The organism is Streptomyces cyanogenus, assembly GCF_017526105.1.
Lineage (GTDB): Bacteria > Actinomycetota > Actinomycetes > Streptomycetales > Streptomycetaceae > Streptomyces > Streptomyces cyanogenus.
The window spans coordinates 3,252,562-3,367,110 of sequence record NZ_CP071839.1 but is presented as its reverse complement, the minus strand read 5'-3'; the positions used below and the strand labels follow the sequence as shown (position 1 = coordinate 3,367,110).

General features: G+C 73.0%; 97 protein-coding genes, 1 tRNA gene and 1 pseudogene (2 of these 99 cut by a window edge). 45 read left to right on the top strand and 54 right to left on the bottom strand.

The genetic code is table 11. From position 1 onward, the window contains the following. The 3 genes from S1361_RS39210 to S1361_RS15040 form a co-directional block, all read left to right on the top strand. Window positions 1–292 carry the final stretch of an RICIN domain-containing protein gene (locus S1361_RS39210; RefSeq protein WP_243769179.1) on the top strand. Its footprint begins 659 nt before the window's first position, so the window shows 292 of its 951 coding nt (coding positions 660–951); its start codon lies beyond the left edge, outside the window; it ends in the stop codon at window positions 290–292. Window positions 293–348: 56 nt separating this feature from the next. Then, complete coding sequence (gene recD2 / locus S1361_RS15045; RefSeq protein WP_208032357.1) at window positions 349–2,625, top strand: SF1B family DNA helicase RecD2; 2,277 nt, start codon at window positions 349–351, stop codon at window positions 2,623–2,625. Window positions 2,626–2,803: 178 nt separating this feature from the next. Continuing rightward, window positions 2,804–4,093: a citrate synthase gene (locus tag S1361_RS15040; protein ID WP_208032356.1), complete on the top strand. Its 1,290-nt coding sequence runs from the start codon at window positions 2,804–2,806 to the stop codon at window positions 4,091–4,093. A gap of 729 nt (window positions 4,094–4,822) precedes the next feature. Here the strand turns inward: S1361_RS15040 and S1361_RS15035 are convergent. Both S1361_RS15035 and S1361_RS15030 read right to left on the bottom strand, forming a co-directional pair. Next, window positions 4,823–7,132, bottom strand: a complete 2,310-nt coding sequence (locus S1361_RS15035) for a heavy metal translocating P-type ATPase (RefSeq protein WP_208032355.1) — start codon at window positions 7,130–7,132, stop codon at window positions 4,823–4,825. A gap of 86 nt (window positions 7,133–7,218) precedes the next feature. Beyond that, window positions 7,219–7,458 (bottom strand): heavy-metal-associated domain-containing protein, encoded by a 240-nt coding sequence (locus S1361_RS15030; RefSeq protein WP_208032354.1) that lies wholly within the window; start codon window positions 7,456–7,458, stop codon window positions 7,219–7,221. Window positions 7,459–7,623: 165 nt separating this feature from the next. Here S1361_RS15030 and S1361_RS15025 point away from each other — a divergent pair, with 165 nt between their 5' ends. Next, a complete protein-coding gene (locus S1361_RS15025; RefSeq protein ID WP_208032353.1) occupies window positions 7,624–8,667 on the top strand; it encodes a zinc-dependent alcohol dehydrogenase family protein in 1,044 nt (347 codons plus the stop codon). Between the two features lie 37 nt (window positions 8,668–8,704). On the opposite strand, the gene S1361_RS15020 is transcribed toward S1361_RS15025, so the two are convergent. After that, window positions 8,705–8,905 carry a helix-turn-helix transcriptional regulator gene (locus S1361_RS15020; protein ID WP_208032352.1) on the bottom strand — a complete coding sequence of 67 codons (201 nt, stop codon included), beginning with the start codon at window positions 8,903–8,905 and terminating at the stop codon, window positions 8,705–8,707. Window positions 8,906–9,228: 323 nt separating this feature from the next. On the opposite strand from S1361_RS15020, the gene iolC reads away from it, so the two are divergent. The 5 genes from iolC to mmsA all read left to right on the top strand — a co-directional run bounded on the left by iolC (window position 9,229) and on the right by mmsA (window position 15,363). Continuing rightward, complete coding sequence (gene iolC / locus S1361_RS15015; protein WP_208032351.1) at window positions 9,229–10,179, top strand: 5-dehydro-2-deoxygluconokinase; 951 nt, start codon at window positions 9,229–9,231, stop codon at window positions 10,177–10,179. A 65-nt stretch (window positions 10,180–10,244) separates the two neighbouring features. After that, window positions 10,245–11,123 carry a Cgl0159 family (beta/alpha)8-fold protein gene (locus S1361_RS15010; protein ID WP_425088015.1) on the top strand — a complete coding sequence of 293 codons (879 nt, stop codon included), beginning with the start codon at window positions 10,245–10,247 and terminating at the stop codon, window positions 11,121–11,123. A 7-nt stretch (window positions 11,124–11,130) separates the two neighbouring features. Further along, window positions 11,131–11,970 (top strand): 5-deoxy-glucuronate isomerase, encoded by an 840-nt coding sequence (gene iolB, locus S1361_RS15005; protein ID WP_208032350.1) that lies wholly within the window; start codon window positions 11,131–11,133, stop codon window positions 11,968–11,970. Next, window positions 11,967–13,844: a 3D-(3,5/4)-trihydroxycyclohexane-1,2-dione acylhydrolase (decyclizing) gene (gene iolD, locus S1361_RS15000; RefSeq protein ID WP_208032349.1), complete on the top strand. Its 1,878-nt coding sequence runs from the start codon at window positions 11,967–11,969 to the stop codon at window positions 13,842–13,844. Before iolB ends, iolD begins: the two co-directional genes overlap by 4 nt. Before the next feature lie 16 nt (window positions 13,845–13,860). After that, window positions 13,861–15,363: a CoA-acylating methylmalonate-semialdehyde dehydrogenase gene (gene mmsA / locus S1361_RS14995; RefSeq protein ID WP_208032348.1), complete on the top strand. Its 1,503-nt coding sequence runs from the start codon at window positions 13,861–13,863 to the stop codon at window positions 15,361–15,363. A 57-nt stretch (window positions 15,364–15,420) separates the two neighbouring features. Here mmsA and S1361_RS14990 read toward each other — a convergent pair whose 3' ends face one another. After that, entirely contained in the window at window positions 15,421–16,251 is an 831-nt protein-coding gene (locus S1361_RS14990) for an SCO4651 family lipoprotein (RefSeq protein ID WP_208032347.1), read from the bottom strand. 430 nt (window positions 16,252–16,681) lie between these two features. Between S1361_RS14990 and S1361_RS14985 the strand changes: the two genes are divergently transcribed. The 9 genes from S1361_RS14985 to S1361_RS14945 all read left to right on the top strand — a co-directional run bounded on the left by S1361_RS14985 (window position 16,682) and on the right by S1361_RS14945 (window position 25,833). After that, window positions 16,682–18,073: an APC family permease gene (locus S1361_RS14985; RefSeq protein ID WP_208032346.1), complete on the top strand. Its 1,392-nt coding sequence runs from the start codon at window positions 16,682–16,684 to the stop codon at window positions 18,071–18,073. 180 nt (window positions 18,074–18,253) lie between these two features. Then, a complete protein-coding gene (locus S1361_RS14980; protein ID WP_208032345.1) occupies window positions 18,254–20,902 on the top strand; it encodes a CocE/NonD family hydrolase in 2,649 nt (882 codons plus the stop codon). Further along, window positions 20,899–21,753, top strand: a complete 855-nt coding sequence (locus S1361_RS14975; protein ID WP_208032344.1) for an ABC transporter permease — start codon at window positions 20,899–20,901, stop codon at window positions 21,751–21,753. Before S1361_RS14980 ends, S1361_RS14975 begins: the two co-directional genes overlap by 4 nt. Before the next feature lie 180 nt (window positions 21,754–21,933). After that, on the top strand, window positions 21,934–22,278 hold the full coding sequence (locus tag S1361_RS14970; protein ID WP_208032343.1) for a hypothetical protein: 345 nt from the start codon (window positions 21,934–21,936) through the stop codon (window positions 22,276–22,278). A gap of 119 nt (window positions 22,279–22,397) precedes the next feature. Next, on the top strand, window positions 22,398–22,676 hold the full coding sequence (locus tag S1361_RS14965) for a hypothetical protein (RefSeq protein ID WP_243769178.1): 279 nt from the start codon (window positions 22,398–22,400) through the stop codon (window positions 22,674–22,676). 300 nt (window positions 22,677–22,976) lie between these two features. Then, window positions 22,977–23,243, top strand: coding sequence for a hypothetical protein (locus tag S1361_RS14960; RefSeq protein WP_243769177.1), 267 nt, complete (start codon window positions 22,977–22,979; stop codon window positions 23,241–23,243). 303 nt (window positions 23,244–23,546) lie between these two features. After that, window positions 23,547–23,822: a hypothetical protein gene (locus S1361_RS14955; protein ID WP_243769176.1), complete on the top strand. Its 276-nt coding sequence runs from the start codon at window positions 23,547–23,549 to the stop codon at window positions 23,820–23,822. Between the two features lie 178 nt (window positions 23,823–24,000). Beyond that, a complete protein-coding gene (locus S1361_RS14950) occupies window positions 24,001–24,228 on the top strand; it encodes a hypothetical protein (RefSeq protein WP_208032342.1) in 228 nt (75 codons plus the stop codon). Window positions 24,229–24,966: 738 nt separating this feature from the next. Then, window positions 24,967–25,833: an LPXTG cell wall anchor domain-containing protein gene (locus tag S1361_RS14945; RefSeq protein WP_208032341.1), complete on the top strand. Its 867-nt coding sequence runs from the start codon at window positions 24,967–24,969 to the stop codon at window positions 25,831–25,833. Between the two features lie 46 nt (window positions 25,834–25,879). Here the strand turns inward: S1361_RS14945 and S1361_RS14940 are convergent, their stop codons facing one another. Then, the gene (locus tag S1361_RS14940; RefSeq protein WP_208032340.1) at window positions 25,880–27,145 is read right to left on the bottom strand and encodes an NAD(P)-binding domain-containing protein; all 1,266 of its coding nucleotides are present in this window, start codon (window positions 27,143–27,145) and stop codon (window positions 25,880–25,882) included. After that, on the bottom strand, window positions 27,145–28,401 hold the full coding sequence (locus S1361_RS14935) for a carboxylate--amine ligase (RefSeq protein WP_208032339.1): 1,257 nt from the start codon (window positions 28,399–28,401) through the stop codon (window positions 27,145–27,147). The genes S1361_RS14940 and S1361_RS14935 overlap by 1 nt, the downstream gene beginning before the upstream one ends. Window positions 28,402–28,568: 167 nt before the next feature. Between S1361_RS14935 and S1361_RS14930 the strand changes: the two genes are divergently transcribed. Next, on the top strand, window positions 28,569–29,879 hold the full coding sequence (locus S1361_RS14930; protein WP_208032338.1) for a glycoside hydrolase family 26 protein: 1,311 nt from the start codon (window positions 28,569–28,571) through the stop codon (window positions 29,877–29,879). Here the strand turns inward: S1361_RS14930 and S1361_RS14925 are convergent. The 9 genes from S1361_RS14925 to S1361_RS14885 form a co-directional block, all read right to left on the bottom strand. Further along, window positions 29,876–31,000 carry a GNAT family N-acetyltransferase gene (locus tag S1361_RS14925; RefSeq protein ID WP_208032337.1) on the bottom strand — a complete coding sequence of 375 codons (1,125 nt, stop codon included), beginning with the start codon at window positions 30,998–31,000 and terminating at the stop codon, window positions 29,876–29,878. The genes S1361_RS14930 and S1361_RS14925 overlap by 4 nt on opposite strands. Continuing rightward, window positions 30,997–31,653: a YveK family protein gene (locus S1361_RS14920; protein ID WP_208032336.1), complete on the bottom strand. Its 657-nt coding sequence runs from the start codon at window positions 31,651–31,653 to the stop codon at window positions 30,997–30,999. The genes S1361_RS14925 and S1361_RS14920 overlap by 4 nt, the downstream gene beginning before the upstream one ends. After that, entirely contained in the window at window positions 31,650–32,798 is a 1,149-nt protein-coding gene (locus S1361_RS14915) for a glycosyltransferase (protein ID WP_208032335.1), read from the bottom strand. The genes S1361_RS14920 and S1361_RS14915 overlap by 4 nt, the downstream gene beginning before the upstream one ends. After that, on the bottom strand, window positions 32,795–33,565 hold the full coding sequence (locus S1361_RS14910) for a polysaccharide deacetylase family protein (RefSeq protein WP_208032334.1): 771 nt from the start codon (window positions 33,563–33,565) through the stop codon (window positions 32,795–32,797). Before S1361_RS14910 ends, S1361_RS14915 begins: the two co-directional genes overlap by 4 nt. Beyond that, a complete protein-coding gene (murJ, locus tag S1361_RS14905; RefSeq protein ID WP_425086606.1) occupies window positions 33,549–35,138 on the bottom strand; it encodes a murein biosynthesis integral membrane protein MurJ in 1,590 nt (529 codons plus the stop codon). The genes S1361_RS14910 and murJ overlap by 17 nt, the downstream gene beginning before the upstream one ends. Window positions 35,139–35,859: 721 nt before the next feature. After that, window positions 35,860–37,221 carry an O-antigen ligase family protein gene (locus tag S1361_RS14900; RefSeq protein ID WP_208032333.1) on the bottom strand — a complete coding sequence of 454 codons (1,362 nt, stop codon included), beginning with the start codon at window positions 37,219–37,221 and terminating at the stop codon, window positions 35,860–35,862. A 3-nt stretch (window positions 37,222–37,224) separates the two neighbouring features. Continuing rightward, the gene (locus S1361_RS14895) at window positions 37,225–38,643 is read right to left on the bottom strand and encodes a sugar transferase (protein ID WP_208032332.1); all 1,419 of its coding nucleotides are present in this window, start codon (window positions 38,641–38,643) and stop codon (window positions 37,225–37,227) included. Further along, the gene (locus S1361_RS14890; protein WP_208032331.1) at window positions 38,640–39,911 is read right to left on the bottom strand and encodes a glycosyltransferase; all 1,272 of its coding nucleotides are present in this window, start codon (window positions 39,909–39,911) and stop codon (window positions 38,640–38,642) included. The genes S1361_RS14895 and S1361_RS14890 overlap by 4 nt, the downstream gene beginning before the upstream one ends. Window positions 39,912–39,965: 54 nt before the next feature. Next, on the bottom strand, window positions 39,966–41,045 hold the full coding sequence (locus S1361_RS14885) for a DUF3344 domain-containing protein (RefSeq protein ID WP_208032330.1): 1,080 nt from the start codon (window positions 41,043–41,045) through the stop codon (window positions 39,966–39,968). A 232-nt stretch (window positions 41,046–41,277) separates the two neighbouring features. Here S1361_RS14885 and S1361_RS14880 point away from each other — a divergent pair, with 232 nt between their 5' ends. From S1361_RS14880 to S1361_RS14865, 4 genes are all read left to right on the top strand, one after another. Continuing rightward, window positions 41,278–42,003 carry a hypothetical protein gene (locus S1361_RS14880; RefSeq protein WP_208032329.1) on the top strand — a complete coding sequence of 242 codons (726 nt, stop codon included), beginning with the start codon at window positions 41,278–41,280 and terminating at the stop codon, window positions 42,001–42,003. A gap of 114 nt (window positions 42,004–42,117) precedes the next feature. Further along, complete coding sequence (locus tag S1361_RS14875; protein WP_208032328.1) at window positions 42,118–42,408, top strand: hypothetical protein; 291 nt, start codon at window positions 42,118–42,120, stop codon at window positions 42,406–42,408. A gap of 308 nt (window positions 42,409–42,716) precedes the next feature. Continuing rightward, window positions 42,717–43,211, top strand: a complete 495-nt coding sequence (locus S1361_RS14870; RefSeq protein WP_208036602.1) for a tyrosinase family oxidase copper chaperone — start codon at window positions 42,717–42,719, stop codon at window positions 43,209–43,211. Next, entirely contained in the window at window positions 43,195–44,061 is an 867-nt protein-coding gene (locus S1361_RS14865) for a tyrosinase family protein (protein ID WP_208032327.1), read from the top strand. The genes S1361_RS14870 and S1361_RS14865 overlap by 17 nt, the downstream gene beginning before the upstream one ends. A gap of 522 nt (window positions 44,062–44,583) precedes the next feature. Here S1361_RS14865 and S1361_RS14860 read toward each other — a convergent pair. Further along, entirely contained in the window at window positions 44,584–44,805 is a 222-nt protein-coding gene (locus S1361_RS14860; RefSeq protein WP_208032326.1) for a hypothetical protein, read from the bottom strand. A gap of 163 nt (window positions 44,806–44,968) precedes the next feature. Here S1361_RS14860 and S1361_RS14855 point away from each other — a divergent pair, with 163 nt between their 5' ends. Next, window positions 44,969–45,184 carry a hypothetical protein gene (locus tag S1361_RS14855; protein ID WP_243769175.1) on the top strand — a complete coding sequence of 72 codons (216 nt, stop codon included), beginning with the start codon at window positions 44,969–44,971 and terminating at the stop codon, window positions 45,182–45,184. Between the two features lie 529 nt (window positions 45,185–45,713). Here S1361_RS14855 and S1361_RS14850 read toward each other — a convergent pair. The 3 genes from S1361_RS14850 to S1361_RS14840 form a co-directional block, all read right to left on the bottom strand. Further along, entirely contained in the window at window positions 45,714–45,881 is a 168-nt protein-coding gene (locus S1361_RS14850) for a hypothetical protein (protein WP_208032325.1), read from the bottom strand. Between the two features lie 161 nt (window positions 45,882–46,042). After that, the gene (locus S1361_RS14845) at window positions 46,043–46,327 is read right to left on the bottom strand and encodes a DUF7336 domain-containing protein (protein WP_208032324.1); all 285 of its coding nucleotides are present in this window, start codon (window positions 46,325–46,327) and stop codon (window positions 46,043–46,045) included. Window positions 46,328–46,744: 417 nt separating this feature from the next. Beyond that, window positions 46,745–46,820, bottom strand: a tRNA-Arg gene (locus S1361_RS14840). A 273-nt stretch (window positions 46,821–47,093) separates the two neighbouring features. Here S1361_RS14840 and S1361_RS14835 point away from each other — a divergent pair. From S1361_RS14835 to S1361_RS14820, 4 genes are all read left to right on the top strand, one after another. Continuing rightward, window positions 47,094–48,701, top strand: a complete 1,608-nt coding sequence (locus S1361_RS14835; RefSeq protein ID WP_208032323.1) for a dynamin family protein — start codon at window positions 47,094–47,096, stop codon at window positions 48,699–48,701. 3 nt (window positions 48,702–48,704) lie between these two features. Next, window positions 48,705–51,110, top strand: coding sequence for a YfjP family GTPase (locus S1361_RS14830; RefSeq protein WP_208032322.1), 2,406 nt, complete (start codon window positions 48,705–48,707; stop codon window positions 51,108–51,110). A 326-nt stretch (window positions 51,111–51,436) separates the two neighbouring features. Continuing rightward, window positions 51,437–51,913: a single-stranded DNA-binding protein gene (locus S1361_RS14825; RefSeq protein WP_208032321.1), complete on the top strand. Its 477-nt coding sequence runs from the start codon at window positions 51,437–51,439 to the stop codon at window positions 51,911–51,913. 288 nt (window positions 51,914–52,201) lie between these two features. Beyond that, window positions 52,202–53,560 (top strand): TQXA domain-containing protein, encoded by a 1,359-nt coding sequence (locus S1361_RS14820; protein WP_243769523.1) that lies wholly within the window; start codon window positions 52,202–52,204, stop codon window positions 53,558–53,560. Window positions 53,561–53,656: 96 nt separating this feature from the next. On the opposite strand, the pseudogene S1361_RS39205 reads toward S1361_RS14820, so the two are convergent. The 3 genes and pseudogenes from S1361_RS39205 to S1361_RS14805 all read right to left on the bottom strand — a co-directional run. Then, window positions 53,657–54,154: pseudogene (locus S1361_RS39205) on the bottom strand (HAD domain-containing protein); the annotation flags it as partial. Window positions 54,155–54,200: 46 nt separating this feature from the next. After that, the gene (locus S1361_RS14810; RefSeq protein WP_208032318.1) at window positions 54,201–54,686 is read right to left on the bottom strand and encodes an MSMEG_6728 family protein; all 486 of its coding nucleotides are present in this window, start codon (window positions 54,684–54,686) and stop codon (window positions 54,201–54,203) included. A 53-nt stretch (window positions 54,687–54,739) separates the two neighbouring features. After that, window positions 54,740–55,105 carry a hypothetical protein gene (locus S1361_RS14805; protein ID WP_208032317.1) on the bottom strand — a complete coding sequence of 122 codons (366 nt, stop codon included), beginning with the start codon at window positions 55,103–55,105 and terminating at the stop codon, window positions 54,740–54,742. Window positions 55,106–55,373: 268 nt separating this feature from the next. Between S1361_RS14805 and ettA the strand changes: the two genes are divergently transcribed. From ettA to S1361_RS14790, 3 genes are read left to right on the top strand one after another with little or no spacing between them, the layout of a single operon-like run. Beyond that, window positions 55,374–57,038 carry an energy-dependent translational throttle protein EttA gene (gene ettA, locus S1361_RS14800; RefSeq protein WP_208032316.1) on the top strand — a complete coding sequence of 555 codons (1,665 nt, stop codon included), beginning with the start codon at window positions 55,374–55,376 and terminating at the stop codon, window positions 57,036–57,038. 6 nt (window positions 57,039–57,044) lie between these two features. After that, complete coding sequence (locus S1361_RS14795; protein WP_208032315.1) at window positions 57,045–57,458, top strand: acyl-CoA thioesterase; 414 nt, start codon at window positions 57,045–57,047, stop codon at window positions 57,456–57,458. After that, window positions 57,455–58,132 (top strand): DUF8185 domain-containing protein, encoded by a 678-nt coding sequence (locus S1361_RS14790; protein WP_208032314.1) that lies wholly within the window; start codon window positions 57,455–57,457, stop codon window positions 58,130–58,132. Before S1361_RS14795 ends, S1361_RS14790 begins: the two co-directional genes overlap by 4 nt. Before the next feature lie 19 nt (window positions 58,133–58,151). Here the strand turns inward: S1361_RS14790 and S1361_RS14785 are convergent, their stop codons facing one another. The 4 genes from S1361_RS14785 to S1361_RS14770 form a co-directional block, all read right to left on the bottom strand. Continuing rightward, window positions 58,152–59,105, bottom strand: a complete 954-nt coding sequence (locus S1361_RS14785; protein WP_208032313.1) for an ABC transporter ATP-binding protein — start codon at window positions 59,103–59,105, stop codon at window positions 58,152–58,154. A gap of 199 nt (window positions 59,106–59,304) precedes the next feature. Beyond that, on the bottom strand, window positions 59,305–62,037 hold the full coding sequence (locus S1361_RS14780) for an ABC transporter permease (protein ID WP_208032312.1): 2,733 nt from the start codon (window positions 62,035–62,037) through the stop codon (window positions 59,305–59,307). 1 nt (window position 62,038) lies between these two features. Continuing rightward, window positions 62,039–65,341, bottom strand: coding sequence for an ABC transporter permease (locus S1361_RS14775; RefSeq protein WP_208032311.1), 3,303 nt, complete (start codon window positions 65,339–65,341; stop codon window positions 62,039–62,041). A 150-nt stretch (window positions 65,342–65,491) separates the two neighbouring features. Further along, window positions 65,492–65,896 carry a globin gene (locus tag S1361_RS14770; protein WP_208032310.1) on the bottom strand — a complete coding sequence of 135 codons (405 nt, stop codon included), beginning with the start codon at window positions 65,894–65,896 and terminating at the stop codon, window positions 65,492–65,494. A 97-nt stretch (window positions 65,897–65,993) separates the two neighbouring features. On the opposite strand from S1361_RS14770, the gene S1361_RS14765 reads away from it, so the two are divergent. After that, the gene (locus S1361_RS14765) at window positions 65,994–66,971 is read left to right on the top strand and encodes a methyltransferase domain-containing protein (RefSeq protein ID WP_208032309.1); all 978 of its coding nucleotides are present in this window, start codon (window positions 65,994–65,996) and stop codon (window positions 66,969–66,971) included. Between the two features lie 6 nt (window positions 66,972–66,977). On the opposite strand, the gene S1361_RS14760 is transcribed toward S1361_RS14765, so the two are convergent. The 15 genes from S1361_RS14760 to S1361_RS14690 all read right to left on the bottom strand — a co-directional run bounded on the left by S1361_RS14760 (window position 66,978) and on the right by S1361_RS14690 (window position 87,212). Continuing rightward, on the bottom strand, window positions 66,978–68,711 hold the full coding sequence (locus S1361_RS14760) for an FHA domain-containing protein (protein ID WP_208032308.1): 1,734 nt from the start codon (window positions 68,709–68,711) through the stop codon (window positions 66,978–66,980). A gap of 34 nt (window positions 68,712–68,745) precedes the next feature. Further along, the gene (locus S1361_RS14755) at window positions 68,746–70,089 is read right to left on the bottom strand and encodes a vWA domain-containing protein (protein WP_208032307.1); all 1,344 of its coding nucleotides are present in this window, start codon (window positions 70,087–70,089) and stop codon (window positions 68,746–68,748) included. Between the two features lie 115 nt (window positions 70,090–70,204). Then, on the bottom strand, window positions 70,205–71,455 hold the full coding sequence (locus S1361_RS14750) for a PP2C family protein-serine/threonine phosphatase (protein ID WP_208032306.1): 1,251 nt from the start codon (window positions 71,453–71,455) through the stop codon (window positions 70,205–70,207). Window positions 71,456–71,458: 3 nt separating this feature from the next. Next, window positions 71,459–73,936: a serine/threonine-protein kinase gene (locus S1361_RS14745; protein ID WP_208032305.1), complete on the bottom strand. Its 2,478-nt coding sequence runs from the start codon at window positions 73,934–73,936 to the stop codon at window positions 71,459–71,461. Further along, window positions 73,933–75,225: a coiled-coil domain-containing protein gene (locus S1361_RS14740; protein WP_208032304.1), complete on the bottom strand. Its 1,293-nt coding sequence runs from the start codon at window positions 75,223–75,225 to the stop codon at window positions 73,933–73,935. The genes S1361_RS14745 and S1361_RS14740 overlap by 4 nt, the downstream gene beginning before the upstream one ends. Window positions 75,226–75,266: 41 nt before the next feature. Further along, window positions 75,267–76,298, bottom strand: coding sequence for a glutamate ABC transporter substrate-binding protein (locus S1361_RS14735; RefSeq protein ID WP_208032303.1), 1,032 nt, complete (start codon window positions 76,296–76,298; stop codon window positions 75,267–75,269). 14 nt (window positions 76,299–76,312) lie between these two features. Continuing rightward, window positions 76,313–77,761 (bottom strand): hypothetical protein, encoded by a 1,449-nt coding sequence (locus S1361_RS14730; RefSeq protein ID WP_425086605.1) that lies wholly within the window; start codon window positions 77,759–77,761, stop codon window positions 76,313–76,315. 195 nt (window positions 77,762–77,956) lie between these two features. Beyond that, window positions 77,957–79,411 (bottom strand): purine-cytosine permease family protein, encoded by a 1,455-nt coding sequence (locus S1361_RS14725; protein WP_208032302.1) that lies wholly within the window; start codon window positions 79,409–79,411, stop codon window positions 77,957–77,959. Window positions 79,412–79,483: 72 nt separating this feature from the next. Continuing rightward, window positions 79,484–80,470 (bottom strand): N-acetylglucosamine kinase, encoded by a 987-nt coding sequence (locus tag S1361_RS14720; RefSeq protein ID WP_208032301.1) that lies wholly within the window; start codon window positions 80,468–80,470, stop codon window positions 79,484–79,486. Further along, window positions 80,461–81,726: a 6-phospho-beta-glucosidase gene (locus S1361_RS14715; protein ID WP_208032300.1), complete on the bottom strand. Its 1,266-nt coding sequence runs from the start codon at window positions 81,724–81,726 to the stop codon at window positions 80,461–80,463. Before S1361_RS14715 ends, S1361_RS14720 begins: the two co-directional genes overlap by 10 nt. Window positions 81,727–81,733: 7 nt before the next feature. Then, complete coding sequence (locus S1361_RS14710) at window positions 81,734–82,627, bottom strand: carbohydrate ABC transporter permease (RefSeq protein ID WP_208032299.1); 894 nt, start codon at window positions 82,625–82,627, stop codon at window positions 81,734–81,736. Between the two features lie 2 nt (window positions 82,628–82,629). Next, window positions 82,630–83,571: a carbohydrate ABC transporter permease gene (locus S1361_RS14705; protein ID WP_208032298.1), complete on the bottom strand. Its 942-nt coding sequence runs from the start codon at window positions 83,569–83,571 to the stop codon at window positions 82,630–82,632. Then, a complete protein-coding gene (locus S1361_RS14700) occupies window positions 83,571–84,914 on the bottom strand; it encodes an ABC transporter substrate-binding protein (RefSeq protein ID WP_208032297.1) in 1,344 nt (447 codons plus the stop codon). The genes S1361_RS14705 and S1361_RS14700 overlap by 1 nt, the downstream gene beginning before the upstream one ends. A gap of 42 nt (window positions 84,915–84,956) precedes the next feature. Further along, entirely contained in the window at window positions 84,957–86,168 is a 1,212-nt protein-coding gene (locus S1361_RS14695) for an ROK family transcriptional regulator (RefSeq protein WP_208032296.1), read from the bottom strand. 216 nt (window positions 86,169–86,384) lie between these two features. Further along, complete coding sequence (locus S1361_RS14690; RefSeq protein WP_208032295.1) at window positions 86,385–87,212, bottom strand: hypothetical protein; 828 nt, start codon at window positions 87,210–87,212, stop codon at window positions 86,385–86,387. A 335-nt stretch (window positions 87,213–87,547) separates the two neighbouring features. On the opposite strand from S1361_RS14690, the gene S1361_RS14685 reads away from it, so the two are divergent. Next, window positions 87,548–88,171 (top strand): hypothetical protein, encoded by a 624-nt coding sequence (locus S1361_RS14685; protein ID WP_208032294.1) that lies wholly within the window; start codon window positions 87,548–87,550, stop codon window positions 88,169–88,171. On the opposite strand, the gene S1361_RS14680 is transcribed toward S1361_RS14685, so the two are convergent. Together S1361_RS14680 and S1361_RS14675 are read right to left on the bottom strand one after the other, a co-directional pair. Continuing rightward, on the bottom strand, window positions 88,161–88,781 hold the full coding sequence (locus S1361_RS14680; RefSeq protein WP_208032293.1) for a Uma2 family endonuclease: 621 nt from the start codon (window positions 88,779–88,781) through the stop codon (window positions 88,161–88,163). The genes S1361_RS14685 and S1361_RS14680 overlap by 11 nt on opposite strands. A 132-nt stretch (window positions 88,782–88,913) precedes the next feature. Beyond that, complete coding sequence (locus S1361_RS14675; RefSeq protein WP_208032292.1) at window positions 88,914–90,026, bottom strand: mechanosensitive ion channel family protein; 1,113 nt, start codon at window positions 90,024–90,026, stop codon at window positions 88,914–88,916. A gap of 317 nt (window positions 90,027–90,343) precedes the next feature. Here S1361_RS14675 and S1361_RS14670 point away from each other — a divergent pair, with 317 nt between their 5' ends. Beyond that, window positions 90,344–90,880, top strand: coding sequence for an HNH endonuclease (locus S1361_RS14670; protein ID WP_014672759.1), 537 nt, complete (start codon window positions 90,344–90,346; stop codon window positions 90,878–90,880). A 75-nt stretch (window positions 90,881–90,955) separates the two neighbouring features. On the opposite strand, the gene S1361_RS14665 is transcribed toward S1361_RS14670, so the two are convergent. The 5 genes from S1361_RS14665 to S1361_RS14645 form a co-directional block, all read right to left on the bottom strand. Next, complete coding sequence (locus S1361_RS14665; protein ID WP_208032291.1) at window positions 90,956–91,558, bottom strand: hypothetical protein; 603 nt, start codon at window positions 91,556–91,558, stop codon at window positions 90,956–90,958. Continuing rightward, entirely contained in the window at window positions 91,555–92,937 is a 1,383-nt protein-coding gene (locus tag S1361_RS14660) for a hypothetical protein (RefSeq protein ID WP_243769174.1), read from the bottom strand. Before S1361_RS14660 ends, S1361_RS14665 begins: the two co-directional genes overlap by 4 nt. Further along, complete coding sequence (locus tag S1361_RS14655; protein ID WP_208032290.1) at window positions 92,934–93,707, bottom strand: ABC transporter ATP-binding protein; 774 nt, start codon at window positions 93,705–93,707, stop codon at window positions 92,934–92,936. Before S1361_RS14655 ends, S1361_RS14660 begins: the two co-directional genes overlap by 4 nt. A 186-nt stretch (window positions 93,708–93,893) precedes the next feature. Further along, window positions 93,894–94,790 (bottom strand): zf-HC2 domain-containing protein, encoded by an 897-nt coding sequence (locus tag S1361_RS14650; protein ID WP_208032289.1) that lies wholly within the window; start codon window positions 94,788–94,790, stop codon window positions 93,894–93,896. Beyond that, the gene (locus S1361_RS14645) at window positions 94,787–95,395 is read right to left on the bottom strand and encodes an RNA polymerase sigma factor (RefSeq protein WP_208032288.1); all 609 of its coding nucleotides are present in this window, start codon (window positions 95,393–95,395) and stop codon (window positions 94,787–94,789) included. The genes S1361_RS14650 and S1361_RS14645 overlap by 4 nt, the downstream gene beginning before the upstream one ends. 154 nt (window positions 95,396–95,549) lie before the next feature. Here S1361_RS14645 and S1361_RS14640 point away from each other — a divergent pair, with 154 nt between their 5' ends. The 3 genes from S1361_RS14640 to S1361_RS14630 all read left to right on the top strand — a co-directional run bounded on the left by S1361_RS14640 (window position 95,550) and on the right by S1361_RS14630 (window position 98,306). Further along, window positions 95,550–95,795: a hypothetical protein gene (locus S1361_RS14640; protein ID WP_208032287.1), complete on the top strand. Its 246-nt coding sequence runs from the start codon at window positions 95,550–95,552 to the stop codon at window positions 95,793–95,795. Further along, entirely contained in the window at window positions 95,796–97,940 is a 2,145-nt protein-coding gene (malQ, locus tag S1361_RS14635) for a 4-alpha-glucanotransferase (protein WP_208032286.1), read from the top strand. Window positions 97,941–98,024: 84 nt separating this feature from the next. Continuing rightward, the gene (locus S1361_RS14630; protein WP_208032285.1) at window positions 98,025–98,306 is read left to right on the top strand and encodes a hypothetical protein; all 282 of its coding nucleotides are present in this window, start codon (window positions 98,025–98,027) and stop codon (window positions 98,304–98,306) included. Window positions 98,307–98,412: 106 nt separating this feature from the next. On the opposite strand, the gene S1361_RS14625 is transcribed toward S1361_RS14630, so the two are convergent. Beyond that, window positions 98,413–98,970: a TetR/AcrR family transcriptional regulator gene (locus S1361_RS14625; protein WP_208032284.1), complete on the bottom strand. Its 558-nt coding sequence runs from the start codon at window positions 98,968–98,970 to the stop codon at window positions 98,413–98,415. 278 nt (window positions 98,971–99,248) lie between these two features. On the opposite strand from S1361_RS14625, the gene S1361_RS14620 reads away from it, so the two are divergent. Next, window positions 99,249–100,826, top strand: coding sequence for an FAD-dependent monooxygenase (locus tag S1361_RS14620; protein ID WP_208032283.1), 1,578 nt, complete (start codon window positions 99,249–99,251; stop codon window positions 100,824–100,826). A gap of 22 nt (window positions 100,827–100,848) precedes the next feature. Here S1361_RS14620 and S1361_RS14615 read toward each other — a convergent pair whose 3' ends face one another. Then, window positions 100,849–101,349 carry a MarR family winged helix-turn-helix transcriptional regulator gene (locus S1361_RS14615; RefSeq protein ID WP_208032282.1) on the bottom strand — a complete coding sequence of 167 codons (501 nt, stop codon included), beginning with the start codon at window positions 101,347–101,349 and terminating at the stop codon, window positions 100,849–100,851. A gap of 136 nt (window positions 101,350–101,485) precedes the next feature. Here S1361_RS14615 and S1361_RS14610 point away from each other — a divergent pair, with 136 nt between their 5' ends. Continuing rightward, window positions 101,486–102,544 carry an EamA family transporter gene (locus S1361_RS14610; protein WP_243769173.1) on the top strand — a complete coding sequence of 353 codons (1,059 nt, stop codon included), beginning with the start codon at window positions 101,486–101,488 and terminating at the stop codon, window positions 102,542–102,544. Between the two features lie 225 nt (window positions 102,545–102,769). Beyond that, the gene (locus tag S1361_RS14605) at window positions 102,770–103,018 is read left to right on the top strand and encodes a hypothetical protein (protein WP_243769172.1); all 249 of its coding nucleotides are present in this window, start codon (window positions 102,770–102,772) and stop codon (window positions 103,016–103,018) included. A 78-nt stretch (window positions 103,019–103,096) separates the two neighbouring features. On the opposite strand, the gene S1361_RS14600 is transcribed toward S1361_RS14605, so the two are convergent. After that, window positions 103,097–103,573 (bottom strand): DUF1203 domain-containing protein, encoded by a 477-nt coding sequence (locus tag S1361_RS14600; protein ID WP_208032281.1) that lies wholly within the window; start codon window positions 103,571–103,573, stop codon window positions 103,097–103,099. Between the two features lie 112 nt (window positions 103,574–103,685). Here S1361_RS14600 and pepN point away from each other — a divergent pair, with 112 nt between their 5' ends. Then, window positions 103,686–106,259 (top strand): aminopeptidase N, encoded by a 2,574-nt coding sequence (gene pepN, locus S1361_RS14595; protein ID WP_208032280.1) that lies wholly within the window; start codon window positions 103,686–103,688, stop codon window positions 106,257–106,259. 140 nt (window positions 106,260–106,399) lie between these two features. Here the strand turns inward: pepN and S1361_RS14590 are convergent, their stop codons facing one another. Continuing rightward, window positions 106,400–107,419 (bottom strand): aspartate-semialdehyde dehydrogenase, encoded by a 1,020-nt coding sequence (locus S1361_RS14590; RefSeq protein WP_208032279.1) that lies wholly within the window; start codon window positions 107,417–107,419, stop codon window positions 106,400–106,402. 329 nt (window positions 107,420–107,748) lie between these two features. Here S1361_RS14590 and S1361_RS14585 point away from each other — a divergent pair, with 329 nt between their 5' ends. Then, window positions 107,749–108,297: an RNA polymerase sigma factor gene (locus S1361_RS14585; RefSeq protein ID WP_208036597.1), complete on the top strand. Its 549-nt coding sequence runs from the start codon at window positions 107,749–107,751 to the stop codon at window positions 108,295–108,297. A gap of 1 nt (window position 108,298) precedes the next feature. Beyond that, a complete protein-coding gene (locus S1361_RS14580) occupies window positions 108,299–109,234 on the top strand; it encodes a hypothetical protein (protein ID WP_208032278.1) in 936 nt (311 codons plus the stop codon). Window positions 109,235–109,417: 183 nt separating this feature from the next. On the opposite strand, the gene S1361_RS14575 is transcribed toward S1361_RS14580, so the two are convergent. Both S1361_RS14575 and S1361_RS14570 read right to left on the bottom strand, forming a co-directional pair. Then, window positions 109,418–112,714 carry a S8 family serine peptidase gene (locus tag S1361_RS14575; protein WP_208032277.1) on the bottom strand — a complete coding sequence of 1,099 codons (3,297 nt, stop codon included), beginning with the start codon at window positions 112,712–112,714 and terminating at the stop codon, window positions 109,418–109,420. A gap of 155 nt (window positions 112,715–112,869) precedes the next feature. Continuing rightward, window positions 112,870–113,412: a CGNR zinc finger domain-containing protein gene (locus S1361_RS14570; RefSeq protein ID WP_208032276.1), complete on the bottom strand. Its 543-nt coding sequence runs from the start codon at window positions 113,410–113,412 to the stop codon at window positions 112,870–112,872. A gap of 124 nt (window positions 113,413–113,536) precedes the next feature. On the opposite strand from S1361_RS14570, the gene S1361_RS14565 reads away from it, so the two are divergent. Together S1361_RS14565 and S1361_RS14560 are read left to right on the top strand one after the other, a co-directional pair. Next, window positions 113,537–113,983 carry a VOC family protein gene (locus tag S1361_RS14565; RefSeq protein WP_208032275.1) on the top strand — a complete coding sequence of 149 codons (447 nt, stop codon included), beginning with the start codon at window positions 113,537–113,539 and terminating at the stop codon, window positions 113,981–113,983. A 2-nt stretch (window positions 113,984–113,985) separates the two neighbouring features. After that, window positions 113,986–114,549: the 5' portion of a pyridoxamine 5'-phosphate oxidase family protein gene (locus tag S1361_RS14560; RefSeq protein ID WP_208032274.1), read on the top strand. It continues 378 nt past the right edge of the window; 564 of the gene's 942 nt are visible here — the first part of the coding sequence; its start codon is at window positions 113,986–113,988; its stop codon lies beyond the right edge, outside the window.

Sequence of the window (114,549 nt, the reverse complement as noted above, 5' to 3'; positions counted from 1 at the left end):
CTACCAGAACGTCTTCGAGATCGTGGCCGCGCACAGCGGCAAGTGCCTGGACGTCTTCGAGTGGAGCAAGAGCAACGGCGCCAGGATCGTCCAGTGGTCCTGCCACGGCGGCCTGAACCAGAAGTGGTACCTGGAGCGGCGCGCCGACAACCGCTGGCAGATCCGCTCCCTGTACAGCGACAAGTGCCTCGACGCCGACCAGCCGTCCCTGCAGGCTCCGGAGCACGGGGTGATCGTCCAGCAGTGGGACTGCATCGGCGGCAAGAACCAGGCCTGGAGCGTCGTCAACTGAGGCCCGTGGCCCGACCGCCCCACCCCGGTGTCAGACCTGACGGGTACCGTCGGATCATGGCTCAACAGGCGGGGACCCAGACCGGCGAGCGGCGGCTCGCCGTGGTCGAAGGCGTGCTGGAACGGGTCACGTACGTCAACGAGGAGAACGGCTACACGGTGGCCCGGGTGGACACCGGAAGAGGTGCCGGTGACCTCCTCACCGTGGTCGGCGCGCTGCTCGGTGCCCAGGTGGGGGAGTCCCTGCGGATGGAGGGCCGCTGGGGCTCGCATCCGCAGTACGGCAAGCAGTTCCACGTCGAGAACTACACGACCGTGCTGCCCGCCACCGTCCAGGGCATCCGGCGCTATCTGGGCTCCGGGCTGGTCAAGGGGATCGGGCCGGTCTTCGCGGACCGCATCACGCAGCACTTCGGGCTGGACACGCTGCGGATCATCGAGGAGGAGCCGAAGCGGCTGATCGAGGTGCCGGGGCTCGGCCCGAAGCGGACCAAGAAGATCGCCGACGCCTGGGAGGAGCAGAAGGCGATCAAGGAGGTCATGCTCTTCCTGCAGACCGTCGAGGTGTCCACGTCCATCGCCGTACGGATCTACAAGAAGTACGGCGACGCGTCGATCACCGTCGTGAAGGAGCGCCCCTACCAGCTCGCGGCCGACGTCTGGGGCATCGGCTTCCTCACCGCCGACAAGATCGCCCAGTCCGTCGGCATCCCCCATGACAGCCCGGAGCGCGTGAAGGCCGGCCTGCAGTACGCGCTGTCCCAGTCCGCCGACCAAGGGCACTGCTTCCTGCCCGAGGAGCGGCTGATCGCCGATGCGGTCAAGCTGCTCCAGGTCGACACCGGGCTGGTCATCGAGTGTCTCGCCGAGCTGGGCCGGGCCCCGGAGGAGGGGGAGGATCCGGGGGTCGTACGGGAGAAGGTGCCCGGGCCCGACGGCGCCGAGGAGCCCGTCAGCGCCGTCTACCTCGTGCCCTTCCACCGGGCCGAGCTGTCCCTGTCCGCTCAGCTGCTGCGGCTGCTGCGCACGGACCAGGACCGGATGCCGGGCTTCCGGGACGTGGACTGGGGCAAGGCGCTCGGGTGGCTGCGGTCGCGCACCGGCGTCGACCTCGCACCCGAGCAGGAGGCGGCCGTGAAGCTCGCGCTGACCGAGAAGGTCGCCGTGCTCACCGGTGGGCCCGGCTGCGGCAAGTCGTTCACCGTGCGCTCGATCGTGGAGCTGGCCCGGGCCCGGCGGGCCAAGGTGCTGCTGGCGGCTCCCACCGGCCGGGCGGCCAAGCGGCTGGCGGAGCTGACCGGCGCGGAGGCCTCCACCGTGCACCGGCTGCTGGAGCTGAGGCCGGGCGGCGACGCGGCCTATGACCGGGACCGGCCGCTCGACGCCGACCTGGTGGTCGTGGACGAGGCGTCCATGCTGGACCTGCTGCTCGCCAACAAACTGGTGAAGGCCGTACCACCGGGTGCCCATCTGCTGTTCGTCGGGGACGTGGACCAGTTGCCGAGCGTCGGTGCCGGTGAGGTGCTGCGGGACCTGCTCGCCGACGGCAGCCCCATCCCGGCCGTCCGGCTCACCCGGGTCTTCCGGCAGGCCCAGCAGTCCGGTGTCGTCACCAACGCGCACCGGATCAACGCGGGGCAGCATCCGCTCACCGACGGACTGAAGGACTTCTTCCTCTTCGTCGAGGACGACACGGAGGCGGCCGGCCGGCTCACCGTCGACGTGGCCGCGCGGCGGATTCCGGCCAGGTTCGGGCTGGACCCGCGCCGGGACGTGCAGGTGCTCGCACCGATGCACCGGGGGCCGGCCGGGGCGGGCGCGCTCAACGGGCTGCTCCAGCAGGCCATCACGCCCGGGCGGCCCGACGTGCCGGAGAAGCGGTTCGGCGGCCGGGTCTTCCGCGTCGGCGACAAGGTCACCCAGATTCGTAACAATTATGAGAAAGGGAAGAACGGTGTCTTCAACGGCACCGTCGGCGTCGTCACCTCGCTCGATCCGGTCGACCAGCGTCTGACCGTGCTGACGGACGAAGATGAGGAGGTGCCGTACGAGTTCGACGAACTGGACGAACTGGCGCACGCGTACGCGGTGACCATTCACCGCTCGCAGGGCAGTGAATATCCCGCGGTGGTGATCCCCGTCACCACGGGAGCATGGATGATGCTCCAGCGGAACCTGCTCTACACGGCGGTCACCCGGGCCCGTCGGCTGGTCGTCCTCGTCGGATCCCGCAGGGCGATCGGGCAGGCGGTGCGCACGGTCTCGGCCGGACGGCGCTGTACAGCCCTCGACTTCAGGCTCGGCGCAAAAAATGATCGATCAAATGAGTCGTGAAGGTCACAGAGCACTTCCAGATGCCCCTCGGAGGGGGCAGGATGAGCAGGTTGGCGGCACTGAGTGCCGCCGATAGGCCCAATGGTCGACCCCGAGTGCACTCTCCTGAGCCAAATGGGGGATGGTAGAGACAGTCAGGGCACCTCGAAGATGAGGCACTACGTCGGTGAGGGAAGACGTGAGCGACAACTCTGTAGTACTGCGGTACGGCGACGGCGAGTACACCTACCCGGTGGTCGACAGCACCGTCGGCGACAAGGGCTTCGACATCGGGAAGCTGCGCGCCCAGACCGGTCTGGTGACCCTGGACAGCGGGTACGGCAACACGGCCGCCTACAAATCCGCGATCACCTACCTCGACGGCGAGGCGGGCATCCTCCGCTACCGCGGCTACCCCATCGAGCAGCTGGCCGAGCGCTCCACCTTCCTCGAGGTGGCCTACCTGCTGATCAACGGCGAGCTGCCGACCGTCGACGAGCTCTCCACGTTCAAGAACGACATCACGCGGCACACCCTGCTGCATGAGGACGTCAAGAACTTCTACAAGGGCTTCCCGCGTGACGCCCACCCGATGGCGATGCTGTCCTCGGTCGTCTCGGCGCTGTCCACCTTCTACCAGGACAGCCACAACCCGTTCGACGACAAGCAGCGCGATCTCTCCACGATCCGGCTGCTCGCGAAGCTTCCGACGATCGCCGCGTACGCGTACAAGAAGTCGATCGGCCACCCGTTCGTCTACCCGCGCAACGACCTCGGTTACGTCGAGAACTTCCTGCGCATGACCTTCTCGGTGCCGGCCGACGAGTACGAGCTGGACCCGGTCGTCGTCTCCGCGCTGGACAAGCTGCTGATCCTGCACGCCGACCACGAGCAGAACTGTTCGACCTCGACGGTCCGCCTGGTCGGCTCCTCGCAGGCCAACATGTTCGCCTCGATCTCCGCCGGCATCAACGCGCTGTGGGGCCCGCTGCACGGCGGCGCCAACCAGTCCGTGCTGGAGATGCTCGAAGGCATCCGTGACTCCGGTTCCGACGTCGACACCTTCATCCGCAAGGTGAAGAACAAGGAGGACGGCGTCCGGCTGATGGGCTTCGGCCACCGGGTCTACAAGAACTTCGACCCGCGCGCCAAGATCATCAAGGCCGCCGCGCACGATGTGCTCTCCGCGCTGGGCAAGGAGGACGAGCTCCTCGACATCGCCCTGAAGCTGGAGGAGCACGCGCTGTCCGACGACTACTTCGTCGAGCGCAAGCTCTACCCGAACGTCGACTTCTACACCGGCCTCATCTACCGCGCCATGGGCTTCCCGACCGAGATGTTCACGGTCCTGTTCGCCCTCGGCCGGCTCCCGGGCTGGATCGCCCAGTGGACCGAAATGATCAAGGAGCCGGGCTCCCGCATCGGCCGTCCGCGCCAGATCTACACGGGCGTGGAGCTGCGCGACTTCGTTCCGGTCGAGGAGCGCTGACACCTGGCCGGTGAGGGGGCCGCGTCTGCCGGTGCCCCACACCGGAGCAGGTGCTCCCGGCCGGGTGTGCGCCCGGGAGTGTGCCGCTGAAGGGCGTGGGCGGCTGTGGGTCGGCTGGTCGCCGGCCGCGCAGTTCCCCGCGCCTCCTGGGCGGCGTGACGGGCCGTGCCCACTGCGCGGGCGTCGGCACACGGCCGTAGGACGCAAAGACGGAAGGCGCCCTGAGACGCCGGTCCCCCCACGGGCCGACGACCAGGGCGCCTTCCCATGTCCCGGTGCGGATTCCCCCCACGGGATCCGGCCGGGCGCTGGAGAGGACAGCGCCTGAATCGCTGTCGTTGAGCACAACGAGCAAAACTCGTCGCACTCCAGTGATGCGGTGCGATCTGCCGGGACAACGCACGCTGGGAGGGCCGCTCAAAGCTTCCCGGTGTACGTGCCCCGGCAACGCATCTCTGAGGAAGTCCCCCAAGACATCCCCAGATGCCAGTCAGCGCCCCCCAAGACGCTGGTCTGACATCGCCAACTTAGACCTTCGAACCCCTTCGATGGTTACGTTCGCATCACTGTGATCTGCGTCTCTTGCATATGTCCTTTAGGCGCGCAAGAGCCCCGATACGTCGATCGGGGCTCAAGCGTAAGGATGATGCGCGAGCCTTGTGAAGAGCTTATGTGAGGCGCGCGCCGGACTCCAGGGGGACCGGGACATCGGTCACCCCGGGCGCCGGTTCACCGGAAGGCCCGCAGCCGCAGACTGTTGGTGACCACGAACACCGAGGAGAAGGCCATGGCCGCCCCGGCGATCATCGGGTTGAGCAGCCCCGCTGCGGCCAGCGGCAGCGCCGCGACGTTGTAGCCGAAGGCCCACACCAGGTTGCCCTTGATGGTGGCCAGCGTCCGCCGGGACAGCCGGATCGCGTCCGCGGCCACCCGCAGGTCCCCCCGCACCAGCGTCAGATCGCCGGCCTCGATCGCCGCGTCCGTGCCGGTTCCCATGGCCAGGCCCAGGTCCGCGGCGGCGAGCGCGGCGGCGTCGTTCACACCGTCGCCGACCATCGCCACCGTCCGCCCCTCGCGCTGCAGCCGGCGTACGATGTCCACCTTCTCCTCGGGCAGCACCTCGGCGAACACGTGCGCCGAGTCGATGCCGACGTGCCGGGCGACCGCCTCGGCGACCGTGCGGTTGTCCCCGGTGAGCAGCACCGGCGTGAGCCCCAGCGCGCGCAGCTCGCGGACCGCCTCGGCGCTGGTCTCCTTGACCGCGTCGGCGACGGCGAGGACGCCGCGGGCCCGACCGTCCCAGCCCGCCACGACGGCCGTACGGCCCTCCCGCTCGGCCTCGCGGGCCGCGCGCGCCAGCTCCTGCGGCAGCTCGTCGTACAGGCGGCCCACGGCCACCTCACGGCCGTCCACGCGTCCGCGCACACCCCGCCCTGGCACGTTCTCGAAGTGCTCGACCGCCGGCAGCGCACCGACTTGCCTTTCGGCGCCGGCGGCGATCGCCCGGGCCACCGGGTGCTCGGAGGCGTGCTCCAGGGCGCCCGCGAGCCGCAGCAGCTCCTTCTCGTCCTCGCCCTCGGCGACGTACACCGCCTGCAGGCCCATCCGGCCGGTGGTGACCGTTCCGGTCTTGTCCAGGACGACCGTGTCCACGCGGCGCGTGGACTCCAGCACCTCCGGGCCCTTGATCAGGATGCCGAGCTGGGCGCCGCGCCCGGTGCCCACCATCAGCGCGGTCGGCGTGGCGAGGCCCAGCGCGCACGGGCAGGCGATGATCAGGACGGCGACGGCGGCCGTGAACGCGGCGACCGTGTCGCCGGTGACGCCCAGCCAGACGCCGAAGGTGCCGAGCGCGATGAGGATGACCACCGGCACGAAGACGGCGGAGACCCGGTCGGCGAGCCGCTGCACCTCGGCCTTGCCGTTCTGCGCGTCCTCCACCAGCCTCGCCATCCGGGCGAGCTGGGTGTCCGAGCCGACCCGGGTCGCCTCGACGACCAGCCGGCCGCCCGCGTTGACCGTGGCGCCGGTGACCCGGTCGCCGGGGCCGACGTCCACCGGCACCGACTCGCCGGTCAGCATGGACGCGTCCACCGCGGAGCGGCCCTCCACGACCGTGCCGTCGGTGGCGATCTTCTCGCCGGGCCGTACGACGAACCGGTCGCCGACGGCCAGGGACGACACCGGGATCCGTACCTCGCGGCCGCCCGGCCGTACCCCGCCACCGGTCCCGTCCGAGAGCGCTCCGTGCCCGCCCTCCTCGTACCGCAGCACCGTCACGTCCTTGGCGCCCAGCTCCATCAGCGCCCTGAGGGCGGCACCCGCGCGGCGCTTGGAGCGTGCCTCCAGGTAGCGCCCGAGCAGGATCAGCGCGACGACTCCGGCGGCGACCTCCAGGTAGACGGTGGAGGCGCCGTCCATGCGGGAGACGGTGAGGCGGAACTCGTCGTGCATGCCGGGCATGCCCGCGTCACCGAGGAACAGCGCCCACAGCGACCAGCCGAACGCGGCGAGCGTGCCGACCGAGACCAGGGTGTCCATGGTGGCGGCGCCGTGCCGCAGGTTGGTCCAGGCGGCCCGGTGGAAGGGCCATCCGCCCCAGACGACGACCGGCGCGGCGAGGGTGAGCGAGAGCCACTGCCAGTCGTCGAACTGGAGCGCCGGGATCATCGCGAGCAGGACCACCGGAGCGGCGAGCAGCGCGGAGACGAGCAGGCGGTGCCGCAGGGCGTCGAGTTCGGTGTCCCGTTCGGGGGTTTCCGGCGCGGTCTCGGGCGCCGGCTCCGGCGGCGGGGGTTCCTCGGCGGTGTAGCCGGTCCTCTCCACGGTGGCGATCAGGTCGGCGACCTGGACGCTCGGGGCGTGGACGACCTTGGCCTTCTCGGTGGCGAAGTTGACGGTGGCGCTGACCCCGTCCATCCGGTTGAGCTTCTTCTCGACCCGGGCGGCGCAGGAGGCACAGGTCATGCCGCCGATGAGCAGCTCGACCTCGGCGGTCGTGTCCGTGCCGGCGGTTGTCTGTGCGGTGGTGCTGGTCATGTCCGGACTCCAGACATCGGACCGGGCCGTACGGAGCCAGTATCAGCTGGTCGGTACGGCCCGGTCGGGGAAACGGAGGGTCTTCCTCAGGCCTGGCCGGCCAGCTCGAAGCCGGCCTCGTCGACGGCGGCGCGCACGGCCTGCTCGTCCAGGGGGGCCGCGGAGACGACGGTCACCTCGCCGGTCGACGCGACGGCCTTGACCGAGCTGACGCCCGGGAGCTGGGAGATCTCGCCGGAGACGGAGCCCTCGCAGTGGCCACAGCTCATGCCGGTCACCTTGTAGACGGTGGTGACGGAGCCCGAAGTGTCGGTGTGGGCGGTCATGTCGTTACTCCTCGTCGAGGTGTGTGGGGCCGATGGGGCCCGTGGAGGAACCCCATGCTCATCAGACTATACCCCTAGGGGGTATGAATCCAGTGGGGTCCCGCCCCCGGCGTGGTGCCCCCGGGAGCGTCTAGCCTTCGCGCAGGTTCCCCGGAAGGAGCAGGCATGCGCGCGGTGGTGTTCGAGGAGTACGGGAAGCCGGCCGGGATACGGCACGTACCCGACCCGGAGCCCGCCGAGCACGGCGTGGTCGTCCGGGTGGAGGCCACCGGCCTGTGCCGCAGCGACTGGCACGGCTGGATGGGGCACGACCCGGACATCACGCTGCCGCACGTGCCGGGGCACGAACTCGCCGGTGTGGTGGAGGCGGTGGGCGCGCGGGTGACCGGCCGCCGGCCCGGCGACCGGGTCACCGTGCCGTTCGTGTGCGCCTGCGGCACGTGCCCCTCCTGCAGGGCGGGCGACCAGCAGGTGTGCGAGCGGCAGACCCAGCCCGGCTTCCACCACTGGGGCTCCTTCGCCGAGTACGTTGCGCTCGACCACGCCGACGTCAACCTCGTGGCGCTCCCGGACGACATGGCGTACGCCACCGCCGCCGCCCTCGGCTGCCGCTTCGCGACCGCGTTCCGTGCCGTGGTCCAGCAGGGCCGGGTGGCGGCCGGGGAGTGGGTCGCGGTGTACGGCTGCGGCGGTGTCGGCCTGTCGGCGGTGATGATCGCGGCGGCCTCGGGGGCCCGGGTGGTCGCGGTCGACGTCTCGCCCCGGGCCCTCGACCTGGCCCGCGAGTTCGGTGCCGCCGCGTGCCTGGTCGCGTCCGGCGTGTCCGATCCGGCCGCCGCCGTCCGCGAGCTGACCGGCGGCGGGGCCCATCTCTCCCTCGACGCCCTCGGCTCGCCCGCCACCTGTGCGGCCTCGGTGAACGGCCTGCGCCGTCGCGGCCGGCACGTCCAGGTCGGCCTGCTGCCCTCGGCCGACGGCACCACCCCGGTCCCGCTGGCCCGCGCGACGGCCCTGGAGCTGGAGATCCTCGGCAGTCACGGCATGGCCGCCCACACCTATCCCGCCATGCTCGGCCTGGTCCGCGCCGGCGTCCTGCGCCCGGACCTCCTGGTGACCCGGACGATCACGCTCGACGCGGCCCCGGCGGCCCTGGCCGCGATGGACGCGGCACCGGGGGCGGGCGTCACGGTCGTCGAACCCTGGAGCTGACGGCCCTCCCGCCGGCCGCCGGCTCCGGCGGCCGGGGTCAGTCGTCCCCGCGGCCGCGGTTGCGGGGACGGGAGGCGACCCAGGCCCGGACCGTGTCGGCGTACCAGTAGGGCTTGCCCCCCTCGACGTGGTCGGGCGGAGGCAGCAGCCCGTGCTTGCGGTAGGACCGGACGGTGTCCGGCTGCACCCGGATGTGCGCCGCGATCTCCTTGTAGGACCAGAGCCTTCGGTCGGTCATGCCTTGCACCTCCCCGCGCGCACCACGGCGGCGACCGGGAAAGGCCGCCGGGGGGACCGGGCGCTGCGCTGGCGATCACCAAGCCTGTGTCCTGCCGAACGACGCAGAGTGACCGGGGGAGATCGCCTGTCGACCGGGTGTGACCCAAAGCCCGCTGAGCCGCGACATGTGTGACAGCGCGAGGGTATTTGTGACGCAGTGACTACAGAGCGCACTGGTGCCGGACCCTCCGTGGGAACTGGTCCGAATGTCCGGACAAAATATTGACAGCGCTCGGCGTGCGGGACTAGAAAGCCGGGGAGAGCCACGACGAAGGGAAGCCGATGGCCTACGACCTGATCACCATGGGGCGGATCGGGGTGGACCTCTACCCGCTGCAGACCGGTGTCCCGCTCGCCCAGGTGTCGTCCTTCGGCAAGTTCCTCGGCGGGTCGGCGACGAACGTGGCGGTCGCCGCCGCCCGGCTCGGCCGGCACACCGCCGTGATCACCCGCACCGGCGACGACCCGTTCGGCACCTACCTGCACGAGGCGCTGCGCGGCTTCGGCGTCGACGACCGCTGGGTCACCCCCGTTCCCGGCCTGCCCACCCCGGTCACCTTCTGCGAGGTCTTCCCGCCGGACGACTTCCCGCTCTACTTCTACCGGCAGCCCAAGGCCCCGGACCTGGAGATCGACGCCCACGAGCTGGACCTCGACGCCATCCGCGAGACCCGGATCTTCTGGGTCACCGGCACCGGCCTGAGCGAGGAGCCCAGCCGCACGGCGACCCTGGCGGCCCTCGCCCACCGCGCCAAGTCCGGCACCACCGTCTTCGACCTCGACTGGCGCCCCGTGTTCTGGTCGGACCCGGGCACCGCCCGACCCTTCTACGCCGAGGCCCTGCGCCACACCACCGTCGCCGTCGGCAACCTGGACGAGGTCGAGGTCGCCACCGGCGTCCGTGAACCGCATGCCGCCGCCCGCGCCCTGCTGGACGCCGGGGTCGAACTGGCCGTCGTCAAGCAGGGACCCAAGGGCGTCCTCGCCGTCAACCGGGAGGGCGAGTCCGCGGAGGTACCGCCCCTGCCCGTCACCGTCCTCAACGGGCTCGGTGCCGGCGACGCCTTCGGCGGCTCCCTCTGCCACGGCCTGCTGGCCGGCTGGGACCTGGAGACGATCATGCGGCACGCCAACGCGGCCGGTGCCATCGTCGCCTCCCGCCTGGAGTGCTCCTCCGCGATGCCGACCCCGGACGAGGTCGCCGCCGCGCTCCAGGCCGGAGCGGTGCTGTGAGGGCCGGCCGGGTCGCGGGCACGCGGCACGAGGGCGGTTCGGGCATCCGCGCGCCCCGCGTCGACGTGGCCGAACTCGTCCGCATCCGCACCCACCACCCCGAGGCGATCGCCGAGGCCGCCGTTCGCCGGGCCCGCAGACCCCTGCTGAACGAGAGCGGCCGGCTGATGATCGTCGCCGCCGACCACCCGGCCCGCGGCGCGCTCGGCGTCGGCGACCGCAAGCTCGCCATGGCCAACCGCGCCGACCTGCTCGAACGCCTCTGCCTCGCGCTGTCCCGGCCCGGCGTCGACGGCGTCCTCGCCACCGCCGACATCCTGGACGACCTGCTCCTGCTCGGCGCCCTGGACCACAAGGTCGTCATGGGCTCCATGAACCGCGGCGGCCTGCAGGGAGCCAGCTTCGAACTGGACGACCGGTTCACCGGCCACCGCCCGGAGGACATCGAGCGCCTCGGCTTCGACGCGGGCAAGCTGCTGCTGCGCGTCGACTACGCCGACCCGGGCTCCCTGACCACTCTGGAGTCCACCGCCCGCGCCATCGACGCCATGGCCGCGCGCCGGCTGCCGGTGTTCGTGGAGCCGTTCATCAGCCGCCGCACCCCCGAGGGGAAGCTGGCGAACGACCTGTCCGCCGAGGCGGTCACCCGGTCCATCGCCATCGCCTCCGGCCTCGGCGGTTCCTCGGCCTACACCTGGCTGAAGGTGCCGGTCACCGAGAACCCCGACGACATGGCGCGGGTCATGGAGACCTCCACGCTGCCCGCCGTGCTGCTCGGCGGGGACATCGGCGACTCGCCCGAGGACCAGGTCGCCGCCTTCGAGAAGTGGCGCGGGGCGCTCCAACTCCCCACCGTGCGCGGCCTGGTGGTCGGCCGCTCGCTGCTGTACCCGGCGGACGGCGATGTGGCCGCCGCCGTGGACACCGCCGTAGGACTGCTGTGAGGGCCGCATGACCAGCACCGACCTGCACCTGCCCAGGGGCGCCACCGCGAACGCCCGGTACGCCGTCGACATCGGCCCGGAGGTGGCCGGCTGGACACACAGCAGCCTGCGTGTCGTGGAGTTGGCGCCCGGTGGCAGCCATACGTTCACCACCGGGGACAGCGAATGGATCGTGCTTCCGCTGGAAGGCGGATGTAGCGTACGAATCGAGACTGCGTCGACCGAGCACGTCGAGTTCCAACTCCTGGGCAGGGAAGGTGTGTTCAGCGGAGCCTCCGACTTCGCGTACGCCCCCCGGGACGCCCGGGTCCTGATCGCCTCCGGCGCGGGAGGCCGCTTCGCCCTGGCAGGAGCGAAGTGCGAGCGACGACTCCCCGCCCGCTACGGCCCCGCGCCGGAGGTCCCCGTCGAGGAGCGCGGCAGCGGCACCTGCGCCCGCCGGGTGCGCAACTTCGCGTCCGCCGACTCCTTCGACTGCGACAAGCTGATCGCCGTGGAGGTGATCACGCCGGGTGGCAACTGGTCCTCGTACCCGCCGCACAAGCACGACGAGCACCGGCCGGGCGAGGAGTCCGAGCTGGAGGAGATCTACTACTTCGAGATCGACGGCCCGAACGGACTCGGCTACCAGCGGGTGTTCCCCTCACGCGAGGGCGGCTCGGACGTCCTCGCCGAGGTCCGCTCCGGCGACACCGTCCTCGTCCCCGACGGCTGGCACGGCCCGTCCATCGCCCAGCCCGGGCACGACATGTACTACCTGAACGTCATGGCGGGCCCGGGCGAGACCCGTGAATGGCGGATCTGCTTCCACCCCGACCACGTAGAAAGCACAGGGGGATACCGATGACGATCCGGCTGACCGTCGCCCAGGCGCTCGTCCGCTTCCTCGCCGCCCAGTACACCGAACGCGACGGCGAGCGGCGGCGGCTGATCGGCGCCACCTGGGGCATCTTCGGGCACGGCAACGTCGCCGGCCTCGGCCAGGCACTGGTCGAGTACGCCGACGTCATGCCGTACCACCAGGGCCGCAACGAGCAGTCCATGGTGCACGCGGCGGTCGGCTACGCCCGCCAGTCGAACCGGCTGTCCACGCACGCGGTGACGACCTCGATCGGCCCCGGCGCGACCAACCTGGTCACCGGCGCCGCCCTCGCGACCATCAACCACCTCCCGGTGCTGCTCCTGCCCGGCGACGTCTTCGCCACCCGCCCCGCCGACCCGGTCCTGCAGCAGCTGGAACTGCCGTACGCGGGCGATGTGTCGGTCAACGACACCCTGCGCCCGGTGTCGAGGTACTTCGACCGCGTCACCCGGCCGGAGGCCCTGATCCCGAGCGCGCTCCAGGCCGTGCGGGTCCTCACCGACCCCGTGGAGACCGGCGCCGTCACGCTCGCCCTGCCGCAGGACGTCCAGGCGGAGGCGTACGACTGGCCGGAGGAGTTCTTCTCGCCGCGCGTGTGGACCGTACGGCGGCCGGGCGCGGACCCGACCGAGCTGGCCGAGGCCGTCCGGGCGGTCCGCGAGGCGCGCAGGCCCCTCGTCGTCGCCGGCGGCGGGGTCCACCACAGCCGCGCCGAGGAGGCCCTCGCGGAGTTCGCGGCGGCGACCCGCATCCCGGTCGCCTCCACCCAGGCCGGCAAGGGCTCGCTGCGCTACGACCACCCGCAGGACGTCGGCGGGATCGGCCACACCGGCACGGCGACCGCCGACGAGCTGGCCCGCACCGCGGACCTGGTGATCGGCGTCGGCACCCGCTACACCGACTTCACGACCGCCTCCGGCACCCTCTTCGAGAACCCGGACGTCCGCTTCCTGAACCTCAACATCGCGCCCTTCGACGGCCACAAGCTGGCCGGGCTCCCGCTCGTCGCCGACGCCCGCAGCGGCCTGGGCGAGCTGACCGAGGCGCTGGGGATGCACGACCACACCGTCGCCGACTCCTACGTCACCGAGTACACCGAGGACAAGGAACGCTGGGAGCAGCGCGTCGACGCCTGCTTCGAGGCCGACGAGATCGACGTACGGCCGACCCAGCCCCAGGTCATCGGCGCCCTGGACGCGCTGGTGGACGAGTCGGACATCATCATCAACGCGGCCGGCTCGCTCCCCGGCGACCTGCACAAGCTGTGGCGGGCGCGGTCGGCGGACCAGTACCACCTGGAGTACGGCTACTCCTGCATGGGCTACGAGATCCCCGCCGCCCTCGGCGTGAAGCTCGCCGCGCCCGAGCGGAACGTGTGGGCGCTGGTCGGCGACGGCACGTACCTGATGATGCCGACGGAGATCGTGACCGCCGTGCAGGAGGGCATCGCGATCAAGATCCTGCTGGTGCAGAACCACGGGTACGCCTCGATCGGCGGGCTGTCGGAGTCGGTGGGCGGCGAGCGGTTCGGCACGGCGTACCGCTTCACCTCCGCCGACGGCACCTTCACCGGAGCCCCGCTGCCCGTCGACCTCGCCGCCAACGCGGCCAGCCTCGGCATGCGGGTGCTGCGCGCCAAGACCGTCCGGGACCTGCGCGCGGCACTCGCCGAGGCGCGGGCCGCCGACACTCCCACATGTGTCTACGTGGAGACCGAAACGTCCGACACTGTGTCGGGCGCGCCTCCGGCGCAGGCCTGGTGGGATGTTCCTGTGGCCGAGACCGCGACCCGAGCGTCCGCGGTCAAGGCACGAGAGCTGTACGAACGGCACGTCTCGACCCGACGCCGCCATCTGTAAGAAGGAGTCTCTGGGCATGACGAAGATCGTCAACCACTGGATCGGCGGGAAGTCCGTCGACGGCGCGTCGGGTACGTACGGGCCGGTCACCGACCCGGCGACCGGCGCGGTCACCACCAAGGTCGCGTTCGCGTCGGTCGAGGAGGTGGACGCGGCCGTCGCGGCGGCCAAGGACGCCTATCTGACCTGGGGCCAGTCCTCGCTGGCGCAGCGCACGTCCATCCTGTTCAAGTTCCGCGCGCTGCTCGACGCGCACCGGGACGAGATCGCCGAGCTGATCACCGCCGAGCACGGCAAGGTGCACTCGGACGCGCTCGGCGAGGTCGCGCGCGGCCTGGAGATCGTCGACCTCGCCTGCGGGATCAACGTCCAGCTGAAGGGCGAGCTGTCCACGCAGGTCGCGAGCCGCGTCGACGTGGCCGCGATCCGCCAGCCGCTCGGTGTCGTCGCCGGCATCACGCCGTTCAACTTCCCGGCGATGGTCCCGATGTGGATGTTCCCGATCGCCATCGCCTGCGGCAACACCTTCGTGCTGAAGCCGAGCGAGAAGGACCCGTCGGCGTCGGTCCGCCTCGCCGAGCTGCTGGCCGAGGCCGGCCTGCCCGACGGCGTCTTCAACGTCGTGCACGGCGACAAGGTGGCCGTCGACCGCCTGCTGGAGCACCCGGACGTCAAGGCCGTCTCCTTCGTCGGCTCGACCCCGATCGCCCGCTACATCCACACCACCGCCTCCGCCCACGGCAAGCGCGTCCAGGCCCTCGGCGGCGCCAAGAACCACATGCTGGTCCTGCCGGACGCCGACCTGGACGCGGCGGCCGACGCGGCGGTGAGCGCCGCCTACGGCTCCGCGGGCGAGCGCTGCATGGCCATCTCGGCGGTCGTGGCGGTGGGCGCCATCGGCGACACGCTGGTGGAGAAGATCCGCGAGCGCGCCGAGAAGATCAAGATCGGTCCGGGCAGCGACCCGGCGTCCGAGATGGGCCCGCTGATCACCAAGGCGCACCGGGACAAGGTGGCCTCGTACGTGGAGGGCGCCGCCGCCGAGGGCGCCGAGGTCGTGCTGGACGGCACCGGCTACACCGTCGAGGGCTTCGAGGACGGCCACTGGATCGGCATCTCGCTGCTGGACAAGGTGCCGACCAGCGCGAAGGCGTACCAGGACGAGATCTTCGGCCCGGTGCTGTGTGTGCTGCGCGCCGACACCTACGAGGAGGGCGTGGCGCTCATCAACGCCTCGCCGTTCGGCAACGGCACCGCGATCTTCACCCGGGACGGCGGCGCGGCCCGCCGCTTCCAGCTGGAGATCGAGGCCGGCATGGTCGGCGTGAACGTGCCGATCCCGGTGCCGGTGGGCTACCACTCCTTCGGTGGCTGGAAGGACTCGCTCTTCGGCGACCACCACATCTACGGCAACGACGGCACGCACTTCTACACCCGCGGCAAGGTCGTCACCACGCGCTGGCCCGACCCGGCCGACACCCCGGCGGGCGTGGACCTGGGCTTCCCGCGCAACCACTGAGCCGGACGGCACGGTGCCCCGCCCTCCTCGCAAGGGGAGGACGGGGCACCGTCGCGTTCAGCCCTGCTGCTTCCGCTGCTTCTCGATGACCTCGGTGAGGTCGGCAGTCCGCGCGGCGGGCGGGGTCTTGACGGTGACCGCCTTGCCGAACTTGTCGAAGTCCATGCTGATGGTCATGACGCCGATCTTCTCCTTGAGCCGCACCGGCAGGTCGTCGGGGCCGACCCACACGTCCATGAGGATCGACTTCGCACCGGTCGCCTTGCCCATGGGGCTGCCCTCGCCGTAGACGTCCTTGAACCTGCCCATGTGCGCGCTGTCGATCACGCCGCGGTAGTGCGTGGTGCGCCGGCCGTTCACGGTCTGCGTGCCGAGGTCCTGGACGTCCTTGGCGTACTTCAGGCCCTTCATGGAGGCGGAGGGGCTGCCGCTGTCCCCGCTGAGGGCCTGCGCGCCCTTCTTCCCGAAGAAGACGGAGCCGTCGACCTTGATCCAGTCCTTGCCCTGGTACGGGCCGGAGGGGAAGCGGTCCACGTCGTAGTAGTAGACGCCGTCGACGAACAGCACGTGCGTGGTGGGGGAGTGGTTCACGGCCTGCATGTTCGCGGCCCTGGTGTCCATCTCCACGTCGAAGGCGTATCCGTGGCCCCAGGAGTACGTGCCGTTCATGGCGATCGGGCCGCTGGTGCCGGTGTCGGTCGTCATCCGCACCTCGGCCGACCCCAGCGCCTCCGTCCGGTCCGTGGCCCGGGCCAGCGCCGCCATCGCCGCGTCGGCCTTGTCGACCGCCTTGACGGCCTTCTTCACGCCCTCCGTGCCGCAGCCCGAGGCCGCTACCAGCGCCGCCGTCGTGAACGCCACCCACGCGCCGGTGTGCCGCATTTTCATGTCCCACCCCAAAGCTGTGCGTCTGCTGTGCGCGGCGCACTCTATCGGCCACCACTGACATGCACGCGACCGGATTACCGTCCGGATACCGGACGGCTGACATTTTTTTGACGCGACGGCTGCGGTTCCCGTTCTGCCCGGACGAAACGGGTAGCGAAGGGGAAACTGGTAGATGACCTTTGAAAGCAAGGTCACATTCGGTATGAGCTTGATGGATGCACTTATAAGGCTTCGCAGCCTGGGAAAGTTATGCACCGTACCGGTTCCTGGAAGTGCGGATTCCGAAGGTAAACGGCCATTGACGCAGCGGTTTTCGTCGGGGTTCGCTATGCACCGCCGGGAGCGGACGAGAAGAACGTACGACGATCCGCCGGAGGCGATAGCGCTCCCGACGCCATCCTCAGTCGCACGAGTCGATCGGAACCGCCGTATGACCGACACGCTTCAGAAGTCCGTGGTAGACACCCCTTCAGCCCCCGCGCCGGGGCTGAAGCGCTCCATCGGTGTCGTCGGCGGAACGCTGCTGACGCTGTCCTGCGTCACCCCCGCCTCCACGCTCTTCGTGGTCGTCCCCGATCTGTTCGGCTCCCTCGGCACCGCCACCGCCCTGACGATCGCCATCGGCTCCCTCCTCTGTATCGCCGTGGCGTTCTGCTACTCCGAGCTGGGCACCCTCATCCCCAGCGCGGGCGGCGAGTACGCCATGGTCTCCACGATGGCCGGACGGCTGACGGGCTGGCTCGTCTTCGTGCTCTCCCTGCTGGTCGTGATGATCGTGCCCCCGGTGATCGCGATGGGCACGGCGGACTACCTCGCCCCCCTCGTCCACCTCGACCCCTCCATGACCGGCGCCGGCGTGATGCTGCTGGCCACCCTCGCCGGCCTGCTCGACCTGCGCGCCAACGCCTGGATCACCGGCATCTTCCTGGTCCTGGAGGTCGTCGCCGCCGGCGTCGTCGCCCTGCTGGGCTTCTCGCACAGCCACCGCGGAACGGGCAGCCTGGTGTCGATGCAGGTCGCCGGCGCGCACGGCCACACGGACACCGTCACGGCCATGCTGGTGGTCTCCGGCCTCGCCATCGCCCTCTTCGTCACCCAGGGCTTCTCCACCGCCGTCTACCTCTCCGAGGAACTGGAGAACCCGCGCCGCAACGTCGCCCGCACGGTCCTCGCCACCCTCGCCATCTCCACCGTGGTCATCCTGGTGCCGGTCGCCGCCATCACCATGGGCGCCTCCGACCTCGACGAGCTGACCGGCGGCGACATCAGCTCCATGGTCACCGCCTGGTCCAACTCCGCGGTCGGCACCTTCGTCAGCCTCTGCGTGGCCCTCGCGATCATCAACGCGGGCATCGTCATGGTCATCCAGAACTCCCGCGTCCTGTTCGCCTCCGCCCGCGACAAGGCCTGGCCCGGCCCGGTCAACACCGTCTTCTCCAAGCTCGGCCGCTTCGGCTCCCCCTGGGTCGCCACCCTCGCGGTCGGCGTCCCCGGCGCGGTCCTGTGTTTCGTCAACCTGGACACCCTGTACGGCGTCACCGGCGTCTCGGTGACCGGCATGTACCTGCTGGTCGCGGTCGCCGCCCTGCTCGCCCGCCGCGGCTCCCACAAGCACACCCCCGCCTGGCGCATGCCGCTCTGGCCCGCCGTGCCGGTCCTGCTCATCGCCGTCCTGGCCTACATCCTGACCCAGCAGGAGACCACCTACCTCCTGTGGACCGGCGGCATCACCGCCGCGGCGACCCTGTACTGGGCCCTGTACCTGCGCCCGCGCAGGGAGACCCACTGGCTGGTGTCGATCCCGGAGGACGCACAGGCCTGAGGTCCGCGGGCGCGGGGAACTGCGCGACCGGCCACGGCGAACCGGCAGCCGGCGGACGACCGAGCTGTCGCCCGTACCACGACCGCGGTACGAAACGGCCGGCCCGTACTCCCGGGGAAGGGCCGGCCGTTCACCCCCAGGTCTGCCGCGGTCGTCAGCCCCGCCCCGTACCGTTGACGCATGGATCTTCGACTGCCCGCCCTGCGGAGCGTTCGGCGGCCCCGTCGGCTCCTGGCCGCCGCGGCCGCCGTCGCAGTGCTCGGCGGCGCCGGGACGTGGACGGCGGCCGTCGCCTCCGACGACACGCGGACCGTACGCGTCAGCGACCAGGTCATGGCGGTCGACGGGGTGCGCCTGGACACCTCGTACATCACCCCGGCCGACGGCGGCCGCCACCCCGCGGTCCTGCTCGCGCACGGCTTCGGCGGCAGCAAGCAGGACATGCGCCGGCAGGCCGAGGACCTCGCCCGGGACGGGTACGCGGTCCTGACCTGGTCCGCGCGCGGCTTCGGCAGGTCCACCGGGAGGATCGGCCTGAACGACCCGAACGGCGAGGTCGCCGACGTCTCCCGGCTCATCGACTGGCTGGCGAAGCGGCCCGAGGTCCGGCTCGACAAGCCCGGCGACCCGCGCGTGGGCATGGCCGGCGGCTCCTACGGCGGCGCGGTCTCCCTGCTCACCGCCGGACACGACCGGCGGGTCGACGCCATCGCCCCGGCCATCACCTACTGGAACCTCGCGGACGCCCTGTTCCCGAACGGCGTGTTCAAGAAGCTCTGGGCCGGCATCTTCGTCAACACCGGCGGCGGCTGCGCCCGCTTCGAGCCCGCGCTGTGCCGGATGTACGACCGGGTCGCCGAGTCCGGCACCCCGGACCCGGCCGCCCGGAAGCTGCTGGAGGAACGCTCGCCGTCGGCCGTCGGCGACCGCATCAAGGTGCCCACCCTGCTGCTGCAGGGCCAGACGGACTCCCTGTTCACCCTCGGCCAGGCCGACGCGGCCGCCCGTGCGATCCGCGCGAACGGCGCCCCCGTCGACGTCGACTGGATCGCCGGCGGACACGACGGCGGCGACATGGAGACCAGCCGGGTCGAGGCACGCGTGCGTGCCTGGTTCGACCGGTACCTGAAGGACGACAAGGCCACCGACACCGGCCCGGCGTTCCGGATCACCCGCACCGGAGGCATCGACTCCACCGACGGCACCGCCCAGCTGCGCGGCGCGAGCGCCGCCGCCTACCCCGGCCTGCACGACCACGCGCGCTCCATCCCCCTCACCGGCGGCACCCAGCACGTCACCAACCCGGCCGGCGCCAGCCCGCCCGGCGTCTCAGCCCTGCCCGGCCTCGGCGGCTCCGGCGGCCTCTCCCAGCTGTCCGCGCTCGGCGTCGGCGTCTCCCTGGACTTCCCCGGCCAGTACGCGAGGTTCGACTCGGCGCCGCTCACCCGCGACCTGCAGATCACCGGCGCCCCGACCGCCACCGTGCACGTCACCTCCACCGGCGACGACGCCGTCCTGTTCGGCAAGGTCTACGACGTCGGCCCCGACGGCACCCGGCAGGTGCTGCCCGCCCAGCTCGTCGCCCCCTTCCGGGTGACCGGTGCCAAGGCGGGCAAGGACGTCACCGTCACCCTCCCGGCGATCGACCACGCGGTGCAGAAGGGCCACCGGCTCCGCCTGGTCCTCGCCTCCACCGACCTCGGCTACGCCTCACCGGCCGCCCCGGCCACCTACACCGTCTCCCTGAAGGGAGACCTGGGCGTGCCGACGGCCCCCGCGGTCAGCACCGCCGCCGCGCCCCTGCCCGCCTGGGTCTGGTGGCTGCCCGCGGCCGGCGCGGTCGCCGCCCTCGCCCTGCTGCTCACCACCCGCCGCCGTACGGCCGCCCCCGCGCCCGACCCCGAGCTGGCCGAGGTCCCGCTGGTGATCACGGACCTGAGCAAGCGGTACGCCGGGTCCACCGACCGGTACGCCGTCCGGGACCTCTCCTTCCGGGTGGAGAAGAGCCAGGTCCTCGGCCTCCTCGGCCCCAACGGCGCCGGTAAGACCACCACCCTGCGCATGCTGATGGGGCTGATCCGGCCGGACGAGGGCGAGATCCGTGTCTTCGGCCACGCGATCCGGCCCGGCGCGTCGGTGCTCTCCCGGGTCGGCGCCTTCGTGGAGGGGGCGGGCTTCCTGCCGCACCTGTCCGGCCGGGAGAACCTGGAGCTGTACTGGCGGGCCACCGGCCGCCCGCCGGAGGACGCCCACCTGGACGAGGCCCTGGAGATCGCCGGCCTCGGCGACGCGCTCGCCCGCGCGGTGCGCACGTACTCCCAGGGCATGCGCCAGCGCCTGGCCATCGCCCAGGCCATGCTCGGCCTGCCCGACCTGCTCATCCTGGACGAGCCCACCAACGGCCTGGACCCGCCCCAGATCCGCGAGATGCGCGAGGTGATGATCCGCTACGCGGCCGGCGGCCGTACGGTGATCGTCTCCAGCCATCTGCTCGCCGAGGTGGAGCAGTCCTGCACCCACCTGGTGGTGATGGACCGCGGCCGGCTGGTGCAGGCCGGCCCGGTCCGGGAGATCGTCGGCTCGGGCGACACCCTGCTGGTCGGCACCGCCGTACCGGTGCAGGAGCCGGTGGTCGAGAAGGTGGGCGCGCTGGACGGCGTCGCCTCCGCCGTGCGCACCGACGACGGACTGCTGGTCCGCCTCGAACCCGGCGGCACCGCCGAGCGGCTGGTCGTGGAGCTGGTGCGGCTGGAGGTGCCGGTCGCCTCGGTCGGCCCGCACCGCCGTCTGGAAGACGCCTTCCTCACCCTGATCGGAGGTTCCGCATGAGCACGCTCACCGAGGTCGCCTCCGGCTACCAGGCGGGGCGCACCCTGCCGCTGCGGGTCGAGCTGGTCCGCCAGCTCAAGCGGCGCCGCACCCTGGTCATGGGCGCGATCCTGGCCGTGCTGCCGTTCGTGCTGCTGATCGCCTTCGCGATCGGCGGCGACCCGGGCGGCCGGAACAACCAGGTCACGCTGATGGACACGGCCACCGCCTCCGGCGCCAACTTCGCCGCCGTCAACCTGTTCGTCTCGGCGGGCTTCCTGCTGGTCATCCCGGTCGCCCTGTTCTGCGGGGACACGGTCGCCTCCGAGGCGAGCTGGTCCTCGCTGCGCTACCTGCTGGCCGCCCCGGTGCCCCGGGCCCGGCTGCTGTGGTCCAAGCTCGTGGTGGCGCTCGGGATGAGCCTCGCCGCGATGGTGCTGCTGCCGCTGGTGGCGCTCGCCGCCGGCACGGCAGCCTACGGCTGGGGTCCCCTGGAGATACCGACCGGCGGCGCACTGGACACGGGTACGGCGGCCCAGCGGCTCCTGGTGGCCGTGGCGTACGTCTTCGTGTCCCAACTGGTCACCGCCGGGCTGGCGTTCTGGCTCTCGACCAGGACGGACGCCCCGCTCGGCGCGGTCGGCGGCGCGGTCGGCCTGACCATCGTCGGCAATGTCCTGGACGCCGTCACCGCCCTGGGCCACTGGCGCGACTTCCTGCCCGCGCACTGGCAGTTCGCCTGGGCCGACGCCGTCCAGCCCCGCCCCGAGTGGTCCGGCATGATCCAGGGCGCGGCGATCTCCGTCACCTACGCGCTCGTGCTGTTCGCTCTGGCCTTCCGGGGGTTCGCGCGCAAGGACGTGGTCTCCTAGGGCCGATCGGCGCAGGACGCGTCGCCATTTCGAGTGATCGGCCGGGCGGTCCACACGCGTGGTGGGGTGCCCACTCCGGTGATCATATCCCCAGAAAAGGTGCATAGGAGACATTCCTGCGCCGTGATCCGGGGTGACCACCCATGGCGGGTGGCCACCCCAGTGACCCTGGGAGGACCCTTGTCGCATCGCACGCTTCGTTCGGCGGTCATCGCGCTGCTGGCTTCCGTGCCGCTCCTCGCCGCCGTGCCCGCGCAGGCTGCCGCACGGCAGACCTTCCCCTGTGCCGTCGGCATCCAGAAACTCGACAACACGACGACCAGCACGGTCACCGTCAACATCTACTGCGCCCAGGCGCAGAGCGTCGCCGTGACGATCACCGCGGGCGGCGCCGTGCTGCTGAGCGCGCAGGAGGCCGTCCAGGCCAACGTCGGCCAGACCGTCACCGTCACCGCGCCCCGGGTTCCGCGCGTCTGCGCGACGCTGCGGACGGGCACCGCGAACACCATGCTCTGCACCCCCTGACGGCATCCCCGGGCGCCGCCCGGCCGGTGACACTCCGTCGGGTGTGTCGGACATGAGAGACAAGTGAGACGACTGTTATCATCTGTGACGAGTCGTGCACGGACCGTAAGGAAGGTCGTGTGCGTGAGGAAATCGGAGAAACGATGCAGAAGCTCAAGAAGGTCGCGGCGGTAGCGGTCATGGTCGGCGGCATGGGCCTGGTCGGTGGCGGGGTCGCCAGCGCGCACGGCGGTCACGACTACGACGACGTCCCTTACGTGCACAACCTGCAGGCCGTGGACTGCGACCAGGACTTCGACGGAGGCGCCGCGTTCGTCAACACCCCCCTCGCGGTCACCGGCGACAACAACCAGAACATCGGCAACTTCTGCACCGTGATCGGATCCATCGGGGACTGATTACAGGGACTTCGACGGCGAGAGGTCGTGGTCCGCACCCTCTGGTGATTGCGCCCTCGCCGACATCCCTCCACAGCACGCGGTCGCCGCCATCCGTCCATGAGCCGTAAGGCATGGGTGGAGGGCGGCGACCGTCGTATGAGCGGTGTGGTGAAGGCCGGCCGGGCGATCGTCTTTTTTTCTTAAATACCGGAATAACTGGATTGCAGGCGCGTAATCGCGTGTGTCGGGAATAGGGGTTTAAGGCGGGGTCGTGTTATTCTCTGTGACGAGTCAGACACGGTCCGTAAGGAGGGTCGTGTGTGTGAGCAAATCGGAGAGACGATGCAGAAGCTCAAGAAGGTCGCGGCGGTAGCGGTCATGGTCGGCGGCATGGGTCTGATCGGTGGCGGTGTCGCCAGCGCTCACGGCTACGACGGCGAGTACCCGATCGGCAACCTTCAGCCCGTCGAGTGCGAGCAGTCCTTCGACGCCGGCGCCGCCTTCGCCAACCTTCCCGTCGCCGGCGGCGACAACAACCAGAACATCGGCAACTTCTGCACGGTCATCGGGTCCATCGACGACTGAATTCGGAACGCCGTACCAAGCAGGTCCCGCTCCCTGGGGTGGTATCGAACCCCGGGATGAGAGGGAAAAGCGCCTCCGACGGGTGCGCACGAGGAATGTGAACTCCTTGTGCCACTGCCTGTCGGAGGTGCTTTGCGTGGGCCCTATCGGGGAGTGGGGTTGCGCCCGCCTTGTCACGCGTCACTCGGAAAGACCAATAGGGGATGCTGGTGACACTCTTTCGGGTGTGTCTGGAATCGCGAATTATGTGAGGCGTGTGTTAGCGTCTGTAATCAGTCAGGCACGGTCCGTAAGGAGGGTCGTGTGCGTGAGGAAATCGGAGAGACGATGCAGAAGCTCAAGAAGGTCGCGGCGGTAGCAGTCATGGTCGGCGGCATGGGCCTGGTCGGTGGCGGCGTCGCCAGCGCGCACGGCGGCCACGACTACGACGACGTCCCCTACGTCCACAACCTGCAGGTCGTGGACTGCGACCAGTCCTTCGACGGCGGCGCCGCCTTCCTCAACGCCCCCGTTGCCGCCGGCGACAACAACCAGAACATCGGCAACTTCTGCACGGTCATCGGGTCCATCGGGGACTGACTTCAGGACGCCGGTTCGAGCGGGTCCCCCCTTTTCGGGTGCGGGACCCGCTCCTCGTCCTTCCACGGGACGTCGGCAGGAGCCCGATGTCCCTCTTTTCGCTACTAGATGCGGCAACGCGTCAGTCGTGGCCGCGAGTCAACACATGGAGGTACGGATGCGCAGGTTGAGGAAGGTCATGCTGGCGACCAGCGTCATCAGCGGCATCGGCCTGACGGCTGCCGGGGCCGCACAGGCCGCGGACTGCGATGGCCAGGCGCCCCACCCCGCCGTCGAGAACGCGCAGTCCCTGGATTGCGAACAGGAATTCTCCTCGCTCGTGACGGTCAATGCGCCGGTCGCCCTCCTCGGTGACAACGTGACGAACATCGGCAATTTCTGCACCCAGGTCGGCCACGCCGAGTGATCGGGTGACCGGCTCAGGGGGTGGGTCCTGTGTTGTGGGCTTGCCCCCTGTGCGTCGAGCCGCACACGGGGGTCGGCACGGAGGGCGATAATTCCTATCTGTTTCTGATTGTTTCTTGTATTTTTTCATCGGGGAAGCGGTGGCGGCCATCATTATTGTGATGGCCGTCCAGTTGTTTTTGTGCAATTCGCATCAGCTGCGCCCCGTGGGCCGGCCGGGTGAACTCCTTCCATTGCTAGCCCGAAAGAGTGCCAGCTGCTTGAGCGGGAATTGTCTGGTGATGCAGTATCGGTCCCGTCCTCGGGCTGAAGAGGGGCGAACATGTCATGCCTCGGAGGGAATGTGGCTGATGCGATCATCTTGCCGCGTTGTCCGGAATCGGGAAAAGCGTCGTTTCGCACAGAGTCCGAGGCGCGGGCCTGGCTGGTAAAGCAGCCACTGCTGGAGAAGATTCCCGACCGTATCTACCGGTGTTCGGACTGTCGCTACTGGCATTTCACCGGATCGCATTACTGGACCAGTCAGCAGATCAAGTGGCGACGGAACTACGGCCGACGTGAAGTCGCTTCTCGGCGCAGCAGCAGGAAGAAGGGCAGGCGCTGAGAGTTCTTCAGCAGCAGGATCTCGTGCAGTAGCCGAGAACCCGTCTCCCTTCAGCTCCCAGTCGGCGCCGGCACGTCAGGCACGACCTGAGGTCCGGGCCGACCTCCCCCTTCCTCGATCAGAAAGACGACCAGAATGCGACAGAACCTGAGCAGGGGAATGGTCGTGGCCAGCGCCGCGACGAGCATCCTGTCGCTGTACGTCATCCCGGCGTTCGCGAGCTCGCACACCGAGGCCCCGGCGGGACCACTCGGCAGTCCGTCCGGCCACGCCCTCCCCGATGTCCCGGTGGACCATGTCGAGGGCGACTGCGCCGAGTCCCTCAAGGTGAGCGCCGCGCCCGACGCGTCCACGGGGAAGTCCTGCAACACCAGCACGACCTCCCACGCCACGCACGACGCCGAAAAACACGGTGCCGGTCAGCCGCACGGCACCGGCAGCAAACGCACCGCTCAGACCGGTGCCGCCGGCTACGGTGACGACGACACGGCCGACAGCGTCCCGGTGCGCACCGACGGCAGCGGCACGGCCGGCACTGCCCCCGCGCCCGGTCATGGCGGCGGCCTGGACGGCGGCCTTCCGGGGCACGGGGACGGCACCGGTCTGGACGGCGGCCTGCTCGGTCACGGGGACGGCACCGGCCTGGGCGACGGCCTGCTCGGTCACGGGGACGACAACGGCCTGGACGGCGCTCTCCCCGGTCGCGGGGACGACAACGGTGTCCACGTGCACGGCACCGAGCTGGGCTACGGAGACACACCGTCCACGCCTCCCACCACCCCGCCCGTGTCGCCGCCCCCCACGAAGACCCCGCCCGCGAAGACCCCGCCCACGCGGCCGGCCACCCCGCCCAGCACCCCGGCGTCACCGCCCGCGCAGTCGCCCTCCCTGCCCAACACCGGTGCGGGGGACCTGACGTTCATGGCCTCGGGTGTGGCCGCGCTGCTGACCACCGGCGGCGTCCTGCTGTACCGGCGAGGCCGGACCGCAACCCGCCGGTAGTGCGCCGCTGCGGGTGCCGGACCACGCCCGGCACCCGCAGCCTCCGTCAGGAGCGTGCCACGGACGGTACTTCGGCGCGTCCCCAGACCGCCGGTGCCGGGACCACCGCGGCCGGTGCGGGGACGTCCAGTCGGCGGCGTACCCCTTGCACCAGCGTCGACGCCGTGTAGGTCGCGCCGTGGACGAAGCGCATGGCCGGGCCGAAGGCGGAGGCGGTCAGCAGGCCCGCCAGGAACAGCCCGGGCTGCGACGACTCGAAGGAGCGCCCGACCACGGGGGCGCCGTCCGCCGTGGTCGCCAGACTCCCGCGCAGATCGGCGGAGAGCAGGCCGAGGCGGTCCACGGTCGCCCGGAACCCCGTGGCGGCGATCACGTGCTGCGTCTCCAGGGAGAGGCGCCGCCCGTGCCGGCTCACCGTCTCCAGCCGCACCCCGCCCGGAATCGCCCGGGCCGAGCCGACCTCGCGGTCGAGCAGCAGCTCGACCGTGGTCTCGACCCGGTCCCGCACCCACCAGGCGCCCGCCGGGCCGAGCGCGGTGGCCGCGATGCGCGCCCGGGTCGTTTCCGGGAGGCGGTGGAACAGGCCCGGGCACTCGGCGTAGAACCAGTTGCGCCAGCCGCAGCCGAGACCGCTGTGCGGGGCACGGGCCGACTCCCGCCAGGGACGCCGCAACGGCGGCGGCACGTCGTTCCAGCGCAGCTCTTCGGCACGGGCCAGTACCCGTACCCGCGTGCCCTGTTCGGCGAGAAGGGCGGCGGTCTCCAGGGCTGCCTGGCCACCGCCGACCACCGTGACGTCCTTGCCGCGGAAGCGGCCGAGGTCGCTGTGGTGGCTGCTGTGCGTGACGAGCGCGGGGTCCAGTCCGCGCAGTGCGTACGGCACCTCCACGAACGGCATCAGACCGATCGCCAGCGCCACGGTACGGGCGCGCAGCACCTCCCCGTCCTCGGTCACCGCCTCGAACCCGCCCTGGCGGGCGGTCAGCCGGCGCACCGTCCGTTCGTCCACCGGGGGTACGGCGTTGGACGCGAACCACAGGCCGTACGCGGCGAACATCGCCACCGGGATGGGCTCGGCATGGCGTGCCGTCACCCCCTGGGTCGCGCAGTAGGCGTCCAGACGCCAGCGTCTCTCGGGGTCTGCCAGGTTGGAGGCCCACGGCTCCGACTTCAGATACATGCCGCGGGGCATGTTGTCCCGCCAGGCCGCCATGGGGCGCCCGAGGACGCGCAGGTTCAGCCCCGCGGCCGCGGCATGTGAGGCGATCGACAGGCCGTACGGGCCGGCGCCCACTACCAGAAGGTCGTACATCAGCAACTGCTCGCTTTCTCGTCGGTGAGGGATGGTTCGGCCGCCCGGTGCATCGCGGGCGGTGGGACGGGAGCCGTGGCGGCGACGCGCAGCCGCTCCCGCAGCCGGCGGGTCACATGCCGGCACCACAGGGCCCACATCGCCCGGCCGGGTGCCGGGTCGTCGGGGGCGTACCAGGCCAGTTCGCGCCCGCGCGGCGCCGGTCGCAGCGCAGCGAGCGGCGCGTAGTTCTCCACCACGAACTCCCGCCCCGCCCGTGCCGCCCCCTCGGGCAGCGGACGGCGTGTCAGGTCCAGGTGCAGGGCGCGTACGACGTCCAGCCCGGCGGTGTCGGAGAACAGCCGGAACTGGGCGCCCGGGCGGGGGTTGAAGTCGAGCAGGTGGTAACGGCCCGTGGTGCCGCAGCGCCGGAAGTCGAGGTCGAACACGCCCCGGTAGCCCAGTTCGCCGGTGAGCCGCTCGGCGAGCGCCCGTACCTGGGCGTTGGGAGTCCAGCAACCGACCGCCGTCAGTCCCGCCGTGCGGGGCCAGGCCCGTCGCTTGCGGCCCGAGCCGCTCGCCCGCACGGTGCCGCACCGATCGGTGTACCCGTGGAAGAACCAGTCGCGGTCCGGGCCGGGCAGAAGGTATTTCTGCAGCAGCAGCGTGTTGCCGGTCCGGCCGGTGCGCAGGTACAGCTCCCTGGCTTCCCGGGCGGAGCCCACCAGCACCGTGCTGCGCAGTCCGCTGCCGGGCGGCAGCAGCCAGGGCCGGCTCCACTTCGCCACCATCGGCAGGCCCAGCCGCCGGGCGGCCGCGGCCGCCTGCGCCGGGCTGTCCGGGATCAGCGTCTCCGGGTGCGGGATGCCCACGGAGGCGCACGCGGTGGCCAGGTCGGCCTTGTCGGCGACGTGCTCGGGCAGCACGCCCGGCATGGCGGGCAGCAGGTAGGAGGACGCGAGTTCCCTGCGCATGCGGCCGACGGCGATCGCACCGGCGTCGTCCAGCGGGACCAGGACGGCCGGGCGCGGGAAGCGCTCGGCCACCCTGAGCAGTGTGTCGGTGATCTCGCGGGGGCCGGCCCCGGGCGGTGGCGGGGCATGAAGGTGCCGCAGGAAACGCGAGCGGGACACGGGACTTCCCGCGGAATCCGCCACCAGATGCACCTCGACTCCCGCTCTGCCGAGCGAGCGCACGGCTCCCAGCGTTCCGTGGTGAAAAGGGTTCCGGTCGATCCGCAGCAGCACGGCGGGGACCCGGATGTCCAGCAGCGACACGGACTTTCCTCCTCTGGGTCGGATGTGGCGGGTTATTCACCCGTGCGATGGTTCCGGCCCGTCTGAAAGCCGTAACCGCGCTGGCGAAATTCATATCGATATGACTGTGTGTCCATGAGAGGAATGTGCAGCGAGAAAGCAGCAGTCCAGCGGAGAAGGGTGCAGGCATGGCTCCAGAGCAGCGGCGGAACCACTCCCGGCGGCTGACCGTGGTGGTGGTGGCGGCGGCCGTCGCGGCGATCACCCTGGCGGCCGGTCCCGGAACCGCGGCAGGGGCGGGGCGGGCCGCCGACCCTCCCGCTCCCGCACCGACCGCACCGGCACCCACCACGCTGGTACCGACCACGCTGGTACCGACCGCGCCGGCACCGACCACGTTGGTACCGACCGCCCCCGCACCGACCCCGGCGGCACCGACCGCACCGGCGGCGCCGGCACCGTCGGTCACCGCGGGGCACACCGGGGCCGACACCCCGGCCTTCGGTGCCTTCCTCGGCTCCGGCTCCCGCGGGGTGGCCCGCATCGCCGAGCTGAGCCAGTGGCTCGGTGGGACCGAGCTGAAGGTCGCCCACACCTACCTGCCCGGCAACAGCTGGCGGGACATCGAAGGCCCGCCCGGATTCCTGGACCCGTGGGCGCAGTGGCGGCGCGAGAAGGCCGACCGGATGCTCGTCCTCAACGTGCCCATGCAGGAACACAACGAGGACCACCTGGCCGACGCCGAGGTGCGCCGGCTGCTGCAGTTCGGCGCGTTGGGCGTGTTCGACCACCACTTCCGGGTCCTGGCCGAGCGGCTGGTGAGGCTGCAGGTCCCGGACACGGTGATCGTGCTCGGCTGGGAGATGAACGGCACCACCTACACCCATCGCTGCGGTCCGGACCCGAAGGCCTGGAAGGCGTACTGGAAAAGGATCGTCACCACCATGCGTTCGGTGCCCGGCCAGAAATTCCGGTTCGACTTCGCGCCGAGCCGGGGCTGGGACGCCGTTCCCTGGACCGAGTGTTATCCGGGGGACGACACGGTCGACATCGTCGGCATGGATTCCTACGACCAGCCGGCAGGTATGACCTTCGACCAGCAGGTGAAGGAACCTTACGGCTTGCAGTACCACGTGGATTTCGCGAAATCCCACGGCAAGCCCATTTCCTATCCCGAATGGGGGCTCTTCCGTAACGGTGACAACGCCGCGTACATGCGGGGTATGCTCGGCTGGATCAGCGAGCACAAACCGCTGTACAACACGCTGACCGACTACTGCCCGCACGGCGTGTGGCAGTGCCCGGACAACCCCAAGTCGTCGGCGCTCTACCGGACGGTCCTGTACGGCCTCGGCCCGGCCCCGACGAACACGGTGGTCGCCACGCCCACCCGGAGGCTCCCGGCCGGGTGCCTGCCGCTGAACCTGGGCGACTGGGTCCAGCACTGGATCGGCCGAGGGATCTGCGTCCGCCTCGACTGGCGGCAGCGCATCCGCTAGCCCTGACGGCGGTCCCTCCATCGGTCCAGCACCTCCTTGCCGCGCCGCCGGGCCGCCGCGTCGCACAGCGCGGCCGTCAACAGCGGGGCGGTGCGCCGCCTGGCCAGCAACAGCCGCTGGTTGGCGACCCGCTCGGGACGCCAGTGGTGCTTGTACGGCTCATCGCCGCGCAGCAGGCTCAGCGTGCCTCGCCCGCCGGTGCAGGCGTGCGCGGCGTTCTCGGCGCACGCCTGCAGCAGCATCACCGCCACGTCCGCCTTGCGCTCACGCAGCCGCGGATGGGCGCCGTAGAGATAGCAGCCGACCAGGTTGCGTGACAGCAGCGTCAGGTCGACGGCCACCACCTCGCCGTCGATCCGGAACTCGGTGACGACCGCGTGCCCCGAGCGCACCATCGGACGCACCGCGCGCACCAGGTGCTCCTGGAACCGCGGACGGACGTGCTCGGCCGTCACCTTCCGCCCCTGCCACTGCAGCCGGTGCAGCTCCAGCAGCCGGCCGAGTGCCGCGTCCACTTCCTCCGGCCCGACCGTCCGCCGCCGCACACCCAGCGCGTCCAGCTTGCGCAGCTTGGCCCGCACCCGCTGGGCCTTGGGCGACGGCAGCCGGGCCACCAGTCCGTCCATCGTCACGGCGGGCAGCTCCAGGCCCAGGGAGTCGGGGACCGCGTGGCGCGGCCCGCGCCAGCGGTCGTAGACCCGCTCGACCGCACCGCCCGGCCGCACCTCGCGGAAGTCGATCAGCGTGGTGCGTGCCGCGTCCGCCAGCCCGCAGGTGAGCGCGCCGGCCGCGCGCTCGTCGTCGGCGTCGTCCAGCAGTACGTCGGCGTAGTCGGAGATCGCCCCGCCGAGCGGGACCAGCGTGGGCAGCGGCCGGCGGACCAGCATCAGCGGTGCCACGGCCACCAGTTCACCGCCGGCCCGGACCAGCACCAGGCGGAGCCGCCCGGGCCGTCCGTACGACAGCCACCAGGAGTGCAGCCAGGCATGGCTCTGGAACGGGGTCGCGGCGGCGCACCGCTCGTACAGGCGCTCCCAGGCCGGGCCCAGTGCGGCGAAGGCGTCCTCGTCGCTGACGAGTTCGGCGGTGTAGGCCCGGTGCGCCGTGTACGTCGCCGTCACCGCTGGCCGTGCGCTTCGGCGGCGACGGCTGGGCCGGGCACCGAGGGCGCGGGTGCGGTGTCCTCCTCCGGCCGGCGCCTGGGCCGTACCAGCAGGGCGAGGCCGCCGAGCAACCCGCCCGCGCTCGCGCCGACCAGTCCGGTCACCTTCGCGGAGGGTGAGGACGGCGCGGTCGGCTTCACCGCCCGGGAGAACGTCAGGAGTTCGACGTGCGTGCCGGCCTTGGACTGGTTGGCCTGCCGGGTGAGCGCGCGGGCGACCGCGTTGGCCATGGCGACGGCCCGCTTCGGGCGGGCGGAAACGGCCGAGATCGCGATCATCGGGGCGTCCGGCGACGTCACGGTGCGCACGTTGTTGCGCAGCGTGCGTGCCGACACCCCCGCCGACTTCTGCGCGTCGTCGAGCACCGCGAGCTGGGTGGCGACCCGGCCGTAGGCCTGCGCGAAGCCCATCGCGGAGGCCGGGTCGGACTTCTCGGTCGGCACGGCGACGACGTAGCTGGTCGCCGTGTACGTCGGTGTCTTCAGCACCCCGTACGCGCCGCCGAGCAGCCCGCCCGCGAGGACGCCGGCCGTCGCCAGCGACCAGGGCAAGAGCGCCCGGGCCCGGGAGACGGGGGAGGTGCGATGCTGCCGGGGGTGGTTCTCGGTCATGACGGACTGACTCCCTGTCGGGTCGGGACTTGGGGGCCCAGCACCGCGGCGTAGACGTCCATGAGCCGCTCGGCGCTGTGGGTGATGCTGTAGTGGCCGGCCGCCGCGCAGGCGGTGCGGGGGCCGGGGCCGGTCCTGCGGACCTCGGCGAGCGCGCGGGCGTAGGCACCGGCGTCGCACGGGACGCGCAGCGCGTCCGGGGCGGCCTCGGGCGGCAGGTCCTGCACGGCGGGGCAGGAGGCGTACCGGACCGGCAGCCCCGCCGCGAGCGCCTCCACGACCGCCAGGCCGAACGACTCCTCGGGGGACGGCGCGGCGAGCACGTCCATCGCCGCGGCCAGCGCGGGCAGGTCGGGGCCGGGCGAACCGTCGGGCACGCACGGCCGCTCACCGGTGAACAGCACCCGGTCGGCGACCCCGGCCTGCCGCGCGATGCGGCGCAAGGCGCCCTCCTCGGAGCCCCCGCCGACCAGCAGCAGCCGGCAGTCTCCGGGGAGCCGGGCGAGGGCGTGGACCAGGACGTCGAAGCGCTTGCCGGGAGCGAGCCGGCCGACGCCGCCGATGACGAACGCGTCGCCGGGCAGCCCGAGGCGGGCCCGGGTGCGCAGCCGGGTGGCCGCGTCGAACCGGAACCGCGCCAGGTCGATGCCGTTGGGCACGACCGTGATACGCGGCGCGGGCACGCCCCAGCGGACGAGCCGGTCGGCGACCGTCCGGGAGACGGCCACCGTGGCCCGGCCCAGCCGCTCGCCCATGAGGTACAACCCGCGCACGCCCGCGGTGAGCGGCCGGCCCTCCAACTGCGTGTCGCCGAGGGAGTGCTCGGTCGCGACGACCGCGCGGACCCCGGCCATGCGGGCGGCGATCCGCCCGTACAGGCAGGCGCGGTACAGGTGGGTGTGGACCAGGTCGTAGCGGCCCCGCCGGATGATCCGGGCCAGCCGCGGCAGCGCGGACAGGTCGCGGTTGCCGGTCATGCCGAGGTGCACCACCCGCACCCCGTCCGCCCGCAGCCCGTCGGCGACCGGGCCGGGGCTGGTCAGCGTCACCACGTCGCACCGGTCCGGCAGGTGCCGCAGCAGGAGCCGCAGTTGCTGCTCGGCACCACCGACCCCGAGGCCCGTGATGACGTGCAGTGCCCTCACCGCAGCCCCTCGACGGGACGGCGGCGCAGCCGGTGCAGCCGGTGCTTCAGATACAGCCGTACGGCCACGTCGTTCTGCCCGACGTACACACGCGGCAGGGCGTGCGGCCCGTACAGTCCACCGGGGTCGATGGCGCAGGCATAGCCGTATCCGGCCTCCCGGACGGCGTCCACGGCCCGCTGGTCGGCCCTGCCGTACGGGTAGCAGAAGCCGGCCACCGGCCTGCCGGTCAGCTCTTCCAGCAGGGCGCGGCTCTCGGCGGTCTCGGTCTTCAGCACGAGGTCGTCGGCCCGGGTCAGGTCGACGTGGGTGAGGCCGTGGGAGCCGATCTCCACGCCCGCCTCGGCGGCACGCCGGATGCCGTCGGCGGTCAGCAGCGGCTTGCGCGGGCCCAGCGGATCCCAGGCGTTGACGCCGCCGAGCCGGCCGGGCAGCACGAACAGGGTGGCGGTGCACTGCCAACGCGCCAGCACCGGCAGGGCGTTGTCCAGGAAGTCGGCGTACCCGTCGTCGAAGGTGAGACCGACCAGGCCGTGCCCCGCTCCGCGCGCCCGCGCGGCGAGCAGCTCGGTCACCGACACGCCCCTGAGTCTGCGTCCACGCAGCCAGCGCAGCTGCCGGTCCAGCCGGGCGGGGCTGACCGTGACGCGGTACGGATCGTCGGAGCAGTCGCCGACGGAGTGGTACATGGCGATCCACGGGACCGGGCCGGATCCGAGGACGGCCGTGGCGCCGGTGCGGGTCTGGGACTCAACGCAAGAGGACATGGGCGAGCCTTCGGGCGAGGGTGCGGACGGGACGGAAAGCGGGCGCGAAGCCCTGGACACCCAGGGCCGTGCCGAGTACGAGGAAGACGACGGTCACGGTGGCGCCCCCGGCGGCGAGCCCGCCGAGCGGCGCCGCGGGCAGGCCCGCCGCCCAGGCGCCGGCCGGAGCGGCCACCAGCGCCGCCACCAGGGGCCGGCTCAGCTCCCGCAGCACGGGCCGGGTCCGGATGGGCACGCCGCGGCGCCCCGTCCCGGCCAGCAGCAGGACGGCGGTGACGGTGATGCCGGCGGCGTTCGCGGCGGCGATCCCCGTGACCTGCCCGGCCCCCACCGTCCAGGCGCCGAGGCAGGCGGTCACCACGATGCCGACGGTCATCGCGCCGACCGGGTACCAGGTGGCGCGTCCCGCGGAGAAGTAGGAGCGGACCAGGACACCCGTCAGCGTCTGGGCGGGCAGCCCGAGCGCGTAGACCCGCATCACGTCGGCGGTCGCCGCGGTGTCCGCGGCGGTGAACGCGCCCCGCTGGAACAGCAGGGCGATCAGCTGCGGGGCGCAGGCCACGACCGCCGTGGCCCCGAACAGCACCAGGGGGACGGCCAGCGCCAGGTCCCGCTCCACCCGGTTCCGGGCCCGCTCGGTGTCGCCGTCGGCCAGCGCCCGCGCCACCATCGGGAAGGTGACGGTGCACAGCATCAGGGACAGCGTCATCGGGATCTGCGCGACCTTCTGCGCGTAGTTCAGGTGCGAGATCGCCCCGGCGGGCAGTCCCGAGGCGAGGAACCGCTCGATCAGCACCTGCGACTGCCGGCACAGCGCGAACAGCAGCACGGTGACCATCAGCGGCACGTGCATCGGCTGCTCCCCGGCGACCGCCGCCGGGGCGGCGCCCGGACCGCGGCGGCCACGCAACTGCCCGAGCAGCGACGGCAGCTGGACGAGCACCATCAGACAGCCGCCGGCCGCGACACCGAACGCGGCCGACCGCACGCCCCAGCGGCCACCGAGGACGTACATCGCCGTGATGATGCCGGCGTTGTACGCGACGTAGATCGCGGCCGGGGCCAGGAACCGGCGGTGGGCCCGCAGGGCCGCGCTGCAGTACCCGGTGAGGCCGAAGCTCAGCACGCAGGTCGCGGTGAGCCGGGTGCAGTCCACGGCGAGGGCGGGGTCGGGCAGGCCCGGCGCGAGAGCCGCGACGAACCACGGCGCGGTCAGCGCGAGAGTGGCGCCGACCGCCGTGAATGCCAGCGCCAGTCTGGGCAGCGTCCCGGCGACCAGCGAGCGGACCGGGTCCCCGGGGACTCCCTGGGCGCGGCGGGCCAACGCCATGCTGAACGCCGGGACCAGCGCGAAGGCCAGTCCGTCCTCGATGAGCAGCGTGGCCGCGAACTCCGGTACGGTCCAGGCGACCAGAAAGGCGTCGGTGTCCCGGCCGGCCCCGAACAGCCGCGCCAGCGACTGGTCCCGCACCAGCCCCAGCAGCGCCGCCGCGACGGAGAGGGAGGCGGTGACCAGCGTGGTCCTGGCGAGGAACCTGGTGGTGACCAGCGGCTCCTCGGCGACGAGGGGCACCGCGCGGGTGCTCTCGCCCGGGGCGGGGAGCGGGGCCGGAGTGAGCGGCGAGGGCAAGGTGTCGGGGCCGATCGGGGTGAGGCGTGCGGACGGGGTGTCGGGGCCGGCCGGAACGGGCGGCGCCGGTGAGGCGTGGGGATTGTTCGAAGTGGGCGGCGCCGGTGGGGCCTGGGGGTTGCTCGGAGCGGGCGGTACCGGCGAGGCATGGGGGTTGCTCGGAGCGGGTGACACCGCTGTGGCCTGGGGGTTGCTCGAAGTGGGCGGCACCGCCGAGGCATCGGGACCGACCGGAGCGGTAGGCGCCGCCGAGGCGCATGACCGGGCGGGAGCGGCCGGTACGGCCGAGCGGGCCTCCGGCAGTCCGGCCCCGCCGGGACCCGTCGCCTCTCCCGGCGTCGGAGCGGCCGTCGTCGCCTGCGCCGCACCGGCTTCCGGTCCCGGTCCCTCGCCGGTCCTGGGACTCGTCATCGCACCGGCCTCCGGCTCCGCAGCCGGCTGACGACCGGTCCCGGCGCCGGCACGCGGAGCACCGGCCTCCGGCCCCGCAGCCGGCTGGCGACCGGTCCCGGCGCCGGCACGCGGACCGGTCCCGGCCCGGGTCGGCGTACGGCACCGCGGATCGGCGCAAGGACCCGGCCCCGAGCCGTCGGACGGACCGGGCCGCACGGGGCCGGCCGGGCCGTGCGCCGTACCGGCGGACCGGCCGGGGTCGTCGTCACCGTCATCGCAGGGCGGCCTCCCCCGGCACCGTCGCCCGCTCGGACGCCACGGTGGCACTCCCGGCGGTGGCGGCCCCGGGGCCGCCCGCCAGTGACCACCAGGCGACCAGACCGAGGCACACGGCCGTCAGCACGGTGGACCGGCCGCCGATGTCGGCGTAGACGAAGTCCACGAGCTGCCAGACCAGCAGCCCGCAGCCGATCAGCGCGCACTCCAGGCCCCGCCCGCCGGCGGCGCGGACCTGCCGCAGCCCGCGCAGGCCGCACACCAGCAGGGCCAGCCAGCCGCCGACGAGGCCGAGCAACCCGGGCAGGCCCTGCTCGCCGAGCACCAGCAGGTACATGTTGTGCGGGGAGAGCAGCGGCTGGCGGCGGTAGGCGGCGCCCGCGCCCTCGGTGTCGCTGCCGGACGACAGCGCGAGGGAGGCGTGTCCGTCGCGGTACTCGGGGAAGCCCTTCAGCCCCACCCCGGTCAGCGGGTGCGCCTGCCACATGCCCGCGGCCGCCGCCCACATCGTGTACCGGTCGGTGACCGACTGGTCGGGTGCCTCGGTGACCCGGGCGATGCTGTCGATCCGTTCCTGCAGCATCGCCGTACCCACGCCGAACCCGCCCACCAGGACCACGCCGGCGGCCACCGTGGCCGCACCGATCCTGAGTGCCCGGCGCGGCCCGGCCAGCACCAGCTGGGTGGTGACGGTGAGGGCGGTGGCGATCCAGGCGCCACGGCTGAAGGACAGGGCGAGGGGCGGGACCAGGGCGAGCGCGCATCCGGCGGCGGCCGCGCGCGACTTGGGGGAGGAGCCGCCGAGGGCGAGACCCACGGCGCACACCAGCCCCAAGGACACCGCCGTCGCCATGCCCATCACGTCCGTCGGCCCGAAGGTGCCGACCGCGCGGATGTCCTCGCCCTGGTAGGACGCTCCGGTACGGGTGAGGTACTGGTGCACCCCGACCGCTCCCTGCCACAGCGCCAGGCCCAGGAACGACCAGGCCAGCAGCCGGAAGTCCCGCCGGTCCCGGATCAGCAGCAGGACCGCGGCCGGGACCAGGACGAAGATCTGCAGATAGCGGCCGAGGCCCGTGACCGCGGCGCCGGGGGAGACCGCGTTCATGGCGGCGAGTGCTAGACCGGCCACCGGCAGGCCGAGCACCACCGCGGCGGTGCGGGACAGCGGGCGGCGGCGCGTCCGCAGCAGGCGTACGGCGCACAGGCCGACGACCACCGCGGACAGCGCGTCGGCGGGGCCCGCGCCCCCCTCACCGCCGGGGCGGACCGGCAGCGCGAGCAGCGCGACCACGGCCACCACGGCCAGCACCGGGGACAACCGCGCGGCGCGGCGCAGCGGCGGGGCAGGGGCCATCGGTCAGCTCCCCGTCGGGCGCACGAGCGTGGCGGCGGTGCGCAGCAGGATGCAGACGTCCTGCCACAGCGACCAGTTGTCGATGTAGGCGTTGTCGAACCTGGCCCGGTCCTCGATGGAGGTGTCCCCGCGCAGCCCGTTGATCTGGGCGAGCCCGGTGATGCCGGTCTGCATGCGGTGCCGGGCCGCGTAACCGGGGTAGGTCTGGCTGAACTGGGTGACGAAGTAGGGCCGTTCGGGGCGCGGGCCGACCAGGCTCATGTCACCCCACAGGACGTTCCACAGCTGCGGCAGCTCGTCCAGCGAGGTCTGCCGCAGGAAACGGCAGAAGCGGCCCATCTGCCGCTCGCCGGCCACACTCCAGCGGGTGGCCGACTCGTGGTCGTCGACCGGGCGGTGGGTGCGGAACTTCAGCAGCGTGAAGGGGCGGCCGTCCTTGCCGATGCGCTCCTGGCGGAAGGCCACGCCGGGTCCGTCGGTGAGCCGGAGCACGACCGCGCACACCAGCAGTACCGGACTGACCAGTACCAGCAGCGCCCCGGACACCGTCACGTCCAGCAGCCGCTTGCCGGCGCTGCGCCGCCGCGAGCCAGGGTTCAGGCGCCGGACGGCGAATCCGGCGAGCCGGTCGCGCGTCTCGTACGCGGGGCAGTCCGCGTCCAGCTCCCACACCGTGCAGCCGGACTCCGCGAGCGCCCGCAGCAGCGGTCCCTTCTCGGTGCGCACGGCGGGGGCGACGCTGAGGACGACCCGCACCCCGTTCTGGATGAGCGCCCGCTCCACCTCCTCGTCGGTGGTGAGCACGGGCAGGCCCGCGCTGCCGTCGGGGCGGTCGGCGACGACACCCACCGGCCGTACCCCGCAGCCCGGGTGCCGCAGCAGCGCCGCGGCCACCCGCTGCGCGGTCGCGGGGGGCCCGATCACCAGGGCCGTGCGCGGGTGCCGCAGCAGCGCGACCCGGCGCCGCCAGTGCACCGTGCCCCGGCCGGCACAGGCCGCCACCGCGTGCAGTGTCCAGCCGAGCAGCAGGGTGGGGGCGGCGAGGGAGCGCTCCGGGTCGTGGGCGGCCAGCAGGGTCGCCAGCCCCAGCCAGGTCACCGCGATCCGTCCGCACACGAGGGGCACTTCCTCGAGCACCCCCGGCACCGGTCGGGTGGAGTTCGGTCGCAGCAGCAGCGCGCCGGACACCAGGACGGCCACCAGCAGCGGGCCGCCGGAGGCCGGGACGAGCGCGACCGCGCCCACCAGTGCGGCGATCAGGTCGGCGGCGAGCAGGGGCAAGGGCGAGGCGAGCCGTTCCGGCGGGTGCCGCAGCGGAAACCGGAAGCCGCCGTCGGCGCGGGGCGGCAGGACCGAGACGGGTGTGCATCCGTTGTCCCATGGCTGCGCGCCGGGGGAGGGGACGGTGTTTTCCGCAATCACGAGTGGATGGGCTCCCTGCACTCGGAGGGCACGGGTGGTCGGTCGCCGAGGAGTTCGCGGTAGAGGACCGCGACCTGTTCGGCGGTGTGCCGCACGTCGTGTGCGGACAGGACGTGTCGGCGGCCCAGGTCGCCGAGCGTCGCGCGCAGCGGGGGGTCGGACAGCAGCCGGGCGATCGCGCCGGCCAGCGCCGCGGGGTCCTCCGGCGGGACCAGGCAGCGCGCGGCGAGGGCGGCGGGCAGGCTCTCGCGGGCGCCGTCGACATCGGTGAGGACCACGGGCCGCCCACAGCCGAGAGCCTCCAGCGGGGCGAGCGCCATGCCCTCCCAGCGCGAGGGGAGCACCACCAGATCGGCGGCCCGGTACCAGGGCACGGGGTCCGCGACCGCACCGGTGAACCGCACGGAAGGGTGGGCGCGTCGGCGCAGGGCATCGCGGTCGGGTCCGTCACCGACCAGCACCAGCCGCGCGTCCGGCACCGCCTCCAGCACGTCTGGCCAGGCCCGCAGCAGTACGTCCTGCCCCTTCTGCCGGCACAGGCGGCCGACGCAGACCACGACGGGAGGTGGTCCGGACTCGTCTTGGCTGCTCCCGCCCGCACGACCCGCGCGGCCTTCGTGGCCGGGAGCGAGTGGCTCTGGTGGGGCGATTCCGCCGCCGGCGGTCTGCGGCGCGTGCGCGGTGACCGGTGCCGAGCCGGGGGCCGCGCCGGTGGACGGAGCCGGTGCGAAGCGGTCCACGTCGATGCCGTTGGGGATGACGGTGTAGCGGGCGCGTACCCCGGCGCGCAGGCCGGACGTGCGCTCGGCCTCGCTGACGCACACGATCCGGTCGGCCCAGCGCGCCCCCCACCGCTCCCAGCGCAGCGCGACGGCGGCGGTCAGTCCTCCGACCGCCTCGAAGGACCAGGCGTGCGGCTGGAACACGGTGGGGACGCGGCCGCGGACGGCGAGCCGGCCCGCCAGGCCCGCCTTGGCGCTGTGGGCATGCACCAGATCGGGCCGTACCTCGCCGATCAGGTGTACGAGCCGCCGGACCTCGCCCGGCAGCCCCGGTCCCGGGGACCGGCGGGCCTGCCAGTCCCGCACGTCGGTGCCCAGGTCGCGCAGTTCCTCGGCCAGTTGGCCGCCGGGGCAGGCCGCCGTGACGTGCAGACCCGCCGCGAGCTGGGCTTGCACCAGGTCACGTACGACCCGGGCGACACCGCCGTCGACGGGTTGGGCCAGGTGCAGGACCCGTGGCCGAGAGCCGGGCGCTGGCTGGTGCATTCGCGGGATACCTCGCTCACGGGGGGCACTCGGGACTCCGGTGGGGAACGCGCCTCAGTTCCGGGCGTCCACGGCGGCGAAGAGCGCGCCGGCCCATGCCGCGTCCCGGTGGGAAACGAGCCGGAAGCCCAACTGGTCACCACCGCCGCGCAGGGACGAACCGAGATCGAACACATCCGAGTCGTAGCCGAGCGTGTTGGCGTAGGCCGGAACCCGCCGGGCCGGTACGTCACCCGGTTCGCTGATCGTGGAGTTCAGTACGTCGTCCGCGGGATCGGCCGCGTCGCCCAGTGCGACGGGCTTGCTCCGGTGCCCGGTGGAGAGCGTGAGCGAGTCGCCCACGATGCCCCGGTCGCCGTCGTAGGCGACCAGGCCGACGCGTCCGCCCGCCCCGGCCGGCACGCGTCTGCCGCTCAGCTGGACGTCCACCGGCGAGTCGAGCGAGTCGAAGCCGTCCCAGAGGGACAGGTCCCGCAGCGGTTCCGCGGCGTTCTCGTACGCCACCACCAGTGTCCAGCCGCCCCACGCCCCGGCGGCCGACCGCCCCATGGCGGTGTTGACCTGGGCCACGGTGTACAGGCCGGAACCGCTTTTGCGGACCAGCTCGGTGACGTCCGCCGAGGCCTGGAAGGCGTCCGCGCCCTGCGCCACCCGGTGCCCCACGACGGTGTCGGCGAGGAGTTCCTTGTACTCGCCGCCGGGCTCGGCGATCAGCACGCGCCCGTTGTCCTGCGGCGGTTTCTGCTCGCCGACGCGCAGGTTGCCGCCCCAGTACAGCCGCGCGTAGGTCACCCGGCCGCCCGCGGGGACACGGACCTCGGCGCGGGAGGAGTTGTAGGTGTTGGGGTCGCGGTCGACGTCGACGTAGAACATGTCGAAGTCGCCGTTCACCGCGGTCCGTCCGTCGCGAACCGCGGTGCAGGAGGGCGCTTCGGGGGCGCGGCAGCTGATGGTGGCGTTGGCCGCGCGGACGAAGCCGCCGTGCTGGACCGCGTGGTAGCGCCGTTCGAAGGCCAGACGCGGGGTCTCGGGGGAGGGCGGCGCGACCGGTCTGGCGACGGCCGTGGCGGGAAGGGCGGCGAGAGCGACGGCGCCCGCCGCCGTACGCAGCAGCGGACGCAGGAACTTGCGCATGACTGGCGGAGCCTTTCGCATGTGCGGGAGAGGACCGTAACTCTAGTGGATTTCCCGACTAATACGGAGAAACCGGACAAGTGTGTCGGTGTTGTGGAGGTGATCCTGCATCCGGGTGGACCGCTTCCGTGCTGTCTGGGTGGAGTACAGACCGTGTGTGAGCGGTTGCGGACCGTGATGGGCCGTCCGAGGGTGAGCTCAGGTCCTGCTGTCCACCGAAAGGAACACACCCATGCGTGTTCTCCCGACGCGTCGTCTGCCCTCCGCCGCCCTCTGCGCCGCGGTCCTGGTCGCCGTCACCGGCCCGGCGGCCCTCGCGGCCCACCACGTCCAGGAGTACGAGCACACCGCGTCCCGGCCTGCCGTCCCCGGAGCCGAGAACCTGCTGGCCCAGGCCGGATCCCTCGGCGCCGCCCACCCGGTCCTCCATCCGGTCGTCGAACTGCTCGACCAGGCACTGCACAAGGGCACGCTGCCCGCCGACCAGGCGAAGCGGCTCGGCGACGCGGCGAAGAAGGCCGTGGCCGAGGCGGTGGCGCACCCGGCCGCCCTGGCGGTGCCGGCGGCGCCCGCGCTGCCCGCGACTCCCGCGGCATCCGGCACCCCCACCGCGACCGCCACCTCCAGCGCGCTCGCCCACCCCTCCATGGAGCCCAGCTTCTCCATGCTCGTGCCCCCGCACCCCGAGGCGGCCGGCGACGACGGCAACCAGCTCGCGGTCCGCGACCTCTCCGGCGACCGGCAGGCCCTGGTTCAGGCGATCGGCAACCTGGTCAACGCCGTCGGCACCGACCCGGGTCAGGTGCTCCCCGCGGCCACCGGCGTGCTGACCGGCCTCGTCGGCCTGATCACCGGGATCCTCGGCGCCGCCCTGCCCACGGCGTCGGTGTCCGCCTCCGTGTCCGCCTCCGTCTCCGCCTCGGCATCCGTGTCCGCCCCGTCCCCGGCGACCGGGTGACGCCTCGGGATCTCATATGTCTTGTGGGGGCGGGGGTTTCCGGCCCGCCCGGACCTCGTTAGGCACGGCGTCGGACATCACCTGGTGACGTGAGTCACCGAAGAAAGGAACAAGATGAAGTCCCTCAAGGCCGCCGCCGTCGTCGCCGGTTCCCTGGCCCTCGCCGGCGTTGCCGCGCCCGCGTTCGCCGCCAGCGGCGCCGACCTGTCGCCCCAGAACGTCAGCGGCACGCTGGACAAGCTCACCGGCGGTCCCGTCACCACGCAGAAGGTGCTGCCGGTCCAGGGCCAGTCGGTCTCGCTCGACACCGAGAAGAAGGACTCCCCGCTCGGCACCGTCAAGGGAGCCGCCTCCTCCCTCACCCAGCGCGGTGGCCTGCTCGGTGGTCTCCCCGTGCACCACTGACGACTCCTTCCCCATGGGCCGGTACCGCATCCGCGGAACCGGCCCGTGGCGTGCCGGGGCGCCCCCCGATCGTGTGACGGGGACCGTTGTGGCTCTGTGGCTCTGTGGCCCTGCGCCTCTGTGGCCCGGCGGCTCTGTGGCCCTGTGGCCCGATGACCGTGTGGCCCCTGAGGCGGGCCGGGCGCGTGCGCACGCCGGCGCTCGCATACCGCGCGTCAGCGGACGACGACCCTTTCGGGGGGTGACCCCAGGCGCCGTCTCTCGGTTAACGGTACGGACAGGACGTGAACCCGGACGAGGAGCGCGCGATGGTCGTCGGTGCCGACGGGGTGGCGGTGGGTGCGGAGCGGCGGACCACGGCGGGTGCGGGCAGACCGTCGCGCAGAGAAGTGGCCCGGGGGCTGCTGGCCTGCGCCGCGGTCCTGGCACCGGCACCGGTCGTCACCGCCTCGCGCCCCGCGCTCCCGGCACGGCATCCCGACCGCGGTTGCTTCGAGGAGACCTACCGCGGCCGCCGCATCCAGGGCGTCGCGGTGCCGGACGCGGGCCACGAGACGACCGACTGCGACTGGCGGATCACCGTCGACGGCAGCCCGCTGCACCTGATGCGGCGGGCCGACGGCACCTGGCTGAGCATGGTCGACCACTACACGTCGTACCGGACGCCGCTGGAGGCCACCCGCGCGGCCGTCGACGAACTCGCCCCCGGCCTGCGGCTGCGCGGCCCGGTCCCGGGCTCGCCCGACGGGCAGCCGGCGGGCGGACACGCACACGGGGGAGGGCACCATGGTGTACGTGCGTAAGGACGTCAGCACGCTCACCGCGAGCGAGCGGCGACGGTTCGTCAACGCGCTTCTGGAACTCAAACGCCGCGGTGAGTACGACGAGTTCGTGCGCACCCACATGGACTACTACGCCCCCGACGGCGAGGCCGGTCTGCGCACCGCCCACATGGCGCCGTCCTTCCTGCCCTGGCACCGCAGGTTCCTGCTGGAGCTGGAGCGGGCGCTGCGCCGCGTGGACTCGTCCGTGACCGTGCCGTACTGGGACTGGACCCGGGACCGTAAGAAGACCTCCGTCCCCTGGACGAAGGACCTGCTCGGCGGCAACGGCCGAAGCTCCGACCGGCAGGTGATGACCGGACCGTTCGCCTACTCGGCGGGCCACTGGACCATCAAGGAGAACACCACCGACGCCAACTTCCTCACCCGGGACCTCGGCCGTTCCGCCGCCCCCATCGAGCTGCCCACCGCTGGGGACGTCAAGAAGGCGCTGGACGACCCCGTCTACGACGCGTCGCCCTGGGACTCGACCGTCACCAAGGGGTTCCGCAACAAGCTGGAAGGCTGGGGAACCGGCAGCGGCAGCGCCTCCTGGCGCAACCACAACCGGGTGCATCGCTGGGTGGGCGGTGCCATGCTCGGCAGCGCGTCCGTCAACGACCCGGTGTTCTGGCTGCACCACGCCTTCGTGGACCTGCTGTGGGACCGCTGGCAGCGTGCCCACCGCAACCACCGCTACCTGCCCGCCGACCCACCCGGTGCCACCGACAAGCAGCACCGGCGGGTCGTCGCCCGCCACGAGCGGCTCCCACCCTGGGACGAGACCCCGGACCAGCTGGAGAACCTGAGCCGCATCTACCGCTACGGATGAGACGGGCCCGAGGCGCCCCGCGGGATGCGCGGGCGCCGGGCGCCGGGCGATCCCATCGGCTCCACCGGCGGCGCGGGCGACCCGACGGCTGCTCGGACTCCTCGCCGGCGAACGCCGGTTGCGCGAGTTCGCCGCGGTGGTACGCGGCGCGTGTGTGGGCTGTCGTGGTCGCCAACGTCGTAGTGCCGGCGGCTGGTTGGTGCATCCGCCGCCGAAGGCAGGGTGCGCCACTCGCAGGCCTGCCTCGCTTCGGCCACAGGTGAGTCATGCAGCAGGCGTTGCCCGTCCCACCGTCATTCGCTGGGGCAAGCTGCCTGCGCGTCCTCGGTCGGAAAGGATTCCTCTTCCCCGAAATCGGGGGCCTGGAAGGGGTTGATGGCCGGAGCGGGCGACGCCGCTGCGGAGCGGCGGGGTTGCCCTTCCGGAGCGGAGAACAGCGATGTCAGATCGATGAGAAGGCTCTCTTTCGGTGCAGGTCCCCGAAGGGGCCTGGGGTGCCGTGACCGGGCACAGCGGTCGGTGCTACAGCTTGGTCATCTTGGCGTACGGGCTCAGGACACGCACTTGCGTCGAGCCGAAGTCCACGAGCGCCGCGACTCCGTCCTCGATGCCGATCACTCGGCCGAGGCCGTACATGTCGTGCGTGACCTGATCACCCATGGCGAAGTGCTTGGGGACCGGTGGAACCGGGGCCTTGAAGGGGCTGGTAGGCAGATGACGCTTCGGCGCAGCAGGCTTGGTCATGGCTCAGTATGAGCCTAGTTGCCTCCCCTTTGCTGTGGCCGTCGGCACAGATCCGGACGAGAACCACCGCTTCACGTCACTGACCTGCGGTTTCCGAGTTCCTGACGAGCCGAAAACGGACCGCAGCTTGAGCGCTGATCCTTGATCGGTGACGATGAGCCCCATGAGTCAGGGCTTACGTCGTATCAGCGGACTGACGGTCCTCGTCGCGGGCATCGCGTTGGGTGCCTGGGTCGTCTTCGGGGCTCCGCACCATTGGCACGGGGCCAAGGCTCTCGGGCGTCTGGCACTCGGGCTGGGAGCTATGGCGATGGTCAGCGGTTCACCGCGGCTGATCTTTCCCGACACTCCGCAGGGCGGTCATCGCACCGGAACCTGACGCACCCGTGCGAAGGCTGGTCCGTACGCCCACGGATACCGGGGCGCCGGGCGTTGGCTGATCTTCCCCGGGCCGAGAGCTCCGGCACGCATGCGAACCGGCCGGCGTGCGAAGACGCGGGGCAGCCGGACGGCCCCGGAGCCGGCCCCTGATCACCAAGCGGGCGGGCGGGGATGCGTCGTGGCCGACGCCATCCGCTCTGACGCAAAAGCCCTCCCTCCGGGAGGGCTGAGGGTGGGCGCCCCGGCAGGACTCGAACCTGCGGCCAAGCGCTGGGAAGATGCGCGCACGCCCTAGTGAGGAGCTCCGATCGTCCTATGCCGGCATCGTGCCGGGCCGCCGAAAACCACTGCCGTCCGCCGTCGTAGCCGTCAGCACTGCCGTCACTCCCGTCGGCGCCGCCACCGTGCGACCACCGCATCAGGAGTTGGACGGGAGGGCGGTCGCCGCCCTGGACTGCCATGGCGTCGTGGCCATGTCCAATCCGTCCGGAGCCTTCGGCATCCGCTCGCGTCTGCCGTCGTTGATGTCAGCTCTGGATGTCAGGAGGTGTGGTCACAGGACCAGCCTTCTCCCGCTTGTCGCGCCTGACGCTCTTGATCCAGTCACGGACGCCGAGCATGTCCACGACGAAGGAAGCCGCCGAGCCGACAGTTCTCAGCACGCGGGTCACCACCGATGCTGTCAGGTCTTCCATGTGCGCTCCTGGCTGGTTGCGGCTCCGACCGGGGGTTCACTGCTGGCGGCGGTGGTGCGTCTGTCACATCGGTCGGCGTTGAGTGTCCTCGGGCAGCTTCTCTGGGGCCTGGGGCTTACCTGACCACGGAACGGCATCCCACCGAGACCCTGTCCACGGGCCTACTCGCCCGGCGGAACTCGGACGAACCCCTCGGTCCAATCGTCCTCATCGAGCTCGCAGGCGTCGAAGTAGAAGCATTCGGGTTCATCACGGAAGCCCGGTAGCAGTCGAGCCTGACGGACGCGCTCTTCAACCCGTTCAAGGGTTGAGTAGATACCGAGCAGTTTTACGTCGTCGCCGTCCGACTCGTCGCAGAAGACGCCGCTCTCGTCGACGTGCACTGTCGAGCCGTCGTCGCCAGCTTCGTTCTGGTGGCCGACATGCCACAGCGGATACACGATCACGGGCGGAAGCTACCAGCACTTGAGTTCGTGGACGTTCGGCGCCCGTCACCGTTCGCCCCCGTGCCCGTGTTGGAATGCGCCCGCTGCGTGCGGCGACGGACGGGCGGCGACGTGCGGCCGGTGGCGAAGACAGGCGAGGCGTCGCGGCCCTCGGGTCTTGATCCGACCCACCGGAAGTTGGTGGCGGTGGGGTGGGGCCGGGAGCGGCCGTTGGTGCGCTTGGGCGGAGGGTGCCGCGGTCGGGTTGACGATGATCCAAGAGCGCCGTTGGCCGCCGGACCAGCGAGCGAAGCGAGCCTTGATCGGCTGGGCAGCCTGCTGGACGAGTGACGGGGCCGTTGCCGTCAGCCTTGCCGTCAGAGACACGAAACGCCCTGGAGGAAAGATCCCCTCCGGGGCGTTTTTGCTGGTAGGAGGTGGCGCCCCCGGCAGGACTCGAACCTGCGGCCAAGCGCTTAGAAGGCGCCTGCTCTATCCACTGAGCTACGGGGGCGTGGTGGCGGAACCAAGGATAAAGCTCCCTGTTCCTCGACCCTGTCGCTTCGCCTCCGTGGCTCGATGTGGAGGTTCGGTGAAGCGGTCCTGATAATCGCAGGCAGGTACGAATCGTGCACCGCTTTTGGCGTCCGACGCACCGGGTGTTGTGTACTCGTTATGCCTGGCCTGTGCCCATGTCCCGGTCGTCCCTTCCGTCCGTTCTGTTCTGTCGGCGCGCAGACATGTCTATATGCTTCAGAATTCCCCTAAAATTGGGCATTCTTCGCATGTGGTGACCTTGGACGTACGGCCTCAGCTGCTCGACACACTCTCCGCTCTGCGCGACCGTGTCGCCGCCGCACGCTTTCCGCTGCCCCTCGTGGGGGCGCCACGCGCGCGTGCCAACCGCGACGAACTCCTCGCACAGCTCGACGACTACCTAGTACCGCGGCTACGGGACCCCGAGGCGCCGCTGCTGGCCGTCGTCGGCGGCTCCACGGGCGCGGGCAAGTCGACGCTCGTCAACTCCCTCGTCGGCCGGCGCGTGAGCGAGGCCGGTGTGCTGCGGCCGACCACCCGGACGCCGGTGCTGGTCTGCCATCCGGAGGATCATCACTGGTTCAGCGGCATGCGCGTGCTCCCCCATCTCACACGCGTGTGGGTGCCCCACCAGGACCCCGCCGACGAGTTCATGATCTCCGACGAGAACCCCGCGCGCGTGGTGCGCGTCGAGACCGCCGACACCCTCCCGCGCGGGCTCGCCCTCCTTGACGCCCCCGACATCGACTCACTGATCGCGGACAACCGCGTCCTCGCCGCGGAACTGATCTGCGCCGCCGACATCTGGATCATGGTCACCACGGCCGCCCGCTACGCCGACGCCGTCCCCTGGCACCTGCTGCGCACCGCCAAGGAGTACGACGCGACCCTCGTCACCGTCCTGGACCGGGTTCCCCACCAGGTCGTCTCCGAGGTCTCCCGGCAGTACGGCGCCCTGCTCACCAAGGCCGGACTCGGCGACGTACCCCGCTTCACCGTGCCCGAGCTGCCCGAGTCCGCTTGGGGCGCCGGCCTGCTGCCCGCCACCGCCGTCGCGCCCCTGAAGAGCTGGCTCGTCCATCACGCCCAGGACCCCGCCGCCCGGCAGCACGTCATGGCCCGTACGGCCTACGGCGTCCTCGACTCGCTCAAGGCGCGCATGCCCGAGCTGGCCAGCGCCGCCGCCGCCCAGTACGCGGCGGCCCTCCGGCTCACCTCCGCCGTGGAGGCCGCCTACGACAAGGAGCACGCGCGCGTGCGGGCCCGCCTCCAGTCCGGCGCCGTACTCGCCGGGGACGCCCTCAAGCGCTGGCGCGCCTTCCCCCTGGACTGCACCGCCGGGGAACTCCTGGACGCCCTCGTGGAGAGCCTGGCCGCGCTCCTGCTGTGCGCGGTCACCGCCGCCGACGAGCGCGTCGACGACGCCTGGCGGCGCGAGCCCGCCGCCGACGCCCCGCAACTCGCCGGCCGCGAGGCCTCCCTGGAGCGGGCCGAGCACCGTATCGGGCTCGCGGCCCGGCGCTGGCGGCGCGAGCTGGAGGAGTACGCGGAGGACGAGGTACGGGTCCTGGAGCGCACCGGCGCGCCCGACCCCGAGGTGGTCGCCGCCCTCGTCGCCACGGCCGTACTGGGCGGCCGCCGGGCCCGTACGGCGGGCGAGGGGCTCGCCGAACGGCTCGGCGCCCACGGCGTGCTGCGGCTGCGCGACCGGGCCGGACGGCTGCTCGCCGAGCACGTCGATCGTGTCATGCACGCCGAACGCGAGCGGCGCCTCGCCCCGCTGGACGCCCTGGACGTCCATCCCGAGCCCCAGGCCGAACTCATCGCCGCGCTGTCGGTACTGCAGAAGGAGAGGTGACCGGTGACCGCCGTCACTGACCACGACCACACGGAACACACCGAGCACATGAGGCGCATCGACCACGGCGACCACGGCGGCGACGGCGGCGTGGGGAGGGAGCACAGCGGTCACGTCGGGCACGCCAGGCACACCGATCACGGCGGTCACACCGGTTCCGGTGCCGTGGACGGCACCGGGCGCGCGGGCGGCTTCGCGGAAGCCCGCCTGAGCTTCGTGAAGGAGGACGGTCCCGGCAGCGAGGGGACTTCCGGTGATCGTCCCGCCGGCGGCGGTCGCTCCGACGGCGAGGACACGGGCAAGGCCAAGGAGAAGCGGGAGAGCGAGCGCGGCGCGGCGGACGGGACCGAAGCCGGCGACGGCAGCCGCACGGACCTCGTCGGCGGGCGCCCCGCGCGCGTGCAGAGCGACCACGAGGGCCACGCGCGCGTGCAGGACGAGAACGCTCGCCCCGCGCGCGTGCAGGACGGCAATGAACACCCGGCGCGTCTGCAGGATGACCACGAGCGCCCCGCGCGCGTGCAGGGCGACAACGAGGGCCCCGCGCGCGACAACGAAGGCCCCGCGCGCGGGAACGGTGCCGAGGAGGGCGGTGTCTCCGTCCCCCGGCCGCACGCCCACCCGTCGAAACCCCGCCCCGCCGCCGACGCCGCGCCGCCCAAGACCGACGCCGAGTCCGACTCCTCCTCGGAGGCCTGGGACGACGGGCTCATCGCCCGGCGCGTCACCGAGGCCAACGCCGCCGCCCTCGCCGCCGAACGCGCCTCCGCCGGGGAGCCGGCGCACCGCGGACCGGGCGGCCAGAGCCCGGCCCCGCTGGCGTACGACGGCCCGCTGCGCTCCCGCCTGGACGCCCTGCGCGAACTCGTCGGGCTCTCCCGCACCCGCCTGGACAACCGCGCCCTCGCCGAGGCGGGCCGGGTCCTGGACGAGGCCGCGGCGCGCCGCAAGCTCTCCGGCCGGCACACCGTCGTCGCCCTCGCCGGCGCCACCGGCAGTGGCAAGTCACAGCTGTTCAACGCGCTCGCCGGCGTGCCCATCTCGGAGACCGGCGTACGACGGCCCACCACGGCCGCGCCCATCGCGTGCAGCTGGAGCGACGGCGCGGCCGGCCTCATCGACCGGCTGGGCATCCCGGGCCGGCTGCGCCGCCGCCCGCTGCACAGCCCGGACATCGAGGGGCCGTTGCGCGGGCTGGTCCTGGTCGACCTGCCCGACCACGACTCCGCCGCCGTACAGCACCGCGAACAGGTCGACCGGATCCTGAAACTGGTCGACGCGGTCATCTGGGTGGTCGATCCCGAGAAGTACGCCGACGCCGTCCTGCACGAGCGCTATCTGCGGCCGATGGCCGGCCACGCGGAGATCATGTTCATCGTCCTCAACCAGGTGGACCGGCTGCCCGGGGACGCCGCCGACCAGGTCCTGGACGATCTGCGCCGGCTGCTGGACGAGGACGGCATCGCGCTCGGCGAGCACGGCGAACCGGGCGCCACCGTGCTCGCGCTGTCCGCGCTCACCGGCGACGGCGTCGGCGAACTGCGCGAGGTGCTCGGCCAGTTCGTGGCGGAGCGCGGCGCCGCGGCCCGCCGGGTGGCGGCCGACGTGGACGCCGCCGCGGCCGAGCTGCGGCCCGTCTACGCCACCGGCCGGCGGGTCGGCCTGAGCGAGGAGGCGCGCGAGGAGTTCGCCGCGCGGCTCGCGGACGCGGTGGGTGCCACCGCCGCGGGCGAGGCCGCCGAGCGCGCCTGGCTGCGCAACGCCAACCGGGCGTGCGGCACACCCTGGCTGCGGCTGTGGCGCTGGTACCAGGGCCGGGGCGATTCCACGACGGGCCGCCACACCGTGCGCACCCAGGCGGACGAGGAGGCCACGGCCCGCCAGAGCGTCGAACAGGCGGTCCGTACGGTGTCCGACCGGGCCTCGGCCGGGCTGCCCGCGCCCTGGGCCCAGGCGGTGCGCGAGGCGGCCGTACGCGGCTCCCAGGGACTGTCCGAGGCACTGGACGACCTGGCGGCACGGGCCGGACTGCCGCCGGGCCGCCCCCCGCGGCCGGGCTGGTGGCCGGTGGCCGTACTGATCCAGGCGGCGATGACCCTGCTGCAGATCGCCGGCGGTGCGTGGCTGGCGGGGCAGATCGCCGGGGTGATGGCACCCAACCTGGGGGTTCCGGTGCTGCTGATGGTGTGCGGGATCATCGGCGGCCCGCTGGTGGAGTGGGCCTGCCGGATGGCGGCCCGGGGGCCCGCACGGCGCTACGGCCAGGAGGCGGAACGGCGGCTGCGGGAGGCGGCGGCGAGCTGCGGCCGGGCCCGAGTGCTCGATCCGGTGGCGTCGGAGCTGCTGCGGTACCGGGAGGTGCGGGAGCAGTACGGCAGGGTCGTGCGGGCGGGATCCGGGATGGGCTGAGCAGGGCCGCCGAGGGGGGAGGGGGCGGAGGACGGCTGAGGGGCCGCGGAGGCGAGACGTCACCCGCCCGGGTGGCGGAGTTTTCCACAGGCGGCTGGTGGTCCACAGCGCTCAGCGGGCTCGGCCCGGCGGAGGCAGTCTGAGGTCCCGGCGGTCGCACGACGGGTCCGGCCGCAGACGCGGCGGGCGGAGCGGGCGGTCGCGGGGACGTGCGGGCACGTACGGCAGTCGTACGCGCCGGCACGGCAGACGCAGCCGTACGGGACGGGCCCGTACGCGTGTCCGCCCGGCCGGAAGAGCACCGGGCGGGGGAGGGGAGCGAGGACATGAACGAGACCATCGTCTGTGTGGTGGGCAACGTGGCGACCCAGCCGGTGTACCGCGAGTCGGCGGCGGGGCCGTCGGCACGGTTCCGGCTGGCGGTGACCGCGCGCTACTGGGACCGGGAGAAGAGCACGTGGACGGACGGGCACACCAACTTCTTCACCGTGTGGGCCAACCGGCAGCTCGCGGTCAATGTGGCCGCATGTGTGGAGGTGGGCCAGCCGGTCGTCGTCCAGGGCCGGCTGAAGGTGCGCACGGAGGTGCGGGAGGGGCAGCAGCAGTGGGTCTCCGCCGACATCGACGCCGTCGCGATCGGGCACGACCTGTCGCGCGGTACGGCGGCCTTCCAACGCGCCGTCAAACCGGAGGCGCCGCCGACCGCCGTGCGGCCCGAACCGAACTGGAAGACACCCGGCCCGGCGGACCCGCAGGACGGCCTGACCCCGCAACAGGAGCGGGGGGAAATGGCGGTGACGTGACGTCAGCCACGCGCCGCCGCTCCGCGCAACACACCGTACGAACCGGTGGATTTGTCGATATGGCCAGCTCAAGAGCCGTCCCGGCGATAACGATTGCGGATCGGATCGGCCATCGGATGATCCGACCGCCGGGAGAGGGTCCGGCTGATCCATAGGATGCCGGGCGTGCCCCTAGGGGCTGCCGATTCTGCTGGTGGGACCGTCCCCACGTCCAACGGGTCCTGCTCGAAGGGGAATTCTGTGCTTGCTGCGCTCTCTGGGTTCTGCCGGTCCACCGGAACGGCCCGCCTGGCCGCCGTCACCACGGTGTCCGGACTCGTGGCGGCCGGCGTGCTGTCCGGCGCCGGGACGGCCGTTGCCGACGAGAGAGCGCAGACACAGGGCGGGGCGGCGGCCACGCTCAACGGCCTGAAGACCTACGGCGAAGCGGTGATCCACGAGAACGGCGCCGACCAGCGGGTGTCCGCGGGCCTGTTCGAGATGTCCGTGGACGGCGGCGGCACCCTGCAGACGTACTGCGTCGACCTGTACAACCCGACCCAGCGGGACGCCCGGTACCAGGAGACGCCCTGGAGCGGCACCTCGCTGGGCGCCAACAAGGACGCGGGCCGGATCCGCTGGATCCTGCAGAACTCCTACCCCCAGGTCAACGACCTCGCCGCACTCGCCCGGCGGGCGGGCGCGAGCGGGCTGACCGAGCAGGACGCGGCGGCCGGCACCCAGGTGGCCATCTGGCGCTACTCCGACGGCGCGAAGGTCGACGCCGCCGACCCGCAGGCCGAGAAGCTCGCCGACTACCTGGAGAAGAGTGCCCGGGGCGTCGCCGAGCCGCAGGCCTCGCTCAGGCTGGACCCGCCCGCCGTCTCCGGGCGGCCGGGCGACCTGCTCGGACCGGTGACCGTGCACACCAACGCGGCCGCGGTCACGGTGAGCCCGCCGGCGGACGCCGCCACCAGCGGGGTGCGGATCATCGACAGGACCGGCAAGGTGATCACCTCGGCGAAGGACGGCAGCCGGCTGTTCCTCGACGTCCCCGAGGACGCGGCGGACGGATCGGCCCAGCTGTCCGTGCAGGCGTCGACCACCGTGCCGGTGGGCCGGGCCTTCGCCTCGGAGAGCCGCAGCCAGACCCAGATCCTGGCCGGTTCCAGCGAGTCCACGGTCTCCGCGACGGCGACGGCCGGCTGGGCGGCCGAGGGCGCCGTACCGGCGGTCTCGGCCCGCGAGAACTGCGCCAAGGGCGGTGTGGACATCACCGCGGTCAACAAGGGCGACGCGCCGTTCACCTTCACGCTGATGGGCGCCGAGCACACGATCCCCGCGGGCATGTCCCGAACGGTGACCGTGCCGCTCCAGGAGGACCAGGCCTACGACTTCACGATCACCGGCCCGCACGGCTTCAGCCACCGCTTCACCGGCGTCCTGGACTGCAAGACCCAGGGTGCGCTCACGACGGAGACGGCCCAGCTCCGCAGCGAGCCCAGCCCCGCCACGGTGGGTGGCAGCACCGTCCCGGACACGGACCTGGCCGCGACGGGCGGCTCAGCGATCACCCCGCTGATCGCGGGCGTGGCCATCGGCCTGGTCGTGATCGGCGGCGCGGTCCTGATCGTGCTGCGCCGCAGGGAGAACCCGACCGGGGAGTGACCCGGTGAGGTCCGGCGGCTCCGGCCCGGCCGGGCCCGAGGGACCGCAGCTTCCGGACGCCGGTGACCGCGGCCGCCAGGCGCCTGCGGCCGGGGTTGGTGCGGCGGTGCCGAGCCAGGCGGCGAGCGCGGCGAAGTCGGCGTCCGTGAGGCCCTCGGCCGGGTCGACGCGGTGCAGGAGCGACGGCCCGGGATGCTGGGCGGCGACCCAGAGACGGTCCATGGCGCCGATCTCGTCGTCCACCCAGACGAACGGCCGGCGGCCGGCCCACGCGAGAAGGGGGCGGGTCTTCCAGTGCAGGCCGCGCGGGCCGTCGTCGGCGCAGGTGTCCGGCCACTCCACCACGGGCAGCCTCGGCAGCCCGAGGCGTGGGGCGACCGTCTCGTTCGCCTCCTCTCCCCAGGTCGAGGCCCACACGAGCCGGCAGCCCAGGGCCAGCAGACGCGGCCCGGTCCGCGGGTCGAGCCGCTCCAGCAGCGGATTCCCCCGAGGGCCGGCGGGCGCGCGGCGGTGAGCACCGGCCGACGGCCCGAAAGGGATGAGCGGCCCGTCGATGTCGAGGAAGAGAAGGGGACACCACGCCGCGCCGGTCACGGCGGCGGCCCGGTCGCGCGCAGGACAGCAGGCGGGAGTCCCATTTTCACGCCCCGGAAAGCGGCTCGCCCGAACGGTCCGACGTCGGCCAGAGGTACGGCAGATCGTTCGGCACATCGGGAAAGAGCGGTGCGTAGGTGGCCGGGTCCTTGCGGACCAGCGCTGACCGATGGCTGCGGTGAAACGCATCGTCGCCCAGCCAAGGAGGCAGTTCCCCGGCGGCCGCCAGAAGTGTTTGATGGCGGACCGGTGCACCGGGACGGAAGTCGAGGAGATCGGCGACCAGTGTGGCCGCACAGCTGTCCTGATGGCCGTGTTCACGCCATACCTTGCACACGTCCAGGCCATAGCGGACCAGCGCTTCCTCGTATCCCGCCCACATGCGCACCGCCGGGTGGTGGCGCCATCCGTAGCCCGGTACGACAAGGCCCCGAAGGACCTGCAATGCTTCGACCCGCTGTTTTCCCAGTCTCCGACGGTCCAGGGCCAGGGCCGAGGACCTGAAGTCGGGATAGGGAAGAAAAGTCTGCATGCCGTCGTCCCTGTCAGGCAGGGAGCCTCCTTGCAGAACGGGGAGGCCCAATATTACCGCCCAAAGGGGGACTTTCCGGTATCCGGCCGATCATGTGCGGAGCCGGATGACGGCACGCTGGATACACGCAGCATTCCGCGCACGTCCTCATAGCGGTCCACGAACGCCCGGATCTCCCGTTCGGTGCCACCGGTGAAGATCAGCCATGGCCCGTCCACCACCACAGGGTCCCCCCACCCCACCTCGACGTCGGGTTCGCAGGGCGGTGGTGGTGTCCAGTCGGGATCCAGTGCGGCAATGGCGGCGAACAACCGCTCATGGGAAAGTCCATTGAGCAGCATGCCGTCGCCGCCAGGCCGGCGGAACACGGTGCCCTCACCCCATACGAACCACGTATCGGCCTCGTCGTGCGACATCATCCCGCCCTGTTCCTCGTGTCGTGCCCGGACGTGCCCGTCCAGCCCGCCGTGGTGCCCCCTTCGAACCGTCCCTGGGCCGTCCCTGGGCCGTCCGAGGTTCCCCAAGGACACTCACCGGCGACCGACAGCGACGGACGAGCCACGGTCGGCAGCGGCGAAGCGCCAGGTCACAGACTCCCGGCCGGACGGGTTAACACCCAAGGCTGGCGGTCAGGCAAGATGGGGTGTATCTGCCCACTGCCAGATTCAAGCTGCCGGACGGTTTCTCTTGGCTGAGTTCATTTACACCATGCGCAAGGCGCGCAAAGCGCACGGCGACAAGGTGATCCTCGACGACGTCACCCTGAGCTTCCTGCCGGGGGCGAAGATCGGTGTCGTCGGCCCGAACGGTGCCGGTAAGTCGACCGTGCTGAAGATCATGGCGGGGCTGGAGCAGCCGTCCAACGGTGACGCGTTCCTGTCGCCCGGCTACACCGTCGGCATCCTGCTGCAGGAGCCGCCGCTGACCGAGGACAAGACCGTCCTGGAGAACGTCCAGGAGGGTGTCGCCGAGATCAAGGGCAAGCTCGACCGGTTCAACGAGATCGCCGAGCTGATGGCCACCGACTACTCGGACGCGCTGCTGGAGGAGATGGGCAAGCTCCAGGAGGAGCTGGACCACGCCGAGGCCTGGGACCTGGACGCCCAGCTGGAGCAGGCCATGGACGCCCTCGGCTGCCCGCCCGGCGACTGGCCCGTGACCAACCTCTCCGGTGGTGAGCGCCGCCGCGTCGCGCTGTGCAAGCTCCTGCTGGAGCAGCCCGACCTGCTGCTCCTGGACGAGCCCACCAACCACCTCGACGCCGAGTCGGTGAACTGGCTGGAGCAGCACCTGGCCAAGTACCCGGGCACCGTCGTCGCGATCACCCACGACCGGTACTTCCTGGACAACGTCGCCGAGTGGATCCTCGAACTCGACCGCGGCCGCGCCTACCCGTACCAGGGCAACTACTCCACCTACCTGGAGACCAAGGCCGCCCGTCTGAAGGTCGAGGGCCAGAAGGACGCCAAGCGGCAGAAGCGGCTCAAGGAAGAGCTGGAGTGGGTCCGCTCCAACGCCAAGGGGCGGCAGGCCAAGTCCAAGGCCCGTCTCGCGCGGTACGAGGAGATGGCCGCCGAGGCCGACAAGATGCGGAAGCTGGACTTCGAGGAGATCCAGATCCCGCCGGGCCCGCGCCTGGGCAACGTCGTGGTCGAGGTCAACGACCTGCACAAGTCCTTCGGTGAGAAGGTGCTGGTCGACGGGCTGTCGTTCACGCTGCCGCGCAACGGCATCGTGGGTGTCATCGGCCCGAACGGTGCCGGTAAGACGACCCTGTTCAAGATGATCCAGGGCCTGGAGACCCCGGACTCCGGCGACATCAAGGTCGGCGAGACCGTCAAGATCTCGTACGTCGACCAGAGCCGCGAGAACATCGACCCCAAGAAGACGCTGTGGGAGGTCGTGTCCGACGGGCTCGACTACATCAACGTCGGCCAGGTCGAGATGCCGTCCCGGGCGTACGTGTCCGCGTTCGGCTTCAAGGGCCCGGACCAGCAGAAGCCGGCCGGTGTCCTCTCCGGCGGTGAGCGCAACCGGCTCAACCTGGCGCTGACCCTGAAGCAGGGCGGCAACCTGCTCCTCCTCGACGAGCCCACCAACGACCTCGACGTCGAGACGCTCTCCAGCCTGGAGAACGCGCTGCTGGACTTCCCCGGCTGCGCCGTCGTCGTCTCCCACGACCGGTGGTTCCTCGACCGCGTCGCGACGCACATCCTCGCCTACGAGGGTGAGTCGAAGTGGTTCTGGTTCGAGGGCAACTTCGAGTCGTACGAGAAGAACAAGATCGAGCGGCTCGGCCCGGACGCCGCGCGTCCGCACCGCGCCACCTACAAGAAGCTGACCCGGGGCTGATCGGTCTTGCGCCACATCTACCGCTGCCCCCTGCGCTGGTCCGACATGGACGCGTACGGTCATGTCAACAACGCGGTCTTCATCCGCTACCTGGAGGAAGCCCGGATCAACTTCCTGTTCCGCCCGGACAAGGAGTTCAAGCAGGGGTCCGTGGTGGCGCGCCACGAGATCGACTACAAGCGGCAGCTCGTCCACCGGCACCACCCGGTCGACATCGAGCTGTGGGTCACCGAGATCAAGGCCGCGTCCTTCACCATCGCCTACGAGGTGAAGGACGACGACCTGGTCTACGTACGGGCCTCGACGGTGGTCGTGCCGTTCGACTTCGAGACGCAGCGGCCGCGCCGGATCACCGCGGAGGAGCGCGAGTTCCTCCAGCAGTACACGGACGAGGCCGCCGAGGAGGCCGTCGCGGCATGACGGTGCTGCACCTGGCCGACGAGACGGAGGCGGCGGACCTCGCCGCCTTCCTCTCCCGGCTGCTCCACTACGACCGTGGGGCCGCGGTGCGGCTGCAGGCGGCCGGCACCGCCCTCGCCGTCTTCGGCCGGCCGCCGTCCTTCGAGGTGCTGGCCGTCCGCGCGGTGCGGCTGGCGAAGCCGTACGAGGACGGGCTGGACGTCACCCTCGACGTCACCGTCTCCGCCGGTGAGTTCCTGGAGTCCGTGGACGAGCGTGCGGCCACCGCCGTCGTCCCGGGCGCGGTCACCGGACCGCCGTGGGCCGGGCTGCTGCCGCCGCGTGCCGGCTGGCAGCCGGAGCCCGGGCTGCCCGCACCGGACGCGCTGCGCGCCACGGTCGCGGCCGCGGTGGCCGAGTTCCGCTCACGCACCGAGGAACTGGCGCCCGAGGGCCGTACCCGCGCGGAGCTGGACCGGATCGGGCGGGACATCTGGTCCCGGCAGATCAGAGGCACCCGGCTGCCGGTGCGGGCCGTGCACGCGGCCCAGTCCCTGGGCTTCCTGCGGCCCGGGACGCAGCCGGGCGACACCGGGCTGTTCTCCTCGGGGGCGTGGCTGCGGCTGCGCACGCCGTACGGGTCGGTGGCGGTACGGCAGACAGGGCTCGGCTCCTTCGGGCTGAGCGTGCGCTGAGCCGAAGGACCGGCTCCTCTCAGGCGCCCGTGTCGTCGGGCCAGACGCCGATGTGGTCGGACTCCAGTTCCAGGGCCACCCGGTCGCGCATGTCCAGGGCGCGCAGGTAGTCGGCGGGCAGCTGGAGCCGGCCCGCGCGGTCGAGCATGGCGTACTCGCGGGCCACGACCGTCTCGTGGCCGGTCGCCGCGTCGATCTCGCTGCGGCGCAGCACCTCGGTGGAGGTGCGGCCGTCGCGGATCGCCACCGTACGGCGGACCTCGCTCGCCACGGCCTGGTCGTGGGTGACGATGACGATCGTGGTGCCGAGGGTCTCGTTGGCCGTGCGGAACGCCTCGAAGATCCGGGCGGCCGTGTGCGAGTCGAGTTCGCCGGTGGGTTCGTCGGCGAGCAGCACCGCGGGGTCGTTGGCGAGGGCCACGGCGATCGCGACGCGCTGCTGCTGGCCGCCGGACATCTGCTGCGGGCGGCGGTCGCGGCAGTCGGCCACCTGGAGCAACTCCAGGAGTTCCAGGGCGCGTTCGGTCCGGGCGCGGCGGCCCCTGCGGGTGCCGGAGAGCTGCAGGGGCAGGGCGACGTTCTGGGCCGCGGTGAGGTAGGGGAGCAGGTTGCGGGCGGTCTGCTGCCAGACGAAGCCGACGACCTCGCGCCGGTAGGCGAGGCGGTCCGTGGCGGTCATCGTGAGCAGGTCGCGGCCGGCCACGCGGGCGGCGCCGGCGGTGGGGGTGTCGAGGCCGGCGAGGATGTTCATCAGGGTGGACTTGCCGCTGCCGGACGCGCCGACGAGGGCCATGAGTTCGCCCTCGCGGACCAGGAGGTCCAGGCCCTGGAGGGCCTGGACCTCTGTGCCGTCCGTGGTGAAGATGCGGACGAGGCGGTCGCAGGTGATGAGGGCGTCGTGGCCGTAGCCGGGGGTGTCCCTGGCGTCCGTGACCCGTTTGGCGAGGTCCGTGAGAGTGGGGTCGGTTGTCATGGGGTCTCCTGCCTGGATGCCCGGTGCCGAGGCCGGGCGGGGGTCGGGTCGCCTGCCGGCGCCGGCGGGGTGCGTCCGCTGCCTCCCCCGTCTCCCCCGCCTCGCCCGGAGGGGGTGCCCCCGGCGCCCAGCCGGGCGGCCCCGGCGGCACGACCGTCCGCGGCTCCGGCGGCCGTGCGAGGCACGCGGCCGGGGATGTTCATCGGCCGTCCCCCGCCCGTAGTTCCGTCACCGAGCCCCGTCTTCCCGTCCACCAGGCCTGGAGGGCCGCCACGCCCACCGTCACCGTCAGTACGGCGAGGGCCGGTGTGGTGAGGGACCACGGGTCGGGGCGGAGTTCGGCGCCGGCGGACGGGGGCTGGGCCGCGGGCAGGGCGATGGCGGTCAGGTCCACGCCGGGGGAGAGGAGGCGGATCGTGGACCAGCCGGTCAGGGTGCCGCCCACGGCTGCCAGGACGGCCTGGGGCAGCGACTCCAGGATCAGCAGGCGGCGGGACTGGGCGCGGGTGAGGCCCATCGTGCGCAGGCGGGCCAGGAGCGCGGCCCGTTCGGGGGCCGCCCGCAGCAGGGACAGCAGCAGGGCCAGCACGGCGAAGCCGGCCCCGGTGGCGACCGCCGCCGTGTACACGTGTTCGGCACCGGACTGGAGGGGCGAGTCGGCGTACCGGGCGCGTTCCTCGGCGCGGATCCGGACGGCGGCCGCGCCGCCGACGGCGTCCCGCAGCGCGCCCGCGTGCACCCGGTCGCCGGTCAGCAGCAGGGTGGTGGGACGGCCCGCCGGGGCGGGCAGGCCCGCGCGGTCCACGAGGAGGAAGTCGGCGCCGGAGACGGCCGGGGTGCGGTCCCGGACGAGGACGATGCGTACCGTGACCGCGCTGCCGTCCTCCAGCCGGACCAGGAAGGCCCGCCGGGTGCCGTACGCGGACGCGACGGAGGGCGAGGCGACGGCGGGGAGGGTGCCGGAGCGGCCGGTCAGGCGGTCGGCCGGGAAGGCGCCCAGGCCGGTGCGGGCCGTCAGCTCCGCGTACCCGCGCGGGTCCACGCCCACCAGCGGCACCGTGTCCTGGCCGTCCCGCGGTTTGGCCTGGTAGGCAATGCTGACGGGGGTCACCGCGCGCACCCCGGGCACCGACCGGACCCGGCCGGGGGTGTCCGCGGGCAGCGGGGTGCTCGCGTCCGCGCGGGCGTCCGCGCCGACGGTGAGCAGGGCCGCCCGGTCCCGGGCCTCGGCCACCCCCGCCAGCACCGAGCCGCCGAACGCCGCCGTGGTCAGCGCGGTCAGCAGGGCGAGCAGCGGGAGCACCGCGGAGGCCCGGGTGCGGCCCGCGCGGGCCAGGGAGAGGTGGCCGACGGCGCCGCGGAGCCGTCCGGCGGGGCCGGCCAGGCGGCGCAGCAGCAGCGGGTGGAGGCGGAGCAGCAGCAGCGCGGCGACGACCCCCACCAGGACGGGGGCCACGGCCACCAGCTGGTCGCCGGTCGTGCCGCGCCGGCGCAGGGCCGCGACCGCCCCGGCGGCCAGCACCAGCAGCGTCAGCTCGGCGACCGTACGGCGCCGGGAGGGCCGTACCGAGGCGAGGTCCTCGCGCGGGGCGGTCAGCCGGACCGTGCGGTGGGCGAGGGCGGCGCGCAGCGGGAGGGCGGCGCAGGCGGTGAGGGTGACGGCGAGGGCGGCGGCGACCGCGGGGACGAGCCGGCCCGCGGGGACCGCGAGCAGGGCCACGGCCAGGCCGAGCGCGCCCGCCGGTACGGCGACCACGGCGGTCTCCGCGAGCAGCCGGCCGGCGAGGCCCGGCAGACAGGCGCCGCGGGCGCGCAGCAGGGCGAGTTCGGTGCGGCGCCGGTCGGCGGCCAGCCCGCCGGTCATGAGCAGGACGACGGCGACGACTGTCGCGGTGCCCGCGGCGGCGACGGCGACCAGCGGGGCGATGCCGGAGCGCAGCCGGGAGAAGGAGGCGAGGGCGTCGTCCAGGTCGGTGTCGGTGACGGCTGCGAAGTCCGTGGCGGCGCGGGCGCGCTGCAGGGCGGGCCCGGACTCCAGGGAGGCGACGGCCTGCTTGAGCCGCTCCAGGTCGTGGGCGTGCAGGCCGCTCAGGCGGGGCGCGAGGTGCCAGTAGCGGGCCGGGTCGGTGCTGGTGCCCAGCAGGGCGGGGGCCGCGTCCGGGGCGAGCAGCAGCGCGCCGAGCCAGTACCTGTCCGGGTCCGGGCCGGGGTCGGGCAGGGTCACCAGGGTCGGGGTGCGCAGCAGCGGGACGGTGGACCAGTAGGCGCCGTCGGGGTCACGCGGGACGACGATGCCGGTGACGCGGACGGCGAGCGGGGCGCGGCCGGGTGCCGGCACGTGGACGACCGAACCCACCTCGATGTGCAGGCTCTTCGCGGTGGCGGCGGTGACGGCGGCCTCCACCTCCGGTGCCGTGCCGTCGACCGGGTGCGCGGCGCGCGGCAGCCGCCCGGTGCGCACGCGCGCGTGCTCGGCCAGGCCGCTCCGCGCGGTCAGCGAGACATGGGCGGGCAGCCCGGTCGGCCGGGGCAGCCACGGGTCCGGCACCGCCGGGTTGACGGTGCCGGTGACGCCGTACGCGGACTGGGCGCGGTCCACGGTCAGCGGGCTGCCGACCGCGCCGAGCACCTTCTCGTACTGCCGTCGCAGCGTGGCCGGGCGCAGGGCCGCGGCGCGCCGTTCGGGCGGCAGGGCGAGGTCGGGCTGGGGTGCCTGCACCCGTACGGTGGTGCGCTCGGGGCGGGCCTGCCGGAGCGCGCGCTGAAGGCCCGCGTCCTCGTACCGGTCCACCGCGCGCGGGAAGGCGCCCGCCAGGCACGCGGTCAGCGCGACGAGCAGCGCGAGCGCCACGGCGGCGCCGGGCGCGGCCCGCAGCCGGGTGCGCACCCACGGAGGGACCACGTGCGCCGCCGGCGCCGGACGGCCGTTCATCTCACTCGCCTCCCTGTGCGCGCAGTGCCGCCGCCGGGCCGGTCCGGCGCACGGCCGGCACCGCCGCGATCGCCAGCGGGGCCACGGCGACGGCGGTGAGCAGCAACGCCACACGTCCGGGCGGCAGCTGGACCAGCAGATCGGGCACCGGCCGGGTCGCCTCCCCGGTCAGGACGATCAACGGCAGGACGGCACGGGCCAGTACGGTGCCCAGGCCGAGGCCCACCGCGAGCGCCAGGCCCACCAGGACGGCCTGCTCGGCGGCGACCGTCCGGGCCAGCCGGCGGCGGGGCACACCGAGGGCGCGCAGCACGGCGAACTCGGCTCTGCGGGCCCGCCCCGCGCCGGCGGCACCGACGGCGAAGCCGACCGCGGCGAGCGCCGCCGCGACCACGGCCGCCGCCGTGAACGCGGCCTCGGGACCCGCGCCGAACGGGTCGTCGCGCAGCTCGGCGGCGATCTCGTCACGCACCACGACCTGTCCGGGACCGACGTCCGGCAACGCCCGTACGGCCGAGGCCACGCGTGCGGCGGCGCGGGGCGCGGTGCCCAGCCACCACTCGGTGGGCGTGGCGCTCTCCCCGTACCGGGCCTGGAGCACCTGGTTCACGGCGCCCAGGTCGAGCAGGACGGCACCGCCGTCGCGGGCGCCGGTGTGCTCCGGGTCGGCGGTGGCGGGCAGCGCCCGTACCGCCCGGACGATCCGCACCGGCACCCGCCGGTCGCCGATCGTGAGGTCGACCCGCTGTCCGGCGCGGGCGCCCGCCGAGGTCAGGTACCGGTCGGTCGCGAGGGCCGGCACCTCGGCGGGCGCGGGCCGGGCGACCTGGAGGCGGAGGGTGACGGAGGCGACCGTCCAGATGCCGGCGTCCGGGAGGTAGCCGGTGCTGTAGGTGAAGGACGGAGGGCGGGTGCCGGTGACCTCGGGGCGGGTGGGGCTGGTCGCGGCGCTCGGCACGGCGGCACCGCCGGCCTCGGCGGTGGTGGTCCACCGGGCGGGCAGCACGAGCCGGTGCTCCGTCCCGTCCGCCCCGGCCGCGGTCAGCCGCTCCAGGACGAGGCGGTGGTGCTCGGCGCGTTCGGCGGGCTGGGTCAGGTCCAGGCGCAGTCCGGTGAAGGTCGCCGGTCCGGAGGCGGCGACGGCGAGGCTCAGGGTGTGCGGGCGCCCGTCGGCGGGGAGCTGCCCGAGCGGCAGCTGGTACGGCACCCCGTACCGGTCCGCGAGCGTCACCGTCACCGCGGTCGTGGTGCCCGGCCCGGTGGAGCTGCGCAGGCGGGCCGTCAGGTTCAGCCGGGCGGTGCCCGCGGGAACCCGGGCCCCGGCCGGGGCGCCCTTCGGGGCGAGCCGGCCCAGCAGCGGCCGTACCGGTTCGTCGGCCAGGTCGGGGCGCATGAGGACGGCGTCCGCCGCGTGCGCGGTGTCGAGGGCCAGCACGGTGGCCGTCCGGTCGCCGGACAGAGGCTGGGCGGTGCGCACGGCCGGGGCGGCCTCGCGCACGTCCGGCAGGTCGGCGTACAGGTCGGTACGGCCGAACGCGTCCTCCCCGGCGGCCAGGACCCGCACCGGCACCCCGGCCCGGAAGTCGGCCTGGTCGTCCTGCGAGCGGTCCCAGGAGGCGGCCTGACCGATCGCGAGGATGCCGAGGGCGACGGCGAGGACCAGCAGCAGCACCGGGCCGGCGCCGCGCGCGGTGCGCCGGCTGAACTGCCAGCCGGCCAGCGCCACCGGCAGCCCCCGACCGCGGGCCGCCCACCGCTCGGCGAACCGGGCCACGGGCGGCAGCAGCCGCAGGGTGAGCACGGTTCCGGCGAGCAGGGCCAGCGCGGGCGCGGCCACCAGCAGCGGATCGACACCGAGGGTGCCCGACCGGTCGGCGGCCACGCCTCCGGAGCCCTGCCGGCCCAGCTGCCAGTAGGCCACCCCGGCGATCGCCAGCAGCCCGAGGTCGGCGCCGGCCCGCAGCGGGGCCGGTACGGCGGTGCGGCCCGGCTTCCGGCGTAGCTTTCGGGGCAGCGGCCAGGCGCGCCGGGCGCCGGGCTTGCGCACCTCGGCCCCGGCGCCCCTCACCGCCGGTACGGTCACCGCCAGCGCGCAGCCGAGGGCCACCGCGGCCGCCACCAGCCAGACGGCGGGCCGGCCGGCGGGCGGGAGGTCCAGGCGCAGCCCGAGCCGGGCCAGCGGGCCGTGCCCGGCGAGCAGGGCGGTGAGCGGGCCGGCGAGCAGCGGCGCGCACACCGCCGCGGGGACCGCGAGCAGCAGCGCCTCGGCCGCGGAGAGGACGGCGATCCCGGTACGGGAGGCGCCGCGGGCCCGCAGCAGCCGGGTCTCGTCGGCGCGTTCGGTGCTGAGCAGCCGGGCGACCAGCAGCAGCGCGTAGCCGGCGAGCAGCACCAGCTGGAGCCCGATGATCAGCAGGGTGGAGCGGGCCACGAGCAGCGAACGGTCCACCCCGTCCAGGACGTCCGGCAGCGCGGTCTGCGAGACCGTCGCACCGCTCAGCGTGGCCGGCTCGCGCAGGACCGCGCTGCCCTTCCGGGCCGCCGTGCGCAGCTCCCCGATCCGGTCCGTGGTCATCGAGGCGAAGTCGGCCGAGACCAGCCAGCCCGTGGCACCGGCGCTGACCCGGCCGCCGGTGAGGACACCGGGGTCGGCGAGCAGCGGGCCGTACGTCGTGAAGCCGGACTCCTTCACCCCGCGGCCCAGCAGGTCGTCCAGCCGCCAGTACGGTGCCGTCACCGAGGCGGGGCGGTACACGCCGACCACCCGGACCCGGACCGCGGGGCCGGTCAGCCGGTTCGCCAGGGTGAGCCGGTCACCGGGCGTCAGCCGCAGCGCCCGGGCGGCGGCCTGCGGGAGCGCCACCTCGACCTCGCCGGACGCGCGGCGCGGGAGGCGGCCGGCGGCCAGCCGCGACTGCGTGCGGTCCAGGGCCGCGAAGTAGGTCAGGTCCGGGTCGCCGGATCGCTTCGCGGCAGGCTGGAGCGAGCGGGGCAGCGCGTACGGTCCCGAGCGGCGCAGGGTCCGTACGGTCACCGGTAACCCGGCGAACGTGGTGCGGGCGCCCCGGCGTACGGCGGTGTCGGCGGCGGACCGTCCGGCCGGCGGCACGTCCGCCTTGACGATCAGCGCGGTGTCGGCGGCGTTGCGGGAGTCGCCCAGCACATGGCGCAGCGCCGCGTCGCCGATCGCCCCCGAGTACGCCGTGAGCGTCGCCAGCACCGCGGTGGTCAGCACCACCGTCAGCAGAGCGGCGCACAGCAGCAGGCGGTGCGCACGCGCGCGTGAGAAGACGAACCCCGTCACACCCGGCCCCCGTGTGTCCGGATTTCCAGACCTGCGGGCGATGCTCGCAGAGCGCGGGACGTGGGGTAAGCGGTTGTCGGCCGCTCTATACCGGATTGTGACCGGAATGCGGCACGCGGTGACCGGAATCCGGCCTTCAGCGACGAACCGTCAGTCCGGGGTGTTCACCATCGACGCGGCGGCGTACGTCAGGTAGTTCCACAGCGTCCGCTCGTGCTCCTCCGGCAGCCCCAGTTCGTCGACCGCCACCCGCATGTGCCGCAGCCAGGCGTCGTGCGCCGCCCGGTCCACGGTGAACGGCGCGTGCCGCATCCGCAGCCGCGGGTGGCCGCGGTTCTCGCTGTACGTCGTGGGCCCGCCCCAGTACTGCATCAGGAACAGGGCCAGCCGCTCCTCGGCCGGGCCCAGGTCCTCCTCCGGGTACATCGGCCGCAGGAGCGGGTCCTCGGCGACTCCCTGGTAGAAACGGTGGACGAGCCGGCGGAAGGTCTCCTCCCCGCCGACCTGCTCGTAGAAGGTCTGCTCCTGAAGCGTGCCGCGCCGAATCTCATTCACCCGTCCATCGTCTCAGACGGGATGACCCAGGACTCAAGGCTTAGGACCACCCCCCGGCCGCCCCCTCCCGGGGACCGCCCGCCCCTACTGTGGACCCATGGGCGCCCACGACACGGAGATCGAGGTTCTCGCCGACGCGGCACGGGCCGCGCTGGTACGGGAGATCGACGCCGACGGGGCCTGGGACGCGGACCCGGTGTGGCGGGAGGCGTTCGCGGCGGTGCCCCGGCACCTGTTCGTGCCGTACTACTACGTCGCCGGGCCGCGCGGCTACGAGCGGCGCTGGGGCGAGAACCCCGACCTGGAGGCCCGGGAACGCTGGGTGCGCGGCGCCTACGCGGACGAACCGCTGGCCACCCGGCTGCGCGACGGCCGGCTCCTCTCCTCCAGCAGCCAGCCCTCCCTGATGGCCCGGATGCTGGTCGCGCTGCGCGTCCGGGACGGCGACCGGGTCCTGGAGGTGGGCGCCGGCACCGGCTACAACGCGGCCCTGCTCGCCCACCGGCTCGGCGCCGACGACCTCGTCACCACCATCGACCTGGAACCGGAGATCACCGAGTCGGCCCGGCAGCACCTCGCCGCGGCCGGCTTCCGCCCGGTCGTCGTCACCGGCGACGGCGCGCGCGGAGCGCCCGAGCGCGCCCCCTTCGACCGGATCATCGCCACCTGCGAGCTGCCCACGGTGCCGCGCGCCTGGCTCGCCCAGTGCCGGCCCGGCGCGCGCGTCCTGACCCCGCTCGCCACCGGACTGCTCGCCCTGAGCGTGCGGGACGCGGAGCACGCCGAGGGCCGCTTCCTGCCCCGGGCCGCCTTCTTCGTGCCGCTGCGCGGCGAGGGCGGGGCGGAGCCCGAGAGCGTCTGCCTGGCCGGGCTGCCGGGCCGGGCCCGCGAGCAGGAACCGTTCCGCTTCCTGCTCGCGCTGGCCCGGGGCACCCTCGACCCGCGGGAGGCGTACGCCCTGTGGGAACGCGAGGGCGAGCCGGGCCGCGGACGCTACGGCGTCACGGTCGCCGGCGAGCACACCTGGGCGTGGCTGGACGACCCGGAGGGGCCGTACGCCTGGCCCCTGCCCTGAGCGCGCTCAGCCCCGGCGGACGGTGATCGTCGTCCAGGCGCCGACGTGCACCCGGTCGCCGTCCTGGAGCGGGACCGGCACGAACGGCTGGATCGGCTCCTCCGACATGTTGACCGTGGTGCCGTTCGTCGAGTTCTGGTCGACGACCGCCCAGCTGCCGTCCGGCTGCTGCACCAGCACCGCGTGCTGGTGCGAGACGCCCGGGTCCTCCGGCGGCACCGACAGGTCGATGTCGGGGGTGTCGCCGGTGGAGTGCCGGCGGCGGCCGATGGTGACCTGGTTGCCGGAGAGCGTGCGCTGCTGCTCGGGCGAGTACGCGGGCAGGTTCAGGCCGGCGGCCTCGGGGCCGGAGCGCTGCATCATCGCCATGAAGTACTCGCGGTCCGGGCCGATGGTCGCCGTCCAGGTGGCCGGCTGGGAGGCCTGCGGTGCCTGCGGGAAGCCGCCGGGTCCGCCGGGGGCCTGGGTGGCGCCGGGGTGCGGGTAGCCGTAGCCGCCGCCCTGACCGCCGGGGCCCTGGCCCGGTCCGCCGGGTCCGCCCGGGCCCGGGGACGACGGCGGGGAGAGCACCCAGTCGTCGTCGCCCGCCGCCGGGCGGCCGGTCTCGCGCGGGAACGCGGGCGGAGCCGACGCTCCGGCCTGCTGGAACCCCTGCGGAGCACCGCCGGGACCGCCGCCGAAGCCGGAGGGGCCGGGCGGCGTGGGGCCACCGGGACGGGAGGGCTCACGCCCGAAGGGCGGGGGCGGCGCGGACGGGCCGCCGGGGCCCTGCCCCGGACCACCGAAGCCATGACCGGGGCCCTGACCCTGGCCCTGGCCTTGTCCCTGACCCTGGCCACCGCCGAACCCCGACGGACCGGAGGGGCCACCGGTTCCCGGCCCCTGACCGGGACCGCCGCCGAACCCCGAGGGGCCACCGGCGCCGGGACCCTGCCCGGGACCGCCGCCGAACCCGGAGGGACCGCCGGAGCCCGGGCCTTGGCCCTGACCGGGGTGACCCTGGCCCTGACCGGGACCGCCGCCGAAGCCGGACGGTCCGCCGGAGCCCGGGCCTTGGCCCTGACCCTGGCCTTGACCGGGGTGACCCTGGCCCTGGCCGGGACCGCCGCCGAAGCCGGGCGGAGTCGATGGGGCGCCGGGGCCCTGGGGGCCGGGGCGCTGGCCCGGTGCCGTGTTCGGGCCGCCGCCGAAGCCCGGCGGCGGGCCCGGCGGGCGCTGGTTGCCGGTGCCGAACGGGGGCGGGCCCGAGGGGCCGGGGGAGGTCGGCGGGCCGGACGGGGCACGGTTGCCGCCGAACGGCGTCGGGCCCGACGGCTCGCTGCCGAAGGACGGGATCGGCTCGGCCGGCCGGTTCACCTGCGAGGGCCGCGAGCCCTGGTACTCGTACCCGTCACCGCCGCCGTACGTCGCGCTCGGCGGCTGGAACCGCGGCTGCGGCGGACGCGGGGCGGCCGGGGTGTAGGACGTCGCGGTGTTGGTCAGGAAGTTCCACCGGCACTCCTCGCAGAAGGGCGCGCCGCCCTCACGGGGCGTACGGCACTGCGGGCACAGCTCCGGCTCGGGGTCCGCGGCGGCCGGACCGGGCCGGCCACCGGCACCCGCGGGTGGCGGGAAGCCGTAGCCGCCGGCGGCCGGGGGCGGCGGCGGAGGGGGCGGAGGTACGGCACCGGCCATGCGGTGACCGCAGACCTCGCACCAGTCGTCGGAACCCGACTGGTGTCCGTTCGGGCAGGTCGGCATGTCGGTGCTTCCCCTTCTCCTACGCTTTGGAGGGTCACTTCTTCACACGGACAGTCTTGGTGGACCGGGTCTCCAGAGTCATCTCGTCCGCCTCGGCGACCCTCGTCTTCAACCGCACAGTACCTGTCGCGGCGTCGACCACGTCCACCACCTTCGCAAGCAGTTTCGCAGTATCGGCGTTCCCCGAGGCGCTCGCGAGCTGAACGGCCCGCCCCAGTTTGGCCGTTGCACCATCGAAATCGCCCGCTTTGCGAAGGTCGAGCCCCTTCTGGATGGCCTGCGCCAGTTCGGCCTGCCCGGTGTAGTGGGCGACTTGGGGGTTGATCGAGGTGGATGCGGTCATGTCGTCGGTCCACACGGCCCGTACCAGCCCCTGCGCGCCGAGGTTTTGTGCCCCTCCGTCCGGTTGCGGTATCACCAGCGACACCCGCGCGGCGAGCATCTCCCGGCCGAGCCCGGCCGGCGGGACCGTCACGCACAGGTGGTAGTCGCGGGACTCGTCGCCCCAGGACCCGGTCGGATAGTCCCCGGCGCGCGGCCCGGCCTCGGTGCGCCGGCCGGTCAAGTCCTCCATGCTGGGGGCGACTTGCTTGAGGAACCGGATGGCCGTGCCGACCGGCGTCCACACCCGCAGGGCGACGTCGGCGACCTCCTTGCCCATCGCCGTCTCCATCATCTTCGTGAAGTCGGCGGCCAGGCCCGCCGGGTCGGCGACGATGTCGGCGGTGCCGAGCAGTGCCGAGGCGATCCCTGTGACTTCTTTCACTTCCCAGTCGGTGCCCACGCCCCGGGCGTCGCAGGTGAACCGCCCGGCGCAGGCGTCCAGCGCGGCCCGCAGGTCCTCCGGCGCCTCGTGTTCGTTGCGGCCGTCGGTGAGCAGGATGCCGTGCCGGATGGTGACGTCCGCCGAGGACAGCAGCCGGTCGGCGAGCCGCAGCCAGGTGCCGATGGCCGTACCGCCGCCCGCGCTCAGCCGGCGCAGCGCCTGCTTGGCCTGCTCCCGGGTGGTGGCGTCGGCGACCGCGAGCCGTCCGTCGCCCGGATAGACCTCCGTGGCCACGTGGGTGCCGCCGATCACCGCGAAGCGGGTGCCGTCGCGCAGGGTGTCGATCGCGGCGGCCGTGGCGTCCCGCGCGTTGCGCATCTTGGTCGGCGGATAGTCCATGGAGCCCGAGCAGTCGACCATGAGCGCCACCGCGGCGGAGGGCCGCTGCCCCGGCGCGTACACGGGTGCGGAGACCGTGCTGCCGATGGTGCCGCCGCCGGTCGCGCTCACCGTGACGATGGCGTTGACCTCGCTGCCGCCCTCGGGCAGGTACTCGTTCTGGTAGACGTCCACCGAGAACTGCGGCACGTTCGACTTCGCGAAATTGGCCATGATTGATCGCATCCCCCTCGACACCCCGCCCACGCGGGGCGATGGCTGTGAGCGGACCGGTCCCCTCCGGTCCGCCCCCTGCTTCCCCGTGCCGTTCCCCCGTCGGATACGGCCCTCAGGCCGATCCTGCCCCCTGCGGCGGCGCCGGGAACGGCAGGACCGCCACTGTTACGTTGTCGTGGCCCCCGCCGTCCAGGGCGTGCCCGACCAGCACCCGGGCGCCGTGCAGCGGGCGGGTCGCCGCGTCCGCCGGGACGACCTCGCACATCTCCTCGGCCGTCTCCGCGTAGTTCCACAGTCCGTCGGTGCACACCACCACCGCACCCGGCCGGTCCGGCTTGAACGAGGCGGTGTGCGGCTCCAGTTCGTAGGCGTCCGCGCCGAGCCATCCGGTGATCGCGTGGGCGCGCTCGTCGGCGTACGCCTCGGCCTCGCTCATCAGGCCGGCGGCGACCATCTGCGCCGCCCAGGAGTCGTCCTCGGTCAGCCGGGCGGGCGGTGTGCCGCGGTCGGTGGGCACCCAGTAGGCCCGGCTGTCGCCGACCCAGCCGACGACCAGCAGCCCGGAGGTGACCACCGCGCCGACGATCGTGCACGCCGGGGCGTTCTGGTGCGGGGCGTGCTCGCGGGCCGTGGCGGGCTCCTCGGCGAGCGCGTTGACGGCCTGCGCGGCGGCGACGATCGCCTCGTGCATCGCCTGCTGCGGGTGGGTGCCGCGGGGCAGCGCGGCGAGCAGGGTGTCGCCGGCCGCCTGGGAGGCGGCCAGGGAGGCGTCGTCCGGGCGGGTCGCGGAGGAGACGCCGTCGCAGACGATCGCCACCGCCGCCGGGGTGCCGTCGGGCAGCGTGGTGTGGCCGACGGCGAAGGCGTCCTCGTTGCGGTGGTGGCGCAGCCCGCGGTCGCTGACGGCGGCGACCGGGCCCGACTCCCGCTCCACGTGGTCGCGTTCGCGGGGCTGGGCGTGCCCGCAGTTCTCGCAGTAGCCGTCGCTGTCCACCCGGCCCGCCCGGCAGGCCACGCAGACCTGCGCCGGGTCGGCCGAGGCGGCCGGGGCGGCGGCCAGCCGCGGGTCGGGCGCCTGCAACGGGTACTCGTCGGGCTCGGCCGGCCGGTCGAACCGCACCCCGGAACCGCCGGTCTGCCCGGTGCCGGACTCGTGCCCGGACACCGGGGCGCCGGCCGTGCCGTCCCCGGACGCGGCGGAGCCGGTCATGGTGAGCGTCGGATGGTCCTGCTGGTCCTGCTGCGGGGCGGGTACCACCGAAAGGTCGTATCCGCACGCTCCGCAGAACAGGTCACCCGACTCCACGGGCTCCGCGCAGCTCGGGCACTTCGGCAGTGCGGCCTGCTGGGGCTTCTGCGACATCGACTACACCCACGTCCGGGGGCGGTAACGGTTGGCCCGTTCCACCAGCTCGATCCTCTCCTCGCCGCCGGTCGCCAGCCGGGCCAGCGTGCGATAGGCGCGCTCCAGGCCGAAGCGGAGACCCCGCTCGTCCAGACCGCTGCCCAGGAGCACCCGGCCTCCGACGGCCGGCCCGGTGCCCTGACCCCCGGAGAGTATCCAGTCCAGCGCGCAGCCGAGTACTTCCGCCGACAACCGCTCGCGCCGCGCCGGGTCCAGGCCGTAGGCCTGGAGTGCCTCGACCTGGCCCGCGGCGGCCGTCAGGTCGTCCAGCAACGGCACGTCACCCGCGTCCGCCGTGCGCCGGGCGATCCGGGCCCGGACGGCGGCGACGCGGGCGGCCGTGTAGTGGATGGAGGACTCCGGCACCGACTCCAGCGTCCGTACGGCCTCCCGCCGGTCCCCGGCCGCCAGCTGCACCCGGGCCAGCCCGAACGCGGCGCTCACGAAGCTCGGGTCGGTCGTCCACACCAGCCGGTAGTACTCGGCCGCGTTGTCCAGCTGGCCGAGCACCTCCGCGCACAGTCCGAGCGCCAGCTTCGGCGCGGCCTCGCCCGGGAAGGCGTCGTAGATCGCGTCGAAGGCGAGCGCGGCGCCCTCGAAGTCGCCGGTGACCAGGGCGGCCACGCCCCGGTACCACACCACCCGCCAGTCGTCCGGCCGCTCCTCGTCCAGCTTGGCGAGGCTCATCGCCGCGCCCTGGTGGTCGCCGCTCTCCAGCCGGGCGCGGATCTGCCGGAGCCGGGTCTCCACGGTCTGCGCGGGCGCGGCGGCCAGCGCGGTCACCAGCTCGGCCGGTGCGGACGCCGGCAGGCCCGCCAGGAAACCGGCGTTCGGGTCGCTCGGGTCGACCAGCGGCACCGGCAGGGCGAGCGCGGCGGCCGGGGTGTCGACGGGCTTGACGAGGGCCGGCGGGGCAGGGGCGGGCACGGCGGGCTCCGCCTTCCGCGCCGGCCGTGCGCCCAGCCGGGACACGTCCGCGTCCAGCCGCGGGAACAGCTCCGTGTCGGTGACCTTCAGCTCCGGGCCGAACAGCGTCGACAGCGAGGGCCGCGGCTGCCCGGTCTGGAGTGCGACGACCTCCCGCAGCACACCTGTCAGCTGCTCGGCCATCTCCTGCGCGGAGGCGAACCGGCGGGCCGGATCGGGGTCGGTGGCGCGGACCAGGAGCCGGTAGAAGGACTCGTACCGGCGGAAGACCTCGATGCTGTCCGGGTCGGGCAGGGAGTCCGCGTAGACGTTCGTGTAGCCCTGGAAGTCGAAGGTCAGCACGGCCAGCGTACGGCCCACCGTGTACAGGTCGCTGGCCACCGACGGGCCGGTCTCGGCGACCTCCGGCGCCTGGTAGCCGACCGTGCCGTAGATCGCCGACTCGTCGTCGTCCATCCGGCGGACCGCGCCCATGTCGATCAGCTTGAGCTGGTCCTCGGTCTGGATGGCGTTGTCGACCTTGAAGTCGCAGTACAGCAGGTTCCGGCTGTGCAGATGGCCGAGCGCCTCCAGCGCCTCGATGCCGTAGGCGCACGCCTGCTCCACCGGCAGCGGATCACGCCGTCCGTCGGGCGCGCGGCGGGCGTTGGCGATCTCCTTCAGGGACTTGCCGCCGACGTACTCCATGACGATGTAGCCGTCGAGGGAGCCGGTGCGCTGGTCCAGGTGCTCCACGAAGTTGTAGATCCGCACGATGTTGGCGTGCTCGATCTCCGCGAGGAACCGCCGCTCGGAGATCGCCGCGGCCATCGCGTCCTGGTCGCCGGTGTCCAGCAGGCCCTTGAGCACCACCCAGCGGTCGGAGACGGCCCGGTCCACGGCGAGGTAGATCCAGCCGAGCCCGCCGTGCGCGAGGCAGCCCGCCACCTCGTACTGGCCGTGCACGATGTCCCCGGCCTTCAGCTTGGGCACGAAGGAGTACGGGTGCCCGCACTTGGTGCAGAACCCCTCCGTGCGGCCCGGCCGGTCACCCCGGGCCCGGCCGACCGGCGCCCCGCAGTCCGACCGGGAGCAGAACCGCTTCCGCTCGGGCACCTCCGGGTTCTCCAGCACCATCGCGCGCGGGTCGGGCCGCGGCACCTGCGGCACGGAGACCAGCCCGGCGCCCAGCCGCCCGCGCGTGGACGCGCCGGAGGAGGAGCCGGAGCTGCGCACCGACACCGAGCGGCCGGTGGACTTGCCCGACAGCGAGCGGGACAGCCGCCCGGAGACCGAGCGGCGCGACCGCGACGACTGCGAGGACGTACGGGAGCTGCCCGAACCGCCGCTGTCGGACGCCGCCCGGGTGATCCCGGTGGGCGGCGAGCCCACCGTGCCGTCCCCGGAGGAGGGGCCCCCGGCCGACACCACGGGCGCGAGACCGCACGTGTCGCAGTACAGCTCGCCGCCGCCGACGTCCTCGTACAACCCTTCGCAGCCCGGCCGCTGGCAGGTCTGCCCCGGCTGACTCATGAGCCTTCCCCCTTGTGGTCCCCCCGGGTGTCCTCCGGCGCGCTCGCGCCGCCGAGCAGTTCGGCCGCCGCCTGCTGGTAGCGCAGCACGGCCTGCTCTGCCACGCGCAGGTCGCAGGGCGCGCTCCACAGCATGCGGCGGGCCGCGTCGTACCGCTCGACCAGCAGCGGGTCCTCCGCCAGCCCGTGCCGGGCGACCTTCGCCTTGTAGGCGTCCAGCCGGCCGCGCAGCTCGGCGCGGACCGCGAGCGGCGCGGTGACCGCGGTCAACGACTCGCGGGCGCGCAGCAGTTCGTCCTCCGCCTTCTCCTCCAGCGCCTCCAGCAGCGGGGAGAGCCGGTGCCACTGGGCCTGCCTGCGGTACTCGGCCGCGGCCGCCAGCTGCTCCTGCAGCGCGGTCGGCGGACCGCTCACCACCGGCACCTCGGTCGCGGCGATCTTCGCCAGCACCTCGCCGCGCGCGGTACGGGCCTCGGCGAGGGTGCGGTCCGCGCGCGAGAGCACGTCCCGCAGCCGGATCAGCCGTGCCTCCGCGTCCTGGCGCACCGTCAGCACGGCGTCGATCTCCCGCCGTACGTCCTCCAGGGCGCGCGCCTCACGGTCGTACACCGTCGTGTCCGGACGTCCGCCGCCGGGCGCCGAACTGCCCTCGGCCGGCACCCAGAAGGCGAGCGGGTCGGAGACGACGTCCGCGCGCAGCCGGGTCAGCGTGCGGGTGATCCGCTCCAGGTCGTCGCCGGCCGGGTGCTCGCCGGGGCGCACCCCGACCGAGTGCGCGAGCTGCCGGGTGCGCTTAAGTTCCGCGGCGAGTAAATCGATCCGCGCGGGCAGCGCCGACCAGACCGCGTCGGCGGCGACGATCACGTCCAGGCCGGCCGCGTACAGCTCGTTCATCCGGTCCACCAGCGCGGACAGCGAGAACGTCTCGCTCAGCCTGCCCCGCCCGCCGCCGGGGACGGTCACGCACTCGCCGCGCAGCAGCCCGGTCAGCTCCGCCAGGTCCTCCCGGCTGGACCAGCGGCGCCGGGCGCGGATCTCCCGGGCGCCGCGCAGCGCGGCCGTGTAGGCGTCGAAGTACGCCCACAGCTGGGTGATCTGCACCTCCGTCGCCTGCCAGCGCTCCTTGGTGACACCGGTCAGTTCCGCGCCTTCGAGGAGTCTGCGGCCCGCGTGGTCCTGCAGGGCCAGCAGCGAGGTCTCGATCGCCTCGTGCTCCTGGCCGAGCCGCGCCAGCGCACGGTCCACCTCGTCCCGGTCCATCACCGGCCCGGCGGGGTCCGTGACGCCCATCGATCACCTCTCGCTCGCTGTCTTTTCCGGTCGGGTACGGCTCAACTGCCGCGCAGGTACTGCGGCGCGGGCGGCTTCGACGCGGACGCATCCCTGCCCAGTGTCGCCGACAGCCAGTCGTCGTACGACGTCTGCCAGCCCTGTGCGCGGTAGTCCACCAGAACACGGTTGACCCGGCGTACCAGATCGTCCGCGTCCTTCTTCATCGCCACTCCGTAGTACTCGGTCGTGAACGGCTTGCCCTTGAGTTCGACGGTCGGGTCCTGGGCGGCCTGGCTCGCGGCGAGCGCGCCGTCGGTCACCACCGCGTCCACCTCGCCGAGCTGCAGCCGGACCAGGCAGTCGAGCTGGTTCGGGACGGTGGTGGAGATGTCCGTGGAGGCGGGCAGCCGGCCCTCCTTCCGGTCGGCGGCCAGCTTGGTGTACGTCGTCGAACCGGCCGCCGTGCACACCTTCTTGTGCGCCAGCGAGTCGTCGTAGCCCGTGATCGGGGACGACTTGGGCGCGAGGACCTGCTGGCCGGTCTTGAAGTACGGCGCGGAGAAGGCGACGTGGCGGAGCCGGTCACAGGTGATCGTCATGGTGCGCACCACCATGTCCACCCGCCCGTCCTCGATCGCCGCGATGCGCTGGCTGGTCGGTATCGCCTTGAACTGCACCGCGTCCGGGTCGCCGAGGATGTCCGCGGCGATGTGGTGGACGAGGTCGATGTCGAAGCCCTCCAACTGGGCGCCCTCGGTGTTCGGGTTGCGGTAGCCCCAGCGGTAGCCGTTCTGGTCGACACCGACGATCAGCTTGCGCTTGGCGCCCGTACGGGCCTTGATGGCCTCGATCGTCGGGCCGTCCGCGCCGGACGGGGCGAGCGTCTGCCGGTGTGCCTCGGAGTCCACGCAGCCGTCGGCGCGGGCCTGGATGCCGGTGGCGGACTTCTGCCCGGCCCGGGCCGGCTCGTCCGGCGCCCGCTGGGTGCACGGCAGCAGCAGGACGCACGCCAGCGCCAGCGCGCACAGCACCGCCATGGCGGCGACCCCGCCCCAGCCTCGCAGGGAGGCCCGTGCACGGCTCACGTACATCGCCCCGCCCCTTGTCACCGGTACTCCGAAAGTCGGCGGCCGATGCCGGCGACGGCGCCCGCCGCGGCCAGTACCGCGAGGACGGCGGCGCCCACCGGCAGCCCGGTCATGGCGTCCCGCCCGTCCCCGGCGGCCTGCTTGAACTCGGCCCGCTCGTGCCCGATGGCCCGCGCGAGACTGCGGTCGACGCTGTCGAAGCACTCGGCGGTCGCGCCCTTCGCGCCGATCACCTTGTCCAGCGCCTGCTGGTAGTTGCCGTTCTCGTCCTCGGCCCGGGCGGCCGCGTGACGCTGCTTCCACACCGCCATGCTGCCCTCGGCCGCCTCGACCGGTGCGGTGCCACCCTGGTCGTCGGCGAGCCGTGCCGCCTCGGTCAGGCCCTTGCCGAGCACGGCGATGTCCTTGTCGAAGTCGTAGTAGTAGGCGTCGTACGGCCTGCCGTCGACCGTGATGGTCTCCGCGCCGCGCGACACCAGGCTCAGGTTCTCGTTGCCGCGTGCCTTCAGGGAGGCGATCCGGGCGTCGTGCAGCACGTTGAGCGAGCGGATCCCGTGCTCGTACGAGCCGTCGAGGCCCGACCGGGCGACCGCGTGGCCCACGACCAGCCACAGCAGGGCGACGGTGGTCGCGGCGGTGGCGGCGACCAGACCGTGGTTGAGGACCCGGTTGGTGCGCCGGTACATGCGGTGCTGCGCCCAGCCGAGCGCGGCCAGGGCGAGCAGCCCGAGCGCGATCGCCGCCCACGGGTACGGCGTCGCGTCCGCGTAGTCGGCGTCCAGCCGCCGGTTCTCCGTGGTGTAGAGGGCCTCCGCCGCCGGGAGCATCTCCTTCTGCATCTTCTCGTTGGCGTACCGCAGATAGGCGCCGCCCACCGGATAGCCCTGCCGGTTGTACGTCCGGGCGCGCTCGATGAGGCCCTTGTACTCGGGCAGCAGCCGGTTCAGGTCGGCGATGGTTGCCTCGGAGGCCGAGCCGGGCTCGGCGTTGGTGGCGGCGGTGACGAGGCCCGCGGCGGCGGTCCGGATGTCGTTCTCGTACCGCTTCCTGGACGCCGGGTTCTCCTGGCCGCCCGCCAGGAAGCCGCTGGAGGCCGCGGTGTTGGCGTCGGCCAGCGACCGGTAGATGCCGGCCGCGCCGAAACTGAGCGGCTGGCTGCGGTGCAGCACGTCGTCGGCGGCCGCCGAGCGTTCGCTGGTCTGCCAGGCGGTGACCGCGCCGAACGCGACGACCAGCACCGCCAGGACGGCGCCGATGATCCGCAGCCGCCCCGGCTCGGTCGTCGCGGCCGCGCGCAGCCGCTCGACCCCCTCGGCGAAGGCGGTCCGGCGCGCGGGCGGCAGCCCCGGACCGGCGGGCGCGGGGAGCCCGGGCGGCCCGGGCTGAGCGGGGATGCCGAGGACTCCGGCCACACCGGCCACACCGGCGGGCGGTGGAGCCGCGCTGCTCTTCGGCGGGTGTGTCACTCGACCTCCCCCATGGTCATGCGTTCGCCGCCCAGTATCACCGCCCGCACCGGCCTTCCGCACCGGCCTTCACGCGATCTTGATCGGATCGCAGTGTGCCGGAGGCGCGTGCCGGCGGACGCACCACCCCCTGTACAGATACACGCTGGTGGCGGGGGATCGGTTCCCTGGGCGGCGGCCCGGCCGGGGACGGCCTCACGGCTCGCGGTGCTCGTGGGCCGCCTGTTCCAGGGCCGCCGCCTCCGCCTCCGCCAGCCGGGTCTCCGCCTCCACGTCGATCGAGCGGCTCAGCCACCAGTACAGGAGGGCGGAGACGGGGAGGCCGACGAAGAGGGAGATGTCGGCGCCGCCCAGCGCCTTCGCGGCGGGGCCGAGGAACAGGGTGCCGACGGAGAAGAACGGGATCATGGCGCCGAAGCCGACGAGGTAGGCGACGATGCCGTGCCAGCCCCAGCGGCCGTAGATGCCGTGCGGGTTGAAGATCTCCGCGACGGCGTAGTGCCCGCGGCGCACCACGTAGTAGTCCATCAGGTTCACCGCGGTCCACGGGATGAACAGGTACAGCACCAGGAGCAGGAAGTTCTCGAAGTTCTCCAGGAAGTTCGACGTCGCGGCCAGCGCGCCGACCAGGGAGAGCGCCGCGGTGAGGGCGAGGGTGACCAGCCGTACGGCGAGCGTCGGCCGGACCCGTTTGAACGAGTCGATGGCGCTGATGAGCGTGAGGGACCCGCCGTACATGTTCAGCGCGGTCACCGAGACCAGACCGAGGGCCGAGAACAGCAGTACGACGGCGCCGAACCCGGTGAACACCTTGTCGCCCGCGGAGTTGATCGCCGGGATCGTCTGGAAGGTCTTCGGGCCCGCCCAGGCCGCCAGCAGCGCCCCGAGCACCATCAGCCAGATGCCGCCGAGCGCGGAGCCGAAGTAGGTCCAGTAGAAGGTCTTGCGGACGGTCACGTCCGGGGGGAGGTAGCGGGAGTAGTCGGAGACGTAGATGGCCCAGCTGATCTGGTAGCCCGCGACCACGCCGAACTGCGCGAGGAACGGCGTCCACTTGAAGCCGCCGAGGTCGAAGGAGCCCGCCGGGTAGTGCAGGGTGACCGCGACGCCCACGGTGAAGATCCCGAAGATCACCAGGAAGGTGTACGTCAGGATCCGCTCGGCCTTGTGGATGATGTCGTAGCCCACCAGCGCGATCACGAGCGCGACGGCGGTCACCACGATCACCCACAGCCGGACGCCGCCGTGCAGCGTGGTGTGCAGGGAGTCGGCGGCGAGGATGCTGTTGAAGACGTTGAACCCGGCGTACTGCACGTAGGCGAACAGCCACACCAGCAGCGCGCCGACGTAGCCGAACTGGGGCCGCGACTGGATCATCTGCGGCAGCCCGAGCTGGGGGCCCTGCGCGGAGTGGAAGGCCATGAAGAAGGTGCCGATCACGGTGCCGGAGACGATGGCCAGCAGTGACCAGACGAGGTTGCCGCCCTGGGTGATGCTGACCAGCCCGACCGCCAGGGTGGCGATCTGCGCGTTGGACATGAACCACAGCGGGCCCAGGTGCCAGAGCTTGCCGTGCCGCTCGTCCAGGGGGACGTAGTCGATGGACCGGATCTCGAGACCGGACACTCTTGGCTCGGCCGAAGTGCTCATGACGCCTCCCGAGATCGGGCCCGTCCCTCTGGTCACATTGTTGCCCGGCTCCACCCGTGCGACGACTCAGGATCAGCCCGCCTCCCAGTGGGACCGCGCCCGCTCCTGTGCCTGGGCCCCCGCCCCCAGCCGGTCCAGGCCCAGCAGGGCCGCGCCCAGGACCGGGCTCGCCGTGACCACGCGGACGTCGGCCTTGGGGGCGCGCGAGGCCAGCAGCTCGCGGACCGTGTCGTTCAGCTGGGGGTGGCCGGCGGTGAGGACGCTGCCGCCGAGGAGGACCGGGGTCTGCTCGTCCAGCAGGTCCAGGCGGGTCAGGGCGACCGTGGCCATCACCGTGACCTCCTCCGCGAGCCGGGCGACGATCGCCCGGGCCACCGGGTCGCCGTCCGCCGCCGTGGCGAACAGGACCGGGGCCAGCTCGTGCCGGCGCGCGTGGTCCACGTGCTCCAGGTGCAGGGCCTCGATGAGGGCGTACATCGTGGGCAGGCCGAAGTGCGCGGGGAGGGTGCGGGCCAGCGAGGTCGGCGCGCCACGGCCGTCCTCCGCGCGGGCCGCGTGCCACAGGGCCTCCTCCGCCAGGCCCCAGCCGCCGCCCCAGTCACCGGAGATCCGGCCGATGGCCGGGAAGCGGGCGGTGCGGCCGTCGGGGCGCATGCCCACGCAGTTGATGCCCGCGCCGCACACCACCGCCACCCCGCGCGGCTCGGTGACGCCCGCGCGCAGGATCGCGAAGGTGTCGTTGCGGACCTCCACGGACGCCCCCCACGCGCGCGCGTGCAGCGCGGCCGCCAACTGCTCCTCCTCCACCGGCAGATCGGCGTTGGCCAGGCAGGCCGAGACGTGGGTCACCCCGGTGACCCCGGCGTCCGCGAACGCCCGGGCCACCGGTTCCGCCAGCGCGTCCAGCGCCGCGGCCACGCCCACCGCGGGCGGGCGGAAGCCCCCGCCGCGGGCCGTGGCCAGCACCTCGCCGGCGCCGGTGACCACGGCCACGTCGGTCTTGCTGTTGCCCGCGTCGACGGCGAGAACCGTCAGCGGGTCGGGTGCGGTCAGGCCCACGCGAGGTGCTCCCGGTTGTGTGCGACCAGCTGGTCGGTGAGGGCGTCGGCGTACGCGTACTGGCCGATCAGCGGGTGGGCGAGCAGGGCGCGGAAGACGCGGTCGCGGCCGCCGCGCAGGGCCGCCTCCAGGGCCAGCTCCTCGTACCCCGTGACATTCGCGATCAGGCCGGTGAGCAGCGGGTCCAGGGCCGGGACCGGCAGCGGGACCGGGCCGGCCGGGCCGACCGCCGCCTGCACCTCGATCACCGCGTCGTGGGGCAGGAACGGCAGCGTGCCCCGGTTGAGCGTGTTCACCACCTGGTACGGGCTGCCGCCTCCGCCCAGCAGGGCCGCCGCCAGGTCCACGGCCGCCTCCGAGTAGTAGGCGCCGCCGCGCTGGGCGAGCAGGGCCGGCTTCTCGTCCAGGGCCGGATCGCCGTACATCGCCAGCAGCTCCCGCTCCATGGCGGCGACCTGGGACGCGCGGGAGGGCTTGGTGCGCAGCTCCCGTACGACCTCGTCGTGCGCGTAGTAGTAGCGCAGGTAGTAGGACGGGACCACACCGAGGCGGTCCAGCAGGGGACGGGGCAGGCGGACGTCGTCGGCGATGGCCTCGCCGTGCTCCGCCAGCAGCTTCGGCAGCACGTTCTCGCCTTCCGGACCGCCCAGGCGCACACCTGTTTCCCAGGTGAGGTGGTTCAGGCCCACATGCCCCAGGTGCACATCCGCCGGGGTCGTGCCCAGCAGGGCGGCGAACTTCCGCTGGAAGCCGATGGCCACGTTGCACAGGCCGACCGCCCGGTGCCCGGCCTGGAGCAGGGCGCGGGTGACGATGCCGACCGGGTTGGTGAAGTCGATGATCCACGCGCGCGGGTTGGTACGGCGGACCCGTTCGGCGATGTCCAGGACCACCGGGACCGTACGCAGGGCCTTGGCCAGGCCGCCGGCGCCGGTGGTCTCCTGGCCGATGCAGCCGCACTCCAGCGGCCAGGTCTCGTCCTGCTCCCGGGCCGCCTGGCCGCCGACGCGCAGCTGCAGCAGGACGGCGTCGGCGCCGTCGACCCCCGCGTCCAGGTCGGAGGTGGTGACGACCCGGCCGGTGTGGCCCTGCCGGGCGAAGATCCGGCGGGCCAGGCCGCCGACCAGCTCCAGGCGGTCCGCGGCCGGGTCGACCAGGACCAGCTCCTCGATGGGCAGGGTGTCGCGCAGGCGGGCGAAGCCGTCGACGAGTTCGGGCGTGTAGGTCGAGCCGCCGCCGACCACGGTGAGTTTCACAGTCAGATCAACCCTTTACTCCGGTGAGGGTGACGCCCTCGACGAACGCCTTCTGGGCGAAGAAGAACACGAGGATCACGGGGGCCATGACCAGCACGGTCGCGGCCATGGTGAGGTTCCAGTCGGTGTGGTGGGCGCCCTTGAAGGACTCCAGGCCGTAGGACAGGGTCCAGGCGCCGGGGTTCTCGGACGCGTAGATCTGCGGGCCGAAGTAGTCGTTCCAGGCGTAGAAGAACTGGAAGAGGGCCACGGCGGCGATGCCGGGCTTCGCCATCGGCAGCACCACCCGCAGCAGGGTCCGCAGGTCACCGCAGCCGTCGACCCTCGCCGCGTCCAGGTACTCGTTCGGGATCGTCATCAGGAACTGGCGCAGCAGGAAGATGGAGAACGCGTCCCCGAACGCCATCGGGACGATCAGCGGCCACAGCGTGCCGGACAGGTCCAGCTGTTTCGCCCAGAAGAGGTACATCGGGATGACGACCACCTGCGGCGGCAGCATCATCATCGAGATCACCAGCATGAGCGACAGGTTGCGGCCCCGGAAGCGGAACTTGGCGAGGGCGTACGCGACGGGGATCGAGGACACCACCGTCAGCAGGGTGCCGAGCCCGGCGTAGACCAGCGTGTTCCTCCACCAGGTGAGGAAGCCGGGGGTGTCGAGGACCTTCCGGTAGTTGCTCCACTCCCAGGTGTGCGGGACCAGGTCCCGGCTGAGGGCCTGGCTGTCGCTCATCAGCGAGGTGAGGAACACGAACACGAACGGCAGGGTGAAGAACAGCGCGGCGGCGACGCCGAGCGCGTGGACGGCGATCCACTCCAGCACCGCCCTGCGGCGGGCGGTGCGTTCGTCCCCGGAGACCGGCGGCGCGAGCTTCACGGGCTGGTCCAGTACGTGCGTCATGGTCAGTCACCTGCCTGGATCAGGCCGCCCCGGCGCCGCATCAGCAGCGCGGTGAACGCCATCGACAGGGCGAACAGCACCAGCGCGACCACGCACGCCGAGCCGTAGTCGAAGCGCTGGAAGCCGAGGTTGTAGACGAGCTGGGGGAGGGTGAGCGTGGACTTGTCGGGGTAGCCGGGCTCGAACTGGGTGCCGGCGCCCTGGATCACGCCGGAGGCGACCTTCCCGGCGACCAGCGGCTGGGTGTAGTACTGCATGGTCTGGATCACGCCGGTGACGACGGCGAACATCACGATCGGGGAGATGTTCGGCAGGGTCACGTACCGGAACCGCTGCCATGCCGAGGCGCCGTCCAGCTCCGCCGCCTCGTACTGCTCGGCCGGTACGTCGAGCAGCGCGGCCATGAAGATCACCATCAGGTCGCCGACGCCCCACAGGGCCAGCAGGGTCAGCGCGGGCTTGGACCAGGCGGGGTCGTTGAACCAGCCCGGCGCCGGCAGCCCGGTCTTCTCCAGGATCGAGTTCACCGGGCCGGTGCCGGGGTTGAGCAGGAACGCGAAGGCCATGGTCGCCGCGACCGGCGGGGCCAGGTACGGCAGGTAGAACAGGGTGCGGAAGACGCCCGTCCCGGTCTTGATCTTCGTGATGAGCAGGCCGACGCCGAGCCCGAAGACCACCCGGAGGCTCACCATCACCACGACCAGCCACAGCGTGTTGCGCAGGGCGGGCCAGAACAGCGGGTAGTGCTCGAAGACGTACGTCCAGTTCTTCCCGCCGCTCCACTGCGGCGGCCGGAACCCGTCGTAGTGCATGAAGGAGAAATAGACCGTGGAGACCAGCGGATAGGCGAAGAAGACCGCGAAACCGACGAGCCACGGCGACATGAAGGCGAGCGTGCGCAGGGCCGAGCGCCGGCGTTTCGACGCGAGGGTGACGGCGCTCATCACTGGGCCTGCGCGATGTCCGTGTCGATCTGTGCGGCCGCCTTCTTCAGCCCCGCCTTCAGATCGGTCAGCTTTCCGCTCTCGTAGTCGTAGCCGAGCTGCTGGATGGTCACCAGGTACACCCCGCCGTTGACGGAGGCGGGTGACGTGGTGGAGTGCGGGTTGGCCGCGATGTCCAGGAAGGTCTTGAACCGTGGGTCGTACTTCAGCTTCGGGGACTTCAGCGCGGCCAGCGTGGAGGGCACGTTGTGGATGTCGTTGGCGAAGCCGACCACCGCGTCCGTGTTCGTGGTCATGTACTTCACCAGTTCCCAGGCCGCGTTCTGCTTGTGGCTGGTGGCGGCGATGCCCGCGACGGTGCCGGTGATGTACCCCTTGCCGTACTGGTCGGCCTGGTCGTCCGGGACGGGCAGCGGGGCCACCCCGACCTCGAAGTCCGGCTTGGCCTCCTCCACCATGCCGAGCCGCCACTCGCCGTCGAGCTGCATGGCGACCTGGCCGGTGTGGAAGGGGTGCTTGGGGCCCCACTCGTCGCCGAGGGTGGCCCGGAACTTCTCCAGCCGCCGGAATCCGCCGAGTTCGTCGACGAGCTTCTTCTGGAGCGTGAAGCCCTTTTCGAAGGCGGGGTCCTCGGCGAGGTTCGACTTGCCGTTCTTGTCGAAGTACGTCGGCGAGAACTGGCCGAGGTAGTGCTCTGTGGTGGACTCCCAGCCGTGGTAGTCCGGCATGAAACCGAGCTGCTTGTACCCGTCGCCCTGGCGGACGGTCAGCTTCTTGGCGTCCTCCGTGAATTCGGACCAGGTCTTCGGCGGATGTGCGATGCCCGCCTTGGCGAACGCCGTCTTGTTGTAGTAGAGCCCGTACGCGTCCCCGAGCAGCGGCGCCGTGCAGCGGTTGCCGTGGAACCGGGTGTACTCGTTCATCGGCTTCGGGAACGTCTTCCCCGGGTCGATCCCGGACTTGTCGAAGAACGGGTTCAGGTCCACCAGCGCGCCCGAGGAGCAGAACCTGCCCACGTTGTTGGTGGTGAACGAGGAGATCACGTCCGGGGCTCTGTCACCGCCGGCCCGCAGCGCCTGGTTGATCTTGTCGTCGGTCATGTTGCCGACGATGTTCACGTGGATGTTGGGGTGGGCGTGCTCGAAGCCGGCGACCAGCGACTTGACGGCCTTGACCTCGTTCGGCGCGCTCCAGGCGTGCCAGAAGTTGATCGTCGTGTCCTTCGACGGGTCGTCGGTGGCACCCGAGCCGGACTGGCCGGTACACGCGGCGGTGAGGAGCACGGCGGAGGCGGTCACGGCAAAAGCCGCTTTTCGGGCGACTTCGGGTATGGCTGTGGGCATGGCGAGGTCTCCCAGGGACGGGGTCGGGAAAGGAGGGGACGCTCAGCGCGAGGTGTCGAAGACCTCGTCGCGGGTGGCGGCGAGCGCGGACTCCAGCGCGCCGCGCAGCACGGGGTGTTCACGGACGTCGCCGACGACCAGCCGGGGCCGGGCCGCGGCCAGCTCCTCCAGCTCGGCCTGGACGAGGCCGCGCAGCACCTCGCCGCCGGCCGTCAGGGCGGAGCCGCTCAGGACGACGAGTTCGGGATCGAGCACGGAGACGAGCGAGGCCAGACCGGTGGCCAGCCGGGTGGCGTAGGTCTGGAGCAGTTCCCGGTGCGGGCCGCTCGCGTGGTCGGCGGCGCGGGCGACGAGCGTGGTGGCGGCCTCGGTGTACGGCCCCGACGGCACGTCCTCGACGCCGAGTTCCCGGGCCAGCTTCGGCAGGGCCTGGGAGCCGGCCAGCTCCTGGTAGCCGCCGCTGTTGGCCTTGGTGACCTGCCGCACCAGCGGGGTGCCCGGCACCGGCAGGAAACCGACCTCGCCGGCACCGCCGGTCCAGCCGCGGTGCAGCCGGCCACCGAGGACCAGGGCGGCGCCGAGGCCCTCCTCGTTCCACAGCAGCACGAAGTCCGCGTGGCCGCGGGCCGCGCCGAGCCGCTGTTCGGCGACGGCGACGAGATTGACGTCGTTCTCGTACTCCACCGGCATCGGCAGCGCCGCGGCGAGGTCGTCGAGCAGCGCGGGGGAGTGCCAGCCGGGCAGGTGGGAGGCGTAGCGCAGCCGCCCGGTGTTGGGGTCGAAGGCGCCGGGTGTGCCGATGACCAGCCGGTGCACGTCGGACCGGGCGAGCCCGGCGGCCTTGACGGCCCCGTCCAGGGCGTCGGTGACCTGCCGGACCACGGACCGCACCGGGCGCCTTCCGGGGGTGGGCAGCTCGTACTCGCCGACCGTGCGGCCGGTGATGTCGGCGACCGCGGCGCGGATGCGGTACGGGGTGACGTCGAGCCCGGCTGCGAACGCGGCGGCCGGGTTGACCGCGTAGAGCTGGGCGTTGGGACCCGGCCGGCCCTCGCTGGTGCCGGTGAGCCGGACCAGTCCCGCCGCCTCCAGACGGGCCAGCAGCTGGGAGGCGGTGGGCTTGGACAGGCCGGTGAGCTTGCCGATCCGGGTGCGCGAGAGCGGGCCGTGCTCCAGCAGCAGATCCAGGGCGGCGCGGTCGTTCATGGCGCGCAGGACGCGCGGGGTGCCCGGCGTACCGGCGGTTCCTGCCATGGGGGTCGACACCTGCCTTTCCAGCCGCCCAGCTTTTCAGTGACCCGGGGACGACGTCCAGTCTTGATCACCGGCCGCCGGAAGATCACTGTTAGGAAACTTTCCTATTCGGGTGGGAGGAACGTAAGCCCAGGACGAAGGGGGCGTCAATAGACAACGCCCCCGAGGCAACAGAGTCGTTACCTCGGGGGCGTCGCGGTGGCGGAGTGCCCGGTACTACTTCACGGTGACGTGGTCACCGGCGGAGGTCTTCGCGCCCGTGGTGGCCGTACCGGCGAAGACGAAGCGGTAGGTGCCGCTCCCGGTCGCCTTCACGGTGGTGGACAGGGCGCCGCCGGTGCCGGAGGTGATCGTCCTGACGTTCGCGTACGCGCCGCCGTCGGCCTTGAACTGCAGGACGGCCTTCTGGTCCCGGTAGCCGGTGTACGTGCCGGTCGCCCAGTTGGCGCGGGTCAGCCTGCCCTTGACGGTGAGCGTCCGGCCCTTGACGACGGGCTCCGGGGCGGCGTCGGCGGTCAGGTGCGCGGCGCGCTTGATCTGCGTCGAGGCGAGGCCGCCCCACATGGTGACGTCGTTCTCGCTGTGCAGGTAGTCGTCCGAGACGCTGCCGTCGCTGTGCGCGTAGACACCGGCGGCCTTCCAGGTGCCGGCGTCGGCGGCCTCGTACAGCGCCTCGTCCGGCACGGCGGTGATCGTCTCGGTGCAGCTCTCGGTGACGGTCGTGTCCGTCGTGGCGCTGGTCGTGCAGACCGGCGCAGTGCGGGGACCCAGCTCGTTGTCGAGCGACTTCAGCGTGCCGCGGTACAGGATCACCGCCTGCACCGTCGTCCTCTGGTCGATGACCAGGCTCTTCGGCCGGGTCAGGGTGTACGACACCGGCACGTTCACGGCCTTGGTGGTGCCGACCACGACCGGCTTGCCCTTGTTCACGGTGACGCCGGCGAACGTCAGGTCCGGCGCACCGGTCGCCGACGCGGTGGGCGCGGCCAGGCCGGCCAGGGCCAGGGCACCGGACAGGGCGGTGCCTATGGCGAGCTTTCGCATGTTTCCCCACTTCGAGACGGGCCCCGGGCGACGTCGCGCACCAGAACGAGGGCCCGATGTGGAGGCGACCCTAGAGGATCACCGCGTGTGGGCGGAACGCGGGGTTCTTGTGAAGGCGACCTGAAGGCGTGGACACGTCACGACTGCGTCACGGATGTGGTTTCCGCTGGTCAGAGCGCCTACATTCAAGCGACGAACGGCTGCTGGGGGGCGGCGGGGAGGGGGACAGGGAGTCATGGGACTTCCGCCGGTGTCCGCTCCGCGCCCGGGCCGGGAGGGTGCAGGGCGACCGCGGTCGTGGCGCCGCGCCGCGTGACGAGACTGGGGGAGACCGGGTGGGAAGCGGCCGGAGGGCGATGGCGCTGGCGGTGCTGCTGCTGGGGGCGGTGGCGTGTACGGCGCAGCAACCGGGTGGGCCGCGGGCGGCGCCCTCGGCGAAGCCCTCCGCGAAGCGCTCTGCGTCGCCGTCCTGCGGCTCCGGCACGTTCCGCTGGGGTGCGGTACGGCAGGAGATCCGGCTGACCGGTGTCTCCCCGGTGGTGACGGTCGGCGAGGACGACGGGTGGACCACGTTCCGGAACGTGCCCGTGCGCACGGTCGTCGCCTCGATCCAGACGAACGGCGTCGAGCTGTCCCGGCGGCGGGCGATGACCTCGCTCGCACGGCACCTGGGCTACGACACGGGCGACCTGACGGCTCCGGGCGAGGACACGGCCCACCACCGCCGGCACCCCGACCGGATCGACTTCGACGGAGCCGGCCGCTTCGCCACCGCGGAGGCCGTGAAGGTGGTGGACGCGAGCTTCGCCGTCGGCTGCCCGGACGGTACGCACTACGGCACCGTCACGACCTGGCTCACCGGCACCCAGGGCGCGTCCCTGTCCTGCGACACCGGCCCGGGCAGGGAGGCGTGGGTCCGTGAGGCCCACCAGCTGGTCTGCGGGCCGGTCAGTCGCTGACGAACGGGGCCGTGTCGAGGGTGGGGTACGGCGCCGGGAGGGGGAGCGGCTCGCCGAGGTCGACCTTGGTGTCGGTAGCGTAGTACGCCTCGGTGGGGTCGTCGCCGGGGAGGACGGGGTCGGTGTAGCAGTGGGCCGCCTGGGAGTGGCGGTCGATGAGGACGTAGACGGGGATGCCGACGGCGGCGTAGGTGCGGAACTTGGGTCCGGTGTCGGTCTCGTGGTTGGTCGAGGTGACCTCGCCGACGAGGGCGATCATGTCGATGGGGTACCAGCCCTTGTTCGCCTTGCGGTACGACTCGTCGAGTTCCGTCGGCCTGCGACGGCGGACGTAGAAGTCCGGAATGATCAGGGCCATGGTCTTGCCGTCTCCGTGGGCGGCGCGGTACCCGTTGCCGAAGCCCACGAGCTCGATTCCGGCTGACCGGAACTGGTAGAACAGCTCCCCGGCGCCGTGGTTGTGGTCGTCGTTCGCTTGCGGCGGCACCATGGCGGTCCCCTCGACGTACTCCGGTCGAATCGGCATCGGCGACGCCTTTTCGAACGTGCTCAACAGGTCGATGGGGTCCACCTGCGTCATGACCGGCTCCATGATCGGTTCGGCGCTCATCGCTTCTCCTCGTCACGCTGATGCCAGGCTAAGCCCACGCCGGGCGCCCCGGCAGAACGATGGGGCACCCCGTGCGCGCCGTGCGCCGGAATGCCCCGCCCTTCACTCGAACGTGCGTGCCGAACCGTTCCGCTACTTCCCGGGCGGTGCCTGGCGCTGGGCGGCTATCGGGGAGGCCGCCGCCGTCTGCGGGGAGTCCGCGTTGGAGTAGGCCGAGGGAGCCGCTACCGCGGCGGCCGGGTCGGGGGTGTCCTCCTGGTCCTCCACGGCCGTCGCGCCGCCGACGATACGGATGCTCGCCGCGTCGAACGCCCGCTTGATCCGCCAGCGCAGTTCCCGCTCCACGGTGACCGACTTGCCGGGCATGGTCCTGGCCGAGACCCGTACCACCATGGAGTCGATCAGCACCGAGTCCAGGCCGAGCACCTCGATCGAGCCCCACAACAGCTCGTTCCAGGGCTCTTCCTTGCTCATCTTCTCGGCGACCTCGTCCAGCGTGGCCTTGACCCGGTCCAGGTCCTCGCTCGCCTTCACGGTCACGTCGACCCCGGCCGTCGCCCAGCCCTGCGACAGGTTGCCGATCCGCTTGACCTCGCCGTTGCGGACGTACCAGATCTCCCCGCCGTCACCGCGCAGCTTGGTCACGCGCAGCCCGACCTCGATCACCTCGCCGGTGGCCACGCCCGCGTCGATCACGTCCCCGACGCCGTACTGGTCCTCCAGGATCATGAAGACGCCGGACAGGAAGTCCGTGACCAGGTTCCGCGCGCCGAAACCGATCGCCACACCGGCCACACCGGCCGAGGCCAGCAGCGGCGCGAGGTTGATCTTGAAGGTGCCCAGCACCATCAGCGCGGCGGTGCCGAGGATCAGGAAGCTCGCCACCGACCGCAGCACCGAACCGATCGCCGCCGCCCGCTGCCGCCGCCGCTCGGCGTTGACCAGCAGCCCGCCCAGCGCACCGCCCTCCACGGTCGGCGCGGAGCGGTTCATCCGCTCGATCAGCTGGGTGATCGCCCGCCGCACCACCGCGCGCAGCGCGACCGCCACGACCACGATCAGCAGGATCTGCAACCCCATCGCGAGCCACGTGGACCAGTTCTGCTCGACCCAGCTCGCCGCGTTCGTCGCGCTCTCCTGGGCGTCCTGGAGCGTCGGCACGGCAGGGGCCGTGGAGCCCGACGGCGACGGGGACGGGGACGGCGATGCACCGGCGGCCAAGAGGGCGGCGGGCAGGGACGACACGGCAGGTACCTCCCAGGTGCTGCGCGGTCCGTACCGGCGGGGCGGTCAAGGTCACGAAAAGGTCACCGGACGGACAGGACCACCACACTAACGGGGCATTGTGAGTGCCTCGTGCCGATCCGCACAGGAGGCGCGCAGGAGAGACACGGCTCACGCGGGCTTGAACCGGCCATGATCCGGGGGATGAATCAGGTGTGGTCGAAAACACTCCCAGCCCGTTACCGGGACATGGTGGCGCTTCCACCAGGCATGAGGGGAGACTGACTGCAGTTCGTCCCGGCGCGAGCCACGCGCCGCCGACGCCCAAGGAGGCACCCGTGCCGCATGTCCTGGTCCTCAACGCGTCGTACGAGCCGCTCGGCGTCGTACCGCTCCGCCGCGCGCTCGTCCTCGTCCTGGAGAACAAGGCTGTCTCCCTGGAGGAATCCGGCGCCTATATGCACAGCGCAACCGTCACCCTCCCCGCACCCAGCGTGGTCCGGCTCAAGCGATTCGTCCGGGTCCCCTACCGGGGGCCTGTTCCTCTGACCCGCCGTGCGCTGTTCGCACGCGACGGGGGCCGGTGCATGTACTGCGGTGGCGTCGCAACCAGCGTCGACCACGTCATCCCGCGCAGCCGCGGGGGCAAGCACGTCTGGGACAACGTGGTGGCGTCCTGCCGTCGCTGCAACCACGTCAAGGCCGACCGCCACCTCGTGGAGCTGGGCTGGCGACTGCGGCACAAACCGGCTCCGCCGACGGGACTGGCCTGGCGGATCATCGGCACGGGGCATCGTGACCCGCGCTGGTTGCCGTACTTGCAGCCCTACGGCGCGGATGACGCTCTGGCCCGGATCGACGGTATCTCCGCCTAGTCGGTCCGGGCCGGTTGTGTGTCCGGGGCGGTCGCGGCCGTGCGACGCGTGCAGGCGGGTCCGGCCGGCCCGGCCCTAGCCGCCGGCGTCCTCCGGGCGGGCGCCGCGTGCCGCGTACAGGGAGGCTCCCAGGACGAAAGCCGTCACCGCCGTCGCCCACGCACCCGGCGCCGCCCCCGGCTGCATCGGCCACGCCCAGATCGTCGCCGCCCGGCCGCGCGCCGTGTTGGAGCCCAGGTAGACGGCGGTCACGTAGCCGAACGCGGGGAGCCAGCTCAGGCGGGCGCCCAGGAGTACGGCCGCCGCCGCGGTGAGGCCCGTACAGCCGAGGGTGTTGCGGAGCACGGCGGGCGGGCCGAAGGTCTCGGCATGGCCGAGCACGGCCGGGGTCACCAGCACGGCGGCCAGCGCGGTAAGACCGGCCAGCTGCGTCAGACGGCGCGGCCACCAGCGGTGTACGGCCGTGCGGTCCAGCTCGTCCGAGGGCGTGTACAGGCTCGCTCCGATCACCGCGGACGCCAGCAGCGGCGCCATGGCGACGACCGGCACCCGGCGGTCGGGATCGACGTAGGCGTCCAGCCGGCCGGCCGCCCAGACCGCGAAGGCGGCCGTCGCGGCCAGCGCGGCCAGGGTGGCGGGGAGGGCGCGGGAGCGGGCGTACAGCAGCAGACCGGTCACAGGGCCGGCACCCCCTTGGCGTCACAGCCGGCGCGCGCGGCGAAGTAGGCCGACAGCCACTCCTGCCGGCGGTGTTCGTCCATTCCGGCCAGCCTGGCCCGCGTGGCGAGGATCCGGCGCTTCTCGGCAGGGCCGCTTCCGGGCACCTTGCCGCTCTTCTGCAGGGCGTTCGGCGCGAGGTACGACTGCACCGCGTCGTCCGCCCACAGTACGCGGGTGGTCACCGCCTCCTCGGAGCAGTCGCCGCGCCCCGAGAGCGCGACGACGGCCTCCCAGGCGAACTGCTCCGGATCGGTCAGCCGCCCTCGCACGGCCGACCAGCCGAACGGGGTGATCGCCGGCAGCTGGGCCTCGTCCCCGCGCAGGGCACCGCCGTGGTCCGCCCAGCGCGCCGGCAGGTTCCGCACGCCCTCCAACTTGCCCGTGACCCCCGACAGGGCGTCGCCGACCTGCGGGAGCATCCCGGCGTACCGGGCGTTCACGCACACCGCCGGGGTGCCGGAGGTGTCGCACACCTGCCGGCGGGCGAGCGGGTCGGTGTGCCACAGGCCGTCGCCGGCCTGTACCAGCAGCGCCCCCGCGGCCAGCGCGGCGGCCAGCGGCAGCAGCGCCGTCACCCGGCGCCGGGCCGCGTACGCCAGCGCGGCCGCGCACGCCAGTCCGCCGGTCCACACCGCCATGGCCCACGGCTGCCACCACACCGGCAGCTGGCCGACCAGGAGGGGAGTGGCGGGACTGAGCGGGTGGTTCATGGCCGGGCCGTCGTCCGACAGGACGCCGAACCCGAGGTACCCGGCCGTCGCCAGCAGCGGGGCCGCCAGCCGGGTGGGCACGGCCCGGCCCAGCACATGCCCGGCCAGCGCGCCCGCCGCCATGGCGACCGTGTCCCCCGGAAGCAGGGCCAGGTGCGGATGGTCGCCCTGGGCGTAGGGCCGGGTGGCGAGCAGCGCCAGGGCCGCCGTGACCAGGTAGCCGGCGGCCACCCAGAGCGCGACGGGCAGGGCCGGGGCGAGCAGGCGCGCCAGCGGCGGCCGTACGGTCGTACGCCACAGCTCCTCGGTGCCGCGCCGCCGCTCCCGGCCGCCCTGCCAGCAGCCCGCCGCCGCGGCCAGCGGAAGGGTGATCAGCATGGCCGTGTGCACCTGGGTGGCGGTCTCCGCCCACCCGCCCTGCCAGCGGTCCGCCGTGCCGGCGAGCATCGCGCCGAACGCCGTCAGCACCGCCGCCCCGGCCCAGGGCGCGAAGCCGCGTACGGCCTCGGCGCGCAGCGGGTGCGGCGCACGCGCGGGCGCCTCCGTTGCCGTGAAATCACTGAGATCGCTGTGATCCGTGGGATCCGTGGGATCGGTGGGATGCGTGGGATCAGTGACGAGGGTCATCGGACCGCCTCCCGCGCACCCGGCGCACGGTGCGCGCGCAGCGCCGCCGTGTACCCGCGTTCGATCGGATGGTCGCCCGGTCCGTCGGACGCCTCGCCGAGCCGGGTGAGCGCCTCGGGCGTGCCCCGGTACGCGATCCGGCCCGCGTCCAGCAGCGTGACCTCCGTGCAGGCGGCGGCCACGTCCTCCACCAGGTGGGTGGAGACCACCACGGTCGCGGAGGTGCCCAGCTCGCGCAGCAGCTCGCGGAACTCCACCCGCTGCTCGGGGTCCAGACCGGCGGTCGGCTCGTCCAGCAGCAGCACGGCCGGGTCGTTGACGACGGCCTGCGCGATGCCCACCCGGCGGACCATGCCGCCGGACAGCGTCCGCACCTTGGCGTCGATCCGGTCCGCGAGGCCGACCCGGGCGACCGCCCGCTCCACGGCCGCCGGCACCCGCGCGGCCGGCATGTCCTTCAGCCAGGCCACGTACGCCACGAACTCCCGCACGGTGAACCCCGGGTAGTAACCGAAGTCCTGCGGCAGATAGCCCAGCCGGCGCCGGACCCCGGCCAGGCCGCGGTGGCCGGCGGTGTCCTCGCCGAGCAGCTCCACCCGGCCGGCGTCCGGCCGTGCCACCGTGGCCAGCACCCGGATCAGCGAGGTCTTCCCGGCCCCGTTCGGCCCGAGCAGCCCGTGCACACCGGTGCCGAGCGTCAGGTCCAGCGAGTCGAGGGCGAGGGTCTTGCGGTGCCGGACCCGCAGGCCGGTCACACGTATGGAACTCATCGGTCTCTCCAGGAGAGGGCACGGGACCACGGCAGTCGGTGGTCCCGGGATCGGAATGCTCGAAGGAAGCCGCCGCGGACCGCTCGCCGGACACCGGACGTGGTGAGCGGGGTGAGGAGGCGGGGCGGTCGGCGGGGCGGCGGGGAGTGCGCCGTCACGGGCGCGACGGACGGTCGTACGACGTGCTCAGGGCCGCAGCGGGCGGTCGTACGCCGGGCGGCGGGCCGTCAGCAGGGCCGCGCTCAGGACGGCCGCCGACGCCCACACACCCTGCGTGGCCGTGCCGTCCAGACAGCGGGAGAGCTGCTCGGCCAGCCGTGCGGTCAGCGCCCCGTCCGGCGCCACGGCCACCGGTGACAGCACGGCGCACAGCCAGCCGCCGCCCGTCACCCCGGCCGCGATCCGGCACCCCACGAAGGACGCCAGCGCCAGTGAGGCCAGCGCCAGCGCCAGCCCCGGCAGCAGCCAGGCCGCCGCGGCCGGCGCCCCCGAGGCCGGCAGCAGCAGCCCGGTCAGGGTCAGCAGCGGCAGGCTCACCGCCAGCACGGCGACCGTACGGATGAGCGCCAGCCGCAGCCCGCCGCCCGGCGTCGCCGCCGTGACCTCGTGCAAGGGGTCCGCGTGCGGCCCGTAGGACAGGACGACCCCGGCGACCGGCACCACCGGCGCGACCGCCAGCAGCAGCGCCCGCGCACCCGGGAACCCGGCCCCGTACGACAGGGCCGGCGCGGCCACCGCCACGCCCAGCACGGCCGGCAGCCACGCCCCGCGCACCGCGGGCCCGGCCGCCCACAGCAGCCGGGCGAGCCGGGACGCCGCGGGCCGCCCGGCCGCCCCGGCGGACCCCGGCCCGACCGCCGCGGCCGGCACCGGAGCCGACTCCAGCACCGCCGCCCGCACCTGCGCGAGCACCGCCCCCGCCGCCGTACCGCGCACCGCGGCCGACACCCGGGACGCGCAGTCCGCGCAGCCCTCCACATGCTTCTCCAGCGACCACGCGTCCGGCTCCGGCAGGACACCCCCCGCATAGCGGGCGACCAGGTCCTCGTCCGCGTGCCACAGATGCGCGTTGCGGTGCGTCATGCCGTACCTCCCAGCGGGGACGGGTTCAACCGGTCGAGCGCCTCGCGCAGCTCGGCGCGGGCACGGCGGGCCCGGGACTTGACCGTGCCCTCCGGGATGCCGAGCAGCCGGGCCGCCTCCCGGGTGCTCAGCCCGTCGACGACCGTCGCCCGCAGCACCTCCCGCAGCTCGGGGGAGATCCGGTCGAGCGCCGTACCGACGTCGCCGTACTCCAGCCCGGCCAGCACCCGGTCCTCGGCGGACGGCGCGGCCGCCGGCTCGTACCGCCCAGCGGCCCCGGGCTCCGGCAGCGGCCCCGCGGTCCGCACGACCCGCTCCTGCGCCCGCCGCGCGTCCACCAGCCGGCGTGCCGCGATCGTCCACAGCCAGCCCCCGGCCTCGTGCCCGCGGTGCCCGGCCGCCGACCGCCACACCGTGACGAACGTGTCCTGCAGCACTTCCCGCACCAGCTCCGGGTCGGCACACCGCCGCGTCAGCCGCGCGTGCAGCCACCCGGCGTGCCGGTCGTACAGCGCGGCCATCGCCGCCGCGTCGCCCTGCGCGACGGCCCGCAGCAGGGCCGCGTCCGCGCCGCCCCCGTCGTCCGTCTCCCGCTGGCCCCCCATGGGGCGGAACAGTCTCACACCCCCTCTATCGATCACCGGTGCGGCGCCGGATCACCCGGCACCGGATTTCCCGGGCGTGGCGCCGGGCTCGCTGGGTAGGCCTGCCCTGACCCCTCCACAGCCGCAGCACCCCCACACCGACAAGGAGGCCCGCGTGGCCGCACCCGCTCGTCTCACGATCCCCGCCCCGTCCAAACCCGTGGCGGAGCCGTCCGCCGTCACCGACGAGGCACCGCTGCACGCGTTCAGCGCGGAGAGCGCCTGCGCGCAGGCGCCGCTGACCAGTGAGCCGCCGCTGCCCGACGCCGAGCCGCTGACCAGCGAGCCCCCGCTCGCCGAGGCCGCTCCGCTGACCAGCGAGTCGGACCCGGTCCCGGACTGCTACGCGCCGGGACTGTAGATGGCCGCGGCGCCCGACGAGCCCCCCGGCCAGCCCTCCGCCGACCTCGCCCGGCTCGCCGAGCTGCACGGGGTCGCCACCGCCTACCGGCCCGCCCCCGACCGCACCGTCCAGGTCCCCGCCGCCGCCGTCACCGCCGCCCTGGCCGCCCTCGGCGTCGACGCGACCGGACCGGACACCGTCCGCACCGCCCTCGCCGCCCGGGAACGCGAACTGCGCGAGCGCCTGCTGCCGCCGACGGTGGTCCAGTGGGCCGGAGCCGAGCCGCCCGCCGCCCTCACCGCCCTGCCCGCCGGCACCCGGCTGCGCGTCGAGACCGAGGACGGGCAGCACCGGGAGGAGACCCGGGACCTCCCGCTCGGCGTCCACCGGCTGACCGCCACCGCCCCCGACGGGCGCACCGGCGAGGCATGTCTCGTCGTCGCCCCGGACCGGCTGCCCGCCCCTCCCGGCCGCTCCTACGGCCTCCTCGTCCAGCTGTACTCCCTGCTCTCCCGCCGCTCCTGGGGCATGGGCGACCTCGCCGACCTCGCCGAGCTGGCCGGCTGGGCCGGGCACACCGCCGGCGCCGGATTCATCCAGGTCAACCCGCTGCACGCCGCCGTACCCGGCGCCCCCACCGACCCCTCCCCGTACCGCCCCTCCTCCCGCCGCTTCCCCGACCCCGTCCACCTGCGGATCGAGGACATCCCCGAGTTCGCCCACACCGAGGACCGCGACCGGCTGACCGGGCTGCTGCGGCGCGCCGAACGACTGCGCGCCGCAGTCCTCGACAAGGGCGCCCTCATCGACCGCGACGCCGTATGGGAACTGAAGCGCGAGGCCCTGGAACTCGTCCTCGCCGTCCCCCTCGGCCCCGGCCGCCAAGCCGCCTACGACGCCTTCCGCGCCGCCCACGGCCAGGCCCTCGACGACCACGCCACCTGGAACGCCCTCGCCGAACTCCACGGCTCCGACTGGCACCACTGGCCCGGCGACCTGCGCGACCCCCGCTCGGCCGCCACCGCGCGGGCGAGGTCCGAGCTCGCCGACCGGGTGGACTTCCACGCCCGCCTGGCCTGGCTCACCGACGGCCAGCTCCGGGCCGCCCAGCGCGCCGCCCGCGAGGCCGGCATGCCCGTCGGGATCGTGCACGACCTGGCCGTCGGCGTCCACCCGGCCGGCGCGGACGCCTGGGCCCAGCAGGACGTGTACGCCGCCGGCATGTCCGTCGGCGCGCCGCCGGACGCGTTCAACGCCCGAGGCCAGGACTGGGGCCTGCCGCCCTGGCGCCCCGACCGGCTCGCCGCCACCGGCCACGCCCCCTACCGCGAGCTCCTGCGCGCCCTCTTCCGTTACGCCGGCGCCCTGCGCATCGACCACGTCATGGGCCTGTTCCGGCTCTGGTGGGTGCCCAAGGGCAGCCCGCCCACCGACGGCACCTACGTCCGCCACGACGCCGACGCCATGCTCGCGATCCTCGCCCTGGAGGCCACCCGCGCCGGGGCCGTCGTCATCGGCGAGGACCTCGGCACGGTCGAGCCCGGCGTGCGCGAGACGCTCCAGCGGCGCGGGGTGCTCGGCACCTCCGTGCTCTGGTTCGAACGGGACTGGGAGGGCGACGGCCGCCCGCTGCCGCCCGAGCACTGGCGCGCCGACTGCCTCGCCACCGCCACCACCCACGACCTGCCGCCCACCGCCGCCCGGCTCACCGGCGACCACGTCGACCTGCGCGACCGCCTCGGCCTGCTCACCCGTTCGGCCGCCGAGGAACGCGCCGAGGCCACCGCCGAGACCGCCGAGTGGCTCGCCCTGCTCGGCAGCCTCGGCCTGCTGGACAGCCCGGCCGCCGGACCGCCCGGCTCCGACGAGGAGGAGGAGATCCGCGCCGTCCACCGCTTCCTGCTGCGCACCCCCGCCCGCCTGATCGGCGTCTGGCTCCCGGACGGCATCGGCGACCGCCGCCCGCAGAACCTGCCGGGCACCTGGGACCAGTACCCCAACTGGCGCCTGCCGGTCGCCGACGGCGAGGGCCGGCCGGTGCCGCTGGAGGAACTGGTGGCCTCACCGCGGCTGCGGGCGCTGCTGGAGGTGCTGCGACCGTCCGGCGACGGCGCCGCGGCTCCGCAGGGCGCCGCGGCTCCGCGGGGCAGCGGGGCTCCGTAAGGCACCGGGGCTCCGCAGCGTGCCGTGGCTCCGTAAGGCACCCCGGGCGCGCGGCCCCGACGACCGTTCGCTAACTTGATTTCCGTGGACAAGAAGAACGCCCTGCGCGCCGGCGCCCTGGCCGCCGGTACGACGCTGATGATGCTGCTCATGTCGTCCCCCGCGCTCGCGCTGACCCGCGACGACGGCGACGACCCCGGCACGGGCCTGAGCGTCATCGAGACGCTGGGCCTCTACGTCATTCTCCCGGTGGTCCTGTTCCTGGTGATCGCCGGCCTGGTGATGATGCTGGACAAGTCGCGGGCCAAGAAGGACACCACCTCGTCCAACATCAACGTCAAGTCCGGCGCCGGCTCCAAGGCCTGATCCGGACCACCGGTTCGTTCGCCGGGGGCGCCGGTCCTCCCACCGGTACGCGCACACGCCGTACCGGGGGCGGGACCGGCGCCCCCGGCGTTTTTCCGCGCCCGGCTCAGGGGTTCGGCGCGGTCAGATAGCGCTGCACCGTCGGGCCCAGCCACGCCACCAGCTCCTCGCGGGTGAGCGCGCGGGCCGGCGGCAGCCGCAGCACGTAACGGGTGAGGGCCAGCCCGAGCAGCTGGGCGGCGCACAGCGCGGACCGCGCGGGCACCTGCTCGGGATCCGGGCACACCTGCCGGGCCACCGGCAGCAACTGCTCCCGGAAGATCCCCTGCATCCGCTCGGCCCCGGCCTCGTTGGTGGCCCCGACCCGGAGCACGGCCGTCAGCTCGTCGTTCTCCTCCCACAGGCCGAGGAAGTGGCCGACCAGCGTGCGGCCCACCTCCTCGCGGGGCACCTGGGTCAGGTCGGGCAGCCGCAGATCGAGCGCGACGGCGGCGGCGAACAGGCCCTCCTTGCTGCCGAAGTAGCGCATCACCATGGACGGGTCGATCCGCGCGTCCTTGGCGATGGCCCGGATGGTGGCCCGGTCGTAGCCCTCGGCCGCGAAGCGGTCGCGGGCGGCGGCGAGGATGGCGGTGCGGGTGGCGTCGGAGCGGCGAGCTGTCATGCCAACGAGCGTAGGCCTACCGGTGTTGGCCAACAAGTGTTGGTCTACGGGTGGCGGCCTACGACCGGTGGCCCACCAGTGTTGACCCGCTCGCGTCGGCCCGCCTTCGGCGGCGGGGTCTATGGTCGTTGACTCCCTGCGGCGGTAGGTCAACGGACGTTGGCCAACAGGTGTTGACTTGGAGTGTCACCCCGTCCTACCGTTGCCAACAAGCGTTGACCAACATCCGTTGGCGAACAGTCGTTGGCCAACATGCGTAGGCACCCCTGGAGGCCACCGTGACCGGCACCACGCGCTCCACCGGCTCCGGCGACACCACCGCAGCCGCCGGCACCGCCACCCCCCGCATCCTCGTCGTCGGCTCCGGCCCCACCGGGCTCCTCCTCGCCGGTGACCTCGCCACCGCCGGCCTCCCCGTCACCGTCATCGAGAAGCGCCCCCACGGGATCAGCAACCTCTCCCGCGCCTTCGTCCTGCACGCCCGCACCCTCGAACAGCTCGACGCCCGGGGCCTCGCCGACGACCTGGAGTCCGCGGGGCAGCCCCTGGACCGGCTCCGCCTCTTCGGCCGGCTCACCGTCGACCTCTCCGCGCTGCCCTCCCGCTACCGCCACCTCCTCGTCCTTCCGCAGTACGAGGTCGAGAAGGCGCTGGAGCGGCGGGCGGTCGAGGCGGGGGCCGGGTTCCGGTACGAGACCGAGCTGGTCGGGCTCACTCAGGACGCGGACGGGGTGACGGTCGAGGTCCGCGGGCCGGAGGGCCGTACGGAGACGCTCCGCGCCGCGTACGTCGTCGGCGCGGACGGCATGCGCAGCGCCGTACGGCAGGCGGTGGGGCTGCCGTTCCCGGGCCGGTCGGTGATCCGGTCCGTCGTGCTCGCCGACGTCCGGCTCGCGGAGGAGCCGCCGACCGTGCTCACGGTCAACGCGGTCGGCGACGCGTTCGCCTTCCTCGCGCCGTTCGGCGACGGCTACTACCGGGTGATCGGCTGGCACCGGGGCCGTAACGTCCCGGACGGCGAGCCGCTGGACCTCGCCGAGATCAAGGAGATCACCCGCCTCGCGCTCGGCCGGGACTTCGGGATGCACGACGCCCGCTGGATGTCCCGCTTCCACAGCGACGAGCGCCAGGCGCCCGCCTACCGGGTCGGGCGGGTCTTCCTGGCCGGGGACGCCGCGCACGTGCACACCCCGGCCGGCGGCCAGGGCATGAACACCGGGCTGCAGGACGCCGCGAACCTGAGCTGGAAGCTGGCCGCGGTGGCCGGAGGTCACGCGGACCCCGCGCTGCTCGACACCTACCAGGCCGAGCGGCACCCCGTCGGCCGGGCGGTGCTGCGCAGCAGCGGCGGGATCGTCCGACTCGCCATGGCCAAGCGCCCCTGGACGCTGGCGGCGCGCGGGGCCCTCACCGCGTTCCTCGACGCGGTCGGCCCGGCCCGGCGCAAGGTCGCCGGCCGGATCACCGGCATCGGCTACCGCTACCCCGCGCCCCGCGGCGCCCACCCGCTCACCGGCGCCCGCGTCCCGGACGTGGACCTGGCCGGCGGCGGCCGGCTGTACGAGGCGCTGCGCGGCGGACGGTTCGTGCTGATCACCCCGGAGCCGTACGAGGCGGGGGCGGGCCGCGCCGGCCGGCTAGCGGTGGCCCGGTGGGCGAGCGGCCGCCGTACCACCCTGCTGGTGCGCCCCGACGGCTACGCGGCCTGGGCCGCCGACTCGGCGGGCCAGGCGCAGACCGAGGCGGCCCTCGCCCTCCACCTCGGCCCCGCCACTCCGACCGCTCCGGCCGACCCCGCCGCTCAGGCCGCTCCTACTCCGGCCGCTCCCGCCGCTCCCACCGCTCCCTCCGAGTGACGTCCGGTGACGGCTGCGGCGGCTACTCGGCCGTCGCGTCCAGCAGCTTCCGCAGCAGGCCGGCCAGGTGGCCGGCCTCTTCGGTGTCCAGGGCGGACAGGGCGTCGCTCTCCTGCGCCAGCCCGGCGCCCACCGCCTCGTCGACGAGCCGCAGCCCCTCCTCGGTCAGGGTCACCTGGAGGCCGCGCCGGTCGTGCGGGTCGGGGGAGCGACGCAGCAGTCCCGCGCGCTCCAGCTTGTCGAGCCGGCCCGTCATCCCGCCAGTGGTGAGCATGAGGGTGGCCGACAGCTCGCGGGGCGAGAGGGTGTACGGCTCGCCGGAGCGGCGCAGGGTGGCCAGGACGTCGAACTCGCCGCGGGAGATGCCGTAGGGCTTGTAGGCCTTCTCCATCCGGTCGCCCATCGCGCGGGAGAGCCGGAAGATCCGGCCGAAGACCTCCATCGCCCGGGTGTCCAGGTCGGGCCGTACCCGGGCCCACTGCTCGATGATCGCGTCGACGGGGTCCGCTGGCTGTTGCTGCATGCGGAGAGTATCCGCCCCCTTTCGCTCACTCGCAAGAAAGTCACCGTGAAGCCACTTGACGGCAAGTAGCTTAGAGGTAAGCTACTTGATAGTGATCCATCAGTGACCCGCTCACGCTCCTCGGAAGGGGCCCGCCATGGCCGCCACCCGACCCGCCGGGACCGCCACCGCCGTCATAGCCGTCACCGCCCTCGCGCCCGTCTCCTGGGGCACCACGTACGCGGTCACCACCGAGTTCCTGCCGCCGGACCGCCCCCTGTTCACGGCCCTGATGCGGGCCCTGCCCGCCGGTCTGCTGCTGCTCGCCCTCACCCGGGTGCTGCCGCGCGGCACCTGGTGGGCCAAGGCCGGGGCGCTCGGGGCGCTGAACATCGGCGCCTTCTTCCCGCTGCTGTTCGTCGCGGCGTACCGGCTGCCCGGCGGGATGGCCGCGGTCGTCGGCTCGGCCGGGCCGCTGTTCGTCGTAGGGCTCTCCGCGCTGCTGCTCGGGCAGCGGCCGCAGCCGCGCACGCTGCTCACCGGGCTGGCGGCCGCGTTCGGAGTCAGCCTGGTCGTGCTGAAGGGGGCCGGCGCGCTCGACCTGGTCGGCGTCCTCGCGGCCCTCGCCTCCACCGCCGCCATGGCCGCCGGCACCGTGCTGACCAAACGCTGGGGCCGCCCGGAGGGGGTCGGTCCGCTGGCGCTCACCGGCTGGCAACTCACCGCGGGCGGCCTGCTCATCGCGCCGGTCGCCTTCCTGACCGAGGGCGCACCGCCCGCCCTCGACGGCCGTGCCGCCGGTGGCTACCTCTACCTCGCCCTGGCCAACACGGCCGTCGCCTACTGGCTCTGGTTCCGCGGCATCGGCCGGCTCACCGCCACCCAGGCCGGCTTCCTCGGCCCGCTGTCCCCGCTGACCGCGGCGGTCGTCGGCTGGGCGGCCCTCGGCCAGGCACTCACCCCGGTGCAGGTGGCGGGCATGGCGCTGGCGTTCGGGGCGACGCTGGCCGGACAACTCGGCGGTGCCAGGCCACGACCGTTCGGCACCGCTGGAGAGAACGGCGCTGAAAAGAACGACGCGGAGAAGTGCGGCGCTGGAAAGGGCGAGCGTGAACACCCGATGGGCCTGACCGTTCCGGCGCTGCGACGGCAGGGCGCACCGGCCCACCCGGCACGGGGCCCGCTGTTGGCCGTCCGTCGCGGTTCGAGATGCTGAGTGACCGAAGGGCGGCTAGCGTGAAGGTAAAGGGCCGCGATCAGGGGTGTGCCCGCCGCCGGCGGCGAGTGCCCCGTCCACCGGGGCCGACAGCCGATGAGGCGCAGGCCCGCTGCTCGTCCCCCGCGGCAACACCTACGACCGCGCCGCGCCCGTATCCCGCGCGGCCGTGGCCATCGCCCCCGTACCGGAAACCCCGCGAGGGCGTGGAAGGAAGGTAGGCCCATGAAAGCACAACGCGTGAGGCGTCTCTTCGCGGTCTCCGCGGCCGGCGTTCTCCTGGCCGGTGGCGCCGCGATCGGCACGGCGGGTACGGCCTCGGCGGCCACCCCGGACCAGGTATCCACCAACCACGGCTGCTTCGACCGCGGCTGGGGAGGCAACTGCTTCGGCAACGGCTTCCGCAACAACTTCTTCGGCTCGGGGTTCGTCCCCGGCTTCGGCGGCGGCGTCGTGGTGATCGTCGTCAGCTGAGCGCCGATCGCGACCTCGTACCCCGCTCCCACCACCGGCGCCGGACGGGCCCCTGCCCGTCCGGCGCCGGTGTGTCGGCTAGCCCCGCCGCACCTCGTACAGAAAGCACCCGTACTCCACCGCCCGCACATGCACCAGCGCCACCTCCGGGTCGGCGAAGGCCTCCGTGAGGGCGGGAGGGAAGGTTTCCGGGCCGGCCACCAGCCGGCCGCCGAGGATGCGGCCGTCGGCCGAGTAGCGGCGCAGGGTGCGGTGGTCGTCGGTGAACGGCAGCGCATCTCCGGCCGGGCCGGGGCACGCCTCGGCGTGGATGAAGACGGGGCCCTGCTCGTCGTAGGCGGCGGGGTCGGCGCCCGTCTCGGCCGCCCAGCGGCGCAGCGGCGCGTACGAGACCAGGGCGATCGACTCGCCCGGCGTGCTGTGGCGCAGACAGCAGCGCAGCGGGGAGCCGCCCTCGGTGTCCGGCACGGCGGTCAGGGATCGGCCGGCGTCGTCGGCGGTGCGCAGTTCCGCGAGGACCTCGGCCGGAATAGGGCGTGCGGTGTACGTCGTCATGCGCCCAGAGTCCCGCCCCGGCGCCGCGCCCACCGGCGGTATGCGGACATCGCTTTCCCCGTCGGTCCCATGGAAGGATGGCGTAACCGACACATAACGAGGAGATGACCGCGTGCCTGGCACAAACCTGACTCGCGAAGAGGCGCAGCAGCGGGCCGAGCTGCTCACCGTTGACTCGTACGAGATCGATCTCGACCTCTCCGGCGCGCAGGAGGGCGGTACCTACCGGTCCGTGACCACGGTGCGCTTCGACGTGGCCCGCGGCGGTGCCGAGTCCTTCATCGACCTGGTGGCCCCCACGGTCCACGAGGTGGTCCTCAACGGCGACCGGCTGGAACCCGCCGAGGTCTTCAAGGACTCGCGGATCGCGCTGCCGGGGCTGCTTCAGGGGCCCAACGTCCTGCGCGTCGTCGCGGACTGCGCCTACACCAACACCGGTGAGGGCCTGCACCGCTTCGTCGACCCGGTGGACGAACAGGCCTACCTGTACACACAGTTCGAGGTGCCGGACGCCCGCCGCGTCTTCGCCTCCTTCGAGCAGCCGGATCTGAAGGCCACCTTCCAGTTCACCGTGAAGGCGCCCGAGGGCTGGACGGTCATTTCCAACTCGCCGACCCCGGAACCGAAGGACAACGTCTGGGTCTTCGAGCCGACCCCGCGGATCTCGACGTACATCACGGCGCTGATCGTCGGCCCCTACCACTCCGTGCACAGCGTGTACGAGCAGGACGGCCAGTCCGTGCCGCTCGGCATCTACTGCCGGCCCTCGCTCGCCGAGTTCCTCGACTCGGACGCGATCTTCGAGGTCACGCGGCAGGGCTTCGCCTGGTTCCAGGAGAAGTTCGACTACGCGTACCCCTTCAAGAAGTACGACCAGCTGTTCGTGCCCGAGTTCAACGCGGGCGCCATGGAGAACGCGGGCGCGGTCACCATCCGCGACCAGTACGTCTTCCGGTCCAAGGTGACCGACGCGGCGTACGAGGTGCGCGCCGAGACCATCCTGCACGAGCTGGCCCACATGTGGTTCGGCGACCTGGTCACCATGGAGTGGTGGAACGACCTGTGGCTGAACGAGTCGTTCGCCACGTACACGTCGATCGCGTGCCAGGCCGCGGCTCCGGGCTCGCGCTGGCCGCACTCGTGGACCACGTTCGCCAACTCGATGAAGACCTGGGCGTACCGGCAGGACCAGCTGCCGTCCACGCATCCGATCATGGCGGACATCCGCGACCTGGACGACGTGCTCGTCAACTTCGACGGCATCACGTACGCCAAGGGCGCGAGCGTGCTGAAGCAGCTCGTCGCGTACGTCGGCGAGGACGAGTTCTTCAAGGGCGTGCAGGCGTACTTCAAGCGGCACGCGTTCGGCAACACGCGCCTGTCCGACCTGCTGGGCGCGCTGGAGGAGACCTCCGGCCGCGACCTGAAGACCTGGTCGAAGAAGTGGCTGGAGACGGCCGGCATCAACATCCTCCGCCCCGAGGTGGAGACCGACGCCGAGGGTCTGATCACCTCCTTCGGCGTGCGCCAGGAGGCCCCGGCGCTCCCGGCCGGCGCCAAGGGCGAGCCGACCCTGCGCCCGCACCGCATCGCGATCGGCCTGTACGACCTCTCCGAGGCCGGCAAGCTGGTGCGCACCGAGCGGATCGAGCTGGACGTGGACGGTGAGCTGACCGCCGTACCGCAGCTGACGGGCAAGCGCCGCCCGGCGGTGATCCTGCTCAACGACGACGACCTGTCGTACGCGAAGGTCCGCCTGGACGAGGAGTCCCTGAAGGCCGTCACCGAGCACCTGGGCGACTTCGAGGCGTCCCTGCCGCGCGCCCTGTGCTGGGCGTCGGCCTGGGACATGACGCGGGACGCCGAGCTGGCCACCCGCGACTACCTCTCCCTGGTGCTGTCCGGCATCGGCAAGGAGTCCGACATCGGCGTGGTGCAGTCCCTGCACCGCCAGGTCAAGCTGGCCATCGACCTGTACGCCGCCCCGGCCACCCGCGAGTCCCTGCTGACCCGCTGGACCGACGCCACGCTGGCCCACCTGCGCACCGCCGAGCCGGGCAGCGACCACCAGCTGGCCTGGGCGCGGGCGTTCGCGGCGACCGCGCGCACCCCGGAGCAGCTGGACCTCCTGGAGGCCCTGCTCGACGGCACCCAGACCATCGAGGGCCTGGCCGTCGACACCGAGCTTCGCTGGGCGTTCGTCCAGCGGCTCGCGGCCGTCGGCCGGTACGACGAGACGGAGATCGCCGGCGAGTACGAGCGGGACAAGACGGCGGCCGGCGAGCGGCACGCGGCCACCGCCCGCGCCGCCCGCCCGACGCCGGAGGCGAAGGCGGAGGCCTGGTCCTCGGTCATCGACTCCGACAAGCTGCCCAACGCCGTGCAGGAGGCCGTGATCGGCGGCTTCGTGCAGACCGACCAGCGGGAGCTGCTCGCGCCGTACACGGACAGGTACTTCGAGGTCCTCAAGGGCGTCTGGGAGTCCCGTTCGCACGAGATCGCCCAGCAGATCGCCACCGGCCTGTACCCGTCGGTCCAGGTCTCCACGGAGACCCTGGCCAAGACGGACACCTGGCTGGCCTCGGCCGAGCCGACCGCGGCCCTGCGCCGCCTCGTCTCGGAGTCCCGCGCGGGCGTCGAGCGCGCGCTGAAGGCCCAGGCGGCGGACGCGGCGGCCGCCGAGTAGTTGCTCACCCGCACGGCAGCAGGGGCGCCCGGCCTTGATGCCGGGCGCCCCTTCGTGCGTACGGCGCCGGCGGCACGGCAGGTGCCGGAACACGCGGAAGGGGCGGCCCGGTCGGGCCGCCCCTTGCCGGAAGCGGGGGATTACTTGCCGGACAGCTCCGCCGCGACCAGCTCCGCGATCTGGACCGCGTTCAGTGCGGCGCCCTTGCGGAGGTTGTCGCTGGAGACGAACAGGGCGAGGCCGTTGTCCACCGTCTCGTCGCGGCGGATGCGGCCGACGTACGACGGGTCCTGGCCGGCCGCCTGCAGCGGGGTCGGGATGTCGGAGAGGGCGACGCCCGGCGCCTTCGCGAGCAGCTCGGTGGCGCGCTCCGGGGAGAGCGGGCGGGCGAAGCGGGCGTTCACCTGGAGGGAGTGGCCGGAGAAGACCGGCACGCGCACACAGGTGCCGGAGACCTTCAGGGCCGGGATCTCCAGGATCTTGCGGGACTCGTTGCGCAGCTTCTGCTCCTCGTCGGTCTCGTTCAGACCGTCGTCGACGAGGTTGCCGGCGAAGGGCAGCACGTTGAAGGCGATGGGCCGCTTGTAGACGCCCGGCTCGGGGAAGTCGACCGCCGCGCCGTCGTGGGTGAGCCTGTCGGCCTCGGCGGCCACCTTCTGCACCTGGCCGTGCAGCTCGGCCACGCCCGCCAGACCCGAGCCGGACACCGCCTGGTAGGTGGCGACGACCAGGGCCTCCAGGCCGGCCTCCTCGTGCAGCGGCTTGAGGACCGGCATCGCGGCCATCGTGGTGCAGTTCGGGTTGGCGATGATGCCCTTGGGGCGGTCGGCGATCGCGTGCGGGTTCACCTCGGAGACCACCAGCGGGACCTCGGGGTCCCTGCGCCAGGCCGAGGAGTTGTCGATCACGACGGCGCCCTGCGAGGCGACCCTTTCGGCCAGCGCCTTGGAGGTCGAGCCGCCCGCCGAGAAGAGCACGATGTCCAGGCCGGTGTAGTCGGCGGTCGCCGCGTCCTCCACCGTCACACCGTCCAGCACGGTCCCGGCGGAGCGGGCCGAGGCGAACAGGCGCAGCTCCGTCACCGGGAAGTTCCGCTCCGTGAGGATCCTGCGCATGACCGTGCCGACCTGACCGGTGGCTCCGACGATTCCGACCCTCACAGCGACTCCCTCTATGTGTCTCGTGCCCGACCGGGGCTTTTCCATCATGCGGCCGACCCCGGTCCACCTGTCCAATACTTTGCCGTACGTGCCCGAGGAGTGGGACACGATCAGTCGGCCGGCGGTTCCATATGTCCGCCGCGCACCCCGCTGAGCTGCAGGAATTCCCTCGGCCGCAGGCCCGCGCCGGAAGCTGTGCTGTCCCGACCCTGCCCGTCCGGGCGCGGCCCATACGAAGGTGTGACGTACGCCTCTGCGCCCGTCCGGCACCGGCCGAACGTTTCGGCCCGCTGCCACGTCGTAGGGGCAAACGCGTGAGGGGGTGGCTTGTGCTGCGCGGAAGGGTGCGCCGCGACCAGGGGGTGTACGCCGGCGGTACGGACCGTGCCGGCGACGATCCGCTGGACGCGGCCCAGGAACGCCGGGTGCGGGCGGTGCTCGCGCTCGGCGGCGTGCCGCAGTCGGACCTGCCGGACGGGGTGCAGCAGGTCCGGCTGCGGCTGCTGGAGCGGGCCGCGAGCGGTCGCGAGGCGCCGCGGGACGTGTCGGCGTGGGCGGCGGTGGTCGCCTCCAACCTGGCCATGGACTGGCACCGGGCCAAGCGGCGCCAGGAGCGGCTGGGGGAGCGGCTGGCCGCGCTGCGCGCGCCCGCGCACACCTCGGGCGAGGAGACCAGCCTGCTGTCCCTCGCGGTCGCCCGGGGCCTGGACGAGCTGCCCGCCGCCCAGCGGCAGGTCGTCGTGCTGCGCTTCTTCGCCGACCTGCCGGTGCGGGCCATCGCCGAGGAGCTGGGCATCCCGGAGGGCACGGTCAAGAGCAGGCTGCACACGGCGGTCCGCGCACTGCGCGACCGGCTGCACGAGGACGAGGTGGTGTGACATGACCGCCGGACACGAGAACGCGCGGGGTGCCGAAGGCGCCGGGAGTGCCGGGAGGCGCGGGGAGTACGACGGCATGGACGCCCTCATGGCCGCGATCACCGGCGACCCCCTGCCGGAGGAGGCCCGCGGGGACTCCGCCTTCCTCGCCGAGCACCGGGCGGCCGAGGCCGACGTGGCCGTGCTGCGGGAGGAACTGGCCCGGCTGGCCGATGCCCTGACGGGAGACGAGGTGTCCGGGGAGGCGGGGGTGCCCGGGGCGGCGCCTGCCGGCGCCGGGGAGTTCCCGGCCCCGCAGGAGGCGCCCTCCGCCGCTCCCCCCGCGCGCCGCCCCCGGAGCCGTACCCGCCCCGCCGGACCGCCCCGCCCCGCCGGACCGCCCCGCCCCGCAGGCCCGCCGCGGCCGGGCCGGCCGAGTGGGCCCCGGCGGGCCCTGCGGATCGCGCTCGGCTCGCTCGCCGGTGCCGCGGCGTTCTCCCTGGCCCTGGGGTTCGGGTGGCTGGTGACGCAGGCCGGCGGTGGTGCGGACGACACGAGCGGGGCGTCGGCCAAGGGCGACGCGAGGGCCCACGAGGCGGCGGCCGGCGGGCGGCCGGCGGAGCCGGAGCGGGAACTGGCCTGCGCGCGGCTGGTCGTGGAGGGCACGGTGACGAAGGTGGAGCGGGAGAAGGGTTCGTCCGGGAGCCGGGTCACGCTGACCGTGATCCGCTCCTACAAGCCCGCGCACGGCCCGGCCGAGGCCGGCTTCCTGCTCGACGCGGACACGCGGCCGGCCCCGCGCCCGGGCCAGCACGTGCTGGCAGGCGTCGGTCAGGGGGAGCGGTACGCGAACCTGTGGGTCGTCGGCACCTCCCAGGTGTCGGCCGGCCGGGTCTGGATCACCGACGCCCTGCCGGGTTCGCGGACGCTGTCCTGTCCTTCCGCCGGCGCGCCCTGAGCCGGAAGGAGCCGGCCGGGGGTGGTGCCGGTGAGGGGTGTGAGCCGTCGGAGGGGGCGCCGGGCGGTTTGGATCGCAGGCGGCCTGCCGTACCCGGGGCGCCTCCTGAGGCCGCGAACCGGCGACAGACGCGAAGAGGGGCGGGTGCCCGTCAGGACGCCCGCCCCTCTTGCGGTCAGCCCGTTACGGCGTGACCTTCTCGATCTTCACGCTGCCGGTGCCCGCGACCGTGCCGCGGGTGTTCACCAGCTGGACGCGGCCGAAGAACTCGCGGCCGGCCGGGGCCTCCGCGGCGGCCGTGACCTGGCCGGTGACCGTGGCCGAGTCACCCGTGCCGAGCTTGACCGGGGCCGAGCCGTCGACGGTGACGGAACCGAGCGCGGTGGAGAAGAACACGTCCCGGTAGTCGTAGTCGGTCGAGCCGGACGGGACCGAGTAGCCCACGACCTGGATGGTGTAGGTGCCGGCGGCCGGGGACGGCACGGACACCGCCTCCTCCGAGTCACCGTCGGCGGACTTGCCGACCTCCTTGCCGGACGCGTCGTACACCGCCAGGTCCAGGTCGGCCGCCGTGTCGGAGACGCCCCCGATGGCGACGTCGAGCGAGGTCGCGCCGGCCGGGACCTGCACCGTGGTGGTCTGCGTCTCGCCCTGCTTGATGGCCGGGCGGGTCGTCTTGGCGGAGCCGAGCGGGCCGCCGGTCAGCTTGCCGTCCAGCGCGGCGTAGGTGTTGGTCACCTTCCAGGAGGCGGTGGCCGGGGTGCCCACCTTGGCCTCGGGGACGGTCACGGTCTGCGGGTCGAAGGCGGCGCCGAGGACGGTGACGTCCAGCTGGTACGGGTTGTCGAGCAGCGGGGACGTGCGCCGGGACTCGACCTCCACCTCCCAGACGCCGGGCTGCGGGGCGGCGTAGGAACGCACGTCGGGCTTGCAGCCGTTGCCGTCCAGGTAGTTGTTGTAGCAGTACGGGGTCGAGGTGTTGTCGGACGGGACGCCGTACGGGTGGATGGCGACGAACCGGGTCTGGCTCTTGTCCTGCAGCCCGCCGATCGCGACCTCCAGCGACGTCGCGCCCTCGGGCACGCTCAGGAAGTAGGAGCGGGTGCTGTTGCGCTGCACCGAGCCGGAGGCGGAGTACGTGTACTTCACCGGGGCCGCGACCACGACGGTGGACAGGACCTGCTTGTCGACGCCCTCGGTCCGCGGGTCGTCGACCTCCAGGATCGCGCTCTTGATGCCCGCGGACCTCGGGGCCGCCTGCACCTTGACGGTGACCGGCTGGTTCAGCGGCAGCCTGACGTCGTCGTCGCCGACGATCCGGAAGGTGCCGCCGGCGTTGTTCGCGAAGTGCAGCTCGTGCCGGACCGCCTTGTCCGGGCCGGAGGTGCGGGTGATCGTGACGTCGTACGTCTTCTTCTCGCCCGCCTTCAGACCGCCCTCACGGTCGTACAGGCCGGTGCCGAAGCCCGGGGTCTTCAGCGCGTAGTCGATCGCGGTGTCGACCGGGGCCTTGACGGTGTACTCGTGGGCGGTGGCGTCGTCCTTGATCGACTCCCACGCGTCCACGATGTCGATGAGACCCGCGCCCTCCTCGTACGCCTGCACACCCTTGATGTGGTCGGCGGTCGAGGTCAGCGCCGTGCGCAGCCTGGCGGGTGTGAGGTCGATGCCCTTCTGCTTCGCGGCGCTCAGCAGCAGCGCGGAGGCGCCGGCGGCCTGCGGGGAGGCCATCGAGGTGCCCTGGAGCATCGAGTAACCGGCCGGCAGCGGGTAGCCCGCCTCGGCGACCGGGGAGCCCGGCAGCCAGGTCTGGGTGGTGTTGATCGCGGCGCCGGGGGCGACCAGGGTGGGCGTGAAACCGCCGTCCTCACGCGGGCCGCGCGAGGAGAACGGCATCATCGCGTACTTCTTCTCGACGGCCGAGCCGTAGTTGGCGGCCCACGTCTGACTGGAGATCGCCGCGCCGACCGAGATCACCTTGTCGGCCAGGCCGGGGTCGCCGATGGTGTTCGCGCCGGGGCCGGAGTTGCCGGCGGAGATCACCAGCTGGACGCCGTAGGTGTCGATGAGCCGGGTGTACAGCTCGGCGCGCGCGTTGTTGCCGTCGTTCAGCGCGGGCAGGCCGCCGATCGACATGTTGACGATGTCGACCCCGCGCTTGGTGACGAGGTCGATCATGCCCTCGGTGAGGGCGACGTTGGTGCAGCCGCCGGACCAGGTGCAGGCCCGTGAGGAGACCAGCTTGGCGCCCGGGGCCGCGCCGTTCATCCTGCCGCCGAACAGGCCGTTCGCGGCGGTGATGCCGGCGACGTGGGTGCCGTGCTCGGACTCGATGACGCCGATGTTGACGTAGTCGGCCTTGGCTCCGGAGGAGTTGTAGACGACGTCCTTGCGGGTCTCGACCACGAACGGGACGCGCTCGGCGACGTCCGTCGCCGGGTCGTCGGTGCCGAAGTACCCGACCTGGTAGCCGTCCTTGTACGGCTTCATCGGCGTGTCGTCGGTGAAGTCCAGGTTGTCGTTCGTGTCGACGCGGACCGTGCCGGCGGCCGGGTCGTACAGCACGCCCCAGGCGTCGGTGGTGTCGCCGTCGCGGTTGAGGTCGCCCTTCTCGTCGCCGCCGGTGGTGGCCGACTCGTACATGTAGTTGAACTTGTACGAGCCCTCGGGCGCGGTGAACTTCTCGGTCCCCTGCGAGGCGGTGGTGATGGAGAAGGACGGGCCGGAGACACCGGTGGTCATCCGGCGCCAGGTGCCGTCGCCGTCGGTGACCGGGTCGGTCGCGGTCACCCAGTCGACGATCTTCCGCTCGCCGGTGGTGGTCTTCTGCAGCGCCGGGTGGCCGAGGTCGACGCCGGAGTCGAGGATGCCGATGGTGATGCCGCGGCCGTCCGCCTTCGGGTGGTCCTCGACGAAGTCGACGGCACCGGTCTCGAAGGACGGGTTGTACGGGTTCTCGGCGGGGGTCTTCTTGCCCGGCGCGGGGTAAGTGCCCTTGCCCGACGGTGACTTGGCGCCGCCGGGCGCCGGGTCGTCGAGCGGGATCTCCTGCTTGAGGTCGATGGCCCGGACGGAGGAGAGCTTCGCAGCGGCGGCGATGGCCGAGTCCGCGCGGCCCGTCGGCACGGTGGCGCGGACGTAGCCGAGCCTGTCGTCGGTACGGCCCACCAGGCCGCCCTGGACCGCGTCCAGTTCTCCGGCGACCTGCTCCGTCTCGCCGGGCGAGGTCGCGATCATCATCGTGACGCTCTTGTCGCCGTCGGCCTTGGCCTCGGCGAGCAGGGCGGCGTCGTCCGAACCGAGCTTGTCGTGGGCGGACTTGACGCCGGGGTCGGCGGCCGGGGCGGGCGGCGTGTCCGCGGCAAGGGCCAGGGGCACCGGCCCGGCCGCGGAGAGGGCGGCCACCACGCCCACGGCCACGGCTATGCGGGCCAGGCGTCTCGGGCCGGGTATGGGATCACGCTCGGGCGTGTGGGTCATCGGCATCCCTCAGGTCAAGGAACGAGCGGACGAGAGCGCTCAGCCTGGCCCAAGGGTCCGGATGTTGGCGACCGTTGACCGAATCGAAATGAAGGTATGGGGAAAACCCGCGATGGGATACGACCGGATTCGGGCCGTTTCAGCCCGGATTCGGCTCAGTTCTCCTTCGAACGCGCGTAATGCCGGGACGCCTTGGCCCGGTTGCCGCACGCGGCCATCGAGCACCAGCGGCGGGTGCCGTTCCGGGACGTGTCGAAGAAGTACAGGATGCAGCTGCCGCCGGCGCAGGTGCGGATCCGGTCCGGGGTCCGGGTGAGCAGGTCCAGGTAGCTGCGGGCGGCGAGCCAGGCCGGGCCCCAGGCGGGGTCGGCGAACTCGGGCTCCTCGGCCGGGCCGCCGGCGGTGAGCCGGGCCCGGATCCGGCCGTGCTCCAGCACGGCGTCCACGAGCGGCGCCGCCTCCTGCGGTGAGCCGTCCACCGCGGCCTTGATCGCGTCCCGGGCGGTGCGCAGACGGTGCAGCACTTCCGCGTCGGCCGGATGGTCCCCGGCCAGCCCGTTGCTCGCGAGCCACACCGCCAGCCCGTCGGTGTCCGCGAGCAGGTCCTGGACGACGCCGTCCCGGTTCCACCGGGTGTTGAGCAGGTCGAGCGCGAGCGGCTCACCGGTGAGCGGGCGGGGATCGCGGACGGCGGACATCGGGCACTCCTTCTCGGCTAACCAGTCAAGCGTACGTGACCGGTTGACCCGACTGGAACTAACCTCTAACTTGAAGAACAAAGGTTAGAAATGCCCGGCCAAGGGCACACCGAAGGGGACAGCCATGACCTTGCGCACCGGCCACATCGGCCTGAACGTCACCGACCTCGACCGCTCGCTCGCCCTCTACCGGGACGTTCTCGGCTTCACCCTGCTGGCCGAGGGCAAGGAGGACGACCGGCGCTACGCGTTCCTCGGCGCCGGCGGCGACCAGCCCGTCCTCACCCTCTGGCAGCAGGCGCAGGGGTCGTACGACGGCGGCCGGGCCGGACTGCACCACCTCGCCTTCACCGCCGACTCCATCGACCGGGTCCGGGAGTACGAGACGGCGCTCAGGGCCGCCGGAGTGGAGTTCGCCCACGAGGGGGTGGTCGCCCACCGGGAGGGCTCGGCCTCCGGCGGCATCTTCTTCCACGACCCGGACGGCACTCGCCTGGAGATCTCCGTCCCGCACGGCGCCGAGCAGGCCCCCGCCCCCCACGCCTCCGCTCCGACCTGCGGTTTCTTTTAGCCATGGGCGTGTACCGCGCGGGTTCGCTGGCCGTGCAGGACCAGGCCGGCGTCCGCGATCGCGCCGACCACGTGGGCCGCTCCCTGGGCCGGACCATCAAGCCGGTCGCGGCGGCGTTCCTGGAACAGCAGCCCCTGCTGATCGTGGGGGCGGCGGACCCGCGGACGGGGAGGGTGTGGGTGGAAGCGCTCACGGGAGACCCGGGTTTCGTACGGGCGACCGGGCCCCACCGGATCACCGTGGACACCGCCCACCGGTCCGGCAGCCGGCTGCGCGACCACACCGGAGGGACACGGGGCCCTGCCGACGGCGCGGGGGCGCGCGGCGGCATCACGCACCCGGCCGGCGGCCCGACGGCCGTCGGCACCATCGCCCTGGACCCCCGCACCCGCCGCCGGATGCGCCTCAACGGCCACCTGCGTCCGACGGCGACCGGATTCACCGTGGACGCGGAGCAGGTCTTCGCCAACTGCCCGAAGTACATCCAGCGAAGGGAGTCGTACGAAACGGTCGACCGCACCCCGGGCACCCCCCGCCACCTCACCCGACTCGGTACCGGGGAGGCG

Bases quoted from the DNA above. Each gene is read 5' to 3' on its own strand.
- recD2 (WP_208032357.1), top strand. From the start codon at position 349: ATGGCTCAACAGGCGGGGACCCAGACCGGCGAGCGGCGGCTCGCCGTG.
- S1361_RS15035 (WP_208032355.1), bottom strand. From the start codon at position 7,132: ATGACCAGCACCACCGCACAGACAACCGCCGGCACGGACACGACCGCC.
- S1361_RS15030 (WP_208032354.1), bottom strand. From the start codon at position 7,458: ATGACCGCCCACACCGACACTTCGGGCTCCGTCACCACCGTCTACAAG.
- S1361_RS15025 (WP_208032353.1), top strand. From the start codon at position 7,624: ATGCGCGCGGTGGTGTTCGAGGAGTACGGGAAGCCGGCCGGGATACGG.
- S1361_RS15020 (WP_208032352.1), bottom strand. From the start codon at position 8,905: ATGACCGACCGAAGGCTCTGGTCCTACAAGGAGATCGCGGCGCACATC.
- iolC (WP_208032351.1), top strand. From the start codon at position 9,229: ATGGCCTACGACCTGATCACCATGGGGCGGATCGGGGTGGACCTCTAC.
- iolB (WP_208032350.1), top strand. From the start codon at position 11,131: ATGACCAGCACCGACCTGCACCTGCCCAGGGGCGCCACCGCGAACGCC.
- iolD (WP_208032349.1), top strand. From the start codon at position 11,967: ATGACGATCCGGCTGACCGTCGCCCAGGCGCTCGTCCGCTTCCTCGCC.
- mmsA (WP_208032348.1), top strand. From the start codon at position 13,861: ATGACGAAGATCGTCAACCACTGGATCGGCGGGAAGTCCGTCGACGGC.
- S1361_RS14990 (WP_208032347.1), bottom strand. From the start codon at position 16,251: ATGAAAATGCGGCACACCGGCGCGTGGGTGGCGTTCACGACGGCGGCG.
- S1361_RS14985 (WP_208032346.1), top strand. From the start codon at position 16,682: ATGACCGACACGCTTCAGAAGTCCGTGGTAGACACCCCTTCAGCCCCC.
- S1361_RS14980 (WP_208032345.1), top strand. From the start codon at position 18,254: ATGGATCTTCGACTGCCCGCCCTGCGGAGCGTTCGGCGGCCCCGTCGG.
- S1361_RS14975 (WP_208032344.1), top strand. From the start codon at position 20,899: ATGAGCACGCTCACCGAGGTCGCCTCCGGCTACCAGGCGGGGCGCACC.
- S1361_RS14950 (WP_208032342.1), top strand. From the start codon at position 24,001: ATGCTGGCGACCAGCGTCATCAGCGGCATCGGCCTGACGGCTGCCGGG.
- S1361_RS14945 (WP_208032341.1), top strand. From the start codon at position 24,967: ATGCGACAGAACCTGAGCAGGGGAATGGTCGTGGCCAGCGCCGCGACG.
- S1361_RS14940 (WP_208032340.1), bottom strand. From the start codon at position 27,145: ATGTACGACCTTCTGGTAGTGGGCGCCGGCCCGTACGGCCTGTCGATC.
- S1361_RS14930 (WP_208032338.1), top strand. From the start codon at position 28,569: ATGGCTCCAGAGCAGCGGCGGAACCACTCCCGGCGGCTGACCGTGGTG.
- S1361_RS14920 (WP_208032336.1), bottom strand. From the start codon at position 31,653: ATGACCGAGAACCACCCCCGGCAGCATCGCACCTCCCCCGTCTCCCGG.
- S1361_RS14910 (WP_208032334.1), bottom strand. From the start codon at position 33,565: ATGTCCTCTTGCGTTGAGTCCCAGACCCGCACCGGCGCCACGGCCGTC.
- S1361_RS14900 (WP_208032333.1), bottom strand. From the start codon at position 37,221: ATGGCCCCTGCCCCGCCGCTGCGCCGCGCCGCGCGGTTGTCCCCGGTG.
- S1361_RS14890 (WP_208032331.1), bottom strand. From the start codon at position 39,911: ATGCACCAGCCAGCGCCCGGCTCTCGGCCACGGGTCCTGCACCTGGCC.
- S1361_RS14885 (WP_208032330.1), bottom strand. From the start codon at position 41,045: ATGCGCAAGTTCCTGCGTCCGCTGCTGCGTACGGCGGCGGGCGCCGTC.
- S1361_RS14880 (WP_208032329.1), top strand. From the start codon at position 41,278: ATGCGTGTTCTCCCGACGCGTCGTCTGCCCTCCGCCGCCCTCTGCGCC.
- S1361_RS14875 (WP_208032328.1), top strand. From the start codon at position 42,118: ATGAAGTCCCTCAAGGCCGCCGCCGTCGTCGCCGGTTCCCTGGCCCTC.
- S1361_RS14870 (WP_208036602.1), top strand. From the start codon at position 42,717: ATGGTCGTCGGTGCCGACGGGGTGGCGGTGGGTGCGGAGCGGCGGACC.
- S1361_RS14865 (WP_208032327.1), top strand. From the start codon at position 43,195: ATGGTGTACGTGCGTAAGGACGTCAGCACGCTCACCGCGAGCGAGCGG.
- S1361_RS14860 (WP_208032326.1), bottom strand. From the start codon at position 44,805: ATGACCAAGCCTGCTGCGCCGAAGCGTCATCTGCCTACCAGCCCCTTC.
- S1361_RS14855 (WP_243769175.1), top strand. From the start codon at position 44,969: ATGAGTCAGGGCTTACGTCGTATCAGCGGACTGACGGTCCTCGTCGCG.
- S1361_RS14850 (WP_208032325.1), bottom strand. From the start codon at position 45,881: ATGGAAGACCTGACAGCATCGGTGGTGACCCGCGTGCTGAGAACTGTC.
- S1361_RS14825 (WP_208032321.1), top strand. From the start codon at position 51,437: ATGAACGAGACCATCGTCTGTGTGGTGGGCAACGTGGCGACCCAGCCG.
- S1361_RS14810 (WP_208032318.1), bottom strand. From the start codon at position 54,686: ATGCAGACTTTTCTTCCCTATCCCGACTTCAGGTCCTCGGCCCTGGCC.
- S1361_RS14805 (WP_208032317.1), bottom strand. From the start codon at position 55,105: ATGATGTCGCACGACGAGGCCGATACGTGGTTCGTATGGGGTGAGGGC.
- S1361_RS14790 (WP_208032314.1), top strand. From the start codon at position 57,455: ATGACGGTGCTGCACCTGGCCGACGAGACGGAGGCGGCGGACCTCGCC.
- S1361_RS14785 (WP_208032313.1), bottom strand. From the start codon at position 59,105: ATGACAACCGACCCCACTCTCACGGACCTCGCCAAACGGGTCACGGAC.
- S1361_RS14780 (WP_208032312.1), bottom strand. From the start codon at position 62,037: ATGAACGGCCGTCCGGCGCCGGCGGCGCACGTGGTCCCTCCGTGGGTG.
- S1361_RS14765 (WP_208032309.1), top strand. From the start codon at position 65,994: ATGGGCGCCCACGACACGGAGATCGAGGTTCTCGCCGACGCGGCACGG.
- S1361_RS14760 (WP_208032308.1), bottom strand. From the start codon at position 68,711: ATGCCGACCTGCCCGAACGGACACCAGTCGGGTTCCGACGACTGGTGC.
- S1361_RS14755 (WP_208032307.1), bottom strand. From the start codon at position 70,089: ATGGCCAATTTCGCGAAGTCGAACGTGCCGCAGTTCTCGGTGGACGTC.
- S1361_RS14750 (WP_208032306.1), bottom strand. From the start codon at position 71,455: ATGTCGCAGAAGCCCCAGCAGGCCGCACTGCCGAAGTGCCCGAGCTGC.
- S1361_RS14745 (WP_208032305.1), bottom strand. From the start codon at position 73,936: ATGAGTCAGCCGGGGCAGACCTGCCAGCGGCCGGGCTGCGAAGGGTTG.
- S1361_RS14740 (WP_208032304.1), bottom strand. From the start codon at position 75,225: ATGGGCGTCACGGACCCCGCCGGGCCGGTGATGGACCGGGACGAGGTG.
- S1361_RS14735 (WP_208032303.1), bottom strand. From the start codon at position 76,298: ATGTACGTGAGCCGTGCACGGGCCTCCCTGCGAGGCTGGGGCGGGGTC.
- S1361_RS14725 (WP_208032302.1), bottom strand. From the start codon at position 79,411: ATGAGCACTTCGGCCGAGCCAAGAGTGTCCGGTCTCGAGATCCGGTCC.
- S1361_RS14710 (WP_208032299.1), bottom strand. From the start codon at position 82,627: ATGACGCACGTACTGGACCAGCCCGTGAAGCTCGCGCCGCCGGTCTCC.
- S1361_RS14705 (WP_208032298.1), bottom strand. From the start codon at position 83,571: ATGAGCGCCGTCACCCTCGCGTCGAAACGCCGGCGCTCGGCCCTGCGC.
- S1361_RS14700 (WP_208032297.1), bottom strand. From the start codon at position 84,914: ATGCCCACAGCCATACCCGAAGTCGCCCGAAAAGCGGCTTTTGCCGTG.
- S1361_RS14695 (WP_208032296.1), bottom strand. From the start codon at position 86,168: ATGGCAGGAACCGCCGGTACGCCGGGCACCCCGCGCGTCCTGCGCGCC.
- S1361_RS14690 (WP_208032295.1), bottom strand. From the start codon at position 87,212: ATGCGAAAGCTCGCCATAGGCACCGCCCTGTCCGGTGCCCTGGCCCTG.
- S1361_RS14680 (WP_208032293.1), bottom strand. From the start codon at position 88,781: ATGAGCGCCGAACCGATCATGGAGCCGGTCATGACGCAGGTGGACCCC.
- S1361_RS14660 (WP_243769174.1), bottom strand. From the start codon at position 92,937: ATGACCCTCGTCACTGATCCCACGCATCCCACCGATCCCACGGATCCC.
- S1361_RS14655 (WP_208032290.1), bottom strand. From the start codon at position 93,707: ATGAGTTCCATACGTGTGACCGGCCTGCGGGTCCGGCACCGCAAGACC.
- S1361_RS14650 (WP_208032289.1), bottom strand. From the start codon at position 94,790: ATGACGCACCGCAACGCGCATCTGTGGCACGCGGACGAGGACCTGGTC.
- S1361_RS14645 (WP_208032288.1), bottom strand. From the start codon at position 95,395: ATGGGGGGCCAGCGGGAGACGGACGACGGGGGCGGCGCGGACGCGGCC.
- malQ (WP_208032286.1), top strand. From the start codon at position 95,796: ATGGCCGCGGCGCCCGACGAGCCCCCCGGCCAGCCCTCCGCCGACCTC.
- S1361_RS14625 (WP_208032284.1), bottom strand. From the start codon at position 98,970: ATGACAGCTCGCCGCTCCGACGCCACCCGCACCGCCATCCTCGCCGCC.
- S1361_RS14615 (WP_208032282.1), bottom strand. From the start codon at position 101,349: ATGCAGCAACAGCCAGCGGACCCCGTCGACGCGATCATCGAGCAGTGG.
- S1361_RS14610 (WP_243769173.1), top strand. From the start codon at position 101,486: ATGGCCGCCACCCGACCCGCCGGGACCGCCACCGCCGTCATAGCCGTC.
- S1361_RS14605 (WP_243769172.1), top strand. From the start codon at position 102,770: ATGAAAGCACAACGCGTGAGGCGTCTCTTCGCGGTCTCCGCGGCCGGC.
- S1361_RS14600 (WP_208032281.1), bottom strand. From the start codon at position 103,573: ATGACGACGTACACCGCACGCCCTATTCCGGCCGAGGTCCTCGCGGAA.
- S1361_RS14580 (WP_208032278.1), top strand. From the start codon at position 108,299: ATGACCGCCGGACACGAGAACGCGCGGGGTGCCGAAGGCGCCGGGAGT.
- S1361_RS14575 (WP_208032277.1), bottom strand. From the start codon at position 112,714: ATGACCCACACGCCCGAGCGTGATCCCATACCCGGCCCGAGACGCCTG.
- S1361_RS14570 (WP_208032276.1), bottom strand. From the start codon at position 113,412: ATGTCCGCCGTCCGCGATCCCCGCCCGCTCACCGGTGAGCCGCTCGCG.
- S1361_RS14565 (WP_208032275.1), top strand. From the start codon at position 113,537: ATGACCTTGCGCACCGGCCACATCGGCCTGAACGTCACCGACCTCGAC.